134 protein-coding genes, 1 other RNA gene and 10 pseudogenes (2 of these 145 cut by a window edge) are annotated in these 115,343 nt (G+C 25.4%); 36 read left to right on the forward strand and 109 right to left on the reverse strand.

The window, feature by feature from the left end:
* Both SDAV_RS08110 and lepA read right to left on the reverse strand, forming a co-directional pair.
* Positions 1-552, reverse strand: partial view of a hypothetical protein gene (locus SDAV_RS08110; protein WP_114565221.1) — the 5' portion only. 162 nt of this gene lie to the left of the window's left edge; 552 of the gene's 714 nt are visible here — the first part of the coding sequence; its start codon is at positions 550-552; its stop codon lies off the left edge, out of view.
* A gap of 81 nt (positions 553-633) precedes the next feature.
* The gene (gene lepA / locus SDAV_RS08115; RefSeq protein WP_114565222.1) at positions 634-2,436 is read right to left on the reverse strand and encodes a translation elongation factor 4; all 1,803 of its coding nucleotides are present in this window, start codon (positions 2,434-2,436) and stop codon (positions 634-636) included.
* Positions 2,437-2,672: 236 nt separating this feature from the next.
* Here lepA and SDAV_RS08120 point away from each other — a divergent pair, with 236 nt between their 5' ends.
* Positions 2,673-3,134 (forward strand): hypothetical protein, encoded by a 462-nt coding sequence (locus tag SDAV_RS08120; RefSeq protein WP_114565223.1) that lies wholly within the window; start codon positions 2,673-2,675, stop codon positions 3,132-3,134.
* A gap of 16 nt (positions 3,135-3,150) precedes the next feature.
* Here the strand turns inward: SDAV_RS08120 and SDAV_RS08125 are convergent, their stop codons facing one another.
* From SDAV_RS08125 to tsaE, 8 genes are all read right to left on the reverse strand, one after another.
* Complete coding sequence (locus SDAV_RS08125; protein ID WP_245938339.1) at positions 3,151-3,714, reverse strand: ECF transporter S component family protein; 564 nt, start codon at positions 3,712-3,714, stop codon at positions 3,151-3,153.
* Entirely contained in the window at positions 3,695-4,654 is a 960-nt protein-coding gene (fmt, locus tag SDAV_RS08130) for a methionyl-tRNA formyltransferase (RefSeq protein ID WP_114565224.1), read from the reverse strand. The genes SDAV_RS08125 and fmt overlap by 20 nt, the downstream gene beginning before the upstream one ends.
* The gene (locus SDAV_RS08135; RefSeq protein WP_114565225.1) at positions 4,641-6,668 is read right to left on the reverse strand and encodes a DUF2779 domain-containing protein; all 2,028 of its coding nucleotides are present in this window, start codon (positions 6,666-6,668) and stop codon (positions 4,641-4,643) included. Before SDAV_RS08135 ends, fmt begins: the two co-directional genes overlap by 14 nt.
* 63 nt (positions 6,669-6,731) lie before the next feature.
* A complete protein-coding gene (locus SDAV_RS08140; RefSeq protein WP_114565226.1) occupies positions 6,732-7,346 on the reverse strand; it encodes a hypothetical protein in 615 nt (204 codons plus the stop codon).
* A 104-nt stretch (positions 7,347-7,450) separates the two neighbouring features.
* The gene (locus tag SDAV_RS08145; protein WP_114565227.1) at positions 7,451-8,167 is read right to left on the reverse strand and encodes a YebC/PmpR family DNA-binding transcriptional regulator; all 717 of its coding nucleotides are present in this window, start codon (positions 8,165-8,167) and stop codon (positions 7,451-7,453) included.
* Positions 8,168-8,227: 60 nt separating this feature from the next.
* A complete protein-coding gene (locus SDAV_RS08150) occupies positions 8,228-8,653 on the reverse strand; it encodes a GNAT family N-acetyltransferase (protein ID WP_114565228.1) in 426 nt (141 codons plus the stop codon).
* Positions 8,654-9,226 (reverse strand): tRNA (adenosine(37)-N6)-threonylcarbamoyltransferase complex dimerization subunit type 1 TsaB, encoded by a 573-nt coding sequence (gene tsaB / locus SDAV_RS08155; RefSeq protein WP_114565229.1) that lies wholly within the window; start codon positions 9,224-9,226, stop codon positions 8,654-8,656. It abuts the gene before it with no gap.
* Between the two features lies 1 nt (position 9,227).
* Complete coding sequence (gene tsaE / locus SDAV_RS08160) at positions 9,228-9,689, reverse strand: tRNA (adenosine(37)-N6)-threonylcarbamoyltransferase complex ATPase subunit type 1 TsaE (RefSeq protein WP_114565230.1); 462 nt, start codon at positions 9,687-9,689, stop codon at positions 9,228-9,230.
* Positions 9,690-9,803: 114 nt separating this feature from the next.
* On the opposite strand from tsaE, the gene SDAV_RS08165 reads away from it, so the two are divergent.
* Positions 9,804-10,790 carry an NAD(P)/FAD-dependent oxidoreductase gene (locus SDAV_RS08165; RefSeq protein WP_114565231.1) on the forward strand — a complete coding sequence of 329 codons (987 nt, stop codon included), beginning with the start codon at positions 9,804-9,806 and terminating at the stop codon, positions 10,788-10,790.
* 24 nt (positions 10,791-10,814) lie between these two features.
* Here the strand turns inward: SDAV_RS08165 and SDAV_RS08170 are convergent, their stop codons facing one another.
* The 6 genes and pseudogenes from SDAV_RS08170 to SDAV_RS08195 all read right to left on the reverse strand — a co-directional run bounded on the left by SDAV_RS08170 (position 10,815) and on the right by SDAV_RS08195 (position 17,442).
* Entirely contained in the window at positions 10,815-12,680 is a 1,866-nt protein-coding gene (locus tag SDAV_RS08170; RefSeq protein ID WP_114565232.1) for a transporter, read from the reverse strand.
* A 25-nt stretch (positions 12,681-12,705) separates the two neighbouring features.
* A complete protein-coding gene (locus tag SDAV_RS08175) occupies positions 12,706-13,644 on the reverse strand; it encodes a pseudouridine synthase (RefSeq protein WP_114565233.1) in 939 nt (312 codons plus the stop codon).
* 66 nt (positions 13,645-13,710) lie between these two features.
* The gene (locus SDAV_RS08180; protein WP_245938340.1) at positions 13,711-14,928 is read right to left on the reverse strand and encodes a hypothetical protein; all 1,218 of its coding nucleotides are present in this window, start codon (positions 14,926-14,928) and stop codon (positions 13,711-13,713) included.
* Between the two features lie 255 nt (positions 14,929-15,183).
* Positions 15,184-15,399: pseudogene (locus SDAV_RS08185) on the reverse strand (hypothetical protein); the annotation flags it as partial.
* On the reverse strand, positions 15,389-16,099 hold the full coding sequence (locus SDAV_RS08190) for a hypothetical protein (RefSeq protein ID WP_114565234.1): 711 nt from the start codon (positions 16,097-16,099) through the stop codon (positions 15,389-15,391). The gene SDAV_RS08190 and the pseudogene SDAV_RS08185, both read right to left, overlap by 11 nt.
* Before the next feature lie 248 nt (positions 16,100-16,347).
* Positions 16,348-17,442, reverse strand: coding sequence for a DDE-type integrase/transposase/recombinase (locus tag SDAV_RS08195; protein ID WP_114565235.1), 1,095 nt, complete (start codon positions 17,440-17,442; stop codon positions 16,348-16,350).
* 87 nt (positions 17,443-17,529) lie between these two features.
* Here SDAV_RS08195 and SDAV_RS12195 point away from each other — a divergent pair, with 87 nt between their 5' ends.
* Entirely contained in the window at positions 17,530-17,697 is a 168-nt protein-coding gene (locus SDAV_RS12195; protein WP_186823489.1) for a hypothetical protein, read from the forward strand.
* A gap of 848 nt (positions 17,698-18,545) precedes the next feature.
* Positions 18,546-18,863, forward strand: a pseudogene (locus SDAV_RS08205) (DUF3627 domain-containing protein); the annotation flags it as partial.
* A gap of 45 nt (positions 18,864-18,908) precedes the next feature.
* On the opposite strand, the gene SDAV_RS08210 reads toward SDAV_RS08205, so the two are convergent.
* The 3 genes from SDAV_RS08210 to SDAV_RS12200 all read right to left on the reverse strand — a co-directional run bounded on the left by SDAV_RS08210 (position 18,909) and on the right by SDAV_RS12200 (position 20,166).
* The gene (locus SDAV_RS08210; protein WP_114564470.1) at positions 18,909-19,160 is read right to left on the reverse strand and encodes a hypothetical protein; all 252 of its coding nucleotides are present in this window, start codon (positions 19,158-19,160) and stop codon (positions 18,909-18,911) included.
* A complete protein-coding gene (locus tag SDAV_RS14120) occupies positions 19,160-19,312 on the reverse strand; it encodes a hypothetical protein (protein ID WP_114565594.1) in 153 nt (50 codons plus the stop codon). Before SDAV_RS14120 ends, SDAV_RS08210 begins: the two co-directional genes overlap by 1 nt.
* Before the next feature lie 386 nt (positions 19,313-19,698).
* The gene (locus SDAV_RS12200; RefSeq protein WP_186823369.1) at positions 19,699-20,166 is read right to left on the reverse strand and encodes a lipoprotein; all 468 of its coding nucleotides are present in this window, start codon (positions 20,164-20,166) and stop codon (positions 19,699-19,701) included.
* A 119-nt stretch (positions 20,167-20,285) separates the two neighbouring features.
* On the opposite strand from SDAV_RS12200, the pseudogene SDAV_RS08225 reads away from it, so the two are divergent.
* Positions 20,286-21,258, forward strand: a pseudogene (locus SDAV_RS08225) (IS30 family transposase).
* Between the two features lie 185 nt (positions 21,259-21,443).
* Here the strand turns inward: SDAV_RS08225 and SDAV_RS14125 are convergent.
* The 5 genes from SDAV_RS14125 to SDAV_RS08245 form a co-directional block, all read right to left on the reverse strand.
* A complete protein-coding gene (locus tag SDAV_RS14125; protein ID WP_281268791.1) occupies positions 21,444-21,578 on the reverse strand; it encodes a hypothetical protein in 135 nt (44 codons plus the stop codon).
* 46 nt (positions 21,579-21,624) lie between these two features.
* Positions 21,625-21,804, reverse strand: coding sequence for a GmrSD restriction endonuclease domain-containing protein (locus SDAV_RS08230; RefSeq protein ID WP_114565237.1), 180 nt, complete (start codon positions 21,802-21,804; stop codon positions 21,625-21,627).
* A gap of 29 nt (positions 21,805-21,833) precedes the next feature.
* Positions 21,834-22,160 (reverse strand): GmrSD restriction endonuclease domain-containing protein, encoded by a 327-nt coding sequence (locus SDAV_RS08235; protein ID WP_114565238.1) that lies wholly within the window; start codon positions 22,158-22,160, stop codon positions 21,834-21,836.
* Between the two features lie 377 nt (positions 22,161-22,537).
* Positions 22,538-24,106 carry a PTS transporter subunit EIIC gene (locus tag SDAV_RS08240; protein WP_114565239.1) on the reverse strand — a complete coding sequence of 523 codons (1,569 nt, stop codon included), beginning with the start codon at positions 24,104-24,106 and terminating at the stop codon, positions 22,538-22,540.
* A 35-nt stretch (positions 24,107-24,141) separates the two neighbouring features.
* The gene (locus SDAV_RS08245) at positions 24,142-24,714 is read right to left on the reverse strand and encodes a hypothetical protein (RefSeq protein ID WP_114565240.1); all 573 of its coding nucleotides are present in this window, start codon (positions 24,712-24,714) and stop codon (positions 24,142-24,144) included.
* 112 nt (positions 24,715-24,826) lie between these two features.
* Here SDAV_RS08245 and SDAV_RS12205 point away from each other — a divergent pair, with 112 nt between their 5' ends.
* The 10 genes and pseudogenes from SDAV_RS12205 to SDAV_RS14670 all read left to right on the forward strand — a co-directional run bounded on the left by SDAV_RS12205 (position 24,827) and on the right by SDAV_RS14670 (position 31,245).
* Positions 24,827-24,994 (forward strand): hypothetical protein, encoded by a 168-nt coding sequence (locus SDAV_RS12205; RefSeq protein ID WP_186823490.1) that lies wholly within the window; start codon positions 24,827-24,829, stop codon positions 24,992-24,994.
* A 106-nt stretch (positions 24,995-25,100) separates the two neighbouring features.
* Positions 25,101-25,241, forward strand: a complete 141-nt coding sequence (locus tag SDAV_RS08250) for a hypothetical protein (protein WP_186823370.1) — start codon at positions 25,101-25,103, stop codon at positions 25,239-25,241.
* 6 nt (positions 25,242-25,247) lie between these two features.
* Entirely contained in the window at positions 25,248-25,505 is a 258-nt protein-coding gene (locus SDAV_RS08255) for a hypothetical protein (protein ID WP_114565241.1), read from the forward strand.
* A 725-nt stretch (positions 25,506-26,230) separates the two neighbouring features.
* A complete protein-coding gene (locus SDAV_RS08265; RefSeq protein WP_114565243.1) occupies positions 26,231-26,680 on the forward strand; it encodes a DUF3627 domain-containing protein in 450 nt (149 codons plus the stop codon).
* A 152-nt stretch (positions 26,681-26,832) separates the two neighbouring features.
* Positions 26,833-27,037: pseudogene (locus tag SDAV_RS14450) on the forward strand (DUF2649 family protein).
* 194 nt (positions 27,038-27,231) lie between these two features.
* Complete coding sequence (locus SDAV_RS08275) at positions 27,232-28,245, forward strand: hypothetical protein (RefSeq protein WP_114565244.1); 1,014 nt, start codon at positions 27,232-27,234, stop codon at positions 28,243-28,245.
* The gene (locus SDAV_RS08280; RefSeq protein WP_114565595.1) at positions 28,238-28,633 is read left to right on the forward strand and encodes a hypothetical protein; all 396 of its coding nucleotides are present in this window, start codon (positions 28,238-28,240) and stop codon (positions 28,631-28,633) included. The genes SDAV_RS08275 and SDAV_RS08280 overlap by 8 nt, the downstream gene beginning before the upstream one ends.
* The gene (locus SDAV_RS08285; RefSeq protein WP_114565245.1) at positions 28,633-28,869 is read left to right on the forward strand and encodes a hypothetical protein; all 237 of its coding nucleotides are present in this window, start codon (positions 28,633-28,635) and stop codon (positions 28,867-28,869) included. The genes SDAV_RS08280 and SDAV_RS08285 overlap by 1 nt, the downstream gene beginning before the upstream one ends.
* An 11-nt stretch (positions 28,870-28,880) precedes the next feature.
* Entirely contained in the window at positions 28,881-29,090 is a 210-nt protein-coding gene (locus SDAV_RS12210; RefSeq protein WP_186823491.1) for a hypothetical protein, read from the forward strand.
* Positions 29,090-31,245: pseudogene (locus SDAV_RS14670) on the forward strand (spiroplasma phage ORF1-like family protein). The gene SDAV_RS12210 and the pseudogene SDAV_RS14670 overlap by 1 nt, the downstream one beginning before the upstream one ends.
* 26 nt (positions 31,246-31,271) lie before the next feature.
* On the opposite strand, the gene SDAV_RS08295 reads toward SDAV_RS14670, so the two are convergent.
* From SDAV_RS08295 to SDAV_RS08345, 12 genes are all read right to left on the reverse strand, one after another.
* Positions 31,272-31,400, reverse strand: coding sequence for a DUF3688 family protein (locus tag SDAV_RS08295; protein WP_151202523.1), 129 nt, complete (start codon positions 31,398-31,400; stop codon positions 31,272-31,274).
* A 449-nt stretch (positions 31,401-31,849) separates the two neighbouring features.
* Complete coding sequence (locus SDAV_RS08300; RefSeq protein WP_114565247.1) at positions 31,850-33,256, reverse strand: spiroplasma phage ORF1-like family protein; 1,407 nt, start codon at positions 33,254-33,256, stop codon at positions 31,850-31,852.
* Positions 33,257-33,268: 12 nt separating this feature from the next.
* Positions 33,269-33,505 (reverse strand): hypothetical protein, encoded by a 237-nt coding sequence (locus tag SDAV_RS08305; RefSeq protein ID WP_071937724.1) that lies wholly within the window; start codon positions 33,503-33,505, stop codon positions 33,269-33,271.
* Positions 33,505-33,798 (reverse strand): hypothetical protein, encoded by a 294-nt coding sequence (locus tag SDAV_RS08310; protein ID WP_114565001.1) that lies wholly within the window; start codon positions 33,796-33,798, stop codon positions 33,505-33,507. The genes SDAV_RS08305 and SDAV_RS08310 overlap by 1 nt, the downstream gene beginning before the upstream one ends.
* Positions 33,791-34,801 carry a hypothetical protein gene (locus SDAV_RS08315; RefSeq protein WP_114565248.1) on the reverse strand — a complete coding sequence of 337 codons (1,011 nt, stop codon included), beginning with the start codon at positions 34,799-34,801 and terminating at the stop codon, positions 33,791-33,793. The genes SDAV_RS08310 and SDAV_RS08315 overlap by 8 nt, the downstream gene beginning before the upstream one ends.
* A gap of 4 nt (positions 34,802-34,805) precedes the next feature.
* Positions 34,806-35,015, reverse strand: a complete 210-nt coding sequence (locus SDAV_RS08320; protein ID WP_105298726.1) for a DUF2649 family protein — start codon at positions 35,013-35,015, stop codon at positions 34,806-34,808.
* Between the two features lie 220 nt (positions 35,016-35,235).
* Positions 35,236-35,439: a hypothetical protein gene (locus SDAV_RS08325; RefSeq protein ID WP_114564132.1), complete on the reverse strand. Its 204-nt coding sequence runs from the start codon at positions 35,437-35,439 to the stop codon at positions 35,236-35,238.
* A gap of 131 nt (positions 35,440-35,570) precedes the next feature.
* Positions 35,571-35,753: a hypothetical protein gene (locus SDAV_RS08330; protein ID WP_114564131.1), complete on the reverse strand. Its 183-nt coding sequence runs from the start codon at positions 35,751-35,753 to the stop codon at positions 35,571-35,573.
* Between the two features lie 19 nt (positions 35,754-35,772).
* On the reverse strand, positions 35,773-35,994 hold the full coding sequence (locus tag SDAV_RS08335; protein ID WP_114564130.1) for a hypothetical protein: 222 nt from the start codon (positions 35,992-35,994) through the stop codon (positions 35,773-35,775).
* 167 nt (positions 35,995-36,161) lie between these two features.
* Positions 36,162-36,320: a hypothetical protein gene (locus SDAV_RS12215; protein WP_186823371.1), complete on the reverse strand. Its 159-nt coding sequence runs from the start codon at positions 36,318-36,320 to the stop codon at positions 36,162-36,164.
* A 1-nt stretch (position 36,321) separates the two neighbouring features.
* Positions 36,322-36,669 carry a hypothetical protein gene (locus SDAV_RS08340; RefSeq protein WP_114565249.1) on the reverse strand — a complete coding sequence of 116 codons (348 nt, stop codon included), beginning with the start codon at positions 36,667-36,669 and terminating at the stop codon, positions 36,322-36,324.
* 474 nt (positions 36,670-37,143) lie between these two features.
* Positions 37,144-38,073 carry a rolling circle replication-associated protein gene (locus SDAV_RS08345; RefSeq protein ID WP_114565250.1) on the reverse strand — a complete coding sequence of 310 codons (930 nt, stop codon included), beginning with the start codon at positions 38,071-38,073 and terminating at the stop codon, positions 37,144-37,146.
* A 278-nt stretch (positions 38,074-38,351) separates the two neighbouring features.
* Here SDAV_RS08345 and SDAV_RS12675 point away from each other — a divergent pair, with 278 nt between their 5' ends.
* The 4 genes and pseudogenes from SDAV_RS12675 to SDAV_RS13445 all read left to right on the forward strand — a co-directional run bounded on the left by SDAV_RS12675 (position 38,352) and on the right by SDAV_RS13445 (position 39,440).
* A complete protein-coding gene (locus SDAV_RS12675) occupies positions 38,352-38,783 on the forward strand; it encodes a hypothetical protein (protein WP_222611541.1) in 432 nt (143 codons plus the stop codon).
* Positions 38,784-38,796: 13 nt separating this feature from the next.
* Positions 38,797-39,003, forward strand: a complete 207-nt coding sequence (locus SDAV_RS12680; RefSeq protein WP_222611542.1) for a hypothetical protein — start codon at positions 38,797-38,799, stop codon at positions 39,001-39,003.
* 2 nt (positions 39,004-39,005) lie between these two features.
* A pseudogene (locus SDAV_RS14675) lies at positions 39,006-39,182 on the forward strand (IS481 family transposase); the annotation flags it as partial.
* Positions 39,183-39,212: 30 nt separating this feature from the next.
* Positions 39,213-39,440: an integrase core domain-containing protein gene (locus tag SDAV_RS13445; RefSeq protein ID WP_245938341.1), complete on the forward strand. Its 228-nt coding sequence runs from the start codon at positions 39,213-39,215 to the stop codon at positions 39,438-39,440.
* Positions 39,441-39,781: 341 nt separating this feature from the next.
* Here SDAV_RS13445 and SDAV_RS08355 read toward each other — a convergent pair whose 3' ends face one another.
* From SDAV_RS08355 to SDAV_RS08365, 3 genes are all read right to left on the reverse strand, one after another.
* Positions 39,782-40,738, reverse strand: coding sequence for an L-lactate dehydrogenase (locus tag SDAV_RS08355; RefSeq protein ID WP_114565251.1), 957 nt, complete (start codon positions 40,736-40,738; stop codon positions 39,782-39,784).
* Positions 40,739-41,227: 489 nt separating this feature from the next.
* On the reverse strand, positions 41,228-41,473 hold the full coding sequence (locus tag SDAV_RS08360; protein ID WP_114565252.1) for a hypothetical protein: 246 nt from the start codon (positions 41,471-41,473) through the stop codon (positions 41,228-41,230).
* Positions 41,460-42,179, reverse strand: coding sequence for a hypothetical protein (locus SDAV_RS08365; RefSeq protein WP_114565253.1), 720 nt, complete (start codon positions 42,177-42,179; stop codon positions 41,460-41,462). Before SDAV_RS08365 ends, SDAV_RS08360 begins: the two co-directional genes overlap by 14 nt.
* A gap of 64 nt (positions 42,180-42,243) precedes the next feature.
* Between SDAV_RS08365 and SDAV_RS08370 the strand changes: the two genes are divergently transcribed.
* Positions 42,244-43,125 (forward strand): hypothetical protein, encoded by an 882-nt coding sequence (locus tag SDAV_RS08370; RefSeq protein WP_114565254.1) that lies wholly within the window; start codon positions 42,244-42,246, stop codon positions 43,123-43,125.
* 2 nt (positions 43,126-43,127) lie between these two features.
* Positions 43,128-43,727 carry a hypothetical protein gene (locus tag SDAV_RS08375; protein ID WP_114565255.1) on the forward strand — a complete coding sequence of 200 codons (600 nt, stop codon included), beginning with the start codon at positions 43,128-43,130 and terminating at the stop codon, positions 43,725-43,727.
* 25 nt (positions 43,728-43,752) lie between these two features.
* Here SDAV_RS08375 and SDAV_RS08380 read toward each other — a convergent pair whose 3' ends face one another.
* Together SDAV_RS08380 and SDAV_RS08385 are read right to left on the reverse strand one after the other, a co-directional pair.
* On the reverse strand, positions 43,753-43,938 hold the full coding sequence (locus SDAV_RS08380) for a hypothetical protein (RefSeq protein WP_114565256.1): 186 nt from the start codon (positions 43,936-43,938) through the stop codon (positions 43,753-43,755).
* A 187-nt stretch (positions 43,939-44,125) separates the two neighbouring features.
* Complete coding sequence (locus SDAV_RS08385; protein WP_114565257.1) at positions 44,126-44,809, reverse strand: DNA-methyltransferase; 684 nt, start codon at positions 44,807-44,809, stop codon at positions 44,126-44,128.
* A gap of 49 nt (positions 44,810-44,858) precedes the next feature.
* Between SDAV_RS08385 and SDAV_RS13450 the strand changes: the two genes are divergently transcribed.
* Positions 44,859-45,017, forward strand: a complete 159-nt coding sequence (locus SDAV_RS13450) for a hypothetical protein (protein ID WP_245938342.1) — start codon at positions 44,859-44,861, stop codon at positions 45,015-45,017.
* Positions 45,018-45,228: 211 nt separating this feature from the next.
* On the opposite strand, the gene SDAV_RS08395 is transcribed toward SDAV_RS13450, so the two are convergent.
* Positions 45,229-46,446, reverse strand: a complete 1,218-nt coding sequence (locus SDAV_RS08395; protein WP_114565258.1) for a hypothetical protein — start codon at positions 46,444-46,446, stop codon at positions 45,229-45,231.
* A 192-nt stretch (positions 46,447-46,638) separates the two neighbouring features.
* Between SDAV_RS08395 and SDAV_RS08400 the strand changes: the two genes are divergently transcribed.
* A complete protein-coding gene (locus SDAV_RS08400) occupies positions 46,639-47,469 on the forward strand; it encodes a GNAT family N-acetyltransferase (protein ID WP_114565259.1) in 831 nt (276 codons plus the stop codon).
* A gap of 69 nt (positions 47,470-47,538) precedes the next feature.
* Here SDAV_RS08400 and SDAV_RS08405 read toward each other — a convergent pair whose 3' ends face one another.
* The 7 genes from SDAV_RS08405 to SDAV_RS08435 form a co-directional block, all read right to left on the reverse strand.
* Positions 47,539-48,192 carry an MBL fold metallo-hydrolase gene (locus SDAV_RS08405; protein ID WP_114565260.1) on the reverse strand — a complete coding sequence of 218 codons (654 nt, stop codon included), beginning with the start codon at positions 48,190-48,192 and terminating at the stop codon, positions 47,539-47,541.
* A gap of 26 nt (positions 48,193-48,218) precedes the next feature.
* Positions 48,219-48,914, reverse strand: coding sequence for a hypothetical protein (locus SDAV_RS08410; protein ID WP_114565261.1), 696 nt, complete (start codon positions 48,912-48,914; stop codon positions 48,219-48,221).
* Positions 48,915-49,096: 182 nt separating this feature from the next.
* Positions 49,097-49,420 carry a hypothetical protein gene (locus tag SDAV_RS08415; RefSeq protein ID WP_114565262.1) on the reverse strand — a complete coding sequence of 108 codons (324 nt, stop codon included), beginning with the start codon at positions 49,418-49,420 and terminating at the stop codon, positions 49,097-49,099.
* Between the two features lie 146 nt (positions 49,421-49,566).
* Positions 49,567-50,925 carry an APC family permease gene (locus SDAV_RS08420; protein ID WP_245938343.1) on the reverse strand — a complete coding sequence of 453 codons (1,359 nt, stop codon included), beginning with the start codon at positions 50,923-50,925 and terminating at the stop codon, positions 49,567-49,569.
* A gap of 59 nt (positions 50,926-50,984) precedes the next feature.
* Positions 50,985-52,049, reverse strand: coding sequence for an alpha/beta hydrolase (locus SDAV_RS08425; protein ID WP_114565263.1), 1,065 nt, complete (start codon positions 52,047-52,049; stop codon positions 50,985-50,987).
* Positions 52,050-52,162: 113 nt separating this feature from the next.
* Entirely contained in the window at positions 52,163-53,002 is an 840-nt protein-coding gene (locus tag SDAV_RS08430; RefSeq protein WP_114565264.1) for a Cof-type HAD-IIB family hydrolase, read from the reverse strand.
* Between the two features lie 243 nt (positions 53,003-53,245).
* Positions 53,246-54,208: an IS30 family transposase gene (locus SDAV_RS08435; RefSeq protein ID WP_114565265.1), complete on the reverse strand. Its 963-nt coding sequence runs from the start codon at positions 54,206-54,208 to the stop codon at positions 53,246-53,248.
* Between the two features lie 117 nt (positions 54,209-54,325).
* Here SDAV_RS08435 and SDAV_RS08440 point away from each other — a divergent pair, with 117 nt between their 5' ends.
* Complete coding sequence (locus SDAV_RS08440) at positions 54,326-54,775, forward strand: lipoprotein (RefSeq protein WP_114565266.1); 450 nt, start codon at positions 54,326-54,328, stop codon at positions 54,773-54,775.
* A gap of 138 nt (positions 54,776-54,913) precedes the next feature.
* Entirely contained in the window at positions 54,914-55,132 is a 219-nt protein-coding gene (locus tag SDAV_RS08445) for a hypothetical protein (protein WP_114565267.1), read from the forward strand.
* A gap of 283 nt (positions 55,133-55,415) precedes the next feature.
* On the opposite strand, the gene SDAV_RS12690 is transcribed toward SDAV_RS08445, so the two are convergent.
* Both SDAV_RS12690 and SDAV_RS12695 read right to left on the reverse strand, forming a co-directional pair.
* Complete coding sequence (locus SDAV_RS12690) at positions 55,416-56,120, reverse strand: DDE-type integrase/transposase/recombinase (protein WP_222611543.1); 705 nt, start codon at positions 56,118-56,120, stop codon at positions 55,416-55,418.
* A 120-nt stretch (positions 56,121-56,240) separates the two neighbouring features.
* Positions 56,241-56,501 carry a hypothetical protein gene (locus tag SDAV_RS12695; protein WP_222611544.1) on the reverse strand — a complete coding sequence of 87 codons (261 nt, stop codon included), beginning with the start codon at positions 56,499-56,501 and terminating at the stop codon, positions 56,241-56,243.
* Between the two features lie 116 nt (positions 56,502-56,617).
* Between SDAV_RS12695 and SDAV_RS12700 the strand changes: the two genes are divergently transcribed.
* Positions 56,618-57,055, forward strand: coding sequence for a lipoprotein (locus SDAV_RS12700; protein WP_222611545.1), 438 nt, complete (start codon positions 56,618-56,620; stop codon positions 57,053-57,055).
* A gap of 10 nt (positions 57,056-57,065) precedes the next feature.
* On the opposite strand, the gene SDAV_RS08460 is transcribed toward SDAV_RS12700, so the two are convergent.
* From SDAV_RS08460 to SDAV_RS08550, 21 genes and pseudogenes are all read right to left on the reverse strand, one after another.
* Positions 57,066-59,210 carry a spiroplasma phage ORF1-like family protein gene (locus SDAV_RS08460; protein ID WP_114565268.1) on the reverse strand — a complete coding sequence of 715 codons (2,145 nt, stop codon included), beginning with the start codon at positions 59,208-59,210 and terminating at the stop codon, positions 57,066-57,068.
* An 11-nt stretch (positions 59,211-59,221) separates the two neighbouring features.
* Positions 59,222-59,458 (reverse strand): hypothetical protein, encoded by a 237-nt coding sequence (locus tag SDAV_RS08465; RefSeq protein ID WP_114564276.1) that lies wholly within the window; start codon positions 59,456-59,458, stop codon positions 59,222-59,224.
* Positions 59,458-59,835 carry a hypothetical protein gene (locus SDAV_RS08470; RefSeq protein WP_114565019.1) on the reverse strand — a complete coding sequence of 126 codons (378 nt, stop codon included), beginning with the start codon at positions 59,833-59,835 and terminating at the stop codon, positions 59,458-59,460. Before SDAV_RS08470 ends, SDAV_RS08465 begins: the two co-directional genes overlap by 1 nt.
* Entirely contained in the window at positions 59,828-60,841 is a 1,014-nt protein-coding gene (locus tag SDAV_RS08475) for a hypothetical protein (RefSeq protein ID WP_114565269.1), read from the reverse strand. The genes SDAV_RS08470 and SDAV_RS08475 overlap by 8 nt, the downstream gene beginning before the upstream one ends.
* A 194-nt stretch (positions 60,842-61,035) precedes the next feature.
* Entirely contained in the window at positions 61,036-61,239 is a 204-nt protein-coding gene (locus SDAV_RS08480) for a DUF2649 family protein (protein WP_114565270.1), read from the reverse strand.
* A 152-nt stretch (positions 61,240-61,391) separates the two neighbouring features.
* Positions 61,392-61,658 (reverse strand): annotated as a pseudogene (locus SDAV_RS08485) (DUF3627 domain-containing protein); the annotation flags it as partial.
* 88 nt (positions 61,659-61,746) lie between these two features.
* The gene (locus tag SDAV_RS08490; protein ID WP_114565271.1) at positions 61,747-62,031 is read right to left on the reverse strand and encodes a hypothetical protein; all 285 of its coding nucleotides are present in this window, start codon (positions 62,029-62,031) and stop codon (positions 61,747-61,749) included.
* Between the two features lie 14 nt (positions 62,032-62,045).
* Complete coding sequence (locus tag SDAV_RS14140) at positions 62,046-62,168, reverse strand: hypothetical protein (protein WP_281268792.1); 123 nt, start codon at positions 62,166-62,168, stop codon at positions 62,046-62,048.
* A gap of 54 nt (positions 62,169-62,222) precedes the next feature.
* Positions 62,223-62,453, reverse strand: a complete 231-nt coding sequence (locus SDAV_RS08495) for a septum formation initiator family protein (protein ID WP_114565272.1) — start codon at positions 62,451-62,453, stop codon at positions 62,223-62,225.
* Positions 62,453-62,716 carry a pentapeptide repeat-containing protein gene (locus tag SDAV_RS08500; RefSeq protein ID WP_151202524.1) on the reverse strand — a complete coding sequence of 88 codons (264 nt, stop codon included), beginning with the start codon at positions 62,714-62,716 and terminating at the stop codon, positions 62,453-62,455. Before SDAV_RS08500 ends, SDAV_RS08495 begins: the two co-directional genes overlap by 1 nt.
* A 940-nt stretch (positions 62,717-63,656) precedes the next feature.
* Positions 63,657-63,902 carry a PTS transporter subunit EIIB gene (locus SDAV_RS08505; protein ID WP_245938344.1) on the reverse strand — a complete coding sequence of 82 codons (246 nt, stop codon included), beginning with the start codon at positions 63,900-63,902 and terminating at the stop codon, positions 63,657-63,659.
* A gap of 44 nt (positions 63,903-63,946) precedes the next feature.
* Positions 63,947-64,210 (reverse strand): MurR/RpiR family transcriptional regulator, encoded by a 264-nt coding sequence (locus SDAV_RS08510; protein ID WP_245938345.1) that lies wholly within the window; start codon positions 64,208-64,210, stop codon positions 63,947-63,949.
* Between the two features lie 354 nt (positions 64,211-64,564).
* Positions 64,565-68,929 carry an ABC transporter permease gene (locus SDAV_RS08515; RefSeq protein WP_114565274.1) on the reverse strand — a complete coding sequence of 1,455 codons (4,365 nt, stop codon included), beginning with the start codon at positions 68,927-68,929 and terminating at the stop codon, positions 64,565-64,567.
* Between the two features lie 22 nt (positions 68,930-68,951).
* Entirely contained in the window at positions 68,952-71,144 is a 2,193-nt protein-coding gene (locus SDAV_RS08520; protein ID WP_114565275.1) for a hypothetical protein, read from the reverse strand.
* A gap of 75 nt (positions 71,145-71,219) precedes the next feature.
* Entirely contained in the window at positions 71,220-72,095 is an 876-nt protein-coding gene (locus SDAV_RS08525) for a hypothetical protein (protein ID WP_114565276.1), read from the reverse strand.
* Between the two features lie 119 nt (positions 72,096-72,214).
* The gene (locus SDAV_RS08530; protein ID WP_114565277.1) at positions 72,215-73,150 is read right to left on the reverse strand and encodes an alpha/beta fold hydrolase; all 936 of its coding nucleotides are present in this window, start codon (positions 73,148-73,150) and stop codon (positions 72,215-72,217) included.
* 201 nt (positions 73,151-73,351) lie between these two features.
* Positions 73,352-75,259, reverse strand: coding sequence for an ABC transporter ATP-binding protein (locus SDAV_RS08535; RefSeq protein ID WP_114565278.1), 1,908 nt, complete (start codon positions 75,257-75,259; stop codon positions 73,352-73,354).
* Between the two features lie 101 nt (positions 75,260-75,360).
* On the reverse strand, positions 75,361-76,098 hold the full coding sequence (locus SDAV_RS08540) for a hypothetical protein (RefSeq protein ID WP_245938346.1): 738 nt from the start codon (positions 76,096-76,098) through the stop codon (positions 75,361-75,363).
* Positions 76,059-76,286 carry a hypothetical protein gene (locus SDAV_RS13455; RefSeq protein ID WP_245938347.1) on the reverse strand — a complete coding sequence of 76 codons (228 nt, stop codon included), beginning with the start codon at positions 76,284-76,286 and terminating at the stop codon, positions 76,059-76,061. The genes SDAV_RS08540 and SDAV_RS13455 overlap by 40 nt, the downstream gene beginning before the upstream one ends.
* 146 nt (positions 76,287-76,432) lie before the next feature.
* Positions 76,433-76,799: RNase P RNA component class B (rnpB, locus tag SDAV_RS08545), an RNA gene on the reverse strand.
* Positions 76,800-76,845: 46 nt separating this feature from the next.
* Entirely contained in the window at positions 76,846-77,172 is a 327-nt protein-coding gene (locus SDAV_RS08550; RefSeq protein ID WP_114565279.1) for a DivIVA domain-containing protein, read from the reverse strand.
* Positions 77,173-77,241: 69 nt separating this feature from the next.
* Between SDAV_RS08550 and SDAV_RS08555 the strand changes: the two genes are divergently transcribed.
* Positions 77,242-77,664, forward strand: coding sequence for a Holliday junction resolvase RecU (locus SDAV_RS08555; protein ID WP_245938348.1), 423 nt, complete (start codon positions 77,242-77,244; stop codon positions 77,662-77,664).
* 23 nt (positions 77,665-77,687) lie between these two features.
* Here SDAV_RS08555 and SDAV_RS08560 read toward each other — a convergent pair whose 3' ends face one another.
* A complete protein-coding gene (locus tag SDAV_RS08560) occupies positions 77,688-78,248 on the reverse strand; it encodes a DnaD family protein (RefSeq protein ID WP_114565280.1) in 561 nt (186 codons plus the stop codon).
* Positions 78,249-78,271: 23 nt separating this feature from the next.
* Positions 78,272-78,556, reverse strand: a complete 285-nt coding sequence (locus tag SDAV_RS08565) for an HU family DNA-binding protein (protein WP_114565281.1) — start codon at positions 78,554-78,556, stop codon at positions 78,272-78,274.
* Positions 78,557-78,776: 220 nt separating this feature from the next.
* Here SDAV_RS08565 and SDAV_RS08570 point away from each other — a divergent pair, with 220 nt between their 5' ends.
* Entirely contained in the window at positions 78,777-79,607 is an 831-nt protein-coding gene (locus SDAV_RS08570; RefSeq protein ID WP_114565282.1) for a Pr6Pr family membrane protein, read from the forward strand.
* A gap of 234 nt (positions 79,608-79,841) precedes the next feature.
* Here SDAV_RS08570 and SDAV_RS13460 read toward each other — a convergent pair whose 3' ends face one another.
* The 14 genes and pseudogenes from SDAV_RS13460 to hpt form a co-directional block, all read right to left on the reverse strand.
* Positions 79,842-80,102: a hypothetical protein gene (locus tag SDAV_RS13460; RefSeq protein WP_245938349.1), complete on the reverse strand. Its 261-nt coding sequence runs from the start codon at positions 80,100-80,102 to the stop codon at positions 79,842-79,844.
* Positions 80,103-80,646: 544 nt separating this feature from the next.
* The gene (locus SDAV_RS08580) at positions 80,647-80,889 is read right to left on the reverse strand and encodes a hypothetical protein (RefSeq protein ID WP_151202525.1); all 243 of its coding nucleotides are present in this window, start codon (positions 80,887-80,889) and stop codon (positions 80,647-80,649) included.
* A 546-nt stretch (positions 80,890-81,435) separates the two neighbouring features.
* Positions 81,436-82,320, reverse strand: a complete 885-nt coding sequence (locus tag SDAV_RS08585; RefSeq protein ID WP_408641547.1) for an aldose epimerase family protein — start codon at positions 82,318-82,320, stop codon at positions 81,436-81,438.
* Positions 82,262-82,941 (reverse strand): annotated as a pseudogene (deoC, locus tag SDAV_RS08590) (deoxyribose-phosphate aldolase). Before deoC ends, SDAV_RS08585 begins: the two are co-directional and overlap by 59 nt.
* Before the next feature lie 336 nt (positions 82,942-83,277).
* Positions 83,278-83,820 carry a Gfo/Idh/MocA family protein gene (locus SDAV_RS13465; RefSeq protein ID WP_334199357.1) on the reverse strand — a complete coding sequence of 181 codons (543 nt, stop codon included), beginning with the start codon at positions 83,818-83,820 and terminating at the stop codon, positions 83,278-83,280.
* A gap of 156 nt (positions 83,821-83,976) precedes the next feature.
* Positions 83,977-84,378 (reverse strand): hypothetical protein, encoded by a 402-nt coding sequence (locus SDAV_RS13470; protein WP_245938351.1) that lies wholly within the window; start codon positions 84,376-84,378, stop codon positions 83,977-83,979.
* A 302-nt stretch (positions 84,379-84,680) separates the two neighbouring features.
* Complete coding sequence (locus SDAV_RS08605; RefSeq protein WP_114565284.1) at positions 84,681-85,250, reverse strand: hypothetical protein; 570 nt, start codon at positions 85,248-85,250, stop codon at positions 84,681-84,683.
* Between the two features lie 86 nt (positions 85,251-85,336).
* Positions 85,337-85,654 (reverse strand): RsmE family RNA methyltransferase, encoded by a 318-nt coding sequence (locus tag SDAV_RS13475; protein WP_245938352.1) that lies wholly within the window; start codon positions 85,652-85,654, stop codon positions 85,337-85,339.
* A 42-nt stretch (positions 85,655-85,696) separates the two neighbouring features.
* Positions 85,697-85,984, reverse strand: coding sequence for a 16S rRNA (uracil(1498)-N(3))-methyltransferase (locus tag SDAV_RS13480; RefSeq protein WP_245938353.1), 288 nt, complete (start codon positions 85,982-85,984; stop codon positions 85,697-85,699).
* Positions 85,984-86,559, reverse strand: a complete 576-nt coding sequence (gene coaE / locus SDAV_RS08615; RefSeq protein ID WP_114565285.1) for a dephospho-CoA kinase — start codon at positions 86,557-86,559, stop codon at positions 85,984-85,986. The genes SDAV_RS13480 and coaE overlap by 1 nt, the downstream gene beginning before the upstream one ends.
* A gap of 37 nt (positions 86,560-86,596) precedes the next feature.
* The gene (locus SDAV_RS08620) at positions 86,597-87,283 is read right to left on the reverse strand and encodes a GDSL-type esterase/lipase family protein (RefSeq protein ID WP_114565286.1); all 687 of its coding nucleotides are present in this window, start codon (positions 87,281-87,283) and stop codon (positions 86,597-86,599) included.
* 50 nt (positions 87,284-87,333) lie between these two features.
* Positions 87,334-87,687, reverse strand: coding sequence for a hypothetical protein (locus SDAV_RS08625; RefSeq protein WP_114565597.1), 354 nt, complete (start codon positions 87,685-87,687; stop codon positions 87,334-87,336).
* Between the two features lie 80 nt (positions 87,688-87,767).
* Positions 87,768-88,424 (reverse strand): ECF transporter S component, encoded by a 657-nt coding sequence (locus tag SDAV_RS08630; protein WP_114565287.1) that lies wholly within the window; start codon positions 88,422-88,424, stop codon positions 87,768-87,770.
* Between the two features lie 38 nt (positions 88,425-88,462).
* Positions 88,463-89,050, reverse strand: coding sequence for a hypoxanthine phosphoribosyltransferase (gene hpt / locus SDAV_RS08635; protein WP_114565288.1), 588 nt, complete (start codon positions 89,048-89,050; stop codon positions 88,463-88,465).
* Positions 89,051-89,367: 317 nt separating this feature from the next.
* Here hpt and SDAV_RS13485 point away from each other — a divergent pair.
* A pseudogene (locus SDAV_RS13485) lies at positions 89,368-89,529 on the forward strand (IS30 family transposase); the annotation flags it as partial.
* A 439-nt stretch (positions 89,530-89,968) separates the two neighbouring features.
* On the opposite strand, the gene eno reads toward SDAV_RS13485, so the two are convergent.
* Positions 89,969-91,345, reverse strand: a complete 1,377-nt coding sequence (gene eno / locus SDAV_RS08645) for a phosphopyruvate hydratase (RefSeq protein ID WP_114565289.1) — start codon at positions 91,343-91,345, stop codon at positions 89,969-89,971.
* Between the two features lie 182 nt (positions 91,346-91,527).
* Between eno and trpS the strand changes: the two genes are divergently transcribed.
* Entirely contained in the window at positions 91,528-92,556 is a 1,029-nt protein-coding gene (gene trpS, locus SDAV_RS08650) for a tryptophan--tRNA ligase (protein ID WP_114565290.1), read from the forward strand.
* Positions 92,557-92,608: 52 nt separating this feature from the next.
* On the opposite strand, the gene SDAV_RS08655 is transcribed toward trpS, so the two are convergent.
* From SDAV_RS08655 to SDAV_RS08675, 5 genes are all read right to left on the reverse strand, one after another.
* Positions 92,609-93,484: a lipoprotein gene (locus tag SDAV_RS08655; protein ID WP_114565291.1), complete on the reverse strand. Its 876-nt coding sequence runs from the start codon at positions 93,482-93,484 to the stop codon at positions 92,609-92,611.
* A gap of 66 nt (positions 93,485-93,550) precedes the next feature.
* The gene (locus SDAV_RS08660) at positions 93,551-94,372 is read right to left on the reverse strand and encodes an aldo/keto reductase (RefSeq protein WP_114565292.1); all 822 of its coding nucleotides are present in this window, start codon (positions 94,370-94,372) and stop codon (positions 93,551-93,553) included.
* Positions 94,373-94,545: 173 nt separating this feature from the next.
* Positions 94,546-95,697 (reverse strand): DNA recombination protein RmuC, encoded by a 1,152-nt coding sequence (locus SDAV_RS08665; RefSeq protein WP_114565293.1) that lies wholly within the window; start codon positions 95,695-95,697, stop codon positions 94,546-94,548.
* Between the two features lie 110 nt (positions 95,698-95,807).
* Positions 95,808-96,947, reverse strand: coding sequence for a hypothetical protein (locus SDAV_RS08670; RefSeq protein ID WP_114565294.1), 1,140 nt, complete (start codon positions 96,945-96,947; stop codon positions 95,808-95,810).
* Positions 96,948-97,024: 77 nt separating this feature from the next.
* Entirely contained in the window at positions 97,025-97,753 is a 729-nt protein-coding gene (locus tag SDAV_RS08675) for a hypothetical protein (RefSeq protein ID WP_151202526.1), read from the reverse strand.
* Between the two features lie 285 nt (positions 97,754-98,038).
* Between SDAV_RS08675 and SDAV_RS08680 the strand changes: the two genes are divergently transcribed.
* Complete coding sequence (locus tag SDAV_RS08680) at positions 98,039-99,169, forward strand: phosphatase PAP2 family protein (RefSeq protein WP_114565296.1); 1,131 nt, start codon at positions 98,039-98,041, stop codon at positions 99,167-99,169.
* 91 nt (positions 99,170-99,260) lie between these two features.
* On the opposite strand, the gene SDAV_RS08685 is transcribed toward SDAV_RS08680, so the two are convergent.
* The 8 genes and pseudogenes from SDAV_RS08685 to SDAV_RS08715 all read right to left on the reverse strand — a co-directional run bounded on the left by SDAV_RS08685 (position 99,261) and on the right by SDAV_RS08715 (position 108,580).
* On the reverse strand, positions 99,261-100,451 hold the full coding sequence (locus SDAV_RS08685) for an acetate kinase (RefSeq protein ID WP_114565297.1): 1,191 nt from the start codon (positions 100,449-100,451) through the stop codon (positions 99,261-99,263).
* 18 nt (positions 100,452-100,469) lie between these two features.
* On the reverse strand, positions 100,470-101,447 hold the full coding sequence (gene pta, locus SDAV_RS08690; protein WP_114565298.1) for a phosphate acetyltransferase: 978 nt from the start codon (positions 101,445-101,447) through the stop codon (positions 100,470-100,472).
* A gap of 103 nt (positions 101,448-101,550) precedes the next feature.
* Positions 101,551-102,204 (reverse strand): annotated as a pseudogene (locus SDAV_RS14145) (copper homeostasis protein CutC).
* The gene (gene dnaE / locus SDAV_RS08700; protein WP_245938354.1) at positions 102,205-104,535 is read right to left on the reverse strand and encodes a DNA polymerase III subunit alpha; all 2,331 of its coding nucleotides are present in this window, start codon (positions 104,533-104,535) and stop codon (positions 102,205-102,207) included.
* Positions 104,436-105,251 (reverse strand): PHP domain-containing protein, encoded by an 816-nt coding sequence (locus SDAV_RS13500; protein WP_245938355.1) that lies wholly within the window; start codon positions 105,249-105,251, stop codon positions 104,436-104,438. Before SDAV_RS13500 ends, dnaE begins: the two co-directional genes overlap by 100 nt.
* Before the next feature lie 64 nt (positions 105,252-105,315).
* The gene (locus tag SDAV_RS08705; protein WP_114565299.1) at positions 105,316-105,666 is read right to left on the reverse strand and encodes a hypothetical protein; all 351 of its coding nucleotides are present in this window, start codon (positions 105,664-105,666) and stop codon (positions 105,316-105,318) included.
* Positions 105,650-106,849 (reverse strand): tRNA uracil 4-sulfurtransferase ThiI, encoded by a 1,200-nt coding sequence (thiI, locus tag SDAV_RS08710; RefSeq protein ID WP_114565598.1) that lies wholly within the window; start codon positions 106,847-106,849, stop codon positions 105,650-105,652. The genes SDAV_RS08705 and thiI overlap by 17 nt, the downstream gene beginning before the upstream one ends.
* Before the next feature lie 15 nt (positions 106,850-106,864).
* Complete coding sequence (locus SDAV_RS08715) at positions 106,865-108,580, reverse strand: septation ring formation regulator EzrA (RefSeq protein WP_245938356.1); 1,716 nt, start codon at positions 108,578-108,580, stop codon at positions 106,865-106,867.
* Positions 108,581-108,872: 292 nt separating this feature from the next.
* On the opposite strand from SDAV_RS08715, the gene rpsD reads away from it, so the two are divergent.
* Positions 108,873-109,487 carry a 30S ribosomal protein S4 gene (rpsD, locus tag SDAV_RS08720; protein WP_114565301.1) on the forward strand — a complete coding sequence of 205 codons (615 nt, stop codon included), beginning with the start codon at positions 108,873-108,875 and terminating at the stop codon, positions 109,485-109,487.
* A gap of 47 nt (positions 109,488-109,534) precedes the next feature.
* Here the strand turns inward: rpsD and SDAV_RS08725 are convergent, their stop codons facing one another.
* From SDAV_RS08725 to SDAV_RS08735, 3 genes are all read right to left on the reverse strand, one after another.
* On the reverse strand, positions 109,535-110,131 hold the full coding sequence (locus tag SDAV_RS08725; protein WP_114565302.1) for a hypothetical protein: 597 nt from the start codon (positions 110,129-110,131) through the stop codon (positions 109,535-109,537).
* Between the two features lie 225 nt (positions 110,132-110,356).
* Positions 110,357-110,752: a 6-phosphogluconolactonase gene (locus tag SDAV_RS08730; protein WP_334199358.1), complete on the reverse strand. Its 396-nt coding sequence runs from the start codon at positions 110,750-110,752 to the stop codon at positions 110,357-110,359.
* Positions 110,753-110,777: 25 nt separating this feature from the next.
* A complete protein-coding gene (locus SDAV_RS08735) occupies positions 110,778-111,041 on the reverse strand; it encodes a hypothetical protein (RefSeq protein WP_114565303.1) in 264 nt (87 codons plus the stop codon).
* Between the two features lie 231 nt (positions 111,042-111,272).
* Here SDAV_RS08735 and SDAV_RS08740 point away from each other — a divergent pair, with 231 nt between their 5' ends.
* From SDAV_RS08740 to SDAV_RS08755, 4 genes are all read left to right on the forward strand, one after another.
* Positions 111,273-111,845 (forward strand): hypothetical protein, encoded by a 573-nt coding sequence (locus tag SDAV_RS08740; RefSeq protein WP_114565304.1) that lies wholly within the window; start codon positions 111,273-111,275, stop codon positions 111,843-111,845.
* A 33-nt stretch (positions 111,846-111,878) separates the two neighbouring features.
* Positions 111,879-112,802 (forward strand): hypothetical protein, encoded by a 924-nt coding sequence (locus SDAV_RS08745; protein WP_114565305.1) that lies wholly within the window; start codon positions 111,879-111,881, stop codon positions 112,800-112,802.
* Between the two features lie 26 nt (positions 112,803-112,828).
* On the forward strand, positions 112,829-113,008 hold the full coding sequence (locus SDAV_RS08750; RefSeq protein WP_114565306.1) for a hypothetical protein: 180 nt from the start codon (positions 112,829-112,831) through the stop codon (positions 113,006-113,008).
* 351 nt (positions 113,009-113,359) lie between these two features.
* On the forward strand, positions 113,360-113,881 hold the full coding sequence (locus SDAV_RS08755) for a lipoprotein (RefSeq protein ID WP_114565307.1): 522 nt from the start codon (positions 113,360-113,362) through the stop codon (positions 113,879-113,881).
* A 28-nt stretch (positions 113,882-113,909) separates the two neighbouring features.
* On the opposite strand, the gene SDAV_RS08760 is transcribed toward SDAV_RS08755, so the two are convergent.
* The 4 genes from SDAV_RS08760 to nagA form a co-directional block, all read right to left on the reverse strand.
* The gene (locus SDAV_RS08760) at positions 113,910-114,458 is read right to left on the reverse strand and encodes a hypothetical protein (protein WP_114565308.1); all 549 of its coding nucleotides are present in this window, start codon (positions 114,456-114,458) and stop codon (positions 113,910-113,912) included.
* On the reverse strand, positions 114,400-114,744 hold the full coding sequence (locus SDAV_RS08765) for a DUF3688 family protein (RefSeq protein ID WP_114565309.1): 345 nt from the start codon (positions 114,742-114,744) through the stop codon (positions 114,400-114,402). The genes SDAV_RS08760 and SDAV_RS08765 overlap by 59 nt, the downstream gene beginning before the upstream one ends.
* 127 nt (positions 114,745-114,871) lie before the next feature.
* Entirely contained in the window at positions 114,872-115,174 is a 303-nt protein-coding gene (locus SDAV_RS13505; protein ID WP_245938357.1) for an amidohydrolase family protein, read from the reverse strand.
* Between the two features lie 15 nt (positions 115,175-115,189).
* On the reverse strand, positions 115,190-115,343 hold the 3' end of the coding sequence (gene nagA, locus SDAV_RS08770; RefSeq protein ID WP_245938358.1) for an N-acetylglucosamine-6-phosphate deacetylase. 692 nt of this gene lie beyond the right edge of the window; only the last 154 of its 846 coding nucleotides appear in the window; the start codon falls outside the window, past its right edge; the stop codon is at positions 115,190-115,192.

The following is a 115,343-nucleotide window of genomic DNA, read 5'->3' on the forward strand; positions in this document are numbered from 1 at the left end:
TGTAAAGTTATTTATAAATAATTCATTATAAATTTCCGTGTTAGTTCAAATAACAAAAAAAGTAATTTTTTTAAGATAAAATCCATAAATAATAACTAGTGCAATTGTTAATAATAATGATAAACTAATAATAAGATAAAAAATATAAAATAAATTTAATAAAATTAAATACGTAATTCGTGCCAAATGTTGATTTTGAACTAAATTAATATAACGTTGAAAATTATAAGCTAATGTTATTGTTAATAAAATTAAATTTAATAATCATGTTAAAAGAACAAATCAATTTGTTTTAATCAATAATTTATAATGGTCAAATGATCATTGATATAAGCGGAAATTAATTAAAATTTGCATTAAAATCCCTACGACAAAAACAGAAACAAAGGAAATTAATAATACATAGGCTAAATTAAAAAGAACATTATCGAAAACAAAATTATTTACTGGATAAATAATTCCAATTCCTCAAAAGAAAAAAATATAAAATAATAATGCTAATAAAAAGAAGCTAAGAAACTTATGATAAAAATTATTATGTTTTAGATTCATTGTTATCACCTTTTATTATAATTAATACCTTTAAATAATTATATCACTTTTTATTAATAAAAAATTTGGTAACAATAGCAATTAATCATCTAACTTTAAAACAGCCATAAAAGCTTCTTGGGGGACTTCAACTGAGCCAATTGCTTTCATTCGTTTTTTTCCTTCTTTTTGTTTTTCCAATAATTTCTTTTTCCTAGTAATATCACCACCATAACATTTTGCTAAGACATTTTTACGCATTGCTTTAATATCTTCTCGTGCAATAATTTTATGATTAATGGCTGCCTGAATTGGAACTTCAAAATTTTGCCGAGGGATAATTTCTTTTAATTTTGCACATAAGGCTTTACCACGACCATAAGCAAAATCACGATGAACAATAATTGATAAAGCATCAATAATTTCATTGTTTAATAAAATATCCATTTTAACTAATTTATTAGGACGATAACCAATAAAATCATAATCTAACGAAGCATAACCTTTACTAATTGATTTTAACCGATCAAAAAAATCAAACACAATTTCATTTAATGGCATTTCATAAGTTAAAATTCGCCGCGTATTATCAATATACTCTAAATTAGCATATTTTCCACGTTTATTTTGACATAATTCCATTAATGAACCAATATATTGCTCAGGAGTCATAATCGTTGCTTTGATAAATGGTTCTTCAATGCGATCAATTTTTTGCACAGCTGGTAATTCTCTTGGATTATTAATACTAATCATTTCCTTATTTGTTAAATAAACATGATAAATTACCGATGGAGCAGTTGCAATTAATTCTAAATTATATTCTCGTTCTAACCGTTCTTGAATAACATCCATATGTAATAATCCTAAAAAGCCACAACGAAAACCAAAACCTAATGCTTGTGATGTTTCTGGTTCATAAACAAGGGAAGCATCGGATAACTGAATTTTTTCTAAAGCTTCTTTTAAATCTTTATATTTAGCGGAATCAATTGGATATAATCCACAAAATACCATTGGGTTCATTTTTTTATATCCTGGTAATGGCTGTTGAGCTGGATTAGCAACGGTTGTAATCGTATCACCAACCCGAACATCACGGACCATTTTAATACTTGCTGCTAATCAACCTACTTCACCAGCAACTAATTGGTTTTTTTTAACTTCTTTTGGTGTTTTAACTCCTAATTCAGTAACTTCATAAACAGCACCAGTATTCATTAATTTTATTTTTTCACCAACGCGAACAATTCCTTGTTTAACTCTAATTGAGACCATTACACCACGGTATTTATCATAATATGAGTCAAAAATTAATGCTTGCAATGGATTATTATCATCGCCTTCTAACGGCGCAGGGATATCTTTAACAATTGCTTCTAAGACCTGTTCAATATTTAACCCTGTCTTAGCACTAATTAATGGTGCATTTGTTGTTGGAATTCCAATTAAATTTTCAATTTCTTCTTTGACACGGTCTGGATCAGCAGATGGTAAATCAATTTTATTAATAACAGGAATAATTGCTAAATTATTATCAATTGCTAAATAAACATTTGCTAATGTTTGGGCTTCAATTCCTTGTGCTGCATCAACAACTAAAATTGCTCCTTCACAAGCTGCTAAACTACGTGAAACTTCATAGGTAAAATCAACATGCCCTGGTGTATCAATTAAATGAAAAATATACTCTTGTTGATCTTGAACACGATATTTTAACTGAACAGAATTTAATTTAATTGTTATTCCTCGTTCACGTTCTAAATCCATTGAATCCAATAATTGTTCTTGCATTTCTCGTTTTTCAACTGTCCCTGTTAATTCTAAAATCCGGTCTGCTAAGGTTGACTTACCATGGTCAATATGAGCAATAATTGAAAAATTACGAATTAATTTTTTATCCATTTAAAATTAAAACCCTTTCTATAAACAGTTACATCTCTGATATTATTATACATAATTTTAGCAAAATAACCTGAAATAGCAGGTTTTAATAATAAATAATTATAGTCACATTGAATTTTTAAAATAAATACAATATAATATATTATACAATTTAAAAAATGAAACTCTGAAACAATTATTTTTAAAAAAAGATAAAATTATTAGTGTTTGTTAATATAACGGAATGGGGAATACTTGTGAGTACTAACTTTACAGAATATTACAATCAGTTAATGGCTGAAGTAACTTTAATTACGAATGTTGAAAAAATTTCTGATACAAAAAAAGATTGGTTGTATACATTATTAAAAAATTTAAAAACTTTTAATACAAAACAAATTAAGCTGCAACAACATGAAGGGTTAATTTACCAAATTATGCGTGTTATTAATCATAGTAAGGAATTTATTCATAACCGTATTAGTAATGCCCTTAATGAATATAGGAAATTATATCGACAACATTTTAAAGTTAATTTAAACATGCGACAAAAAAATTTACGAACTTTTGAATATTGTGAAAAACAACTACAAAGTAATTATGGCAACAAACTTAAAATTTTACGAGAATCAATCATTAATTATTATTACTTAAATTATTTAAAAGATAAAATTGAAGAAACATTAAAAATTATTAGTTTGTCCGCACGAACATTATAAAAAGAGTAATTATGTACTAATTACTCTTTTTATAATGTCAAAATTGTTCATCATCTCAAATTTTATTTGTACTATGCTCATTAATCTGAACAAAAACAATTGCTAACGTAATTCCCATTATTGTTGCAACAGCAATTTGAATTGCATCAGCAATTAATTCAACAATTGCAACATCAGGCCCAAATAAGAAATAACTATACAAAACATATAATAATAACATTAAAGAACTAACAAAAATAGCACCATAGCGACTTAAAATGCGAGCACCAAAATAAGTAATTAAAAACATTAAAATTCTAATTAAAATTGAAATAGGAATAAAAATAAAACCGCCGGTAACAAGATCAATAATTGTTACATACAAAATACCACTAATTAATAACATTGGTCCTTTGATTAACTTTATTAAACCTAAAAATAACCCATCTGCTAACTGAATAATCCCTTTACCAACACCAAAATTGAACTGAATAAATTGTGAAATATAAGCAATAACTACTAACAAAGCAGTAATTAATCCTGTTGTTGCTAAATATTTTAGTGATTTTAAACGATACATTTTAAATAAAAATATTTCCAACCATAATTTCTGACGAGGCATTATGATAGTAATTTTTAGCATCAGTTACTTTTTTTCCCTCGCGTTGTAAACGCGTAATTAGCAAATAACCATCTTCAACTTTAACTTTAATCCCTAATTTTGAAATATCAATAATTGTCCCATTTACAAAATCAGCGTCTTTTTCCGCTAATGGCTCTAAAGTAATCATTGCTTGGTGCAATTTATAATAAATATTATTAACAGTTGTATAAGCAATTGGTCATGCATATAATCCACGAATTTGGTCAACAATTTTTTGTTTTGGTAAAAACCAATTTACTTTTTCTTCATCACGTGTAATATTATAAGCAAATGTTGCTTGACTATCATCCTGTGGTGTTCCTTTAATTTTACCAGTAATAATATCTAATAAATATTTTTCAATCATTGTGCCTGCTAAAACCATTAACCGGTCATGCAAAGATGAGGCTGTTTCGGTGGCACTAATTGGAATTGCTGTTTGAACATACATTTCTCCTGCATCCATTTTTTTAATCATTTTTATTAGTGTAATCCCCGTTTCTCGCTCACCATAAATAATAGCCTTATGAATAGGTGCCCCACCACGTAATTTTGGTAATAATGAAGCATGAACATTAATACAATTAATACGTGCTAATTTTAAAATTCGCTCTGGAATAAATTGCCCATAAGCACACGTTACAATAACATCTGGTTGGAAAGTTCCTAACTCTGTATAAAGATCATTAATTTTTTCTGGTTGAAAAACAGGAATCTGATTTGTTAAGGCAAATTCTTTGACTGGAGAAAATTGAACAAGTTGCTGACGTCCAATTTTACGATCAGGTTTGGTAACAATTCCAATTATTTCAATTGTTGGCGCTAACTTTTGTAAAGCTTTTAAAACAGCTGTTGCAAAGATTGGCGTTCCCATAAAAATTACTCTATATTTCTGCATCTTTTTTTCCTCCCTTAATTGGTGTTAAAGATCCCATTAAACGAACAATATGTTGATAAATAACAACCATTGCTAATGTATCCCGATTACAATATTTTAACATTTCTCCTCGAAATGATTTTTGTCAAATGGTGATTGGAATATTATTCTCCACCCGACGACGAAAGATTTCACTGGCCATATCACCTTTTTGTACCTTTAATGCTTGATAAGTAAATTGATTATCAAATGCTGGTTGTGTTTTTTTAATTGAAACTGAACCATAAAATTCTTTTTTATAAATCATAAAGTCCTGAAAAAAATCCATTAAATCAATTGTTTTATTTCGAATAATCCTTAATTTTTTTTGTCAATCTTGATAAGTTGTCATAAGTTCCTCATTAAGACTTTGATTAATTAAGATTGTTAAATAACTAATTAATTCGGCTAAAACCTTACATTCAAAACTCTTATAATAAGCAACATAAACCCCTCCGCCATGTCTAAATAAATCAGTAACTAAATGTTTAATTAGTGCTAAACGTGGATCACCTTCACCATCTGCTAAAAAGGCATAATGTTCCATTGTCGTTTCATCTTGATAATCAAAGTGATTATCTTTAATAAGATGGACTGAATATTGAAACGGAATTTGCTGATAAGAATATGAATAATCAAAGCGAGGAACTGCCGCTTTCATTGTTTCAAAATCATACATATATATTGGATACTGATACTGTTCTAAAATTTGATTAATAATAGCAACCTTCTTTGGATTAACAACTGGGGCATTATCTTGAACAGCAAGAATTTGGCGTTGTTGTTTTTCTGAAAATAAAATTGGCTTTTTTTGTCGCGTTGATTGTTTAAAGGTAAATGGTAACACAATATCTTTTAACAAATCAATGTGTTCTTGATATTTTAATAACGTCTTTTTTTCCATCCCACGGGTTAACTCAAAGACACTATGATGCGGTGGTAAATAACTAGTAACATGTTGGCAATAACCATAACGATCGCCTTTTCCATTGAAACATTGTTCCTTGCTAAATAAAGGAAAAATTGTTTCAACTGGTTGCATAAAATAATGTTTAATTAAAGCTAAATCATCAGTAATGATGCGATTCTTTTCAACACGTTTGGCAAATTGTCCAGTAATCATTTGCTGACAAAATTCTAATAAACTAATAGCCGGTAAGGTTTTGGTTGGCAATTTATAATAATCTTGAAACATAAACAACTGGTCATCATCAATATCACCAATCCGTTGATACTCCGAATTTAACAACATTAACGAAACCCGACTAATTGTTAAGCCTGCCCCAGTTAAAACATAATACTGATAGACAACATCATAACCATATTCATCCTTAACATCCTTGTCAACATACATTTGTGCTTCTTTATCATATTTCCGACCAGTTGAAGCTTTAACCTCAATTAAATGATAAGTACCATCTGGAAGTTTCTTTAAAATATCACACTTTGTAATACAATTATTATAAACAAAAGATGGTTCAAAATAAACATCATAGTTTGGATTTGCTAACGCTTCAGTTGTCTTTGCAAAAGCAATTTTCTTGCTGTAATGTTCTAAATTAAAATAGGTATAATCACGCATAAAATATTCACGCGCGCGTTGGCCAACTTCATTCCCATCAGCAATTGTTTCACCGGGATAAAAATCAATTTGAACATCTGCCATCGTTGTTTGAATCTCGTCTGGTAAAGTTCGAAAATCATTACTATCCGTGTCCTCAGCTGCTGGTCAATAAGTTTCTAACGCTAAATCATACAAATGTGTTTGAAATAAACCTTTTCCCTTCTCATTTTCATAATCATCAATAAAAATAGCTTCATCAATTTTGGCACTGTTAATATTATCTTGCAAGTTAAAAAAGACCGAAATTTTTTGAGCTGTCACTCATTCTTGCACTGTTTTTAAATTACTTCGTGAAGCTAATGTTCAAGCAATTTTAAAACATTTTTTAAATCGTTTAAAATCTTCTTTTTTTAAAGTGATTTCTAAATCCATTATTGCACTTCACTTTCGTTATTTCGGATTTGCTTTTTAAAGACAAAGAAAATAAGATAGAACTTATTTTCTAGGGACAAATTTCTCTGGTTTTGGTTTTGGGCGTTCATCAACAGAAAGTTGTCCAGCTTTTCGCAATTTCCGTTCTTCTTCACGCTTTTTAAGCATTTCAGCACGATGTGCTTCATATTCTTTTCTTGCCGTAATTTTTGCTGCTTTTTTTTCTTCTTTTGTTAACTTAACTTTTTTTTCACTAATTTCAATTCGATGTTTTGTTTCTTCTAAATCAATTTCTTGGTTAACAATTCAAGTTGTTTCATATTGTTTTTTACTGTTTTTTTTTGAAATACCTTCAATTTCAAAAGCTTTTTGTTCTAAAAAAGCATTTGTTTTTGCTTCATAAATATCAACAATAACATCAAAAATATCGCGATATTTAAATTCTTTTCCTTTACGAGCAATAACTTTTTCATATTCTAATCTTAAGTTTTTACGATTATCAGTATCTTTAATATATTGTTTAATTTTATCTTTAACTTGTTTTTTTCGTTTTTCTCGTTCAATGCGTTGTGCTTTTCGTCCCATAATTGAAGAAACAATTGCAAAAATAATAACTGCGACTACAATTACGACTAAAATCACATTCATTGTCATACTACCACCCAAAAAATTTGACATTATTATCTAAACCCCTTTTTGCTTTACTATTATTATGCACTATTAGCGATAATTTTTCAATTGTTTCTAATTTCCCAAGTTGTTTTCCTGCTTTTCACGCTGAACTAAGCAAGGAAAACATTATGATAAACATCTTGCACATCATCAATGTCATCTAACATATTTAACATTTTTTCAAATTGTTCAGCGTCATCACCATGTAAAGTAATCCGGTCATGGGGAAGCATTGTAATTTCTGCCATTTGAAATGTTGTAATCCCGGCTTGATCTAATGCCCTTTTAACACTATTAAATGCTGTTCCTGGCGCATAAACAACAATTTGTCCATCTTCAGCAACAACATCATTAATATAACAATCTGCTAGTAATAATAATTCTAATACTTCTTCAACCGTTTTACCTGTAAAAGCAAACACTGCTAAATTATCAAATAAATGCACGACAGCCCCATTAACTCCTAGTTTACCACCTGTTTTAGTAAAACAATTGCGTACTTCTGCCACAGCGCGGTTAACATTATTTGTCAATGTATCAACAATAATTGCACTGCCTCCTGGTCCATACCCTTCATAACGAATTGCTTGGTAATTTTCATTATCGTTTCCACTTGCTTTTTTAATCGCACGTTCAATAACATCACGTGGAACCTGTTTTACTTTTGCTTTATCAATTGCATTCCGTAATGCTAAATTAGCATTGGGATCAACACTTCCTTCGCGTGCTGATAAATAAATTTCTCGAGCAACACGATTATATAATACTGCTTTTTTTGCAGCTGTTGCTGCCATTGACTGCTTGCGAACTTCAAATGCTCTTCCCATTTTTTCTCTCCTTTACCACCTAATTTTTTCTTATATATTATACCGTAAAATTAAATAAAGTTAGTGATGATAAACCATTAAGTATCCATTTTCTGCACCATAATATTGAGCAATTGTTCGAATAATCTTAAACCCATGCTTTAAATATAATTGTTTAGCAACCAAATTATGTTCATTTACTTCTAAAAAAATTTGTTGATATGAAAAATGTGTTAGAATATATTTTAATATTTGTTGACCATAACCTTGATGGTGATGACGCTTTTTAACTGTTAAACGTATTAATTCAAAATCATCCCCACTATGCATTAAAATAAAATAACCATAGATATTATTTTTGACAATTAATTTATAAACAAGATAATTTTTGTTATTAATCATTTGAATTAAATTACGATATTTATAATAATTATGTGGATAATTTTCTTGTTCTAATAAAAATAATAATAAAGCATCACTATTATTAACTGTTTTTAAAATAACCATTTAACTTCAATCCTTTTTTAAATACTGTGGCTCTAAATCAAAAATATCTTCAACTAATATAAAATGCTTTTTTAGAACAAGATAATTTTGAACAAAATCAATTTCTTGTAAATCATAACGAAACTCATAACCTGGAAATTGCTTTGTAATTTCAATACAAGTTTCATAATCAAGAACTTGCCTTGGAATCACCTCTACACCATTACTAATTACCGCAAAATACCGTTTTCCACTCCGCGCATCAAGCATTGAAACAACATTATCTAGCCCCGCCTGATAAAGTAATGTATTAATTGTATAAACATTAATCGCCGGATTAATTACTTTAACTGTTTTCACAATTGTCATTGGAATCCGAACACCAGTATAACTACCTGGACCAGCTGTTAAATAAAAATTATTAATGTCTTTTAATTTTAATTGATGCTGACCTAATAACTGGGTAATTGTTGGTAATGTTTCTTCAGTATGACGACGAGCATGGTTTTGGTGAACTTGAGCAATGATTTTTTGTTCTTTTTCTAAAATTAAAATTAAAAAATCAGTACTAGTATCAATAAATAGATTTAACATCTTATCCCTCTTTTCCTAGTGCGCTTTGTAAATGTTTATTGTTGGTTTTAATCGTAAAAATTCGTTCATCCTCATTAATTATCTTAATGGTAATTTTAATTACCTCGTACTTTGAACTTAACTGGTTACTAATTCCCGCTGGTCACTCAATAATATTAATACTATCAGAAAAATGTTCAAAATACATTTCTCACTCTTCTTCTTGTTCTAAACCTAACAATCGATAGCAATCAATATGATTAATAATAACTTGCTGATTTGTCGTATACTGTTGCATAATTAAAAACGTTGGTGAAGTAACGGGCGTAATTACCCCTAACGCTTTTAATAAATATTTTGTAAAAGTTGTTTTCCCAGCGGCTAACGGTCCATCTAATAATAAGCATAAATTAGGATTTAAAAACGGAGCAATTTTTTCAGCTAAAAGTTTTGTTGCTATCTCATTTTTAACAATTATTTTCATCAATATCCCACTCTCTTTTACTAATTATATCTAGGAATTAATTATTGTGCTATACTTTTAGAAAAATATGTAATAATTAAAGTGCAGAAAAATTAGAAAGGTTATTATAAATAAATGAAAGATATTTTAATTATTGGGGCTGGGCCGGTTGGGTTATATGCTTGGAGTTGTGCTGGCATGTTAGGATTAAGTGGCTATATAATTGAAGGAAATGATAGTCCTGGTGGACAACCATGAGAATTATATCCAGAAAAACCATTATATGATATGCCCGGATTTGGCGAAATCAAAACTAAAACATTTATTGAGAATTTAATTAACCAAGCAAAAAAAAATACGGGGCAAATAACATACATTGGTAAAACTAACATTAGTAATATCCTTACAACAACTGATGGTTTTACTATTACTTTAACAACTAATCAAACATTTACAGTTAAAACAATTTTAATTACAAGTGGAAATGGTGTTTTTACCCCCATTCGCCTAGAACATCTTGACCCTCACCAAGAATATGAAAACTTATGATACGCTGTTAAAAACCCAACTCTTTTAACAAACAAGAAAATTGTTATTCTTGGTGGTGGTGATAGTGCTGTTGATTGGGCAAATCATTTGATTGAAAATAACATTAGTAAAGATGTTACAATTATTCATCGTCGAACATTATACCGAGCTAAAGAAAACAATGTCCAAAAATTACAACAAAATAAGGTGACAGAATTAAAACCTTATCATGTTAAAACAGTTGAGCCAATTGATAATAAAATTACCGCTTTAACATTAGAACATGAAACAACACATAAACTATTAACTATTACAGCTGATTATTTTATTGTTCAATATGGAGCAAAAGTTGCACCAACAATGTTGCAACAATTAACTTTAACAACAACTCCAATGCGAAAAATTATTATTGCACCAACTGGGCAAACAAATCATCCTCATATCTTTGCGTCTGGAAATAGTGCTTATTATGAAGGAAAATATTATAATATGGTAACTGGATTTGGTGAAGCTATTAATGCGCTTTATAATATTACAAAAATTATTTATGGTCAAAAATACCATCCTGGTTATTTAAGTGATATTAAAAAATAAGTTAGTAAGTAATAACTTATTTTTTTAGCCTGTTAACTTATAAATTTCTTTATTAGGTTCATCCTTCTCTATTTTTTTCGTATTTTTACGTAAAGTTTCTTCTCGTTCTCACATTTTTTGATATGGCATTTCTGATTCCGTTAAGGTAATAAAATCATCTTCATATTTTTTACGACGTAGAATTCGCATTTTATCTTGGCGTTTAGTTCAAATTTTATAAACAAGTGGTAACCGTAAGAAGATACCACGAACAGAACCGGGTGCTCAAAAGATTGAATTAGCAAAAATAACAAACAAGGAAGCAAATATTAAACCAAAGAAGAAATTCAATAATTTTTGTCATCCCCAAACTGGCTGTAAATCAATATTATAAATTTGATTAGGATTATGTGTTTTTGATAAAAATAAATAATTAACTAAAATAGCAATAATCATTGGAACTAACAAAATCATTCAATTTCGAAAAACACCTTTAAAGTTACTATTATAAGTTAAAAATATTCAATTATAACATCACAAGTATAAAAACCGCAAAAAACTAACTAAGCAAGTAATAATTAAAATACTATATAATGCAGCTGCTAAATTATTAAAGCCAAAACGTCATAGTAAAGCACTAAAAAAACAAAAGACAATGTTAAGACAGCCAATAATAAAAGTCGGAATTGCGGTTTGTTTATAATTTGCTTTAGCATATACCAAAACATTTGCAGGTTCAGCTAAGACAATAAAAACAGAGCTTAAAGCAACTAATAAGGAAAAGGTTGGCTGATAAAAGATGCTTTTAAAAATTTCACGTTCCTGTGATGTTCATGGATTTAATGTTGAATCACTAGTTCGAATTTGTTCAATAATTTGTGGCGCATACAATGTTGTCACAAAATATGGTGATAAAATAAATTGGTTAACAAACAAGAACCCAGCTATCATAAAAGCGTATGTTTCAAATTTCATATAACTCTGTCAATCAACCCGACCATTTTTTGCTGTTCATGCGGCAAAAAACTCACGGAAGGAATTAATTAAAATCATCATAATGCTACGAACTCCAACCGTAATTGTCATATATAACGATAAGGTTGATGATATTCGTAACCCTAATAACAGCGCCGTAATAATAACATCACCATTAATTAACAATGTTTCGCCAATATTTTTAAACACAACAATATTACTTGATTTAACTAGTTGCATGTTATCACGTTGGCGAGCAATATGAACTCAAGGATAATGTAACTTAATAAATAAATAAACTAAACTTCCTTTCATAACAGAATAAAGTAAGAAAATTAAAAAGACAAAAACAGGATCCACTGCAATTGAAATTAAGTAGAAAACAATTGAATATGAGATTAAATCACAAATCATTAAAATTAAACGGCGTAAATGATTATTTTGATCAGCTTGCATTAAGTTTTCATATGCTGCCGTTCAAAATAATGCAATTAAGTTTTTTGACCCAATAATAAATACAATTAAAATCATTTTTCATAATGGATAAATAATTGTTTCATCATTTTGTAAAATACTAAAATTCTTTTCAAATAAATAAATATAAGCACTATACCCAACAGCAATGGCAATTAATAAAATAATACCAATGTACCCTGATATTTTATATTGATGCTTTGCTGTATTAACCATTTCATTTGCTTTAATTCAATCTTTTTGTAACAATGGTTTTACTAAAAAAATAACAGTAATGGCTCCTAATCCACCTTCCACTGTTCCTAAAAAAGCAACAATTGCAACGCTATTCTTTACAAACCCATTAAACTGCGAACCATAACTACGAATTAATAAATACATTAGCGTAAATTGAAAACATGTTCCAATTAACGAAGTAAAAGCCCCGATTAAAATACTAAAAATTCCTCTTCTTGTTGACAATTACTTCACCTCGTTCCTAATATTTTTATTTTATAATATTTTCTGGAATTTTAATAATCTTTTCATTTAAATAACTTAAATGGTCTGGCAATTGATGAAAGATTAAGGTTGTTGAATATAAAGCAATCATATACTTCTTTGTTTCTTGTTTTGCTCCATATTTAACATCATTAATAATGGGGTGATGTAAATAACTTAATGAAGCCCGAATTTGATGCTTACGGCCAGTTATTAATGTTGCTTCCAATCACGTTGCATTTGATATCTGAGCTTGAATTTTAAAATGTGTTTTAACTACTTTAGCATGTGGTTTCTCTGTTTTAGTAAAAACCATTTTTTGTTTATCTTCATCTTTATATAAATAACCACTAAGGGTAAAATCAGTTTCTTGAATAATTCCTTCACACTTTGCTAAATATTTTTTTTCAATAAATTCTTTTTGGTTAATTTTAGCTAATAACAAATCTAATGTAATTTTATTTTTCGCATATAGCACTAATCCTCGTGTTAATTTATCTAATCGATGAACATGGGAAATGACAAATGACTGTTCATCCTGCGGATGATATTCATCTTTTTGGATTAAATAATGTTGCACCATAGCATCTAATGAAGTATGAAACTTTGAGTGCATTTCTAATCAATGTGGTTTATCAACAACAAGAATGTTATCATCTTCATAAACAACTTGTAATGATAATGGTGCAACATTATTATAAGTTGCTGTCTGGTTTCGTTCTGTTACAACTAAATTTTTATCAAAAATAATAATTTGGTCTCCTAATTGAAGTTTATAATTTCGTTCTTTTATTACTTTGTTATTTACTTTAATTTTTTTATTACGAAATAACTTATAAATAACTGATAACGGAGTTGTTTGAAACATTTTTTTAATAAAATTAAAAATTGTTTGATTAACATCATTTGCTTTAACTGTTAAATTAACAACTGTTTTTGGTTCCATACTTCCCCCGTTTTCCTAGTATTAATTATATAATGAAAGTTAACCATTATCCGAAGAAAAAACATTCTAAGCTATTATTTTAGAATGTTTATCATTTTTTGTTTTCTGTTTTTCTTCAATTTTTAAGATATTTGCTTTAATTTCTGCAATTTCAGCCACATCTGTAATTTGATTAAATAAATGATATAACATATAATTTTTTTCTTTTTCTTTCAAAAGATGTTTATCGAAGAAAGCGACTGTCTCATCAATTGTTTTCATTAACTCATAAGCTTGTTCACGAGTAATGCTATTATTTGATAATGGTTTTTTCACCAATTTTGGTAATTGTGTTACAAAAGCATAGTCTTCCAATGCTTTTTCTTTTTCAGTATAATAGAAAATTCGAAAAGCACTCACTTTTGCTCCAATTGTTTTAATAGCATTACGAACACCAGTAACTTTTGTTGACAACATATTTTTGATAAAGACTGCAATAATAACAGTAATTGTCCCAATTGGAATAATAATTGAAACAATCAAGTTTAAATCAACACCAAATTTTGTTGCAAACATTGCTTTAATTAAAGTATAACCATTTTGAATTAGTAAAACAGTAATAAAGAAACTAAAGTTAGTTGCTTTTCATCATTTATGTGGAACTAAAACTTCTGTTTGACGGTTCAACAGGTATCAGAAGAAATATGACACTAAGACTAATAAAATGCCATATATTAAAGTAATTAAGGTTGTTAAAAAGTTAAAAAAACTAAAAATTATTGTTAAATTTGTTAAAAAGTTTAAATACATTCACGGATTAAAAATAACATAATCATTTGGAAAAGTTGTTGATAATCTATAACGAACTTCAAAGCGATGACGTTGTGCTATTTTAATAAAAATGACAATATAATAGCATAACGCAATCAAGGCAATCATCCCCGTAATAAATAAATATGAATAAGCCATATTAATATTTGTTGCACGTTGATTTCATGCTGCACTTCAATCGGTTACATTATTGTTTTCTCCAAAAAAATTAAAGGATAACAATGAAAAATCAATTAATGGATATGTAATACTCATTAAATTCTTATATGTTTCTTGCACTTGTTCAGCTGATTTTTTCCCAGCTGCAATTTCTGCTAAAGTTTTTGAAACATAGTTTTCACTATTAATCCGATCACGTTCATTAATAAATAAAATTAAAAATGTAATAATTACGGCAGTATAAATAATCCAAAAAAGCATTGAAACTAAATACTGCCAACCAACTAATGCTGTTAGTTTATTGGTTTTTATCATTAGCATCACCTATTTTCTATTTTTTTTAAATAAAATGAAGTATGTAAAATGAAGTGCAACAAATCTTTATTAATTAAATAATATGAATCCTGTAAATGCAAGCAGTAATTTTTGCCTCTTTTTTTTTAATAATAACATCATTTTTCGAAAATGCAACTCTTTTTAAAAAAAAATAAAATATTTTATAAATATAACTTAATTTAACCATATTTAATCACACTAAAAAAGCATTTATTAAATTTTACACAAATAAATTTATATAAAATTCTCTAAAAATAAATCTTTTGCTGTTCTTCAATTCAAAATATGCCTTAATTTTTCATTTATAACATTAACTACTCAATTTATTTTTTGTTGACTAACATTATTAAAATCAGTTCCTTTAGGAAATCAGTGTATAGCAGATTTATGGTCTTTTCCAACAACAGTATCCATTTCGAATCAACCAATATCAGATTTTTTATTTTCAATTTTTTAATGTTTGCACTACACCAGCGGGCATAATATATTTTGTATAATGTTTATATTTATATGGTACTGGTGGTAATACATATTGTGGGTAATTAAATGTTGGTATTTCATAGTCATGTGGTAATAAGAAACTAGTTTTATAATTAGTTGTCATATCACGTAAATAATTATTTAAAACACTTTTTGTTTTACCTCTAAAACTTCATACTGATAAACGTAAATAATCTTCTTCATTATTTGTATATGGATTATCAGCATAAAATATAATTTCAAAATTACCTTTATATAATGCTTGTATTGAAAACATATCAATTATATAACTACAATTTGTACCATCAGGTGTTTGTAAGAATTCGCAATCATTATCTAACTCACTTTGACTAACTGGTGTTTGTGCATCTACTGCTTTTGTTTGTTCATTAATTAAATAAACTCTGTTAGTTTTAGGATTTAATTGTTTTAAATTATATGTTGAATAAGTTATTTTTTTAGTTGGTTTACCATCTTTAGTTAAAACAGTACCTTTGCATTTATTAGTTAATAAAGTTGTAAAACTAAAACTAGTAGCATTAGCACCAATTAAAGCACCAATTTTATCATTACCTTGTTCTCTAAATATTTCAAATGGTAAATAACCTTTACCAGCAGACTTATCACCTCAAAAGGCATCATTATAAAAACTATGCAGTATACCACACACATTTTAAAGATTACAAGAAAATAACAAAAATAATAAAAATATTTATTTATAATTATAAAAATATCATAAAATAAATAAATAAAAAATATAAAATTAAACACACTAAAAAATAATTTATTAAATTTTAATTAATAAATACATATTTTATTATTTTAATGACATATTTTATGAGTTAATTTACATATTATTAATTAATTAAAATATAATAAACTTATTTAGTTTAAACACAAAAACTTAATAATTTAAAATTATTTAATTAAACTTAAACTATTCAAAAAATTAAATGGTGTCTGAAAATTTAAAGACTTATGTACTCTTTCAAAATTATAAAAATAATAATAATCATTTAATTTATTCTGTAAACTAACTGCATTTAATATTTTTTCTTCAAATACAAATAATTTAGTATAATTTTGATGAAATCTTTCAATCTTACCGTTTGACTGTGGAGAACGAACCGGTGTTGTCTGATGAAAAATATTTTTATCTGTTAAAAATTGAGTAAAATTAGTTTCTTTAACAGTATTTTTTTGATTATTCCGATAATTATTAATAAATTCAGAACCGTTATCAGTTCTAATTCGTGTTATTTTAACACCAAATATATTTTTAAAATCACTAATTGCTTTTTTAACAGCAGCAATAGCATTATCAATACTTAATTTATCATAAACATATCCTAATGCTAATCTTGTTTTTTCATCAATAAAATCATAAACATAATACTTTTTATCAACTGGAAATTTACTTGGTACAAAATATTTAGCGTCCATCTGTAACAAACCTATTTCTTTAACTTCATATCTTGGATGTTGTTTTTTAATTTCTTTAATTTTATTTTTTATTTTTAATCATCTTTCATCTTTTTTAAGTCAACGAAAAAATGTTTTTAAATTTTTTGATGCTTTATTTTTTAATTCTTCTCCATGAATTCCTTTTTTTAAATTATAAAACAAAGATAAAACACCACCAGCATGTTTATTACAATATTCAAAATATAAATCACAAATATTTTTGCGAATATGATTACTGTATTGATAATTAATATTATGTGGTAACTTTGATTTTAATAATAATTCAGCAAAATCATTATTTTTATATGCAATTAAAATTTTATTCGCTCAATAATAAAAAGTTGAAAATTTATTTTTAAAATATTTTTTAATTAAATCTTTCAATAAAAATTTACCACTATTAACATAATAATCATTACACAAATTAATATATGAAAATATTTTTTGTTTTATTCTTTTATAATATTTATTTTTATAATTTTTACTCAAAAAACTCTTTAATTTTGCTTGTAAATCAAACAAATTAAAATTATTAATAATATATTTCATTATTTTACACCTACCATCAAAAATATATAAAATTAATATTTAATACGAATAATTGATATATAATTGATATAAGATAAAATCAATTATATGCATTTTGTAATCGAAGTGCAACAAATCAGCTTTGAAAGGAGTTGATTTTTTATTGAAAAGAAACATTATTTTATTTTGCGGTCCTTAGTAATTAAGTATAGAAAAGATATTGTTATTAATACTGTAAATAAGATAGTAATTAATAATGTAAAAGAAAATGAATAAATTATCCGCGTAATTTATTAGCGGTAATTTATTCAATATAGTTTATTTTGAGCGTAGCGAACACGCAGAGCGTGACGCGATATTTAAAAATTTTGAAATGAGATATATTATGCCAACTTGATTAACGACAATATTTATAGTGTAAAAATATCAATTTAATTATATTTAAGGTATTATTATGGTTTTCTCTCTGTATAAAAATATTTATAAATTTGTTAATTTATTAAAAATTCGAATAATAAATTTAAAAGTTACTATTAAAATTATTATTAGTGAAATAATTGTTTTAATTGTTAATACCATTCATGATAATCAAAAAATAGATGGCATCACATTTGTAAAAAATGAATTTATTAAACTATTTAAAATAATTTATATATAGAGAGAGAGAGAGCCATAATAATATCAACTTAATTATAAACTTATGATTTTATATTTTAATAACTATTGTTAAAAATTAAATAGTATTTTTCAGTGTACCAATTTTTATTATTTTTATATTTAACAATGTTTATTAACATTGTTTATTAAACATTAAATAAACAATATATTAGCATTATTTATAACATTGTTAATAATCAGTGTTTATTACAATTAAAAAACATTATATAGACATTATTTATAACATTGTTTATTAAATAAATATTTAGTTAGGAGATTATATTATGGATATGAAATTTAAAACAACTAAGGAATATAAAAAAAATAAAGAAAAATTTTATGTGCTTTTATAGTTATTATTTTTGTGATTATTATGTATATAAAATATATTTTTGAAATTAAGGTAGAATTTGATGTTGAAAAAGAAAAATTAAATCAATATTGACAAATTGAAGGAGTTGATAAAATTGAGTGATTTTGTTAAGAAAAATCAGAATATAGAAAATTATTTTATTAGTAAGGAATTTATCCCTTTTACAACAGAAAAAGCAAGTTTTATTAATTTACCCATTCATAATCGCCATATTGGTTTTTGATTGAGTAATAAGTTTATTTATCCGAGTGAAAAACATTTGGAACAAGTAGGAATCGGTTTGATTTATGATAATTCTTATCCTATTGTAAAGTATGATGAAAATTTAAAACGCCATATTTGAAAGTATTTAACTGGAACAAAATTAATCAATTTATATAATCAATATAAACAAAATTATTTTACTAAAATTTCCTAGTGTGCCTTAACTAAGATATATAATCGATTATAATAAATATTAAAATCCTTTAACCATAACACGGAAAAAGTTTAAGATTTTAATAATACAAAATATAGCAAATGGAATTAATATAATTCACGCTTCACCTAAGAAAACCATTATCTCAGGTAAAATATTTGTTATACCTTCTTTAACTTTTCATAATGCACTAGATAAACCAGTTCAAATACCAGTCATACCCTCAGTCATAGTTTTAGGTGTAGGTGCTGTTAAAAAATTAAACGCTGTTGTTAAATACATACCTAACATTATTTATTACTCTCCTTTCTTTCAATTTCTTTTTTTTCTTTTTTCTTTCCTCGAATTTGTTTAATTTTTTGATAAATTGATAAACCAATTCAAGCAAAAATCTTTAATATAATAACAACACTAAATATTGTCGTTAATCAAGTTGGGCATAATACATCTCCTTTCTAAAAACTAAAAAATTGAAATTTGCAAACTCGCTCCGCTCGTTGTCGCTTCGCTCCATTAAAAACACTACTGAATAAATTATCCGCTAATAAATTACGCGGAATAATTTATTCTTTTACTTTTTAATTTCAATATCTTTTGCAATCTTATTAACAGTATTAATAACATTATCTTTACCATACTTTTTCACTAGGGACCGCAAAATAAAATATTGCTTTGTTTGCATAATTTCAACTCCTCAATTAAAAATATTAAAAAAAATTTACTTTCCAAAACTGTAAAAACCAAAAATACAAAATGTATGTGGTTTCTACATCTTTTTATTAATTATTTTTATGAAATTTGTGCGATTAATATAAAAAAGGAACTGTTATTAAGTTCCTTTTTGTTCTTTTCAATCAGTAATTTTACCGGTATTTTTGTCAATGGTAGGTATTTGTGGTTCACCATTACCATCTCAACGATAAAGACCTTTAATTAATCCTTTTTGTAAATAAGAATTCTTTATAAGATATTTACTAAAAATAAAACCATTTGATTCAATAATTCCATAAGCATTATTACTATTATTAATAAATTTTATTTCTTTTAATTTACTTTCTTTTTCATTTTTTAAAATAAAAAAATACCAATTATCATCAATATTATTATCAAAATAATTGTAATCAGTAATTATTTTTCAATTACTACCTTCTGGTGGTTGTTGTGGATTATATTGTGGTTCTGGTTTATTATCTCCTCCACCGTTTTCATTATTATTTTCTTTTTTACAACTGATTAATGTTGTTGTGCTTGTTGGGGTTAATCCGATTGCTCCTATTATGCTAAGTCATTTTTTCATATAGATTGCTCCTTTTTATTTTTTTATATATAATTGGTCTTATAACATATTAATTATATATCAATTATTAGTATTAAATATTAAAAATTTTATAAGTTAATGAAAGGTATATAAATGTTATGTATAGTCATTTAAGTTTTATGGATAAAGTTAAATTAGAACAATCATTATTATCAAAAATTTTTTTAAAAAAGAATGGTGAACAGAATATTTCTGCAATTGCTAAATGTTTGAATAGACATCGTAGTACTATTTTACGAGAAATTAAGCGTTTTAAAACTACTGATGAATATAGTTGCTTATAAGTCAAATAAAATGTATTATGAGAAAAGAAAAAAGAATAATAAAAGATGTAAATTTACGGAAGAGCAGATTAATTTTATGAAAATTAGACTTAATAAATATCGTGATTCTCCGAGAGAATTTATTTATCGTTATTTTTTAAAATTTGGTGTTAAATTTCCGGTTTGTGTTAAAACATTTTATAAATGAATTCGTTTAGGTTTTTATGGTTTTTTAAAACAGAATTTGCGACATCGTGGTAAAAAATATAAAAGAAAAGGAAAATCTGATAATCGTGGTAAATTAACTGATTTTAAGTCAATTTGAGATATTGAAAATAAAGTTTTTAATGTTGGAGGATTTGAAATGGATATAGTAGTTGGTAAAAGCCATCAGTCTGCTGTTTTAGTTTTAGTAGAACAATCAAGTAAAAAATATTTTGCAATAAAATTAGAAAATCATACTGCTAGGTAAGTTGAGAAAAAGTTTAAAGATATTATTATAAATAATAATTTAATTGGAAAAATAAAAGGAATAATAACAGATAGAGGTAAAGAATTTAGTGAATGACGAGAAATGGAAATATTTGCTGAAACACAAGTATATTTTTGTGATGCTGGTAAACCTCGTCAAAAACCTTTAATTGAAAATATAAATGGTGAGTTTAGAAAATGATTTCCTCCTGGAAATGATTTTAATAATGTTAGTCAAAAACGAATTGATTGAGTAGTTAATAATGTAATAAATGATAAAATCCGACCGTGTTTAAATTGAATAAGTGCTAAAGAAATTTTTTTGCATAATATATAAACAATAAATATTTAAAAATGTACATTAACTCATAAAATATGTCATTAAAATAATAAAATATGTATTTATTAATTAAAATTAATAAATTATTTTTTAGTGTGTTTAAATATGGATAAAATAAAAGAAAAATTAAAATATTTTTAATTTTTTTAAATTTATGGTTGATTTTTGTAATTTTTATTATATTATTTAATTAATAAAGATTTGTTGCACTTAATTTTACATAATTCAAGATATTTTTCACGTAAAAAATTATTTTGAGAATTTCAATAATGTCGTATATAAGTTGTTGGATCAATTTTTCCTAGTTTACTAAGCATTATCTTTCATTCTTCCTTAATATCATCTATTTTTGAATTAGAAATTCTAAATTAAATGATTTTTTAATAAGTCAGCTGTTTCTAAATCTTTCCCACGAGCATTTAAAGTTTCAAAAATAATAAAATCTCCATTAATATCATCAGTTTTTACAGCTAATATGTTAAATTGTTCAATAAAAAGTTTGTATATTTTATTAAGATAATTAGATTTAGAAGTTTCTGACATAGTATCATTTAATTTTTCATTTAACTTTTTTATAAAAAAAAATCACGAGAAAATATAATTCTTTTTTGTGAATTTGACAATTTTTCCTTTGGAATTATTGGATTTTTGAATTGTATTACATCTTTAAAAAAAATTCTATCACTTTCACCTAAATATAATGTTTGTTCTTCGCGTGTTTCAGTAATTCTACCTATATATTTACTTGTAATATAATTGGCAGTCTCTTTTAAATCTTCTAAATTAATACTTTCAAAAAATTTCCTAAAAACTGATAGTAAAATAATAGTTGTTGTCATACGTTGCTGTCCATCAATAATAAAACTCTTTTTTTCATTAATACTATTATTAACAACTATTTGCCCAAAAAATGGGACTCCATTTCTCCATTAATCATTTATTCTAAATCTATTCAAAAATCAGTAAGTTCTTCTTTATCTCATAAATATTCTCTTTAATATTTAGGTATTCACTAAGTATCATCAAAAATAAAAGAACTTATTTTCTTAATTTCAGAACTCTTGATTGACATATTTTTCACCTATTTTTAAATTTCCCGTTTAATATAATATGAATTAAAATAAATAGCATTTCATATTTTCCACATGGCATAGTTTTTGTATAATAATTATAACATTCTAAAATATAATGTTAATAGATATTTAAAAAGTTCATGGAAGGGTGTTATTTTATAACACCCTTCCATGAACCTAAATAATAATATATTTGTTATCCATTAATGATTCCACATTTCATGATAATTCTTGTGAGTAATTCGTGGTAAAATCGTTTCTCTTCGACCAATAAAAAGATAATCAAAATAAAGAATTGCTTTCCAAAATATTGGCATAATAATAACAAATCAAATAAGAGTAAAGACTGGGACTCAGAAGAAATTAGTTCCTTTGGCCACTGGAATAATTCCTCTGTAAATAAAATCAATTAAACCATTAACAAACGATACTCAAATGTGCACATCAAACATCGACATAAATAAACCATTAAGACCAGCAAGTGGCGTATAAACACAAAAATATAACATTGGTGAAACAAAGAAAGTAAATAAATTAATAATAACATTATTCCCTGTTAAAATGGTAACCACCACAATTGCTGTCATTAAAATTGCTGTTGGCATACGGTTTTCTTTTTTACTAGTTAAAATAATGGCCGTACTAATTGCTAACGAACCACCAAAAACAAACGCATAATTTGGTGGTAATTTTAGTTGTAATAAATGACCAAAATTACTAGATAAAAACCAATTATAAGTTTGCGTAGAATAACCATTTGCTTGTGGTAACCGGTCAATTGGTAGTAAGTTAAGTCAATCTAAAATTGTTAAATGACGTTCTTCAAATGTTGGTTGGTTAATAAAATCCCACACTTTTTGAATTGTAGCATTATTCCAAGTATCATCAAAAATATTGTGTATTAAACCATAATGCACGGCAATATTTTTGAATAAATTTTCAAACTCTGTTTGACTTAATAATTCAACATTTGGGTTAATAAATAAATTAGTAACAAGATCTTTAAAACCAAATGGAATTAATAATGTATTTAATAGTTCATAAACAAAAGCAGCTCCTAAAAAATGGTTTGCATTTTGTTGTCACATTCATTGATAAATATGGTTTAAAACAATTGCAATTACAATTCATAGTAATAAGAAAAATAACGCTAAGAACATATTTGCTAAAACAACAAGTAAGGTAACAAATGAAAAACCATTTAATAAACCAAATGGTTTTGCCAAGCGTAAATCAATACACTTAATGTAAATGTATGATGAAATAATTCCTACTGTTATTCCCCCTAAAATTGACGTATTTAAAGTAACAAGGCCAAAACTTGAGCCTAAAAACATTGCTAAATTTTCACCTTGGTAAAAGAAGAGAATGCTTGTTACATAAATTTTTCCTTCTGGGGTTATTTTATATTGAATTAATGAATATTGCATCACAATGAAAAATAAAAAGCCAGTAACAGCAATTGCTACAGCTTTTACATTGTTGGTAATACTAATCACTGTTACTAAACAAAAGATAATTGATAAATTGTTAAAGACTGCTTTTCCAATCTTAATACAAACATCACCAATCGTTAGGGCAACAAGATTACTAGTATATTCTTGTAAAATCATGCCAATTCCATAAATTAAAACAATTAATAATAATGGAATAATTATTAAAGTAATAATTTTAATAAAATATTCATAAATATTTCTAATTTTAATTTTATTACTATTATTACAATAGCCTTTTCCGTTTTTTCTAATTTGATACAACTTATCAATTTTCAAAATTATTGTCCTTTCTTTACAAACAAATTAATTTTTTATTCATGGTAAAACTGGATTTTGCCAGTTTCTGAACTAAAAAATGGATAAGGCTTAATATATTGTTGTGAAATATTGATATTATATACAACACCAAAATTAATAATCTTCTTGTCTTCTTTTACTTGGCCAAGAACTGATAAACGAATAAAATCAGTAATATATTTTGATTCAATTGTCTTAATTATAAATTGACCATTTTGTTCTTGTAATTTAAAATCAGCAGTGTTAAAAGTATATTTTGACAAATCTTCTATTTTTTGGTCTCCTTTTAAATTAGTTTTCATACTTAATTTAGTAAATTTAAATTTTGGATATTTTTGAACAAATTCTGCTCAAGTCTTAGCATAGTTTCCATATTCAAAAACTAAAGCTTTTTGTTTATTGACAAAACCAGAGGCAAGTTTTTGCGCAGGAAAAGTATCTGTTCCTGTCATACTTGCAATACTATATTCTACTGCCTCTTGTGCAAATTCATGCGTTTGAACTGTTGAAGTTCCTTTATTAATATTTGGCATGCCTGCAACTGAAGTCGTTGTCGCTGCAATCATTCCTAAAGTAAATCTTTTCATATTTAAAAACTCCTTTTTGTATATATATTAAATTGATATTGTTGATAATTGATACATGGTTGATATAAAAATAGGAAATCCTATGAGATAATGATACCACATTTTTTAAAAAATGCATTTTGTAATCGAAGTGCAACAAATCAACTTTGAAAGGAGTTGATTTTTTATTGAAAAGAAACATTATTTTATTTTGCGGTCCCTAGTAACTAAATATGAAAAAGATATTGTTATTAATACTGTAAATAAAATAGTAATTAATAATGTAAAAGAAAATGAATAAATTATCCGCGTAATTTATTAGCGGTAATTTATTCAATATAGTTTATTTTGAGCGTAGCGAACACGCGAAGCGTGCCGCAATATTTTTAGAGAGGAGATGATGTAATATGCCAACTTGATTAACGAGAATATTTAGTGTTGTTATTATATTAGAGATTTTTGTTTGAATTGGTTTATCAATTTATCAAAAAATTAAACAAATTCGAGGAAAGAAAAAAGAAAAAAAAAATTGAAAGAAAGGAGAGTAATAAATAATGTTAGGTATGTATTTAACAACAGCGGTTAATTTTTTAACAGCAACTACACCTACACCTAAAACTATGACTGAGTGTATGACTGGGATTTGAACTGGTTTATATAGTGCATTATGAAAAGTTAAAGAAGGTATAACAAATATTTTACCTGAGATAATGGTTTTCTTAGGTGAAGCGTGAATTATATTAATTCCATTTGCTATATTTTGTATTATTAAAATCTTAAACTTTTTCCGTGTCATGGTTAAAGGATTTTAATATTTATTATAATCGATTATATATCTTAGCTAAGGCACACTAGTTTTTATATGTGATTTGATTAAATAATTTTGTTGTTTATTTTTGCACTATACACTGTCTACAAATTTATTTTTAAATAAATTTAATTATTTTGGTTATTTTTAGTAGGATTTAATAGAAATAAGAATATTTCTATTAAAGGTAATAATAATAATAATAATAATAGTTTTGAACTAAAAATTTTTATAATATTTTTTATAAATATACCTACTTTCTTTTAAAAACTTGTAGGCAGTATATAGTGTAAAAATATCAACTTAATTATATTTAAGGTATTATTATGGTTTTCTCTCTGTATAAAAATATTTATAAATTTGTTAATTTATTAATAATTCAAATAATAAATTTAAAAGTTATTATTAAAATTATTATTAGTGAAATAATTGTTTTAATTGGTGATACCATTCATGATAATCAAAAAATAGATGGTATCACATTTGTAAAAAATGAATTTATTATTTCTTCGATATTTTATTTCTTCTTTATATTTAAAATAATTTATACAGAGATAAAACCATAATAATATCAACTTAATTATAAACTTATGATTTTATATTTTAATAACTATTGTTAAAAATTAAATAGTATTTTTCAGTGTGCCAATTTTTATTATTTTTATATTTAACAATGTTTATTAACAGTGTTTATTAACATTGTTTATTAAACAAATATTTAGTTAGGAGATGATAAAATTGAGTAATTTTGTTAAGAAAAATCAGAATGTAGAAAATTATTTTATTAGTAAGGGATTTATACCTTTTACAACAGATAAAGCAAGTTTTATTAATTTACCTAATCATAATCGTCATATTGGTTTTTGATTGAATAATAAGTTTATTTATCCGAGTGAAAAACATTCGGAACAAGTAGCAATCGGTTTAATTTATGATAATTCTTATCCTATTGTAAAATATGATGAAAATTTAAAGCGAAATATTTGAAAATATTTAACTGGAACAGAATTAATCAATTTATATAATCAATATAAACAAAATTACTTTACTAAAATGAAAGAAGCGTTATTTTCAAGTGAACCTAAAAAAGTAAAAGCAAATAATAACAATAATAATTTAACAAATTGAAGTGTTGAAAAAGTAAAACAATTAATTAATGACTTAGAAAGTTTAAATTAAATGAGTTTATATGATTATTGAGTTCAATTTGTTAGTTATATTATTGGTGCAAATGCCCCTGAGTTTTTATATGTTATATCGTTTGTGTTATTTATTGTTTTGTTTTTTGGAATGTTTTTTAAACTTATTCAAAAAATGTGGAGTTTTTAAATATGCAAAATGATTGAATTAAATTAAAAGAGTTTTTTATTCATATATTTTTGTTTATAGATAAAACGAATGTTGAAAGTATTACAATGTGGAATTTAACGCAAAAATGAATATTTAACTTTGATGGTTGGTATTTGAATTGTTATTTTGTTTTTAACTTGGTTTTTCTTGTGAATGGTTTTTAAAATAGTTAGTTATTTTAAATAATTAAATTTTGTTATTATTATGGTTTTCTATCCCCACAAAATTTTAAAATTTTTTTTGAATATAATATATATTTTCATTACGAATGCAGTAATTATTAATATAAATAATGTTGTAAAAAAATATTTCTTTTTGATTTGTGTGGAGAGAAAACCATAATAATACTAGTTTAATTATAAATAACTATTGGAGGTAAAATGAAAAAATTTATATTTTTCTTTAAAAACTATTGTTATATTAGTGGTTCAATGCTTTTGTTTAGTTTAATTGATTTATTACTTTGGATAATTTCTTTGTATTGTGTTGGTTTAGTATTTTGAATATTATTTGCTTTGCAGTGTGTTTATTTTGTGTGATGATTGTGAAAAAATATTTTTTATCAGTTAAATGCTTTTCGGTTAGTGAATTTTGTTTGAGATAATCCGTTATCGGTAATTATTGGTAAGTTAGGAACTGGTAAAACATTACTTTTAACTTATTTATCGCAAACTATGAAATTATTGACAGATGAAATTTATAGTAATTATCCGTTAGAAGGTGATAAAGTTAAAGTTTTAACATTTAAAAATTTAGATTTTACCGATCAAACAAAACCAGCCCCACCCGATGATAGTGTTATTTTATTTGATGAAAGTTATTTGTATATTGATGGAACTAGTCCACATGATGAGAAAAAAGTTCATAGTGATAAAATACCGTGAATTGTTTTAGCGAGACATTTTGGTAATCGTGCGTTGTTTACTGCTCAGCGTGAAGGTATGATTTGAAACAATATTCGCCAGTTAGCAAGTGGGATTATTATTCCAATTTCATTGAAAAAACCCATTGCTAAAAAAGGATTTAATTTTTTTAATCGTTTCTTTATTATGCGAATTGGGATTTTCCAAAATATAACGGATTATGAAATTTGAAAAACAAAATCAGTAGAACGAACAGCAGAAGGTAAAAGAGCAAAACATAAGTCAGATGTTGGGTTAGGAATTCGGTTTTTTAAAATAATTATTCCCCTTGAATTCGCTAATAAGTATGATAGTCAATGGTTAAAGTTTGTGCGTGATTTAAAAAATGATGAAATTGTTGATAAAAAATTTTATTATTGGTCGGAAATTACAAAATTAAGTGTTAAAGAACGATTAGAATTGTTTGATATTGATATTTTGAAAAAGAATTTAAAACCTAAAAAAGAGAAAGGAAATGGTAAAGATAATTAATTTATTAGTTGAAAATAATAATAGTAATTGAGACAAGATTTTTAGTTTTGTTTTTGATATATTTTTGTTTATTTTTGATGTAATTTGAAATACAAAATTACCGATGACAAATACATCGATTGCTTATTTTTTAGTCTTTTTTATGGTTATTAAGTTATCTATTTATGCAATTTATGGCACATCAACACAATATAATAATTTAGGTTCAACAGTTAATAATGGTGTTTCGCAAGTATATTCGTCAACTGTACGAAAAGGTATTAATGTTGGTAAAAATGTTTATCAGAATAGTAATAAGCAACAAGTTAAAAAAGAACTTAAACGACAAAGTATTAGATATCAAGCAAAAAATATTAGAAGTACTAAATTTAAAGGAGATAAAAAGTAATGATTAAATTAGTTTTATTGGTGGCGGCGATTGCGATATTTGGAACTGGTTTTATTACTGTTATTATTAATCAATTTACATCGGCAAAAAATATTATTATGGATTTATATAATTCTGATACTTGGTTGATTTGATTATTTGGTAGAATGGCAATTTTATTTAGTCATACGTTAATGTTAACAATATCAAGTTTATATATTATTGGGTTTATTGTTTCAAAAACATTGTATAGTTAGGAGTTGAGTTTATGAAAATTAAAATTTTAAAGTTTTTAAAAGAAAAATGATGAGAAATATTAGTATATATTTTAGTTGTTGGTTTTGGTTTTTCTTTATTTATTGGATCAATTTACGATAAATGAGATAGATTAATTAATGAGTTTGGTATTTTATTCTGATATATGTTAGTTGCAAATTTTATAATTAATTTTAAAAAGAAGAAAGGTGTTAAAGAATAATGCGTAAGTCATTATCTTTATTTGTAATATTTATTTTAACTTTTTTGGGTTTGGTTATTCCATTTATTACTTTAACGGCGTTTAGACCCTTAAATGAGGAGCATTATACGCTTAAACAAGAGAGAATAGTACTGATAAAGGTATTAATGAAACTGATTTTATTAATACAATTTTTTTACGTAGCAGTTTTTTTGAAAATTGGTCGGAAACAAATTACTTTATTAATCCAACTTTAAAAACATCAAAAAAATTATCGTTTAATGATAAATGGTATTTGGATTTTTTACAAGATAGTTATTCTACGGGAGTTGTTTATGATAAACCTTGTGAAACATTTTTAAATTATTATCAACAATGACATAGTTTAAAAAAACAGTATATGGTTGATAAATTTTATGATGTTAAAAAGGAGAATTTTTTGGATGATTTAACTGATTTTATTTATGCTTTTGCCGTTAAATATAAGTTGTTTGATGTATCGAAAAAAATGTGGAGAATGTTGACCGTTATAAAGAAAATCGTTATCCAAGAGTTAAGTTGAAACAAGATAATTGAAAATTAAATACTAGTTCTACTTTGCAAGATAATAAATGATATATTGCAATTGTTAATGAGTTAGAATTTGATGATTTTTCTATTATAAAATTTAATTTTAAAGATAAATTAGTTTGAAGTGTTGGAGTACCTTATCATATAATTAATGGAGTATGATATATTGTTAATTCATATTATCGTTGAGATGGAGTTGGTGAACCACAAATACCAACTATTGACAAAAATAGTTGTGAAATAAATTACTGATTGAAATAGTTATCAACAAAATCGTGTAAAAAAAATTTATTAGTTTATCTTTATATTCTTTTTTGCGGGAAAATATTAGAGTTCAACAAGGTGGTAGTGCGGATTATGAAAATCCGAATAAGGTTGGTACAAAGCGGATAATTTTTGATTTTGAGACGGTTGACGAGTTGGGTGTTAAAAATATTAAAAAATCAATTTATCGGATGATTTTGACTGTTGATGAGGTAAATTTAATTATTTCTGGTAGTCTGGAATTAAATAATATTAATAATGACGATTTAAGTTTTAATTTTAGTTTTATGCGAACGGGAACGGGTGAAGTTTTTAATTTTAATGGTTCAATTTATTCATCATTAAATAGTAAAGATTTAAAGTATTATCAACAGTTTAGCGGTCAGTTTGATTTATCTAAGTTTTTACAGTTGTTTTTTGCAAGTGATTTGGTGCCAGTGTTTCAAAATCGTAGTTCGTTTATTGAAAATGGATATATTGATAATTTACAATATGATACTGTTTTAGTTAACTTTTTTGCGTTGAAATTACAAAATTTTAATAATATTTTGTTGAGTGAGAATATTAACGATAAATTACAATTTGATAAATTATTAAGTAGTATGTTTAAAATTTCGCAGAAATTTTATACTAATTATTTACGCACGATTTTTGATTTAGAAAATAATACTTATGTTCAAGGTTATAATAAAAAATATGGTTTGTTAGTAAATAATGGTTTTAAAATTTATCCACGATATTTTTATTTTTCGGATAAATATAAGCAATTAGATATTAAATTATATTCAGCATTTAAAAATCGGTTTTATACGATTAATAATTATGGTAGTGTTTTTAATTATGATTTTTCGGTTGCTAATAATTATGATATTAAGTTAAATTCGGGTTATGTTTTTGGCGGTAATTTACAAAATAAATATGGTTTGCAATATAAAAAAATGAAGAACAAAAAATCGGTTATAATGTTTTTGAATTGCAATCACAAAAAGAGAATGATATGTACCGATATTATGATTTTAATTTTGGGATTTATAATTGACAAGAAATTAATAATGGTGGGTTGTTCCCCGATAAACAATGATGACAAGTGCAATATGTAACGCCAGAGGGTTGATGAGATTTTGGTGCTCATATTAAAAATGCGGTGATTTGAATTGTTAATACTATTCCGGGAGTTAAACAAGTTAATGAATTAGCGAGTGGTGTTGGAAAGGTTTTTGAAACAGTATATGGTTTTTTTATTCAAATATTTGAGGTATGAAAATTTAATCCAGCATTGTATAATACAATAACAAATATCTTTTTATTAATTATTTTTATGAAATTTGTGCGATTAATATAAAAAAGGAACTGTTATTTAGTTCCTTTTTATTCTTTTCAGTCAGTAATTTCACCACTATTTTTGTCAATAGTTGGTATTTGTGGTTCACCATTACCATCTCAACGATAATATGAATTAACAATATATCATAATAGGGGCAATTGGATTAACAGCAACAAGTACAACAATACTAATCAGTTTTTAAAAAACCAAATAATAGTGAAAACGGGAAAGGTAATAAACCCGAACATACACCAAAAACACAAGAAATAAAACAAGAACAACAACCACCAGAAAATAGTAATTGAAAATTAAATACTCGTTATACTTTGCCAGATAATAAATGATATATTGCAATTGTTAATGAGTTAGAATTTGATGATTTTTCTATTATAAAATTTAATTTTAAAGATAAATTAGTTTGAAGTGTTGGAGTACCTTATCATATAATTAATGGAGTATGCTAAGTCATTTTTTCATATATATTGCTCCTTTTTATTGTTTTATCAAGGAAAGGGGCTTCGCCCCTAAGTCGCTCCGCGACTTTTACCCCTTTAAGTAAGGTGGTGCGTGGATAAACCACCACACCACCTTACTTTTTTTACCAACAACATTATTTTTACTATTAAAAATAGCGTAAAAGTCCGTTAACCATTGCTAAAACTAAAATAGAACTTAACATAATTTTAAATGTAATATCAAAAGCAAACAAATTACCAATATTATTAAACAATTCAGAAACATTACTAAACACATGTACTATCCCATTAACAAATTTATAAATTTCTTTCATACCAGGCAAATTATTTACAATCCAAATTGCCGCATTTTCAATATGAATATCTAAACGGTATCAAGCACCTTTTTTATAAGGTAATTGTCAAATTTTTCCATCATTAAGTTCACCATTTCAATCAGTAGCATTATAAAGACTAAAATTAAAACCATTAATTGAAATAGATCTATTTTCTATTAATGTAGTTGTACTAAATCTAATTAAATTAAAACCTTGATATTTTGACCTATCTGTCATATCTAATAATTTTATTGATTGAGTTCATTTATCATTATTAGAAGGTAAAATATTAGTCTTATAATCTCAATTTGAATAATAAGAAAAATAATCATTAGTACTATTTATCGTATAGGCATTATATAATTGCACTCGTGGTTTTAAATAATAAATATCTGTATCAGGAAATCTTAAAATATTAAAAACCATTGATTTTGGATATAATAAAAAACCATTTTTTACAAAAAACACAAAACCTAAATTACCATTATTAGATGTAAAATAAATAAATTCTCTAAAATTAGAAATATCAAATATAACTCTTAAAACATTAGAATAAAAATAATCTAAAACTTGAAATAAATTATCCAACGAATAAAAATTTTGTTTAACATCATTAACAAAATAATTACTGTTAGATTTTTTAAGAATATCCATATTAAGCAATTCTTTATAATTAAAATTTAAAACTAAATAATTCATATCAAAATGTTTATAACTCTGATTGGCAATAATTGGCATAAATAAATATTGTATAATTTCTCAATTAAAAGTAAATTCATATTTTATATTGTTTTTATAAATAAAAATATCTAACAATTTATTTGGCGTTTTATAATCTATTATTAATCTACCCAAAGAACCCACCTCAGAAATATCTTTTGGGTTTCAACTTAATAAATAACTTCAAGCAGTATTTTTAATTTTATTAAATCAAAAATTACTATCATTTTTATCAGCACTTACATTTGGAATAAAAGGAGTTTCAACACCAAAACTAAATGCATAATTACTAGGGTCTAAACCTTGCATAAAATAATCTTGTCGCAACATTAAAGTAGACTGAAAATCATATTCATTTGCTTTTGCATAAGTTAAATCACTAAAATTATCATTATTTCTTGTTTCTACTTTACAAACATTACTAATATAATTTATAGTTGTAGCACTACAAAAAAGAAATATTCAACCAAATATTAAATAAAAAATAATAAATATATCTAATAATCGTTTTCTCATTGTTTTGACCCCCTAAACAATAAAAATAATTCTAATACCCATAATAATAATTCCAAACGCCATATATAACTGGAAAATAGGATGTGTCGCAATAATAAATAACTGTGCTACTAATTTATAAAAATCATTAGCAGACTCCAAATAATTTTTAACAGTAGAAAAACCTAAATCTGTTGCCACAACAATATTAGCAATAAAACCAAATCCAACAGTTAAACCAATAACAAAGAAAAATATTAACTTTAACATTATTTATCACTATCCTTATTATTACTTTTAGAATTATTACTTATATTTTTAACTCCATTAGATATTTGCTTACTTGCTTGTAAAGAAGAACGAGAAACTGAACTTAAACCACGAGAACTATTAACCAATAACATAATGACATTTATAACACCACCAATTACTCAAATTACAAATAAAGGAATATTTGTACCTGGCAATTTTAAAGTTCACATTCAATCCATTATTTTCATAAAAATATCAACCACAACATTAATAGCACCATTTCATACATCATTAGCAAGTAAATTAATCATTTTCTAACTCTCCCAAATTCTTTAATAAATGTTCCATCCCCATCTCTCGTAATTCATTAATCGTAATATCTTTTTTAACAATACTAGGTCAATTTTGTTTAATATAACTTGGTACTTTATCATTTTTTAAATCACGCACAAATTTTAAATATTTACTATCATATTGCATTGCAATAGATAAAGGAATTGTTATCTTAACAAAATTAATACCAATATCTTTATTAGATTTTTTACGAACTCTTTTTCCATTTGCTGTTCGTTTAACCGTTTCAGTTTTTCATGTTAAATAATCATCTAAATCATCAAAAAAACCTATTTTCATTTTAAAATAAGGAAAAAATATACTAGGTGGAATACATTGCATAGGAACAATAATCATATTAGCAATCTCTCTATATTCGACTCAATTTTGATTAATTCGTTGTCCAGCAAAAACAATATTATTATCAAACTGACGACATAATAAAAAATATGCTTTTAAACCACTAAATTTTTTATCATTTTCCTTAGGGTTTGTACCATTTATATATAAAAATATTTCATCAAATAAAATTAAACTATCATTTGGCGGTATTTTATATTTTTTATTTTTAAAATCTAAATGGTTTAAACCTAAAACTCCAATTTTTTCATCATTAATAAAATAATTAGAATAAACATTATCAAATTTAGCAATTTGCGATAAATAAGTCATTAATAAAGTTTTACCAGTACCCAAAGCACCGTTAATAATTGATATTGGACTACTTTTAACAATTTTAATTAATTTCCGTGTTTGAAAAAGATTACTAAAAAAAGACCAAAAGAAGATAATATCAAAAATTACTAAAAAAATAAAAAAGATAATATCTATAACTGATGTAGAACTAAAATATATAAACTGTAAATTAAAACAAACAATAAAAAAATAGAACAAAATATTTGCCATAAATCAATTTACATATCAATAAGAAACCTTAATATTTTTTTGTCTTCTAAATAAATTAAAATAATTTTTAAACATATATCTACACCACCAATCTAATTGTTTTATATAAAATAAATATTGATAACCAAATTAGAAAAAAAACAACTAATCAAATACCTATCATAATCACTGAATAAGTAATATTATCAATAGAACTACCAACAAAGTTATCAATTTCAGTTTTCGGAATAAAATAAAAAATTTGTAAAAGACCTTGATATACTCGTTGCAAAAAAGTATTTCAATCCATTATTTTATCCACCTAAAAATACAACTTAAAATTAAAAATAACATCCCAAAAACAAGTATTAAAAATACAACAAATATAACAATATCTAAAATAACGGGATGATTAACTCCGAAAATAATTGTCATAAATTCATAATATAAATCTCATACACTTTGCATTTTTCTTATTCCTTTCCTAAATGTTAACTACTAAAATCAAGGTTAGAGTTTATTATTAAATATTAAACTCCGTGAATTAACTTTCTGATTGTTTCAATTCCCAAAACCACAAACATTAAAACTAACGGAATAATTAATAACATATGTGACCCTAAAAAAGTAATAAATCAGTTAGTAAAAGCAATCGCTCAATCAGCAAGAATTGCAGCAAAATCGCCTATTTGTTTAATAACATCAGCGTCGCCCGCTAATAAATTTAAATTCATTAATAACACCTCATTTAAAATACTTTCTATTAATAATAAAACCTTCGCATACTCTAACCTTGATTTTAGTAATTAACACTAAAAACTAAAATCAATTTTTATACTTGCGAAGGTATTTGATTGATATTAACTTATTCAACAGACTTATCTGCTTTTTTAATTTTTCGTTTTCCCCATTCTTTAAATTCTACTTTTTTAGAACAATGCGGACAAATTAAATACTTATTTTTAAACCTAAATATTGTATTAACTGTTAAAAAAATCAATAACATTAACATTGCAATTACTAAAATAATTGTTGCAAAAACGGTCATTAATTATCACCACCTTTTTTTAATTTTTGCTTTCTATATTTAACATATAATTTTTGACTTGCTCCACTAATAATTTAAAATGTTGTTCTTCCATAACACCAATATTAATAACTTTATGACTAAGATACAATTTAATTGCTTTTCTTAACATAAATAATGGTATTTTAGTAGGTAAACATTGATGTATAACATTAACTAAATACTCTAATCGCTGTTTATATAACTTAGTTTGCTTTTTCATTAAAAAAATCCAACATAAACAAAAAACAATATAAACCAAATAACTAACAATAAACAAGAAACTATAAAAATAATTCAGTCTCAATTAATATTTAATTTATCTTTATTTTTTGTCATTATTTAACCTTAACAATTTTTTTATGTTTAGGACAAATAATATCTTGTCTATTACATAAATAACAATCTGATTTTTTCTTTGCCATTATCTAACCTAGAATAATATTGATTAATTAAAACAACATTTTTATTAACACAATTTCAACAATAACGAGACCCATTTTCTCAAACAATATCATTAATACAAACCATACATAACTGTTGTTGCATATTAACTATTGCTTTCTGTTATTGATGAATTATTAGAATATTTATTAATAAAATCTTGCTCGTTATAATTTTCTGTATATGGTTCAACAATATTAATTTTTCCATCCCATTTAAGCGAAACATAAAATAAATTACCATCAATTAAATAAGGTTTTAATTTTAAATAATTTTCATCAGTTATTTTAAATCATTTTGATTTTGACAAATCTTTCGTACCTTTAAAAGTACCATTTTCTAATTTAATAACTGGTGTAAATGTATAACTATCTCATTTACTTTCATTACCTTTGTCATCTTTAATAATTTTACCCGTTGCAATATCTATCAACTGTACTAGAAATCCATTCATAAGATTTCTCCTTTCTTTTAAAAAACTATATAGTTTCTTAAAAGATTTCTTAAAAAATTGAAACTTAAAATAACTATTATAATTAAATCAAAAACAACCACGTTAATTTTTTAATTATTAAAAAGGAGTTTTATTATGCTTAAAATTGCTATTTGAATACTAGAGTTTTTATAGTGTTTTTTATTTGAATAAGTTTATAAATAAGCATAAAAAAACATTTAATTATATTTAAGTTCCGCTCAAGGAAACCTTTTAAGATTTGAAACTCAAACATAATAAAATGTTTAAGTTAAATTAATAATACAATAAAAATTAAAATTGTCAAATTTTCAGCACAAAAAATAAATATATTTTAAAATATACATCACCATCTTGTTTTTTTTTTTTTTTTTTGTTTTAATTAATTTGTGGTAATTGTTGCTCAAGGCGATTACCACATTTTTTAATGAGTTTTTAACTCATTTTTTTTTATTTTTAACACCTTAAATTTGTATTTTTATTAACAGTAAAATTATTATTTTTAACTAAATTTCTAAATATTTTTCTATCAGCAGAAACATATTTTTTATATTCTCTAAACTTATCTAAACCATAATAACTATCACAACTAAAACCAATTTTATAACCATTTTTATCACCAAAAGCAAAATAATTCAAGTTATCTTTAACTGAATAAATTAAATCTTGTTCAGATAATTCAACAACACCGACTTTAACCTTTGGATTTTTACAATTTTTACTAAATTGATACGCTTTGATGTTTAAATCATAATGATTTTGTGGCTTATCATTATTAGCAGTTTTTACAATATATTTAGCAAGATATTTAACTACATCTTCATTAGAACCAGCACGAACTTTAATATTTTTATTAATACCATATTTTCAATACTGTAAAACAATACTATTAGGTATTTTTTGATTTAATATAATATGAAAATGGACTGCTCCACGTTTTTGATACTCATAAGTATACATATATTTTAAAATTCCTTTATGATGTTTAGAACGAATAGGATTGTTTCATCAACGATTTATATTATTAAAAAATAACTTTAAATCATTTTTACATTTTTTAACATCTTTCTCATTAACGGCATAAGTTAAAGTTAGAAAACTTAAATTTTTACAATTTCAAAAATTTTCATATGCTTTGCGAATACAATTTCCTTGCGAGCGAATACGACTATTCCATAATTTTTTATCATTTTTTCCAGTATTTTTAACTCCCATTTTATTACGAGGATTATTATTAACTAATTCTAATGGTAAAACAATATTTTTAACATAATTACCATAGAATACTTTTTTTAAATAATATTCTTTTTTAACATAATTTAAAGCATTCATAATTACATTATGACCTTTATTTTTTAAATTATCGTAAATAAAAACATTATTCATTTTTATAAACTCCTTCCAAATAAAAAAACACTAAATTACATTAATAAAAGTTCCGCTCAAAGAAACTATAAATAGTTTGAAACTTTCAATATAATTCAGTGTTTATATTTGAAAGTTATTTTTATTGTAATATATTATTTTTAATTTTGCAATATTTATTTTAATGATGTGCAGTTGTGTTAGTTAATATATAATTGATTTTATCATATATCAATTATATATCAATTATTTTGTATTAAATATTAATTTTATATATTTTTGATGGTAGGTGTAAAGTAATGAAATATATTATTAATAATTTTAATTTGTTTGATTTACAAGCAAAATTAAAGAGTTTTTTAAGTAAAAATTATAAAAATAAATATTATAAAAGAATAAAGCAAAAAATATTTTCATATATTAATTTGTGTAATAATTATTATAATGGTAATTTTTTGTTGAAAGATTTAATTAAAAAATATTTTAAAAATAAGTTTTCAACTTTTTATTATTGAGCGAATAAAATTTTAATTGCATATAAAAATAATGATTTTGCTGAATTATTATTAAAGTCAACAATTCCTAATAATATTAATTATCAATATAGTGATGATATTCGCAAAATTATTTGTGATTTATATTTTGAATATTGTAATAAACATGCTGTTGGTGTTTTATCTTTGTTTTATAATTTAAAAAAAAAGAATTCATGGAGAAGAATTAAAAAATAAAGCACCAAAAAATTTGAAAACATTTTTTCGTTGACTTAAAAAAGATGAAAGATGATTAAAAATAAAAAATAAAATTAAAGAAATTAAAAAACAACATCCAAGATATGAAGTTAAAGAAATAGGTTTATTACAGATGGACGCTAAATATTTTGCACCAAGTGAATTTTCAGTTGATAAAAGTATTATGTTTATGATTTTATTGATGAAAAAACAAGATTAGCATTAGGATATGTTTATGATAAATTAAGTATTGATAATGCTATTGCTGCTGTTAAAAAAGCAATTAGTGATTTTAAAAATATATTTGGTGTTAAAATAACACGAATTAGAACTGATAACGGTTCTGAATTTATTAATAATTATCGTAATAATCAAAAAATTAGTGTTAAAAAGACTAATTTTACTCAATTTTTAACAGATAAAAATATTTTGCATCAAACAACACCAGTTCGCTCTCCACAGTCAAACGGTAAGATTGAAAGATTTCATCAAAATTATACTAAATTATTTATATTTGAAGAAAAAATATTAAATGCAGTTAGTTTACAGAATAAATTAAATGATTATTATTATTTTTATAATTTTGAAAGAGTGCATAAGTCTTTAAATTTTCAGACACCATTTAATTTCTTGAATAGTTTAAGTTTAATTAAATAATTTTAAATTATTAAGTTTTTGTGTTTAAACTAAATAAGTTTATTATATTTTAATTAATTAATAATATGTAAATTAAATCATAAAATATGTTATTAAAATAATAAAATATGTATTTATTAATTAAAATTAATAAATTATTTTTTAGTGTGTTTTAATGTGGATAAAATAAAAGAAAAATTAAAATATTTTTAATTTTTTTAAATTTATGGTTGATTTTTGTAATTTTTATTATATTATTTAATTAATAAAGATTTGTTGCACTTCATTTTACATAATTCAAAAGAAAAAAATATTATAAATTTAAAATAAAAAAAGACTTAAAAAGTCCTCCTAAATATTAATTATTTTAATGATGCAAGAGCAACATTTAAAGCTTCATGTAATTGTGTCGCTGATTTTTCAAATTTAACTTGCTCTTCTTTTGTTAATTTTCACTCAATAATTTCTTCAATCCCATTAACACCAATAACTGCTGGTACACCAATGTAAGTTCCGGTAACATTATATTCACCTTCACATTTTGCACCAATTAAAAAGGTTGATCTTTCATCATTTAAAATTGCTTTTGCAATTGATGATAAACATACACCAATTCCATAAAAAGTTGCTTTTTTTAAATCAATGATTGTATAAGCCATTTTCATCATTTGTTGGTGCATATCTTCTAAATCTTTTTCTGTTAATTTTCCTTCTGCCACAAAATCAGCAATTGATTTTTGCATAATTGAAGCTTTTGATCAAACAGAAACTGATGAATCACCATGTTCACCCAAAACATAAGCATTAACACTAGCTGGGGCAATGTTTAATTTATTACCAACTAATCTTCTTAAACGTGCTGAATCTAAAGTTGTTCCTGAAGAAATAACTTTATTTTTTGCATAACCAGTTACTTTTTGATAAACTGATGCCATAACATCCACCGGATTTGAAGCAATTAGCGTAACACCCTTAAAACCTGAGGCTTTAATTTTTAAAGCAATATCTTGCATAATTCTTGCATTATCAGCAACCATATCTAATCGTGTTTCACCATCTCGTTGTGGTCTTCCTGCTGTAATAACAATTAAATCAGCATTTTTACAATCACTATAATCACCAGCTTTAATTGTACTAAAACGATTTTCTAAAACAGAAGTTGCATCTGATAAATCAATAGCATTCCCTTCTGCTGCTTGTCGAAACGCATCAATTAGCACATAATGTTGTGCAATCCCTCTGTTCATTGATGAATATAAAAAGCTGTTTCCAACCATTCCACATCCAACTAAAACTACTTTTCTCGTTGAATTTTCCATATTTCTTCTCCTTTTAAAAATATCCTACTTTATTATAGCAAAAAAATAAAAAATTTTTTTAAAAAGATTCAAAATAGATGAGTTTTTATAATTAAAATTGTAAAAAAGATATTTTTTATTATAAATTCTGTTTTTTTCTTTTTCTACTTTACATGACAATAAATTAATAAATATCAATGGTAATTAGGTGTTTTACTTTGAAATAGTTTATCATTTTTGCAAACCATATACCAAAATCAAATTTGTTTTCTTTCACACTTTATAACACATTCATTTATTATTAAGGGAATGTTACTAATATTTATTAAAAATAATATTTTTAATAGTGCTTTCATAAATTCTCCTTTTTATTTTGAATTTTAATTCTATTACTATAAAATGACAGCGGACTAAAACGATTATTAAATATTCAAACAATTAATATACGTTATATTCTACAATAAAATGACAGCGGACTAAAAGTCAAATTTACTATACCAAAAAAAGATGTTAATTAAATAATCAATTACATTTATCAAAAAAAGTTTTTGCTACATTATCAACAATAATATTAATATCTAAATTTTTTAAAAACAAATATACAAAAATAAAATTAGCCTTAGTTACTTCTAAGCATAATTCTGGTTCTTCTAAAGCAAATGTATTATGATCTGAAATTTTTAATGATATTTTATCTCAATAAATAATATGTAAAATTAATAAAATATTATTTTTGATATAATTATTTTTTTTCATAAAGAACATCATCTTCTGTTAAAACATAACTTAAATCCTTTACAAAAATTTCATAATCAATACTATCCGATTCTGAAAAAGCATAAATTGCAATTGTTTTAATAATAATTGAATTAATATTTTCAAAAGAAAATATCTTATTATTTTTTAAAAAATACACTTGCTCAATTTTTTCAAAGAAAAAATTAAACAAAACAGGACAATTGCTAACAATTATAATTACACTTTTCTCTCTTAATAAATTTTTAACTTCATTAACTAAATTTCATAATGATTTAATTGTACCAAACAATTCTGGTTGATCTAAAATAAACACCAAAGGACCTAATTTATCTTTTAAATCACTATATTTTATTAAAATATTCAATAATAATATTCGTAACTGATATGAACTATACTTTGCTGAATCAATTATTGCATTTTCTAAATCATAAAGATCAAATTTTAATAATTTATCAACAATTCCTTCCACTGATAAATTTGAAAAATTAGATTTTAAAACCAATTCACTACTAATAATTTTAGTGTTGCTTGAAATTAAATCTGTTTCTAATGAAATTAAATCAAATAAAGAATTTAATTTTTGTAATAACTCAACAGTTTCATTATATTTATCATTATTTAAAATAATTTCATTAATTGCCTTTATTAATTTATTTTGAAAATTAGATGTTTTTTTTAACTTAATTTCTTCAAGCAAATCCATTTTATCTTTTAAATAAATAATTTGATAGTCCCCAACTGATACTAATCATAAAGATCGACCAATTATGTTAAGTGAAGCAGATGCTAAATATGTATGAAAAAATAGTATGTTTACATCTAATACTTTATCAATTATTCCATGATCTAGTACTGAAAAAAGTGGAATATGACAAATTGAAATATCAAGAGAATTATTAGCAAATTATATTGATAATTATATAAAAAATATTTCCATTAAAGTTGATAATAAAAGTATTATATATAATTCTAATAATGAATTATCAGTTCCTTTTGATAATGATACGATTTATTATGAAAATAATGTATGAAAAGCAAAACAAGGCGGTGTTATACCATCTGATGTTATTAAAGATAGTGATTTAAATAAAGATTATATTGATAAAGAAGATGGAAAATATATTGTTAAAAAAGCACAAAGTGGTAGTTCAATAACAGTTAATGCCCCATTACATCAAAAAGATGATAGTAGTTTAGAATTATTATTATCAAATGACTTTGATATTGAAAATAATAAATTATCTTTAGATAAAGGTTTAACAGATACTATTGAACAAGTAATAAAATGAATATTTGATATAGGTAAAAAAATAAAATGAGAAAAAGTAAGTATATCTTATACACCTGATAGTGCTAAGTATATTGATATTCCTGAATTTTCAGAAGAATATCGTTATCAAGTTTGATTATCACCAACTAATCGTAAAGGTGCTGAAGGTATGTTATGACTTGAACCACCTTATTTTACAGAAACAAAAGAAAATAAAACTTTATCTAAACATCAAGCAACTTGTTTTATTGATGATTTCGATAAAACCCCTTATAGTATTGCTTTATATAGTGCTAGTGGTCGGGTTTATTTAACTAATGGTTCAGAGGGTTCTAATATACCAATTAATAGTGTTCGTATTTTTCGACAAGAGGTGTAAATATGATAGATAAAGAAAATATTATTATTAAAAATGAAAATGGTACTTATTGACAAAGATTAGGTTTTGAACAAAGAAATCCAAGTCAAAGTTTTAAAGCATGAAAAAATCGTAAGTTTTTAAAATATGATAAATATCCATTTCATATTAAAAAAGCATATATTATGCGATATAATGCTTTATCAATTTTATATCATACCCCATTTTTAAGTTTATATGGTTTATTTTTTACTAGTTTACATTTTAATTGAATACCAACATTAGAACCAGTTAAAGAGTTTATGTTTGGTCAACATGATATAACTGATGGTGGTTTTTTTGGATATGCTGGGATTGTTATATCATATCCAATATTACATGGTACTGCTTGATTGACAACAAAAATACCTAAAATACCAGCAATTAAATTACCAATTGGTAAATGTTTAGAGCAAGTTTATAAAATACCAAGTTATATCTTATATTTAATATTATTTGGTTGATTAATATTTCGTAAATATCTTAAAAAACATAATGTTAATATTTGTCATAATTGTAAACAAACAATAGAACAAGTTGAAAGTTGAAATCAATATTGTCTTAAAAAAAGATGAAATAAATAACATTTAAAAAAATAACCAATTAAGGTTATTTTTTATTTGTTTTTAAGATAATTAAATTCTTTTCACCATATTTATTGATTAAATATTCTCAGTCTCAGGTTGAATTTATATTTACATCTTCAACATCAATACCAGTTATATATTCACCAAGGAGATTTTTACAAGGGCGATTACCTTTTTCAGAACGATAACATAAAATATATTTATTCATTATCGTTTTTTCCTTTATTGTTATTGTGTTTTATATAAAAATTAATAAGATGTTCTATTCGTTGTGAATTGGTATATAATTCAGGTAATTAATTTCAAACTTTTTCTTGTTTTTCATTTAAGTAAACATTTATATTACGAATTAATTTTCTTTTCATAAATAATCTCCTTTAAAAAAATAATGTAGTTTAAATGTTATTTAATCTTTGTTTTGCTAATTTATAATATTTTTCATTAATTTCTATCCCAATTCAACGCCGACTTAATTGTTCACAAGCAATAGCAGTTGTTCCACTCCCTAAAAAACAATCTAATACAGTATCGCCAACTTTACTATGTTTATTAATTTGTAATTTAATTAAATTAATATCTTTAACAGTAGGGTGTTTTATATTTCCTATAAATTGATTATTACTATTAGTAATTTGATAAATAGTCTGCATATCTTGATTTCAAACATTACTATAACTAATTGGGTTTTTGTAAATATATAAACATAATTCTTTATCTTTACGATAGATATTATTACTAGGTGCATCATTTGTTTTTTTATAAATTATTAATTCAAACTTTAAATTATAATTTTCTATTTCAAATAAATAATCTTTTAATTGTTGTTTTGATAAATAAATTATAAAATTTGGTTTTTTAATAATTCGCATTCATTCTTTAAAATATGATGGTATATCAAAACTACTAATAAATTCACCTTGTAAAAATTCAAGTTCCCTTTTACGAATTTGATATTGAATATTAGAACAATTAGGATCTTGTATTTGTTTTAAATTATATTTAATATGCTTTTCTTTATTTTCTAATTTTTTAGCAATATCTGGATACACCGAAACTTCTTTTGAAACATTAAGTAACACCTGAAAAATAGCTATTCAAAGTATTATTATTATTATTATTTTATAATTAATGCTAGGAATTATTTATTGAAACTTAGTTACTAATCGATGAGCAACAATTTATGAAATTAATATAAGTCAAAAAGAATATGCTGCTTCAGTTAGTTTAATTTCATTTATTGCTTTTTCCCCGATGCTTGATTTTGACAAATTGATTCTCTCTTATTAAAAAATTATGGAACCGAAGCCGGCTATCTTTCTAATAAACTAGCTAACCAAATTAGTTTAGCAATTATTACTGCAATTGGTTTATTCGCAGCAATTAGTGGTTTTGTTTTATTACTAATTTTGCAAAAAGAAAAAAAGCAATAAATTATAATGTTGCTTAATTATTAAATTAAAAATGGTGTTGTTATTCACAACACCATTTTTAATTTAACTTATTTCTTAACTTTCTTTTGTGACTTAGTTGCTTTTTTTAGTCGACGAAGGTTATGAACTTCAACTAGTGTAATCTCTGTTACTTTTTCACGACCATTAAATAAAATTAAGCCGACAGTCAAACAAAAGACCGGACCAATAATTCAAATTCAAGTAAAGAACATTAAAGTAATCATTAATAAAGCACCAACTAGTCGTGCTCCAATTTTACCTTTTAAAGCAAAAATAAAGCAAAAAATAAAACCAATTAAAGCAAAAATTGCAATACAAATAAAGGCAATTAAAACCCGACTATCAATGTTATAATGTTCAATAAAATCATATCTTATCATGGATTCAATATTAGAACTTTGCTGAGGAAAAAAATTATCATAAATAAGTGCCCTATCAAGAACAATAATATCAATGATAATATTAAAGACTAAAACAATAATTCCTATAATAAAACCAGTGATGGTAACCTTATTAGTTTTCATCACATATTGAATTGGAACAATTTTAACATTTTTGTTCCGATAATAACGGAAGTACAATAAATTATTAATGAAGATATAAAAATATTGCAATGAAACTGCAACAACACAAATTACCACTAATGCTGTGGCAACCATAAAATCACCACCAGGTTCAAAATAATTTAAGAAAAAATATGGAAAAAGAGTTCTAGGGTCTTTGCCATCTAAATGTCGATAAGTTCCTCGCATTAAAATGATTGTTAAATATGCTACCATATATAACATAATTAATCATAAATACTTTTTGTGATGTTCTTCATAATGATAATAATGATCACCAGCTGTTAAAACATAACTTGTAATCATTATAACTGGCATCACTAAATGTAAAATAACTGTTGCCACTCAGTGATAAGGACGATATTGTGCTGCTTGATCTTTTTGACCAACAATACCAACTCAAAAAACTAACATTGTAATTGTAATGTACGTTGTAACTGCTAATTGAATCACATAGTGTGGTTTTGTATTTTTAAATTTTGATTCAAACAAATATAAGAAAAAATATAGAGCAACAATATAATTTGTTTGCGTTGTAAAAAAAGAATAATAATTTGAAATTCTTTCACCATAACCTAAGTATGCAAATTTTGGTTGTGGATAATAAATTGCCATGATTAAATCAAGCAATAAAAATAAACTTAAAATAATTAAAGCTTCCAAACGTAAATAAAAATGGACGCGAGGATTTCACTTGAACATTGTATAACTCCTTTAACATCAAATCATATAATATACATTTTAGTCATTTTTTAGGTAAAGTACAAGTAGGCATTATTATTTTATTTTTCATAATTTCCTTACTATTTTACTAAATTTAAATCTATTTTTTAATTTTTTTTCTTCTAACACCAAAAAGTGATAAAATTATAACTAATAAAAGGAGGATTTGAAATGTTTAATTTTAATAGTGAAAAAATAAACCAGTTGGTTGTAAATTATATTAATTATACTGTTGATCCAAAGCATGATAATGAACAACAACAAAATAAACTTGATAGTAACAATTTCTTTTATCAAATTGATACTCGTCAATTAAAAAAAAGTATTAATGGTGTTATTAGTTCGCATCTAGCAACATCAGAACAATTTGCAAAAGCTGGTGAAATTATTGATGAATATTATTCAGAAAAAACACCATTTATTTGGTGTACAATTACAGTTGATAATAACCAAGCAGAAAGTTCATTTTTTGAAAAAAATGGTTTAACATATTTGCAAACTGGAATTGGAATGATGATTGATTTAAAAACTTTTACCGCAAAAAGTGAATTATTGAAAAACGAAAAATTTAATCCGATAACTGATCTAACAATGTTTTGCGAAGAAAAAAAACCCAAATTAATAACTACAACAAACCTTAAAATTATTAGTGATGCTGATTTACCATTAAAAGATTTACCAACTTCACAACCTAATCCTACATTAGATCAAGTTAACAATCTTTGCTATGCTGTAACCTTAACTAAAGATGAAACACCAATGACAACTGGGATTCTCTTTTTTGAAGCAACAATCGCTGTAATTAGAATTACTGACAATGATGATAATTCTGAAAATAAAAAGAAAATGTTAATGCATTTATTACACCAAGCAAAAAAAGCAAATTACCAAACTGTTGGTATTGTGGTACCAGATAACCAAGTTGCTTGGTATCAAAAACTAGGTTTTGAACCACAAGATTTATATTTTAACACTTATGTAATGCATTACTCACAAGAATAATGTTTTCTTAAATAAAGGGGAAAAGAAAAAGTAGAATCATTCTACTTTTTCTTTTCCCCTTTTAGAAATTTATTCATTTTCTTCTACTGTAATTACTTTTTCAGCAAGAGCATGGGCCATTCGAAATGGTTTATTATGACCAGGTAACACATGTCATTTTGCATCTAAATTAGTAATGCGACGTAATTCAGTAATAAAGTAATTATCATTACACATAACTCCGGTATAACCAGGACTTGTTTTATCAGGCATTAAACTAGCACCAGTTGTCACTAAATTTAGCGCTTTAATTCTTAACATTTGAGTTCCTGCGGTATGACCAGGAATATGAAAAACTTCAATGTGATAACCAATTTCTTCAACAACAGTATCACCAATTAAAGCAACAATATTTGTTAATGGATAATTAATTCCTGGACCTAAAATTGCACCTGTCTCATCGTCAACCTTATGTTGCGACAATAATCGTAAATCAATTTTTTGAATATAAATTTTTAAATCTGGATATTCTTTTAAAACATTATCAAGGCCATCATAATGATCAATATGCCCATGTGTAATAAATAATGCTTTTAAGGTTATTTTTTTTTGTTTAATATATTCAATTGCTCTTCTTGTTGCATTTGATGCATCAATCATAATTGCCTCATTTTGATTATTAATAATTAAATAAACATTTTGGTTATCATATGTTGCATCTACAAAGTTTTTCATTTTTGCCATAAGTTTTTCTCCTTTATGAAAAAATTCTATTGATCTGCTGCGGTAAACTCTTCAATAAAATAAGAGTTTTTTTCAATATAATTTAATAAATCTTCAATTAAAAATAAAATGTCATTAATATTATCATGGTCAAATCCCTTAATTTTATTAATATTCATCATATATAATTTTTGAATTAATTCATATAAGTCATCTCGATGAAGAATTCGATAACCAAATCAACGGGCAATTCCTAATGCTGCCCCTCCTAAAATATGACTTAAAAAAGGATTAATATTAGGATTCTCAAGATGTTCATCATGAAAAGTTGTTCGAATAAAATTGGTTTTAGTTATTTCCGAAATAATGGTTAATAATAAATTAGCATAATCAGTAATAGCAATTATATTTTTCCCATAAGCTTGGATTTCATCATCAATTTTAACAAAAACATTCATAATCCCTTTATATAAAGCTTTGAAAGAAACAACATCTTTTAAAGCAATATTAGGAATTAAATCTTGATAACGTTCAAAAGCAATTTTTGTTCCTCATACAGCAGTTGAATAAATACTTTCAAAAACTTCTTGCGATGGGCAATATCATTTAAAACGTAAAATAATTTTAGGATCAACAGTCTCAGTTTCTTCTGCTAAAACCTTTTGGGTCAAAGCCATTGCTGTTTTATAATTTAAAGTTGCATCCTTTTTTGCTAATATTTTAATTAAATATTTTTTCTCCATAAATTTTATATGATCCTTTTGCTTTCAATTAATATTATTATAACATTTTTCCCTAAAAAAGTCTTATTAACAAAATAAAACACAATTTAAATTCCTTTAATACTAGACTTTTATTAATAACTCCAAAGAAAAAACTCTTTGAAAAGAGTTTTTATTGTTTTACTTTAAAATCAAAGAATGAATTAATTAGTAAAAGCAAAATCACGAACACTATAACGAGTTTTACCAGTAAAATCATTAAAATTCTTTTTATAAGTAATAGTAATTGCTGTAAAGCTTTCAAGATTAAATTCAGCATTTAATTTTTGTGCTAAATCATTTCATACTACACATTGCACTTCTTCACCATTATCTAAAACTCAAAATTCACATAAATCTCTTATTTGTCCATCTTTACTAGTAACTGTTTTTAATTGCGGTTGTTTTGATGCTAATAAAAACTTTTCATCGTTAATAAATTGTTCATTTTTTTTATTAAATCTGTGTTGTGGTTTATTATTATACATTCTTGCTGCCCTCCTTTCTTATTCAAATGAATATCTAAAATCATACTTTAAATTTTAAAAAGAAAAAAAGGAAGATTTATTATATTGTCATATGAACAACAATATTATATCATTAATTTTTTTTAAAGAGATTATTTTGTAAAAGATTATCCATTTTCTTTGCTATTAATATTGTCTTTTTGCTTTTTAGGCTTTAATTTCTGAGCACATCATTTTTTAACATAGTAAAGTGGATAACCACTTAACATGCCACCTAATACAAGTAAACAATTTCATAACTCTCACATATTATGGGTATTTTGTGCATAATAATACATTGCTAAGATTGAACCAATAAAAGTAATCAAACAAGAACTTAATGCTAAAATAACTAAGATAATAAAAAGTGGTTTTTGATATAATGGTTCATACTTTGAATCATTAATCCGTAAATAAATTAAACTAAGCATTGTAATAAATTTTAAAACACTAACTGCTAAAATAAAATAATTTGTAACATTAAATAATGATGTTCATAAAATATAAATAACTGCTAATATAACTAAAAATAGCATTGCTAAGTATGGCATATTAGTTAGTTTTGTTGTTTTTTGAAAAAAAGCAAAAAAATCTTTTTCTTCACTCATTTTAAAAATCAACCGCGAATGATAGACTAAAAATGAATTTAATGAACCAACAAAAATAAAAATTGCTAAAATAGAAAACAAATAATTCAAAACTGGTGGAATTTTTGGATTATTCATAATAGCATAATATCAAACATTATTAAATCCATTCGGCCCGATTCATGCCTGCGGTTTATTAATTGTTAGTAAACCAATTGCTAAAATAATATAAAGAATTACAATCATAATTGTCGCAATAATCATTGCCCGGGGAATATTTTTACGAGGATTAATAACTTCTCCACTAACATAGGTAATTGCTTCCATACCAGAATAAGCAAACATCGTCATAGCTGTTGCTGGTAGCAATAAAAAGGAAGATAAATAAATTTGACTTAAATTTTTGTTAATTGTATCATCCGTAAAACTACTTGTATTACCATATACCATTGCAATAATTAATACTAATACAATCGGTAAACCCTTTAGTAAGGCAAAAATAATTTGTGAATACCCACTACTCTTTTTAATCAATAGTTGCATTAAAACTAAACCAAATAAAATCAAAATCCCAAACATTTTACCATATCATTGATTTTCTAATTTTAATAATGTCACAACAATATTCCCAAAAGCTAAACAAGCAGTTGCAACTGCTGTCGCACTAACAAATAACACCATAATTCATCCAAATCAAAATGAACAAGCATTCCATTTTGCTCGTTTAATTCAATAATAACTTGTCCCATTTTCAGGATACGATGTTGCACCCTCGGATAATAATAACATTTCTGGTAAAACTAATAAGCCCCCTAAAATTCATGCAATAATAATTAAAATTGGATTAAATTGTGCTTGAAAAGCAACTTGCCCAAACGAAACTAAAATTGAAGAACCCAATGTGGCTGAAATGGCTAAGGCTAAAATTTGTTAAAAGCCGTATTTTTTTTGTAATTTCATTATTTTTTCCTTTCTTGTTGTATTAAAAATGTTTTAATTGCTGCTAAATAACTTTTATGACCTTTTGAAATTGCTTCAACATGTCCTAAATTTAATAATGATAGCAAATGACTTTGTCCTAATGGTTCTGATTTAATTTTCTGAGTATAAAATTCTTTACTCATAAAATAAGGGACAAAATCATCATTAGTACCATGAAAAATTAACATTGGTAAATTTTTTAATCGTTCTGTATGCTTTAATAAATCATAATGGCAAAGATTAAAACCAAGTTCTTGTTTAAATTTCTTTCTTAAACCAAAACTAATTAATCATCAACAACGCTGATAACGATATTGCATCACATACCGAAATTGTACTAATAAGTTACTAAACCCACAATCACTAATTGCTCATTTAATTAAAGCATTTTGGTATCCATGATCTAGTAAATATTTTGTTAAACAAGCCGCTCCCATACTATTTCCAATTAAGCCAATTTCATTGACAGTAAAATTATTTGTTATCAATGCAATAACATCATTTAAGTTTTCTGCATTTAAATAACCAATCCCACTATATTTTCCAGCGCTTAAACCGTGTGCAACACTATCAAATGTAAAAACATTATAACCTTTTTGATAAAAATAATAAACTTGTCGTAACGCTAAGTATTTGTTTTCTGTTCACCCATGTAAACCAATTACTCACTTTTGAGAATGTGGATGTTGTAAATAAAGAGCACTAATGGATTCTTGTTGTTGGTTTAAAATTGTTACGGTTTTCATTTGTGTTTCTTCTATTGTGTTAAAACAAAAATTTAATTGCTTTAATTCTTTTGCAATAAGATCTTGATGATATGCTTCAAAACTATTAAAATCAAAACTTTTTGAATTCATTGTTAACATCCCAGTTCGTTGATAATTTTGGGTAAAATTAAAAAAATCTCGCACATATTTTTTTGATCAAAAAATAATAATTGGAAATAATAAAACAGTTAATAATATTCGTCATCAATTAAAACAAAATTGTCGATACCCATTAAGAATAATTTTTTTACTTGGTTTTTTTGTAACTACTTTCATTTTTTCCCTTTCATCAATACAACAAGAATAATTCATTTAAGATGTTATTTTTTTACAAAAAACTTAATTAAAGTTTATTGGTAATTTGTATTAATAACCTTCATTCTAACTCACTACGATAAAAACATTTGTTCAATTACATTAGCAATACCGTCATGGTCATTATCATCAGTCACTAAATCAGCAATTGTTTTAACATCATCAGGAGCATTCCCCATTGCAACACCAATTCCAGCTCATTGTAACATTGCAACATCATTATGTTCATTCCCAAAAGCTAACACATTTTTTGGTGTTAATTGATACTTCGCACAAATTTTAGCAATTCCAGTTGCTTTATTAACATTACAACTAGTAATTTCTAACGATGAACGATCTCCACGAATTTCTTGGGAAATTTCAATCTTTCCTTGTCATTTTGTGACAAACCGATTAATATCAGGGGTATAACTACTAATATAAATTTTATTAACATTAATATTAAAATCAGCGGAATATAAACATGCTGTTACTTCATCTTTAACGGCAGCAAAACTTGCTAAATAACTTTTGGTTATTTTATCTTCAAATCCTTTACAATGTAAAATCATTTTATTAAATGAAGACTGATCAGCATCAAACATAATTAATGTTTTTAAATCAAGTTTAATAACATCTAAATAAATATCTCGCAATAACTGTTGATTCAAAAAATCACAAAACAAAATTTCTTTTGTGGCATTATTTGTTACAACAGACCCATTTAAACTAACAGTAAAATCATTGCTATCAGTTAAACCTAACTTTGCGGCAATATCCTTGCATTGATATAAAGGGCGACCTGTTGCAATGACTAATTTAATATCTTTGCTAACTAATCCTTTTAAAACTTGCAAAGTACGTGGGGACATTTCCCCGTTAGAATTTAAAGCTGTTCCATCTAAGTCAACAGCAATTAATTTAATATCTGGCATAATCATTTTTCTCCTATATAACATAATTCTAATATATTTTATAAAAGTTCAAACATTTATTTTTAAAATTTAATTATGTAAAATGAAGTGCAAAAAATCTTTATTAATTAAATAATATAATAAAAATTACAAAAATCAACCATAAATTTAAAAAAATTATAAATATTATAAATACATATTTTATTATTTTAATGACATATTTTATAATTTAATATACATTTTTAAATATTTATTGTTTATATATTATGCAAAAAAAATTTTTTTAGCACTTATTCAATTTAAACACGGTCGAATTTTATCATTTATAACATTAACTACTCAATTTATTTTTTGTTGACTAACATTATTAAAAACTGTTCCAGGAGGAAATCATTTTCTAAACTCACCATTCATATTTTCAATTAAAGGTTTTTGACTAGGTTTACAAGCATCACAAAAATATACTTGTGTTTCAGCAAATATTTCCATTCCTCTTCACTTAGTAAATTCTTTACCTCTATCTGTTATTATTCCTTTTATTTTTCCAATTAAATTATTATTTATAACAATATCTTTAATCTTTTTCTCAACTTCCATAGCAGTATGATTTTCTAATTTTATTGCAAAATATTTTTTACTTGATTGTTCTAATAAAACTAAAACAGCAGATTGATGGTCTTTACCAACTACTGTATCCATTTCAAATCCTCCAACATTAGAAACTTTATTTTCAATATCTCAAATTGACCTAAAATCAGTTAATTTACCACGATTATCAGATTTTCCTTTTGTTTTATATTTTTTACCACGATGTCGCAAATTCTGTTTTAAAAAACCATAAAAACCTAAACGAATTCATTTATACAATGTTTTAACACAAACAGGAAATTTAACACCAAATTTTAAAAAATAACAATAAATAAATTCTCTCGGAGAATCACGATATTTATTAAGTCTAATTTTCATAAAATTAATCTGTTCTTCCGTAAATTTACATCTTTTATTATTCTTTTTTCTTTTATTATAATACATTTTATCTGACTTATAAGCACTATATTCATCAATATTTTTAAACTTCTTAATTTCCCGTAAAATAGTACTACAATGTCTATTCAAAAATTTAGAAATTACATAAATATTCTGTTTACCATTCTTTTTTAAAAACATTTTTGATAATAATAATTGTTCTAATTTAACTTTATCCATAAAACTCAAATGACTATACATAAAACTTACATACCTTTCATTAACTTATAAAATTAATACTTAATACAAAATAATTGATATATAATTGATATATGATAAAATCAATTATATATAAAACAATAAAAAGGAACAATCTATATGAAAAAATGACTTAGCATAATAGGAGCAATCGGATTAACCGCAACAAGCACAACAACATTAATCAGTTGTAAAAAAGAAAATAATAATAAAAACGAGGAAGATAATAAACCAAAACCATCATATAACGCACAACAACCACCAAAAGATAGTAATTGAAAATTAATTGATAAAGATAATTTTGTAAAAGAAAATAATGAAAAAAATAATAAATGATATATTTTGATTGCTAAGCAAATGCAAAGTGATAATTTTTCTATTATAAAATTTAATTTTTCAAGTGAATTAATTTGAGTAATTGGACAATATGGAGGACATAGAATTAATAATTTTTGATATGTTTATATTAATTCACTATATCGTTGAGATGGTGATAATGAACCACAAATACCAACTATCGACAAAAACACCGGTGAAATTACTGACTGAAAAGAACAAAAAGGAACTTAATTAATAACAATTTCAAAATAATATAAGGGTCATTTAGGTTGTGCTGGATTTGCTTTTCAATTAATAATTTTATAATTTGATCCATTTTTTCAAATTCCAATATAAATTTTATTATGATTTTTTTCTTCATCTTTATTATTGACTAATTTTCAATTACTATCTTTTGGTGCTTGTTGTGTTTTTGGTGTTAGTGTTGTCGGTTTATTTTCTTCATTATTATTTGGTTTTTCAGATTTTTCACAACTGATTAATGTTGTTGTGCTTGTTGCGGTTAATCCGGTTGCTCCTACTATTAATGATTTTATTGATTATAATGAGTATATTAAATTAATAGTGCCTTTTGATAATGATATGTAGTATACCACACACATTTTAAAGATTACAAGAAAATAACAAAAATAATAAAAATATTTATTTATAATAAAAAAATATCATAAAATAAATAAATAAAAAATATAAAATTAAACACACTAAAAAATAATTTATTAAATTTTAATTAATAAATACATATTTTATTATTTTAATAACATATTTTATTATTTTAATAACATATTTTATGAGTTAATTTACATATTATTAATTAATTAAAATATAATAAACTTATTTAGTTTAAACACAAAAACTTAATAATTTAAAATTATTAAATTAAACTTAAACTATTCAAAAAATTAAATGGTGTCTGAAAATTTAAAGACTTATGTACTCTTTCAACATTATAAAAATAATAATAATCATTTAATTTATTCTGTAAACTAACTGCATTTAATATTTTTTCTTCAAATACAAATAATTTAGTATAATTTTGATGAAATCTTTCAATCTTACCGTTTGACTGTGGAGAGCGAACTGGTGTTGTTTGATGCAAAATATTTTTATCTGTTAAAAATTGAGTAAAATTAGTCTTTTTAACACTAATTTTTTGATTATTACGATAATTATTAATAAATTCAGAACCGTTATCAGTTCTAATCCGTGTTATTATAATACCAAATATATTTTTAAAATCACTAATTGCTTTTTTAACAGCATCAATAGCATTATCAGTACTTAATTTATCATAAACATATCCTAATGCTAATCTTGTTTTTTCATCAATAAAATCATAAACATAATACTTTTTATCAACTGAAAATTTACTTGGTACAAAATATTTAGCGCCCATCTGTAACAAACCTATTTCTTTAACTTCATATCTTAGATGTTGTTTTTTAATTTCTTTAATTTTATTTTTTATTTTTAATCATCTTTCATCTTTTTTAAGTCAACGAAAAAATGTTTTTAAATTTTTTGGTGCTTTATTTTTTAATTCTTCTCCATGAATTCCTTTTTTTAAATTATAAAACAAAGATAAAACACCACCAGCATGTTTATTACAATATTCAAAATATAAATCACAAATAATTTTGCGAATATCATCACTATATTGATAATTAATATTATTAGGAATTGTTGACTTTAATAATAATTAAGCAAAATCATTATTTTTATATGCAATTAAAATTTTATTCGCTCAATAATAAAAAGTTGAAAACTTATTTTTAAAATATTTTTTAATTAAATCTTTCAACAAAAAATTACCATTATAATAATCATTACACAAATTAATATATGAAAATATTTTTTGTTTTATTCTTTTATAATATTTATTTTTATAATTTTTACTTAAAAAATTCTTTAATTTTGCTTGTAAATCAAACAAATTAAAATTATTAATAATATATTTCATTAATTTACACCTACCATCAAAAATATATAAAATTAATATTTAATACGAATAATTGATATATAATTGATATATGATAAAATCAATTATATATAAAAAAATAAAAAGGAGCAATATATATGAAAAAATGACTTAGCATAATAGGAGCAATCGGATTAACCGCAACAAGCACAACAACACTAATAAGTTGTAAAAAAGAAAATAATAATAAAAACGAAGAAGATAATAAACCAAAACCATCATATAATCCACAACAACCTAATCCACAACAACCACCAAAAGATAGTAATTGAAAATTAATGAATAAAATTATTGATTTTTGAAATTTAACACCAAATAATAAATGATATATTTTACTTTTAAATAATTATGTATCAAATAATTGAAATATTATGAAAATACATTTAACAATAAATCCTCGTGATATTATATTTGAACCAAATAATCTTTTAAAAAGTGTTTATTTATGAGATGGGGATGGTAAACCCGAAACACCAACTATAGATAAAAACACTGGTGAAATTACTGACTGAAAAGAACAAAAAGGAACTAAATAACAGTTCCTTTTTATATTAATCGCACAAATTTCATAAAAATAATTAATAAAAAGATATTTGTTATTGTACTATACAATGCTGGATTAAATTTTCATACCTCAAATATTTGACTAAAAAAACTATATACTGTTTCAAAAACCTTACCAACACCACTCGCTAATTCATTAACTTGTTTAACACCAGGAATAGTGTTGACAATTCAAATCACCGCATTTTTAATATGAGCACCAAAATCTCATCAACCTTTAGGAGTTATATATTGTACTTGTCATCATTGTTTATCGGGGAACAACCCACCATTATTAATTTCTTGTCAATTATAAATCCCAAAATTAAAATCATAATATCGGTACATATCATTCTCTTTTTGTGCTTGCAATTCAAAAACATTATAACCGATTTTTTGTTCTTCAATTTTTTTATATTGCAAACCATATTTATTTTGTAAATTACCGCCAAAAACATAACCCGAATTTAACTTAATATCATAATTATTAGCAACCGAAAAATCATAATTAAAAACACTACCATAATTATTAATCGTATAAAACCGATTTTTAAATGCTGAATATAATTTAATATCTAATTGCTTATATTTATCCGAAAAATAAAAATATCGTGGATAAATTTTAAAACCATTATTTACTAACAAACCATATTTTTTATTATAACCTTGAACATAAGTATTATTTTCTAAATCAAAAATCGTACGTAAATAATTAGTATAAAATTTCTGTGAAATCTTAAACATACTATTTAATAATTTATCAAATTGTAATTTATCGTTAATATTTTCACTCAACAAAATATTATTAAAATTTTGTAATTTCAACGCAAAAAAGTTAACTAAAACAGTATCATATTGTAAATTATCAATATATCCATTTTCAATAAAAGAACTACGATTTTGAAACACTGGCACCAATGCACTTGCAAAAAACGACTGTAAAAAATTAGATAAATCAAACTGACCGCTAAACTGTTGATAATAATTTAAATCTTTACTATTTAATGATGAATAAATTGAACCATTAAAATTAAAAACTTCACCCATTCCCGTTCGCATAAAACTAAAATTAAAACTTAAATCATCATTATTAATATTGTTTAACTCTAAACTACCAGAAATAATTAAATTTGCTTCATCAACAGTCAAAATCATCCGATAAATTGCTTTTTTAATATTTTTAACATGCAATTCATCAACCGTCTCAAAATCAAAAATTATCCGCTTTGTTCCAACCTTATTCGGATTTTCATAATCCGCACTACCACCTTGCTGAACTCTAATATTTTCTTGCAAAACAGAATATAAAGATAAACTAATAAATCCTTTTACGCGAGTTTGTTGATAACTATTTCAATCAGTAATTTCACCGGTGTTTTTATCTATAGTTGGTGTTTCGGGTTTACCATCCCCATCTCATAAATAAACACTTTTTAAAAGATTATTTGGTTCAAATATAATATCACGAGGATTTATTGTTAAATGTATTTTCATAATATTTCAATTATTTGATACATAATTATTTAAAAGTAAAATATATCATTTATTATTTGGTGTTAAATTTCAAAAATCAATAATTTTATTCATTAATTTTCAATTATCTTGTTTCAACTTAACTCTTGAATAACGATTTTCTTTATAACGATCAACATTCTCCACAATTTGTTTAGATACATCAAACATCTTATATTTTACGGCAAAAGCATAAATAAAATCAGTTAAATCATCCAAAAAATTCTCCTTTTTAACATCATAAAATTTTTCAACCATATACTTATTTTTTAAACTATGTCATTGTCGATAATAATTTAAAAATATTTCATCTGGTTTATCATAAACAACTCCGGTTGAATAACTATCTTGTAAAAAATCTAAATACCATTTATCATTAAACAATAAATTTTTTGATGTTTTTAAAGTTGGATTAATAAAATAATTTGTTTCCGACCAATTTTCAAAAAAACTACTGCGTAAAAACATTGTATTAATAAAATCAGTTTCATTAATACCTTTACCAGTACTACTTTCTTGTTTAAGCGTATATTGCTCCTCATTTAAGGGTCTAAACGCCGTTAAAGTAATAAATGGAATAACCAAACCCAAAAAAGTTAAAATAAATATGGCAAATAAAGATAACGATTTTTTCATAAACTTAACTCCTAACTATACAATGTTTTTGAAACAATAAACCCAACAATATATAAACTCGATATTGTTAACATTAACGGATGACTAAACAAAACTGCCATTCTACCAAATAATCAAAACAACCAAGTATCAGAATTATATAAATCCATAATAATATTTTTTGCTGATGTAAATTGATTAATAATAACAGTAATAAAACCAGTTCCAAATATCGCAATTGCCGCCACCAATAAAACTAATTTAATCATTACTTAACACCTCTTTTAAATTTTGCTTGTTGTCTAACATTTTGACGCTTAATTTCTCGTTTAACTTGCTGCTTATTACTATTTTGATAAACATTTTTACCAACATTAATACCTTTTCGTACAGTTGACGAATATACTTGCGAAACACCATTATTAACTGTCGAACCTAAATTATTATATTGTGCTGATGTCCCGTGAATTGCATAAATAGATAACTTAATAACCATAAAAAAGATTAAAAAATAAGCAATTGACGTATTTGTCATCGGTAATTTTGTATTTCAAATTACATCAAAAATAAACAAAAATATATCAAAAACAAAACTAAAAATCTTGTCTCAATTACTATTATTATTTTCAACTAATAAATTAATCATCTTTACTATTTCCTTTCTCTTTTTTAGGTTTTAAATTCTTTTTCAAAATATCAATATCAAATAACTCCAATCGTTCTTTAACACTTAATTTTGTAGTTTCCGATCAATAATAAAATTTTTCATTAACAATTTCATCATTCTTTAAATCACGCACAAACTTTAACCATTCACTATCATACTTATTAGCGAATTCAAGGGGAATCATTATTTTAAAAAACCGAATTCCTAACCCAACATCCGACTTATGTTTTGCTCTTTTACCTTCTACTGTTCGCTCTACTGATTTTGTTTTTCAAATTTCATAATCCGTTATATCTTGAAAAATCCCAATTCGCATAATAAAGAAACGATTAAAAAAATTAAATCCTTTTTTAACAACGGGTTTTCTCAATGAAATTGGAATAATAATCCCACTTGCTAACTGGCGAATATTATTTCAAATCATACCCTCACGCTGAGCAGTAAACAACGCACGATGTCCAAAATGTCTCGCTAAAACAATTCACGGTATTTTACCACTATGAACTTTTTTCTCATCGTGAGGACTAGTTCCATCAATATACAAATAACTTTCATCAAATAAAATAACACTATCATCGGGTGGGACTGGTTTTGTTCGATCGGTAAAATCTAAATTTTTAAATGTTAAAACTTTAACTTTATCATCTTCTAACGGATAATTACTATAAATTTCATCTGTCAATAATTTCATAGTTTGCGACAAATAAGTTAAAAGTAATGTTTTACCAGTTCCTAACTTACCAATAATTACCGATAACGGATTATCTCAAACAAAATTCACTAACCGAAAAGCATTTAACTGATAAAAAATATTTTTTCACAATCATCACACAAAATAAACACACTGCAAAGCAAATAATATTCAAAATACTAAACCAACACAATACAAAGAAATTATCCAAAGTAATAAATCAATTAAACTAAACAAAAGCATTGAACCACTAATATAACAATAGTTTTTAAAGAAAAATATAAATTTTTTCATTTTACCTCCAATAGTTATTTATAATTAAACTAGTATTATTATGGTTTTCTCTCCACACAAATCAAAAAGAAATATTTTTTTACAACATTATTTATATTAATAATTACTGCATTCGTAATGAAAATATATATTATATTCAAAAAAAATTTTAAAATTTTGTGGGGATAGAAAACCATAATAATAACAAAATTTAATTATTTAAAATAACTAACTATTTTAAAAACCATTCACAAGAAAAACCAAGTTAAAAACAAAATCACAATTCAAACACCAACCATCAAAGTTAAATATTCATTTTGCGTTAAATTCCACATTGTAATACTTTCAACATTCGTTTTATCGATAAACAAAAATATATGAATAAAAAAATCTTTTAATTTAATTCAATCATTTTGCATTTTTAAAAACTCCATATTTTTTGAATAAGTTTAAAAAACATTCCAAAAAATAAAACAACAAATAACACAAAGGATATAACATATAAAAACTCAGGGGCATTTGAACCAATAATATAACTAACAAATTGAACTCAATAACCATATAAACTCATTTAATTTAAGTCTTTCAAATCATTAATTAATTCTTGTTCTTTTTCAACACTTCAATTTGTTAAATTATTATTGTTATTATTTGCTTTTACTTTTTTAGGTTCACTTAAAAATAAAGCTTTTTTCATTTTAGTAAAATAATTTTGTTTATATTGATTATATAAATTGATTAATTCTGTTCCAGTTAAATATTTTCAAATATTTCGCTTTAAATTTTCATCATATTTTACAATAGGGTAAGAATTATCATAAATCAAACCGATTGCTAAATATTATTAATTATTTTCTTTTACAAAACATTATAAATAATAATACCAGTTTGTCCAATTCCAGCAGGGTCAATTGAAATAATATATTTTAATTTATTCCTTTGATTTTTTGGTCAATTTGTAATATTTTTCATCCATCTGATGTTAAATCTAAAATATCGTTAATTTTATAATGTTTCATATATGAAACAATAACATCTCATTTATTTTTAAATAAATTTAAATACATTTTGGCTCATTCTAAAAATTGCAAATCATAATGTTTTTTATGATGTGAAATACGGCAATTAATAGGTTGACAATTAACTCAATCAAATGATGTTGTTATTTCATCTCAAGTTTTATTAATATACAAACTTTTATATTCTGTCATTTTATCTATACTCCTTAATTCTTTTTGCGTAAACCTAATGTTCAGTGTTCATCAATAATTTTGTCTTTTGAAACTGGATAACTTCTAAGCATTAATTCATTTATTTTGTTAATAGTTTTTTTATTTAACTTTTTCATATTTCACATCCTTACTAAGTAATTTGTTATATTTTGAATTATCTTTTAAATCAATTATTCTTTTTCAACCACAATTTCTGCACCGATCAAAAGATAATTCATCTCCACAATTAATACAATAATAAAATTCTTTAAAATCTTCTTTATATATAATTGTTGTTGTTTTAAATCAGCAAGTTCTTTTTTAAGTGCTTCATTTTCTTCTTTAAGTGTTCGTATTTTGCTATTAAGTGCTTCATTTTCTTTTTCTAACTTTTCATATTTAATTCATTCTGTTATATTCATTATTCATCATCCTCAATAACAATTAATTGGTCTAATTGTTTTTTAGTGATTTCAATATTTTTTAAATCAGCACCTCATAAATCAGTCCAATTTAAATTAGCACCAGATAAAGCAGCTTCTATTAAATTAGCACCTCATAAATCAGCACCAGATAAATTAACATCTTTTAAATCTAATCTTTCATCTTTTAAATATTCATTTATTTTATTTTGTTCAACAGTAACTCCTGTTAAATCTTTAATCATATCTTGTAATGTTTTCATTTTTTTTTTTTTTTTTCTGTAAAAAAACATACTGTAAAAAACATAATATTTCTTTATTGGTTAATATTTTGATATTTAGTAGATAATTTACTTTAGTATTTAATTACTTCGCCACCCGCTTCACTTCGAGGGTGAGCGGGGGCGGATAAGATATTTTGATAGAGTTTACCCCCCACGGAAATAAACAAAAAAACAGTTTACCCAGTTATTAATTACGCTTCATCCATCCCTACACAACTTTATATAAAGAAAATAACCTTTTGGAACTTCTCCCTCTTGTTTTTTAGTGTCCGATATTGTTTTTTTGGTTTAATAACACTCTTTTTATAAAAACAAGCCAAAAAACACATGCACTGACATTTCGCGGGCGACTAACCCCGCCGAGAATTAAATAAATAAATAAATATGGGTAAGTCCAATCGCTTTCACACTTTATTTAAAGCTTCGTGCCATAGATGAGTTATTCATCTTTAAGCATCAAAATATTAATTTTTAGTATTGCATTATTCATCAGATAGTACCTTTATTAAAAAATGATATTATTAGCTGTTAAACCGAAAAAATATAATAAATAACAGAAAGGAAATTATAAAAATTAACTAATTGATGGAGAAAATAGATTAATTTTTAATTGAAATAACTAATAAAAAAACTAAACAATTAACTAGAGATAATACAAATTTATCTATTAGAGTTTTTGAATTAGAAAAAATAATTCAACAATTTTAAAGGTACTATCTGATGAATAATGCAATTAAAAAAATCGCTCTAATAAGCGATTACTTTAATTTGTATTTAATTACTTTATTTATAATTTTTATAAAAAATAAGCTTTTTTATTACTACCTCATTTCGCCTTTTACAGCCTTCGCTGCTTGTGCAGCACTAACAAATTCATCCGTACCATCATTTTCGTTATAAGCAGTTTTATTAGCATTAACTAATTTCCCAAAAGCTTGTGTAACATTTGCACAAAACCTGGCACCAAGACAATCTGTAACTCTGTTGGTGATGGTTTCAAAACACCCATTACATTTGGTGTTGCTTTTAATTTATCTAGATCAATCTCTGCTGTTGGTTTCAAATTAAGACGCACTCTCGTTAAACAATTGGTATATGAGACAACATTATCCGCTTTGACAATATCAACAATATCTTTTGCTGTCTGTTTCGGATCTTTTGCCATTTCATTTTCCTCACTTTCAATAAAGATATATCTATTTTTGCTACCTATGTAATGCTTTCTTCACCAGCCAGATTATGGTTAAAATATTTAATAATATGAATTAATTCTTTATATCCATCTAAATTTAAATATTTGGTAAAGCGATTAATAGTAGCAATTGATGTATAAGTACATTCAGCCATTTCCTTAATCGTAATTTCAGGAACAATCATTAAATTTTGTAAAATATATTTTGCGATAAAAGAAGGCCGGTGATCAGTATCTATACTAATATCTTTAATTTTACGAATAATTTCATTTTCAGTCATATTACATTAACTCCTTACTTTTTCTTATTATGCCGTTCCATAACGAATCACATAATCATTATCGCAAAAAAACAAGACCAGCAATTGATAATAAAACAATCGATGGAATTAACAGTTTTAAAAAATAACATAATAATCCAATTAAAGCTAATAAAGTCATTCCTAATAAACTACCATTAATTAATCACTTTTGTTTTGTTATAAAGTTAAAAATTTAAAACCCTCATTAAAAATAAATTATCTTATCTAAAATAAATCATTAATATTAACTATACGATATTTTTACTGTTTTTAAAACCTATTAATGAATTAAAATAAAACTATGGTTTAGAACCATAGTTTTATTAAATCCTGTTAACTTTTCATCATAACAATTTCTTGAATATTTAATTGATTAATTTTTTTCATTGAAATAAAGTACGAGATAATATATAAAATAATAATTCCTCCTAAGATAATTGGTAATGTAATTAGTCCTGTTCCAATTGGAACATAGAAATTAAAGAACATTAAAATCCGATAGGTAATTGTTCATGCTAAACCTCAAGTGATAAAATATCCCAGTAATCAACCAACAACAGCAAAGGGAATAAAAATTCCTAATGTTAAATTATTAATTTCTCAACGACTATAACCTTGTACTTTCATTGTTGTAATAATTTTAATAAACTTTTTAATAAAGAGATCAATTGCAAAATATATTGTAATAACAGAAACCATAATGATAATGACAATAAAAATTAAAGCAACTGATAAGGCAACAATAATAGCCCGACTCATAATTTTGGCTTTAATACCAACATAATCAGCTGTCAAAACAGATGAGTTATAAGAAGTCGTAAAATTATTTAATGATAAATCACCATTTGTTGATGATAACGCATAACGATTAATTTGATCAGATGGTTGTAATTCGGTTGTATATTTTCCATTGTATCATTGCATTATATTTAAATTATTATCAATTTTATTTATTGGAAATAAATTAATTTGATTAGCATCATTGATACTAATAAACAAGCGTGGTGTATCATAAGTTGAAATGCTTTTAACAATTTTAACTTTAACTGGCTTTTGTGTTAAAGATGGCGATGCTTTAATAAAATTATTATCAACAGCAGCTTGGTATCATGTTGTTGGAATTCCATCAATAAAATCGCCACTATATGTTCCACCAAAACTAAAATTATATGGTTTAATAACTCAGTACTCTTTATTATCAACTCGTTCTTTTCAAATAATTTTATTTCCGTCAACTGTTAATTCTTTTAATAAAATCCGTTGAATACCATTACTCAATGTAATTATTTTTTTACTTCAAATTGCTTCCATCGCCGAATTCGTTGGAATCCATAATTCAACATTATTTAAATTATGATATTCACTCTTCCGATCAGCAGTAACATAATATTTTGTTTGTGAACTTGTATTATAAGTAAAATAACTTTTATCTAATGAATACAAACTTTGATAATTATTTACATTTCATCCAACAGCATTACCACTTAAATTATATTTTCAGTTTTGATATTTTAAATCTGTATTATTGTTAGTAAATTCTGCTCATTCATGCTGACCAGTATTATATTGCAATGTTGTTACTTCGGGAGTTAATTCAATTTCCTCTCCAACATTAAGATTTAAACGATGTAATGCAGTAACATTCGCAATTGCATTAATTACGGTACCATTATTATTTGCTAAAATAGCACGCTCAGCGGATGATAATTTTAACATTTTTGTATTTGGATTAATTCCATAAATAGGAAATTGCTTATAATTATATGTTCCATCAAAACTAGTAAAAACATCATCAGTTGCTGGATTATAACTCATTGTTCCAATTCCTAATGCAAAATGATTTGCTCGATCCGGATTTTTATTTCAATCTTCTTTAACTGCAGCCGGGATAATCCCATTTGTTGCTTTACTAAAACATGTTCTTCATAACGCAGGATAATGTTCCTTGTCAGTAAATGGTGGGTATGGAATTGCCCCAATGCCTAATGCTTTTGGTAATACGGTACATAAAATTTCTGATACTAAAGCTCGAACACTATCACTAGCTGAAGAATTTTTTACTAAATTATTTAAATAATTAAAAATTCCTAATGATAAATTAGTTCCTGATAAAGTAACAAAATTATAAGATAACATATCTTTTAAAATCCCAGATACAGTTGGCTCTTGTTTCACCGCTTTTAATGGTTTAATTATCTCTCCTCCATCAATACTATAGTAATTTGCTAGTGGTGTTATCCCAACAATGGGATATAAATCTTGTTCAATTGGATCAGTTGACTTAGGAACATTATCAATTCCATTTCATGCATAAGTTTTATAATAAGAAAAAGGATTATTACTTATGACATTACTGTATTTAACTTCACTACCATATTTAATGTTTTTATAATAATTTGTATTAAAATTTTTTGCATAGACTGGTGCTAATAATGAGACAGTCAAAGTAAATGTCACTAAGGCAAAAATTCCTAAATAAGTAAATGCTTGTTTTAGTGAAGTTGATAAAACAACCATACGGAAACGACCCACAAAAGTTTTAAAATGGAAACTACGTACAGTACGGGCCAAACTATTATTAACTTTTAACTCACGCATTGGATGAATTAAACTTAAAACTTCTGTTTTATTAATTAAAAAATAACAAGTAATAAAAGTAATTAATGATAAGAAAATAACAAAGAACCCAATTAGGAAAAGTAAAATCATTCAGTTTCAAGTAAAACTCCAATTAATTATAAAAAACATATTAAATAATTTTACAACGAATAATTGGACAGTAATTCCAACTAATCAACCGGTTGGTACTGCAATTAAAATACTAACCATTAAAATGCTTCAATAGGAAAGTGCAATTTCACGCAAATAATAACCAGCAGCTTTTAACATTCCAATTTGTGGTGACTCACGTTTAATCATTTCTTTAATAATAATATATGAAACAGCAAATAATGTTATGGCAAAAATAATAATGAAGAATAAGCCAATATAAATGTAAACATTAATTGTTTTTGCTAATAAATCATAGCGTCGTGTTAATGAACTTGTTACTTCTTTTGGTTCAAAATCACCAATTGAAGGATCATTGCCCAGTGGTATTGAATTCTTGGTTAGCATTTGAGCATAAAAATCTAATTGATTAGGATTATTTGCATAATATTTTTTAAAAATTTCTAAATTCTCGGTTGGTCTATTTGTTAAACTTTTTAAGAATACTCGCGAATTATCTTTTAAACTAATTAAACCTTTATTATTATCTTCTGCTAATAAAGACATTCCATAAGACGATAGATAAATGACAACATCCGTTTTAAAATCAGGAATAAAATCAGTTTCATAAATAGTTGGATAAATATTTAAAGTATCACCACCACTTGCCCCAATTGTAAATGTTTGTTCGCCAATTTGGATATTATCACACAAATTTTTATGATGTGCTTTTAGATAATTAGGACTAACAACAGCATAATAATTGCTAATTGTCGATTCATTTAATGATGGTCCTGACCACTCATTAACTTTATCAAAAAGCTTTAATTGTTCTTCTTTTAATAAATCATGTCAACCAATTACTTTATATTTTAAATTATTAGCAATATCCCAAGTTGTAACTTCTTGTCGAATTGCAATATCAAAATTGCTAACAACACCCAGCATTGTGTAATAAGTCTGTACAAAATTAAGAAAAGAACTTCGTTCACTATAATTACCAAAAAAAGTAACTTTATTAAATAAATCACCAATAACCATTCGGGCTTCATTAATTCCTGTTTGATTTAATTTATCAATATATTGCCACGGTGATTGTGCTAAATACTGAATTCGTGTTTCTTTGTTTCCACTTGTATCAATTACATTAAAACGAGTAGCAACGCCGAAACTACCACGAAGTCCTTTTTCAAATAAAGTATTTTCTGAAATATTAGTTACCACTGTTTTATTATATTGTTTTCCCAATGTTAAAGTAATATCAGGAATATCAAATTTAGTAAAATCATTATCAACTGTTTTTAAATTATAATCTCATCGTTCAATTGCTCCTTGTTCGGAAGTTGCTTTTCCATTAATAAAATTAGCAATACTTAATTTAATTTCTTCATTCGTTGCATTACTTTGCTTTTTTAAAAAACTAGTATTAATATAGTCCGTAATAATTCCTAAAAAGTTCTTATATATTTGCGTTGTATAAAATAGTTTAAAATATTGGTCAGCTAAAGCATTATAACCCATTGCTCGTAATTTTGCTATTAATGAGTTTTGATAATTTGGCGCGGTTGTTCGTAATGTTAAATTTAATGTTAAATTCCTAATTTTATCATTTGTTAATTTAAAATTAATATCAGATGGTTTTAATGCAGTAAAAACATCTGTCGCTGCTGAACCAATTGTAATTTTTGGATATGTTAATTTATTATCATTGTTTTCTACTAAAAAATATTCTGTATCAAAAGCAAAACTTGGAGTAATTGTTTGCATATTTGAATTTTCAAAATCCATTGCTGAATAATGAAATGAATAATTATAATCAAAACTACCATAACCCATTTGTCGATTTGCTGATTGTAAACTAGTGACCGTTGTAAATAGACAAGAAGTAATAATTGAACAAATAAAAATCAAAAGAAGCAATGAAATGAATTGCCCTTTTGCTTTAATTATTCCTAAAATCCCTTGCTTCATTAACAATATTTTTTTCATGTTTAGCCCTTATATTCGACTTTTAATCATTTTCAATTGCATCATAATAACGTTTTCATTGCCCTCTACTATCTTTTGCAAATCATTGAATATTAGAAATTACTCAATATTGATGACTATCATCACCAGGATTAATATTCATTCAAGTTACTTTATATTTATAATGCACTTTTTGGTAATTATTTCCTAGCCCATCATATTTCATAAATCAATCCAAATCATGATTACCTAATGCATTTAAATAAGCTGCATTTAAATCTTTATAAGTATTAATGTCTGCTTTTGAAACATATCATTTTTGATGTAAATCTAAATTAGCAGCAACATCAGCATCACCTGTTCCTTGATATTCAATATCATACGATAATTTATTTTCTTCTAATTTACCATTGCTAATATTTCAATTTGCTCCTAATAATAAAGTATTTGAATAGTCATATAAAGCATTATTAATTGCTAATAAATCTTTTCGTGTTTCTGAATTTGGATCAAAATATATTTTATTTAATAATGCCCTTACTGGTTGCGCACTATCATTAAACCATGTAAATGCTAAATCCATAAATGAACCCTTTGCTGGTGTCGATGGGTCATCACTGCCTGTTAATAATTGTGCAATTTTTGTTTGATTTTGTTCTTGGTCACTTGCTTCTGATCATGGCAACTTGCTAACTTCTGTTAACGCATTAGCACTTTGTAAGATTCCTTTTGATAAAGCAACAACAAAACGATTAATATCATTAACACTTAAGGTTCCTAAACCACCTTCTGATTTTGATAACATCATTTTTGACATTGACTGTAATACTACTTTAAATCCAGGAGTAACTTTATTAGAAGCAAGTGCTAAAAAACTACTAATTGAATTATTTGCTTCTTCTTGGCGTTCTAAATCTGCTTTAGTATATAAATCATCAAGATATTCTCCAAAATCAGTAAATAATTCAGCCAAAGATTTTGTTGAATCATCTTTTTTAAACAATAAATCAGCTAATTTTAAGTTTGGTGTTTTACCATTTCACATTGCATCACGATTTTTATATTGATCTTCTGGATTAGCTAAGTTTAGTTCCGGTTTCATTGGTTTTACTGCTAATAAATCACTAAAAACTTGTGATTGTTTAGTGAAAAAATCATCAGTTTTTTGTTGAAATGCTTGTCTTTCAGTATTATCTTTACATAAAAGTTGCAACGCTTTTGTTACCCCAAATTTTGCAAAAATATAATTTTCATTTTCTTTTGTTGGGTCATTAGGTAATTTAGGAGAAGCAAAAATCTGATAATAAATAGCTCCTAAAATACTTCCCATAAATGTTCCATCACTATCTTTTGATAAAGCTAAAAATTTGTTCAATTGATTAATATATGCTTTTGATTGTGAACGGTCTGTAAACATATCCGCCATTGAAATTAACTGTAAAATTATTGCTAATTTATCTTGCTCTTCTGATTTTTGAGCTGTTTTAAATGGGCCTCCTGTCGCAAATTTTTGATTATTAATAAGGAGGTTTTGATTTGTACTCGTATCAAATTTAATGTCTTTTGTTGCCAATGGATTAAAATCCATATTTAAATTATAAAAATAAGTTGAGCGTGGCATCTCAAACATTGCTTTATTACATGCATCAATAATGTTTTGATTAATTCTGTTATCATCACATTTAGTTGGTAAAATTTCCTTTGCAGTTGAATAACTTGACATTGGTCCGCCATCAAATCAATAATTTAACATATTACTATTTTCTGCTAAATTAGGAATTGTTGGTAACGGGTCTTTATTAGAATAATCAGGGATTTTTTTCTTAGTTTGTTTTTCTGTATTATATAATTCATTATCTAATAAATTCATATAATCATAATTTGATGATAAAGTTGTTAACGGCATTCCATCATTTTTATTTAAATATTTACCCCGATAGTAATCAATATCAACAATATTACAATCCTTATCTTTATATGAATCAGGTACTCGCATTAACATTTGTAACATTGAAGGTGTATATGTATTTAAATTTTCATGTCGATTCGCAATTGTTAGTTTTGTAAATAATGTTGTTTGTAAAATTTTTGATTTTAATGGTCCATTAGGTAAATTTTCAACTGATGAATCTTTATATTTGTCTTCTACTGCTTTTGTCTTAGTTTTACAACTAGCAGTAAGAGCTGGCGTTGCTACTAACGTTGCTGCTACTAAAATATTAAGTAACTTTCGCATTATTATTCCCTCTTTTCTTTTTATAATTAATAAATAACTAAATCATTGAATTAGTAAAATAAATTAATTCTTATTTTATTCTTGAAGGATCCCTCTTCAACCATTAATTTCATTTCTTAAGAATTTATTTGGTAAATTTTCTAAACCATTTTTTTCACTAATATTAAAAAAACGAATATTATTTAACAATAATAAAAGTGCAACAAGTTGAATTGAATTATCATCATTAATTTGTCATAAATTTTTCATTTTTTTCTTGGCAGTTTTTATTAAGAAAAATAAATCTAATAAACATAAAACTTTAATTATTTTTAAAATAATTTTAAAAAACAATGAACGATCTAAAATTTTTAATTCTGCTGAGCCATTTTCAAAATTACTAATTAAAATTAAGAAAGTTAAAATTCGTGAAGCAAAATCATGTAAAAATGTTTTTTTTAAATCAAATAAATAAAAAAATGTAATTAATCATATGCTTAAAATATGATTATTATTAATATGATAAAAACAATTTCACAATTTCTTTGTTATTAAAAATGAAAACAACAATGATAACAAAACTAACATAACTAATTTTAAAGTATAGTTTAAAAATTTTTTATTTATTAAGATAATAATTGCAATAAAAAATTGTATAACTAAAATAGTGCTAAGATAAATACTAGTATCTGTTTTACTTGCATAAATTTGTAAAAGAATGATTTGTAAAATTAAAAGCACAATAAATTCACTAATAGCAAAAGTTACATTAAAGAAATATTTTGCTGTTAAAGATTTTGCTTCATTTTTTCTAGCGCGAATAGTAAAAAAATATTTTACAATCTTTAAAACCAGATAGAATAAAAGAAAATTAGTAAGAAAAATTATTGCAATACGCTCCAATAACGGATTAAAGAAAAATGAAATTGAATTTAGGATATTAAAACTTGATCATTCATGTAATAAATTCATTTTTCTCTCCTCACAAATTTCAATATAATCCGATATTCCTTACTAAATATATTAAAGCAAAAAAAATAGAAAAAACAAGATACTAACTCTTTTTTTTAAAAAAAATAAGGTGCTTTTATTTAAACAAAAAGACTCTTATTATAAAAATTTAAAATATCTTGATAAATCTCCTTTTTAATTGGCTCATTCAAAATCTCATGACGAGCATTTGGATATAATTTAACTTTAACTTTTTTTCCTGCCTTTTTATATAAATCAACAGTCTTCATAACCATCTTTCCATATTTCCCAACTGGATCATCAGCACCTGCAATAAATAGTAATGGCAAGTTATCTGGTGTATTTTTAATATTTTTCTTATTTGTAATAAACAACAATCCTGTAAACATATCTTTAAAAGCACTTGTTGAAAAAACTTGTCCTGTTAGTGGGTCGTTTGCAAAAGCTTCTTGAACTGTTTTATCTGTTGATAATCATTCAGTTCCTAAATTGCCTTCTTTTTTATAACGAGCATTTAATGGCGCATAAGAAAATTTATAAATAAAATTATCCTTTGATTTTGGTCCTTTCATTTTTTGCCCAATTTTAGCTATTTTAACTGAAAATTTTAACAATCGTTTTGAGTAATGTGCTGTCCCACAAATAACTAATGCCGCAATATTTGTGCCATATTTTATTGCATAATGACGTACCATAAAAGAACCCATTGAATGACCAAACATTACAATTGGTTGGTTTGAATAACTTTTTTTAATATAAGTTGTTACTTCATATAAGTCATCAATAATTTTTTCTCACCCTTCTTCTTCGGCAAAGAAACCAAGATCTTCGGAAGACAGAGCTGTTTTTCCATGCCCACGATGATCTTCAGCAATAACAACATAATCATTTGCTACTAAAAATTTAGCAAAATCATCATAACGAAAAGCATGCTCTGCACTACCATGAACTAGTTGAACAATCCCCTTAATGTTTTTATCATTATCAGGTTTCCATTCATACATATGTAATTCAACACCATCCCGTAAGGTATGTTTCCATTCTCTAAATTTCATTTTCATCATCCTTTCAATTTAACATAAAAATAGTTTTTTACTCTTACAATATTATCCTTCCTAATTAATGTATAAGTAAATTATACAATAAATTTCTATAAACATTTGAATAACTCAATTCTCACTCTAAAAATATTAGCTAATCTATTATAAATAAATTTATGATTTGCAAATAAAAAAGTCTTTATTTTAAACACTTTTTTATTTGCCTTGATTACCAGCACGATGAAGGTCGCGGAATGGACCATCAACTGCAATTAACTCATCATACTTACCATTTTGAATAATTCCTTGCCCTTTTCCTAAGACAAAAATTTGATCAACATTTTTAATTGTACTTAATCGGTGCGCAATTGAAATTGTTGTTTTACCAACCATAATTTTTTCTAACTCAGCTTGAATTTCTTTTTCCACAATATTATCTAAAGCACTTGTTGCTTCATCTAAGATTAAAATTTGTGGGTTCTTTAAAATCATTCGGGCAATAACTAGGCGTTGCTTTTGTCCACCTGATAACATAAACCCTCGTTCTCCTAAAATAGTATTATAACCATCTTTTCAACCCATTACTAAATCATGCAGGTTGGCTTTTTTACAAGCTTCAACTACTTCTTCATCTGTTGCATTAAACATTCCGTATTTAACATTATAAATTACATCCCCAAATAAAATTTTTGGTTCTTGTTCAACATAACCAACATGTGTTAAATAACTTGCTAAATTTAATTTTTTTAGATTAGTGTTATTAACAATAACTTTCCCACTCGTTGGATCATAGAAACGTAATAATAATTTTGAAATTGTTGATTTACCACTTCCAGTTTCTCCAACGAAAGCATAACTTTTTCCTTTTTCAAATGTAACTGTTGTTTTAGGTAAAATAATAACACCTGGTTTTTCAGGGTATTCAAAAAAAATATCTTTTAAAATAATATCACCTTTAACTTCTTGTATCTCAGGCGCATTACGGTTTGGATCAATGGTTGTATCAACACGAATTAATTGAATAATTCGTTTTGTTGAAGCTGTTGCACGTGCTAATCCTGGAACTAATCCAGTTAAAGTTCAAATTGGAAATGCCAAAGTATTAACCCCTGTAATAAAGGCTGGCAAAATTTTCATAATACGATTAGTATGTTCTGCTCCTTTATTACCATATAAAATAATACTTGCTAAAACAACAATCACTGTTAAACTTAATGCACATAAAATAATAATTGTTGTCATTCGTGCTTGAATACGATTTAAATGACGATTAACACGGTAATATTCTTTATGAATTTGTTCAAAACGAACACGTTCATATTCTTCTGTCCCTGTTGCTTTAATTAGCGCAATTGACGCAATTCGATCGGTCACATCTCCATTAACATCTGTAATTTTAGCACGAACATTTTCTGTTTCTGATGCTTGTGAACGGAAAGTTACTGCGACAGCAACCATAAATAATGCTGTTGATCCTAAACAAATCAATGCTAATTTTCAATCAATATTTAATAATGAAATTGCACTACCAATAAATATAATTGGAATACTAATTAAGTTAGCTGGGGTTAATTGTGATTCATCCCCAATAACTTGTGTATCATTAATTAATTTAGTCATCGTTTCTCCAATTTTTTTATCAGAATAATAACCAATGTTTAAATTAACTAAATTATTTAATACCGCATTACGAACATCAATTTCAATATTCCGCCCTAGCATTCCTCCTACTCGTTCACGAATATTTGTTGTAATTACGGCAATTAATAAATCAACACCAATGATAATTAATCATATATATCATAGTAAACCTGTTGTGACTGAACTTGGATCATCTCCAAATTCAAATAAAATTTCACTCATTAATTGGTTAATTAAAAAAGTCATTATAACAATTGAAGTTGAACTTAGTACTAATGCAAATAAAATTGTAAATGAACGTAATAAATAACGACGGTAATAAATTGCAACTAACTTAAAAAAACCAATTCGAGGTGCCTTGATTCGTTTCATCATTTCTAATGGCGTTTCTTGTTTACGAGCTTTATTTTTTTCATGTAATTCATTGTAATCTAAATTCTTTTCAATTTTATTAATATCAATTAATTCTTTAATTTTCCCCATAACATCACCTAATTTCTTAAAAAATGCGAGCTTAATACTTGCTCTCTTATCAATGTATTATATCAAAAAAATAAAACTTTTTTAAAATTTTAAAAAAGTTTTTATACATATATTCCATATCGATCAACTAATTGTCTTGTTCGTTGTTCTAATAATAAAAATAAAGTAGCGTTTATAATATATTTAGCGGTAAAAATTCCAAAGAAAATTCCGATAAAAATTAAAGTATGTTGTCGTGACTCAAAAATAGATGCCATCCCACTATTATCGTGGTCATGATCATGGCCAGCATGCGCAACAGTAACTTGATTAGACCAATCAATCGGATTACTTATTATATTCCCTGTCGGATCTAATATCTTCAAGCTATCGTGTAGAACATGAGCATGGTCAGCATCTGGATGCGTATGACCCATATTTACTAAAATCTTTGCAACAATTAAAAATGAAATTGCTTCAATTAAAGCACATATTGGGACTATAATAGTAAATGCCAAGATTTTTTTCCCTCATTTAATATTAACAATTTTATGATGATGGTCATGCGCTTTTTTAACATAATGATATTCATGAATAGTATGGTCAGCAACATTTTCTGGAACAGTAATTTTATGACAAGCATTAAATAAAATATAGTAAACAAATCAAGTTGCGAACACAACTAAGATATTAGAAATCATAAAGAATGCCATTTCAAGTCAAGTATGATGCCCATCAATTAAATTATGAATTCAAGGTAATGCAATTCCTTCTAATAAAGCAAATCCTAATCCAATAATTGCAATTGAATAAATAATTACTAAAGTATCAAAAAATCGTAAACCAAATGTTGCCCCCAAGGAGTTGGAACACTAAAAACCTCTAGTAAACTTAATCCAACGGCCATCGCTAAAAAAATCGCAGAAGCAGCAATTTTAAACGTAATTGACCTCTGATTATATAATTCCTTATGAAAAACTGACTTTTTAATCCGCGTTCAAATGTTATCATTTTGCACTGTTAAAACATCGTTAGTATTTTTTTTCATTTCTTTTTTTCCTTTCTTATTTATAAAAATTATAATTTATTTTTATAAAAAGTAAAGTTAAATTATTAGTTTTATAAAAATAAATTATAACTACCTAAACAAAAATAAAAATAGATTAATATCTATTTTTATTAGTAAAGTTACAACATCATAACCCACGTTCTGTTTTTTATTTTCTTAAATAAAATACTAGTTATTTATCTATCAATTATTAAATTGATCCCCTTGTTTTTTCTGCTTCAAAACAAGAAGTTCCCTTACCAAAATTTAGGTTTCTCGCTTGTGGGGTTTACCCGTTCCATTTTTTAAATTTCTTTAAAAACTCGTTTCTGTGGCACTTTTATAGAAAAAACTCCATATTATTTAAATAACGTAGGATTTTTTTCAGCCGTCATAAGTAACCTTATGCCTAATTTTATGAATTAAATTAGCACAAACACTACAATCATCACAGATTGTGCGAGCGTGGAGTTTCCTCTATTAACATCCTGTTAATAGCAACTAGTTCTGTTATAACTCATGTATATTATACTATATCTTAGAAATTAATTAAATAAATCTAATCGTTATTTATTTTTCCTTCTAAGTTATGAATACGCTTTATTAAATCCGCTTTTGAAAAACCTTCTTCTTCTAAGCGGGCTTTTTGAGCTTTTGTTTCATCAAGCTGAGCTCTTAAAACATCATTTTTATCTTGCAAATCATTTAATTGTTTATTCAAGTACTTGATTTCCTTATTAAAGTCATTTGTAATTCCTTCAAAAACTCGATAATCTGTCGCAACCATATCTAAGAATGTATCAACTTCATTTGGATCATAGCCTTGATAATCAACTTGGAATTCCTTATTAATAATATCCGTTGCTCGTAATTTAATTGTTTTCATTTTTTACACCTCATTTGCAAGGAACAAACTTCCTTTTTTGATAATTAATTATTGAAGGAGGAAACAAAAATGTATCTACCCAATAATCGTGGTATGTTTTTAGATTATACTATTCAAAAATATTTTGATAATAATACTGGTCTTTTTTTTAAACGACCAGTAAATATTACCCCGATTGAAAAACAACAGCATTTAATCACAAAAAGTTATTTTAAAACAAAAAATGGATGTGATTATTATGGACTTTATCAAGGTTATTATATTGAATTTGAAGCAAAAGAAAGTACTCAACAAAAATTTAATTTAAACAATCTTAAGACCCATCAATTACAACAATTAGCATCAGTTCATAATCATCATGGCATTAGTGATCGTTATTTTATTTTATCATATCAAAAATTAATAGAGTGAATAAAAATTAATGCCAACAAAACAAATACCACTTTCATATTTTATTGAAAATGGCCATGAACTTTTTTTGTTTTTGGTTAATTTTCTTGATTTCGAACCAATTCTTAGTCAATTAATCAGTTATATTTAGTTAATGATTTTGGTTTATTTTTAAGATAATTATCAATAAACTTTAGTAATTCTTTAAAAGTTAGTTTTGTATTTTGATGATTATTAATAATTAGGGTTAATTGAAAATCAGAAATTTTATTTTCTAAATAAGTATTTAAAGTTGCTTTTTCGTGTTCATTTAAAGGATGCTGTAAAATTTGATTTACTTGTTCAAATAAAATCTTTTTTTCAACATTTAATTCTAGGTTTTCAATTGCAATAATGATCTTATTAAAAATTGGGGATAAATCCATTTCTAAAACACCTTTTTTCATTTTAATATCAATAAAACCAGCTTGTTTCAAATGATCTAACATCTTTTTTGCTTGAGCCTCACTAAAATTAGAATGATTTGCAATTTCTAATGGCGTAATAAACCTTTTATCAGAAGAAGAACAGTTCATAATCAACATAATTAATACTAACTGTTCTTCTGACAAATTTATTAATTTATAATGACTTAACAAAAAACTTCACTTATTAATACTTCCTTTGTTAAATAAACTATTTAACATAACAATTAAATCTTTCCTAATTGTTAATTATTGTTTAAATCAGTTTTTAATTGTTTACCTGCTTTAAATTTAGCTGATTTAGAAGCTGGGATTTTAATTGTTTCTCCTGTTGATGGATTTCTTCCATCTCTTGCTGCTCTTTCAGTTACAGCAAATTTCCCAAATCCCGCAATTGAAACTTCTTTTCCAGCAACTAAAGCATTTTTAATATGATCAAAAACAAAATTTGTAATTTCTTCTGCGTGTGTTTTTGATAACACATCAGTAAATTTTTCGGCAATTTGCGCTGCTAGTTCTTTTTTTGACATAATTACACCTCTTCTAATAAACCTTGTATAAATTTAGGTTTATATTATCTTACCCAATTTTTATAAAAATGTATACCTTTTTAAACAAAAACATTATTTTAATAAAGTTTTCTGCTTTGATAAAGCATTTTTTAAAATAATCAATGCTACAATATTATAGTAGTAATGCAGGATATTAAATTACTACAAAAAACTAAAAAACAAGGAGAAATAGTTATCAATGATTTTAAAAATAAAATTAGCTTGAAAGCAAATTTATAAACTATTTTTTGCAATAGTTGGCCTTGCTATTTTAGGATGAACGTTCATTAATGGAATTTTAAATCAAAATGATATTATTAACCACTATAATGGCGATTACACCTTATATACATTAGATTTTTTTACAACTTTTACATGCTTATCAAACCTAGGAATCTTATTCTGATTCTTAATTAGTGGAATTCGTCATCATCAAGAAAATAAAAATAAAATTCAATCATACCCAGTTGCACTAGCAGCAGCTTGTTATATTACAATTACTTTTATTATTTACAATTGTTTATTACTGCCAACACAACCTTTACCAGGCAGCGCGATAGGATGAATTACAACAGTTATTGACCATATGACAAATCCAATTGCATTTGTTATTTACATCTTATTTTTTATGGAAAATAAACAAGAAATTAACTTAAAACAATTTTTTAGAAAAAACTTTTGAAAATATTTACTTGTCCTATTAGCATATTGCGCTTATACAATGATTAGAGGAGAATTACGTAGTTTGTCTGGTAACCATTTTACTTGACCAGGCAATGAACCAGGGGTTATTGAAAACCGATGATACCCCTATTTCTTTTTAAATATCCATACTCCTTTTTTAGGAATTCCAGGATATGTATGATTTTTCATTGTTTTTTTTGCAATTTTAGGAATCCTAATTGGTAGTATGTATTTATATAATTATTGTAATAATAAAATTATTAAAACAAAATTTTACCAAACATTGCAAGAAATAAGTATTAACAAAAACCATCATAATAGAAATTATTATGATGATAAACTATAAACAATGTTTATAGTTTTTTCTTTGCCCTTCATATTATAGTTTACATATTGATTATATTTTTCTTTTAATAAAAAATCTTTAGAAAGGTATTTAATAATTATAAGCATTTTAGTATTGATTAACGTGTTATATTAAGTCAGTTATTAATATCAAAACTATTTTACATAAAATTAATCGTTTTTATAGTGCAAAGTATGTTTGTCTGTAAGTATTATGCAAAATTACATATAAAAATTATATATTATATAATTTAATTCCTTTTCCAATTCCTTGTCATGCTCCGCCATAAACATAAGAGCCTGTAACACTTATTCAATGATATGATAAAATTTGAATATAAAAATTATTATTTTCATAATATCAAGTTAAAGCAAATTCTTTGACTGCTTTTAAATATGGAAAACCTGGTGATTGGAAGCTTTGCACTATAAAACGATTTTCATTGTTAATATAATGAGGAACATCATAATTTGGATCAATAATTTTTGCATTCATTATTTTTTTGCTTACTTCACTGCCATTGAAATAAGATAGTTTTGTTCCATAATATGCTTCTTCCCCTCAGCTAATTTTTGAAAAAAATCACTTTTTTCACCTAAAAAAATAATTTTTTTATAATTAATCGGATTATTTGTTCCAAGATTAAATGTATGAGATAAGTGTCAACCATCGCTATATATCAATCATTAAAAATAATTTTATTTTTTTTATTATTTTCATTATAGTAAAGTTTTATTTCTGTTTTGAATGTTGCTATCAATTGCTAATACAGTTAATAAATTTAAAATTTTTTTCATTTTAAATTCACCCATCTTTCTGTCTTACTTTAAATTAAGACAACATTATTTTATATTGGAAAATTAAAAAATTATTTTTTTCATATAAAATATGTTATTATTTTATTAATAGATTTGTTGCACTTGTATTTACAATTTACACATTAAAATATATAATTCAAGTTAATATTACATTATTTTTTAACATACAATATAAATTTTTTGAATATGGGTTACATCTAAAAAATGTTACTTGTTTTAATTTATTTAAAAATAATTTTTTTATGATATTCAAAATATTTTTTATTATATTCATTATAATATTTACATTTTTTCATAATAATTTTATTAATAAAAGATTCCGTATAACTAGTAGCATTTTTATTAAAATCCTTCTTTATTATTCCATCATTGTCAACATAAATAAATCCTTTTTCAAATAAAGAATCACAACCAAATAAACACATAAGTACTACAATTATTTTTATCCCTTTTCTCATCCTCATCAGATTCAACACGTTTTTTATAAAATTAGTGTAATAATATTAACAACAAAATAAAACATAAATAAAAAAATCATTTGTCAATTTTTTGCGGGATAATACTAATGGTGTTGACAACATTATTATTTAAACTACTTATGAAATAACTTTTTATGAAAAACAAAAATCTGATGTGTTTTTGTTTACCAAATGTTACCAGAATATAAACATTAAATTATTCAAAACTATAAAATATTTGTTAAATAATATAATGTGGCACCTATTCATTTTTATTATGCTAAAAAATGAATAAAAAATGGTTAGTACTTTAGTTATCAAAATTAATACTGCTGAAATTATAAACTAATACATAAGAATGAAAAACCTCTTACAATAAGAATCTAAGATTATATGGAACAGCTTAATATCCTCTTCAGACACCAAACAAATCCCCCTGCTAACTTATTGTAATTTTTTACATAATATATTCATTTTTGATGAAAACCTCTTACTTGTTAAGAGGTTTTATTTTTTAAATTCTACTTCTAAAAAATATATTTTTGTTTGTTGTTATGTTAACTTATTAATTCATAATTTTTGGTCAAACGGAATTATTTGATAATTAATGTCATCTTGATGGCCATCTCATGGTTCAACACAAATATATTTTACATCATTTTGACATTTTCAAATTAATACATTTGGATAGCCTTTTATTGTTAAACTAATTTCTCGAGTTGAATCAACAATTAAAACTTTGTTTGTTGTTTGTTTTAGTAACACATAACATTGGCCAGTTGTAAAATCATATTGATTTATTAAAAACTGAGAATTTGTTTCTTTCTTCATTTCTAAACCTAAAAAAGTCCCACCAGGAATATGGGTAATTATTTGTGGATTATCAAAAATAATTTTACCAGTATGCTCATCACAAATAAATGCTGGATGTCAACCAAAATTATATGGCAATGGTTTTAAGTCAAGATTAGTAATCTTAACTTTATTAATTAATTTATTTGCTTCTAATTGATATGTTACTTCCAATTTAAACAAAAATGGATACTGATGATAAAATTCTTTTGTTTCTCTATATTCAACCACTAATGTATCTGCTGTATAAATAAGAACTTTTCAAGCAGTAATTGCACAAAAAAACCCGTGCCCCATCATTGTATAAATTTTATCTGCTAATTGATATTCATTATTAATTAACTTTCCTGTGATTGGAAAACAAATTGGTCACGATTTTTTTCATGTACTATCTTGTTGATAAATATATTCCTTGCCAACTTTTTTTAATGAAATTAATTCAAACGGATCAGAACTAAGAGTTGCTTCTAAATTTTTGTTTTTTAAAAATACATTATTTTTTATTTTTTTTGCTGCTTTATGTCAACTAATAACCTGTTCGATGTGGTTTATTTTCCATAATATTAACAACCCCGCTTGTTCCAATTCGCGTTGCTCCCGCTGTAATCATTGCTAAAGCATCATCTTTAGTACGCACTCCACCAGCTTCCTTAACTTGCATACGTTATCCAACTGTTTTTTCATTAGTTTAACATTGGCAATCGTTGCACCTGCTTTACTAAAACCTGTTGAAGTTTTAACAAAATCAAGACCTTCTTCTTCTTCTTCTTCTGCTGCTGCTGCTAACTGACACGCTTTAATAATTTCTGTATCAGATAATAAGCATGTTTCTAATATTACTTTTACAATATGTTGCCCAGCTGATTTTTTACATGCTACCATATCGGCACGAACTAAATCATAATTATTTGATTTAAACTGACTAATATTCATTACCATATCAATTTCTGTTGTTCCATCGGCTAATGCCGTTGAAATTTCTGTCACTTTTGTTATGGTAGCATTCGCCCCCAATGGAAAACCCACCACAACACAAACATTAACTGTAGTATCTTGTAATAAATTATGCGCTAATTGAACATAAGTTGGATTAATACAAACGGATACAAAATCATATTCTTTTGCTTCAGCACATAATTTTTTAATCTCTACTATAGTTGCATCTGGTTTCAATAAAGTATGATCAATATATTTATTTAATTTCATTTAATAATTCTCCCTGTTGTTCTTCATTGATTTGAACTTCTTCTAAAACACGAATCGCCGCAATTGAGTAATCTAAAATAACCGCTTCATTTCCTAATAGTTCTCACTATTTATTATATTAATAAAATACTGTAATTCATAGTACATTTTATTATTATGTTCTGATCCTAATGGTAAAACTGTTGTTTGATTTGTAAGGCGATTATATTTTGTAATTGCTTCTAATTTTGTTAGATTAGTAACATTAATTGTAGTATCATAACTTAAAATTTCACTAGGACTAATGCCTGTCGATGCTTTTGAACAAACAATACTAGTTAAAATATTATTACTATGTTATAAAAGAACAGCATTATTAATATCAACACCATTCTTTAACTTATGACTCATTGCTTTAACATCTTTGACTGGTCCAAATAAAGCAACTGCTAATTCAACAGGATAAATTAACATATCATATAAAGAACCTTTTCCTAAAGTCTCATCAAAAACAGAATTATATTGGTCTAATAAAACTTCTTTCATTCTAATTGAATACTGGTTGCAATGAAAACAAGCTAAAAAAGGTTTAATTTTATTAACATTTGTTTGTAAAATTTGATAAACTGGCAAATGTAAGGGTTTAAAAGCTTCCATCAAAAAAACATTATTAATTTCTGCTATTTGTTTTAATTCAATTAATTCATGTGCAAAAAAAGTTGCCGGTTTTTCAACTAAAACATGCTTTTGTTTTTGCAAAAAATACTTTGCTTGTTGATAATGCAAACCATCTGGTGAATCAATATAAATAATATCAATATAATCTAACATATCTTCAAAATTATCTACAATATGGACTAATAAATTATTTTTTGAAGCAAAAAATTTAGCTTTTTCTAAACTACGTTAATAAAGGGAAGTAATTTTAACTCCTTGTACATCACGACAAGCATCAATAAATTCACTCACAATATTGCCTGTACCAATGGTTCCAATCTTTAACATAAAAGCACCTCACTATGTACCTTTCATTTTTGTTAAGTGTTGGTAAATTAGTTATTTCATATCAACATTAAAAATAATTTCACTTGTTTGGAAAAAGTTACTTTGACCGATTTTAACTGAAACTATATAACGTTTTTGGTCTTCATGATATGTTCCTTGTAAGCCAAGACCATCCAAATTACTTTGGTTAAAGGCTGGGCCACCTAATGTTTTAGTAACAACAGCATCTAATTCACTTGGATCTTTAACTTCTAATGTTGGTGATGCTAATGATAATCAATTTTTTAAATCTGGACGAAGATCAACATAAGATTTTGTTTCTAAATTTCCTCACATTACTGAACCTTTTACTGATTTTGCATCTGGTTTTGCTTCCATTTTGACATAAACTTGATTAAAAGTAAATTTATCATTTAAAAAGTTAACCGTAATATTAACTTCATCTCAAGGCAAATATACTGGAGATAAATTTTGAATTCCTTTTGTAATTGCTGAAGTTAAATTAATTTCATCATTAAAAATTGCATTATCTTTTTTTAAACTAAATTTTTTGGCAATAATTTTATCATAAGAAAATTAATTCAAGTCTAATTTGTCCCCAACAATATTATTATTGTTGCCACCATTTCTTGGAGGCATACATGCAACAACAATTTATCCAATAGTAGTCCCAATCATTATTGCTCCTAATAAACTTAATATTTTTTTCATTTTTTTCATTTTCCGTTATTAATTTCTCTTTTTTTAATTGTAAACTAATTATTATTTTTATCATCATCAAAGAAAGGATTTTCGCTCTTTTTTGCTTGCTGCTCATTTGTTAAAAAAGTATTATTTTTTTCCTGTTCTTTTGCTCATTGTTCTGAATCTTGTCAATTTTTTTTAACAATAAAAATTTGTTCTTCAACACGAACAATTGATTCCAAGATTGAACAAGCAATTGTACCAACAAAGACTGTTGGAAATCATACATATCAAAAAATACAAATTTGGGCTGGATTTAAAACTTTTGTATTAGCTAAAATTAAAAAAAATAAACTAATCACAAAAATCAAATATTGACCAATATAAAAAATTTGCATAAAAATAATATGTTTACGTAATAATTGAAATGGTGTCTTTTTTAACTCATGAATACGAACTAAATGATAAATAATAAAAATAATAATAGCAAAACCAATTAAAACATAGCCAATTTTGTAGCCAGTTACTGCTGCAATATCTCATTTTTGTAATCCTAAAATTAGAAAAATTAGTACTAAAGCTGTATATAATATTATATTTGCAACACTAACTAGTGCTTTAATCGATACTACTTTTGTCATCTTTGCCTTCTCCTATAATTCTTTTTCATACATAATCATTGCTAAAAGTGCAACTGGTACTGTTTCAGCTCGTAAAATTTGTTGTCCTAATGAAACACGGGGTAATATTGATATGAATATAAAGCCGCAATTTCATGTGGAGTAAATCCACCTTCAGGGCCAATTACAACTGTAATTGTTTTAAAATCTTGTTGTAAAAACTGTTTTATTGATAATTTTTCTGCAACGTTTTCATAGCAAACAAGATTAACATCACTTTGATATTGTTGTAACACTTTTAAATCACTTTCAACATCATGTACAAACGGTACTTGATTACGGTAAGATTGTTCTGATGCTTCCTTACAAATCTTTGTTCAACGTTCAATTTTTTTAAAGTTATTTTCACCTTTTAATTGTACCACACAACGACTAAACTGAAAAGGAATGATTTCATTAACTCCTAATTATGTTGCTTTTTGTAATAAATAATCTCATTTTGCATTCCGAATTAGACCTGCAATTAATCGTACTTTAATTGGACTTTCATGATTTTGCTGTAATTTTTTAATTAATTTAAATAAGTACTTTTGTGGTGCTTGTACTTCTAATATCGTTAAATAATGTTTACCATTATAAATGTAAATAATTTGTGTTTGGTCTCTTAAACTCAAAACTTGTTTAATTTGTTTAACATCATCTTCAGCTAAAATAAAGTAATTATTTTCTAATTGATTGGCAACAAAACGGTGCATTATTGTTCATCTCCTAATATGTCTTCCATTATCTTATCTAATTCTTGGTACAGTTCTAGCAGTGATTTGTTAGTGGTTACTTTATAATCGGGTTTTATCTGTTTAAAAAAAGTTGCTTGAATTTTTAATAACTGTTCTATTTGTTCTGATGATTGTTGATCACGAGCATTAATTCGCGTAATAATGTTCTTTTTACTAGCAGTAATAAATATTTTTGCTGTAAAAGAAAGCGCTAATGTGCTTAAACCAATTGCTTCAATTAAAAATTTTTGGTTTGGATTATTATTAATAATTGTAATAATTTGTTGATTAACTTTTGGTCATAAATAATTATTCAACTTATTGTTAGCAAGAAAATTAGTAAAAATAATTGTTCGTAAACGCTCACGATTAAGAACACCATTAATAACTATTCCCGGAAAAGTTTGCTCTAAAAAAAGCAAAACGGTTGGCTCTTGCATAATTTCTTTTGCAATTTTATCCGCATTTAAATAAGTGAAATGATATTTATTTTGTAAGTATTCACAGGCACTTGTTTTTCCTGCTCCAATATAACCATAAACACCAATAATCATTTATGTTTAATTCCTTTCTAATTGCTTGTTACTAAAATTAATTTAAATTTAATAAATTTTCTGCAACAATAACATCAAAAATGGTTTGGGCAACAATCATTGTTTCCATTGGTGTATAATGAATACCATCATATTCATTTTGATCTTCGGGATGTGGATTTGCTGATAATTGTAAATTAACAACAGGAATATTTAATTTTGCACAATATTTTTGATAAGCTTCTGGTAAGGATTTCAACAATTCACCATCATGCAATGTTAATACTTTTGGTGGGCAAACTACTAAAACATGATAATTCACTTTTTCTTTATTATCTTTATGCAATACTTTCATTTTATTAATCAATTCCCCTAATGAATCAACAATTTTTGTTTCAATTGGATAATATGGGATTTCTTTTAATTTTGCATAAGTATCATAGCCAAAATAATCATTTGTTCCTAAAAAAATCATGAATAAATCAATTGGATGTGTTTTTTGATATAAAACTGATAAATTGTCCATTCCATTATCTTGGGGAAAACCAAAATCAATTAATGGCTTAATAATTGTTCGTCCTGGTTGGGCATCAGTTTGAATTTCAATTTCTCCTGTTTGATAATATTTTGTTAATAAATTTTCTAATTTTAATGGTCAATTATCAGCATCTGCCATTTTGCCAGTTCCCATCGGTAAATAACCAAAAGTTAGTGAATCTCCTAAAATTGCAATTTTCTTTTTCATCCAAACCTTCCTCTCTATATATACCATTATTTTATCTTACTTCATTATAATTAAGATTTAATTTTTAAAACTTTCTGAAAAAATAAAATAATCCATGCTAAACCAAATAAACCACGTAATGCATTAGGCAATGTTTGATAAATTCGTAAGTATTGCGCTAAAGAATAAAATAAAAATAAAAATGCAATAATAAACGAACAAAAAATTCATAACAAAATAATTACAATAATATTTAGTCATTCATTATTATTATTTTGTAATTGCGCTGTAAACTCACTTGATGAACGAAAGCGAGTAAAAAAATAAGCTAATGGTCATGATAATAGATATCAAAAATATAAAATTGGAGATAATAACAAAAATAAAATAACTTTTATAAAAATAAGGCCTGTTGATTGTTTCACTGTTTTTTCGCTTCTTTCTTTTTTAATTTTATAATTTTCTATTAAATAATGCAATTCAAACTGAAAGTGCACTCAATATATTAATTATTATTATAAAGTTTTTTTAATGCATATGCAACTGGTGGAAAAATAGCAACCGCTAACAACATTTCTGGTAAATAATTCGTTGCTAAAATAATTCAAGTAAAATTGTGAAAAAAGCGTTGTTGATCTGAGTCAGTATAAATTAAAGGACCAATAAAATACATAAAAACTAAAACAAAAATAGTATTTAACGTAGCTGCAGTAAAAGCAATAATAATATTATAAATTTTTAAATAATGTCGTTGGTATCAAGTCAATTCTGTAATTTGATTAGTATAAATTTTTGTTTCAATTTTAACCGAAGTTTTTGTTAAAAAATAAGCTAAAATACCAACACAAAGTCCCATTAAAACCCGTGGCACAACAGAAAACAATGGATTAAGAAAAATAAAACTAGTTGGACCTGGTGAAATTAATGTTTGAATTAATGATGAAAAACCAAAAATAAGACCATAAATTAAACCTGCTCAAATTAAATTTAAATTCATTGTAATATATAAAGCATAAATTCCTATTAAAAATAAAATATGCATTAAGGTTAAACTAACTGGACCAATCGTAATATATCCTAATGATGGAACTAAAGCAAACAATAAAAAAATTGCAATAATAATACTATTAATTGTAATCATTCTTGTCGTTACTTTTTTCATTTATTCCTCCAATGATAACTAAATCATTTAATTGTCTATTAGTCCTTTATGTCTCATTTTCATGTTGCTAATTTTTTCTGATCAGCAATCGCAATATATGGCAAATTACGTAAACATTCTTGATAATCTAAACCAAAGCCAATTAAAAAAGCAGGTGGAACATCAAATCCATATCAATCAGCATCTAAATCTACTTTCCGACCAGCTTTTTTATCTAATAAAGTAACAATTTTCACACTACGTGCTCCTTTTAGATATAAATAGTCTTTAATAATTTTAATTGTTTTACAACTATCAATAATATCTTCGGTTAATAAAATGTCGCGATTTGTTATTGGCATTGGTAAATCAAGTAAAATTTGGGGGGTATATTTACTCTTAATACCACCAAAATAAGATGAAACAACCATATATTCCGTTTCACATTCAATACCAACTAAATGAGAAATTAATTTTGTCATAAAAGAAATACATCCTTTTAATAATCCTAAGCATAAAATCGTATTATCTTTTGCTGGATATTCATTAAGATAATAATGACTAATTTGTTGCCCTAATTCAAAACATTTTTCATCAATTTCTTCAGTAGTAATTAAAATTTCTTTTACAAGGGGATGTATCTTCATTTTTCTGCCTCACTAAATATTAATAATTTATTTTAATAATATAATTATAGTATATTATAATACAATTAATTCTTAATTACAAGATACTTAATCTTAAAAAAATGTGGAAACCATATACATTTAAGACCAGTTCTATCGTTAGATTAAGTATACCGATTTTTTATTAATTTTCAAATAAATTAAATCTAAAAAACAACAAAGTACATTCAAATGCATTAATAGCATCCAATTTATTTCATCCAGGACTTTCGTCTCTAATATTCGTTTTTTCGTGATTAAGACATTTATATAATTCATCATATAGGTAACCATATTTTTTTGTAACTAGTGAATTAAGACACTGATTTCCTAAGGGAACTGATTTTAATAATGTTAGTCAACAAAAAATAGATTGAGTAGTTAATGTTATAAATGAAAAATTAAGGCCTATTTTGAATTGAAGAACAGCAAAAGATTTATTTTTAGAGAATTTTATATAAATTTATTTGTGTAACAATTTAATAAATGCTTTTTAGTGTGATTAAATATGGTTAAATTAAGCTATATTTATAAAATATTTTATTTTTTTTAAAAAAGATTTGCATTTTCGAAAAATGATGTTATTATTAAAAATAACAAGAAAAAAAAATTACTGCTTGCATTTACAGGATTCATTGTTTTATTTTTTTTCGTAGTTTCTTCATATTTTTTTTCCTAGTTTTTTATTTTATATTAAATAAATATTTTTTAAAATATTGCTCGCCAATTTCATTCTTATTACCCCTATTCAATACAATATAATACTATCATATTACTACATATAGTATCAAAACGATGTTTCAACTATTTTTTAAAATTTCAAATATTTGGTATTGTTACTTTCTTTTATCACCATAAATATTTATATAATCATAATAAAAAAAATAACCTTATAAAAGGTTATTTTTTTAAATCAGCAACATGTTTTTTTAAATTATAAAATGTTTTAATTCCATCATATTCAGCTACTGTTCCTAAATCATCTTCAATTGCTAATAAACGATTATATTTTGCAATTCTATCACTTCGTGACATACTTCCTGTTTTAATTTGACCAGTATTTAAAGCGACTGCTAAATCAGCAATTGTTGAATCTTCTGTTTCTCCTGAACGATGTGAAACAACTGCTGTTCAACCTGCTTTTTGTGCTAATTGAATTGTATCAATTGTTTCAGTAACTGTTCCAATTTGGTTTAATTTAATTAAAACAGAATTTGCAGCGTTACGAGCAATCCCTTCTGCTGTAATTTTTGGATTTGTAACAAATAAGTCATCACCAACAATTTGAATTTTATGTCCCATTGTTTTTACTTGTAATTCAAAACCAGCTCAATCACCTTCTGCTAAACCATCTTCAATTGAAATAATTGGGTATTTATCAACTAATTTGTCTAAATATTTAATTAATTCTTCTGTTGTCATGGCATATTCTTTACCAGTAACTTTTTCAATTTTCTTAAAGTGATATTTTTTATCATCAAAATATAATTCTGATGAAGCACAATCCATTGCAATCATAACACCTTCTTTACCTGGTTTATATCCTGCTTTTTCAATTGATTCAACAATTAAATCTAAGGCAACCTCAGCTGGTGTTTTTGTTTGAAATGAAGCTAAAGTTTGATCTTTATATGCTCAATTAAAATGCGGAGCAAAACCACCTTCATCACCAACAGCAGTAATGTCACGTTTATCATGTAAGATTTTTTTTAAAGTATGGAAAATTTCTGATGATCATCTTAAAGCTTCTTTAAAAGTTTCAGCTCCAACTGGCATAATCATAAATTCTTGGAAATCAATTGCACTATCAGCATGTTCTCCTCCATTAATAATATTCAACATTGGAACAGGTAGTTTTTTCCCATTTACACCACCTAAATATTTGTATAATGGCATTTTTAATTCCGAAGCAGCTGCTTTTGCAACAGCCATTGATACTCCCAGCATTGCATTAGCACCTAAATTCTTTTTAAAATCAGTTCCATCTAAAGTAATCATGGCATGATCAATTTCAACTTGGTTTGTTACTTCCATTCCAACCAGTTGTTCGGCAATTTTTGTATTAACATTCCCAACTGCTTTTAAAACACCTTTCCCTTGGTAACGCCCTTTATCACCATCTCTTAATTCTAATGCTTCACAACTTCCAGTTGAAGCTCCTGATGGTACCATTGCTGAACCATATCCGCTAAATTCTGTTCAAACTTCAACTTGAACAGTTGGATTTCCTCGTGAATCAATTACTTCACGAGCATTAATTTTCTCAATTCTCGACATAATTTTTTACTCTCCTTCTAAGTGTATAATGTTATTATATTATTTGTTCAAAAAATAGTAAACAAAATCGGTTGAAATTCCAAGAAAAATACTACTTTTATTGTTTTTCTTTTGGAAAAAATAAAATATTTGCTATTATATTACTAAATATGTTATTAAATTTGGACAAGAAGGGAGAACATATGGAACAAAAAAAACCAACAATTGTTTCAGGCATTACTGCGACAGGGCAATTAACTTTAGGAAATTATATTGGGGCGATAAAAAATTTTATTGAATTACAAAAAGATAATAATTTAATTATTTTTGTGGCAAACTTACATGCAATTACAATTCCAATTAGCAAAGAAGAATTACGAAATAACATTAAAAATATGATTGCATTATATTATGCATGTGGTTTGGACCCACAAAAAGCAATTATTTTTGTTCAATCAGATGTCTTAGAAGTTACCTTATTAGCACATATTTTATTGTGCAATACAACTATTGGGGAATTATCACGAATGACACAATTTAAAGACAAATCAATAAAAATGAAAGCAGAAAATGGAACTGAATTTATTCCAACCGGATTATTAACTTACCCAACTTTAATGGCTGCGGATATTTTATTATATGATGCTGATTTAGTTCCAGTTGGAAAAGACCAAAAACAACACATTGAATTAACACGAAATATTTCCGAACGAATGAATAATCTTTATCAACAAGATTTATTTAAAATTCCGACCGACTTTATTGCACCAATTGGTGGTAAAATTATGGATTTACAAAATCCAACTAAAAAAATGAGTAAGTCTTCCAATGATCCTAAGTCTTTTATCGGGTTATTAGATGCACCTGAAGTAATTCGAAAAAAAATCCGTAGCGCCGTAACTGATTCAGAAGGAAAAATTGCTTATAATCCTGAGCAAAAACCAGGCGTAAGTAATCTTTTAACAATTTATGCTGTTTTAAAAAAAGTCACAATTGAAGCAGCTGTTAAGGAATTTGTTCAACACGATTATGGCCAATTAAAAGAACAAGTTGCCAATACGATTATTGAAGTTTTAGAACCAATTCAAAAAAAATACCACAAATTAATGCAAGATCAAACAATTGATGAATTAATTGATTTAGGAGCAACAAAAGCACGAGCAATTGCTAATAAAAAAATAACAAAAGTTAAAAATGTTGTTGGATTAAATTATAAAAAAAGTAGCCTTTAAATAAAAAATAGACACATAAAGTATAAAATTTATGTGTCTATTTTTGTTATATTTAGTTTTGAATTTGGTATTTTAATTCATTTATTTCTCACATATAATTACTATTTTGATCAGTTACTTTAAAATTAAATTTTCCATTTTGATTAACTTTACTAGTATCTAACTGATCAAAATGAAAAGTAATTTTATTTTTTAAATAACAATATAATTCATCAATATTTTCAATTGTCTTAATATTACTAATTTTAAAATTATTTGAATCACTATAAACATTTGTTAGCCATAATTTAACAATTTCTGCTGTTGTCATATTTTGTTTAAAAATAAACCTTGGATGATTCTGAATATAATTAATTAAATATTCTTGTAAATCTTTATTAAGTTCATAACTTCAAAAAACATTTGAATTTAAATTAATTGTTAAATAATAAATCGTTGTTGGAAAATGGCTACCATCTAAAGTATATTCTTCCATTGTTGTTTGTCCCGTCGTATAAGTATACTCCGTTGTATTAGGAATTAACGGAAACAAAATAAAATCACGATATAATTGGTTAGCTGTTGGCAAATGGGTTGGCATACTTGCAATATATGTTTTAAATAAAACATTAGTTGTTGGTAACTCAAATGCTGGAACATTTGAAGGATTATTAAAATTATAATTAATAATTGGTCATAAAGTATGAGCTTCTCTTTCTTTTGAAAACATTGTGAAAATTGTATTATCATCTTGATGTTTTACTCAATATTCATCTTCATCATTAATGGGTTGTAACATAAAATGTGTTAAAAACTTGCCAACCACTGGCTGCAATGTTGCATCTTGGGTTGGAATATAATAATGTTCTGGATAAATACAACTAATCGTTAAAATACTTGGAGTTGTAAACATTATAATCGTTCCAAAAAAACTAAGCAATTTTTTCATCGAATCATTCCTTTTGATAAAATATCTTTTAAATTATAACAAAAAATTTATAACAAAAAATAGTGATTAAAAATTAAAATTATTTGGATCAGCTCCTAATCTTACCTGTGGTAAAGCAAATAATTCTGTCATATCTTCATCATCTAACATAAAATCATCTAGTTCACTATTATCAATAATACGTTCCTTATGGGTTGATTTTGGAATAACAACAATATTTTGTTGTATTGCTCATTTTAAACAAATTTGGGCAGGACTTTTCTGGTGTTTTTCTGCAATTTTAAGAACAGTTGAATTTGTCATACATTGTCCTTGCATTAAAGTTGCTCATGATTCAATAATAATGTTGTTTGCTTGACAAAATTTAACAACATCAGTATTATTTAAACCAGGATGAAGTTCAACTTGATTAACCATTGGTTTGATTTCACTAATTGCGATTAACTCTTGTAAATGGCTAACTTCAAAATTGCTGACTCCAATTGCACGAATTTTTTTTGCTTTATACGCTGTCTCTAACGCACGAAAACATTCATTTCGATCGGCAGTGGGCCAATGAACTAAACATAAATCTAAATAATCCTTATCTAACCGTGTTAGTATGTTATCTACTTCCTGTAATGCCACATCGTACTTATGATTAGCATTTCAAATCTTACTTGTTAAAAAGATTTCTTTTCGTGGAACACCACTATCTTTGATTGCTTTGCCAATTAATTCTTCATTTCCATAGATTTGAGCAGTGTCAATATGACGATAACCATTTTGTAATGCGGCAATAACAACTTGATAAACTTCATGCTTATCAGTCATTTTATATGTACCTAACCCAATTAATGGGATTTCAACACCATTAAAAAGTTTTAATTTCATTGTTAGTGTTTTCATTTTTATTCTTACTTTCCGTGTGTTGGCCTTTACATAATTATAACTTTAATTAAAATCAATAACAAGGAAAACAAAATTGAAGTTCTGTTAACAATTAATTTCAAAAATTATTAAAAAAATATCTTACTTCTAAGATATTTTTCTTTTATCGTCATTCATTTTAAATCTGTTGGTTATTCTAACTGTTGCTCATTTAAAATTTTTTGATATTGACTATGAATTTTATTATGTGTGGTATTTAATTGTTTAATATTAGTATTAAATTTTCCAAAATTTTTCGTAAACTCTTGTCAACGCTCAACTCAACGATCAAATTCGCCTTTTATTTTTAATAAATTAGTTTTAATAACTTCAATATTTTGATTAAAAGCAACTTCACGCATATGTTTTTCTAAAACAAATAAAATTGCTGATAATGTTGTTGGTGAAGTAACTCACACCCGTTTTTTAAATGCAAAAGTAATAATATCATCTGGAAATTGGCCATAAATAAATGCGAATAAATCTTCGGAAGGAACAAACATAATTGCACTTGAAATTTCATTTTCAAGATTAATATACTTAGCAACTTCATTAATTCGATCTTTTAAATCTTGTTTAAAAAGATTTAAATATTTATTTTTAATTGCGGTATCACTTGTTTCTAAGTATTTATTATAATTTGTTAATGGAAATTTCGCATCAATAGCAATGTTTTCTTTTGCTCCACCAGTTTTAACTAATGCATCAACAACAGTTCCTGTCGGCAATTTATATTGGCGGTCTCATCCTTGATTACCTTCACCATACATATCACTTAAAACTTTTTCTAATAAATATTCACCTAAATTACCTCGTTTTTTATTATTTAAAAAAATATCATTTAAAGTTTTAACTTTTTCTTCAACTTCTTTTAATGTTGTAGTTGATTCTTTTAAAACTTTTAAATTTGATAAAACATCAGTAAATGATTTGGAAATAATTTGACCTTGATGGTTTAAATTATTTTTTAAGTCAGTATCTTGCTTTGACAAGTTATTTTGAAAATTACTTAATCCTTCATTTAAAATTGTTAAGTTTTGATTAAATTTAGTATCATTTTTAACTGAATTTGTTTTAAATTCACTAATTAAAGTTAATAATTCTCTTTTTTGTTCAGAAAGTTGATTTTGTAATCCTAATCATTGTTTCTCTAATAATTCCTTTGATGCTTGAATATCTTTCTGTAATAATGCTGAATCATTATTTACAAGCGGTTTTTTATGTGTTTTTACTAAATAAATTATTAGAAAAGTAACTAAAATAACTAAAATAATTCCTAATAAAACATATGAAATTGTTGTCATTGTATTCCCCCTAAATATTTTAATGTTTTATTGTATCACGCAATAATTTTAATTATAGCCTGTTCAAATAAAAAAATAAACTCATAAGATTAATGAGTTTATTTTTCTTTTTATTCAAATGTAACATTTAATTTATAAGCTGGAATTTTTGTCATTAAAGAAGCTAAAGTATCAGAAGCTGCTAAAATTTTTGATCCTGGTTTAGCCTCAATAGTTGCGCCTTTACCATCCTCATTAAAAGTTAATCAAATTTCATTATATCAAATCTCCTGATATTGATCAGCAAATTGTTTTCCTAATAGCTTTGTAACAAGATCATAACGAAGTTCGTTTTCAGTTTCTTTTGTATAAATCTTATCTAATTTAACAGGGATTAATTTTTCTGTTTGTTTAACATTATCTTGCGTTAAAAACTTACGTGGTGTTGTATTGACTGTAAAATTAGCAGTTAGTGTTGAGTGATTAATAACATGCTCAACTTCCGTTGTAATTTTTAAAGTCCCTTCCCCATTATCTTGATTAATTGATATTTCAACTCCACCATCTAAAGCTCCCATCATCGCTTTTAACATTGCATCTTTATATAAACTTGCGAAACGATTTCGGTCCCCAACAAACTCCATAATTGCTGCTGCCATATTCATTGTTCTACCCTCAGGGTCTTTTTTATAATCTGCTCAGACTTCATCAGCGATATAAATATTACCAATATTTTTTAATGGAAATGCTTGCGAAAATGTAATTGGTTCATTAACAATTTCAACTGCTGAACCAGTAAAATTACCACCTGGTTTTGGCGTAATTACTCATTGACTAATTTCTTGATCAAGATTTATTTCAATATCAGAAAAAGTAAAATTTGTTCCATTTAAACTATTAACAACAGTTAACACTTCATCGACGGTTAATTTTTTACCAGAACCATTATCATATGGCAATGATGTAACAGTAATAATTTTACTAATATCATTTGTTGTTCATTTTAAATCAACTTTTTTTGTTAAAAATGGGCGATTTGGAACATCTGGCATAAAACGAATAATTGCTGTTTTCATTCCTGGCGCTAAATCAACATCTAAGTTATCAACATCTAAACCTGCTTTTTTTAAATTTGCTTTAATAGTACCAACAGTTGGTATTCCTGTTGTATTAATTTCACCCCCAGTTTTAGGACTATGACATGAAATTGCTGTCCCAACAATTGGACTTGATAGTGATACTGATGCTAAAATCATCATTAATTTTTTCATTATTTTATTCTCCTTTGTTTTTCAATAATTTTTATTACATAGTTAATATTAAAATTAGTTTATTAATTTTAAAAATATTATTTTGTTAAAATTTTGGTAATAATACTGCCCTGTTGTGGTGGGGTTGTTTCCTTTTTAAAAAGAATTAATCGATATGTTTTAATAATATTTGCAATAATAAATGAAATAATAATTAGTTTTTTTAATAAAAAAATAACTAATATATTAATTTGATACCGCATAAAAAGATACGGTTCCAAAATATTTAAAAATAATGTTAGATTAAAAAACGGATTAAAATAAATTAAATCATTAATTTTATACCAATAAATTAAATAAATCCGTAATATGACTAAAGCAATAAAAAAGGTAATAATAAATAAAGCATAAAAGAAATAAAACGAAATTAAAATTGATTGATAAAGTTGAAAATAAAACTGAGTAAAACGACTAAGTAATCCTGTTATCGTAATATTTCAATAAATAGTGTATGATAATCAAAAAATATTTGCTAATCATAATAAAATTACAATAACATTAACTTTTAAAATATTATCTCATTGTAAGATGATCCGTTTATAATGTTTAAAATAACTTAAAATTTGGATTAAAACAGCTAAAAAAAAGAAAAAAGCACCCGTTATTAAAACAATATAAGTTAAATTTAATGAAATACTAACAAATTCTCAATTTGTATAATGTGGAACAAAACAAGGTAAAAATAACGAAATTCCAAAATATAAACTAAAAAAAATAAAATATATATTAAAAAATACTTGAAAATACTTTTTGTAATATGTTCTCATTTTAATCACCCACACATATTTCCTTTTATTTTAAATTATATCTTTCGTTATATTTAATTAAAAACCCTATTGTGAAACAATAATTAAAGTAATTATAATTATAATTATAATTATAATTATCATTTTAATTATTAATAAAATGTTATAATCAATTATACCATGAAAATTTTTAAAATTAAAATTAAAATTTTATTTTTTAACATATAATTAAAAAGAAAAAAGCCTATATTTTTTACTAAATTCCTATTTAATTAACAACAACGAAAGAAAAAACGAGGAAACTATATGCAACAAAAAAATAACATCTTTTTTATTAAAAAAAAATGAAATATTTATTTTTTTGCAATTCCATTATTCATAATTTCTCTTATTAGTTTAGGAGTTCTTATTGCAACGGGATGATATCAAATTGACTACCAAATTGCTGTTGAACTTGCAAAACCTTTATCAAATGAATTTGTTAAATATTGAGTCCGTTTTTATGATCAATTAGGAAATACTGAAATCGTTATTGTAATTATCATTTATCTAACAATATTATTAGAAACATGGTTTTTGCTTAAAATAAAACAAAAAAAGCAAAAATTTATAAAAAATTATTGGATTACTGTAATCTATTATTTCCTAGCCATAGGAGCATGACTTATTGGTAATATTGTTAATTTAGCCTTAATTCCAAGTCTTGACGAAGGATTTGGACCTGGAATTGACTATCTTCTATTTGATAATTATAAGTATAAATTAACAAGTGCTATTTTAGTTTTTCTTTACCAATCATTCTTATTAGGAATTGGTCTTTATTATGTTCGCTATCGGTTAGTTAAAACTAACCGTTTGTTAACAGAACAGACATGAATAAAAGCAACTAAAGGATTAAGTTTTTTAATTAGTACATATATTATTATTGTGATTTTAAAAGGTGCAACACATAGAATCTATTATTATAATGCTATTTTTGGTGATTTAATTGATGCCCATCCTGAATTCTTAGCTGCTTATCTTAAATCGGGTTTTCATTTTGGATATAACTTAGGTAACGGTTATTTTAATAATATTCCCTCAGAATGACAATATCCTTGGTGGAAGTCACCAATTGGTTTATTTAGTAATGTTAATATGCCAACATTTAAAACCCCATGAGAATATGCTTTCCCAAGTGGTCATATTAATGCTACATATTGTACTGGCTCAATTATTCTTTTATTTTTAAAAAATAAGCAGAACAATAAAATTAACTGAAAAATAAAATTATGTTTTATTATTTGATTAATTCATGTTTTAGCAATGAATTTTGCTGTTGTAATGGAAAGATTCCACTGGATTTCTGACACTGCATTTACCTTTATTTTTTCAACTGCCATGATTTTAGTTGTTCATTTTAGTATTAATAAAATTTTTGCAAAACACTTAATTTAAAAAACGGACTAAAATGAAAAGGTTTAGATGCTATTAGCATCTAAACCTTTTCATCGTGAAGAATTATATTTTAAATAATAACAAAATTATCTTATGAATTAATTAAATGATAAGTATCTTCACAAATCATTACTTCTTCATTTGTTCGCATTGCATAAACAAGAACATCTGCTTTTGGAGTTGAAATTAGATTTTCCGTTTCATATGACCTTTGATTTGCTGACGAAGATAATTCTAAGTTTAATAAAGTAACTTCATTAACAACTAATTGGCGCATTTCATCAGAATTTTCGCCAATTCCAGCGGTAAAAACAATTGCATCTGGTTTTGTTTTTAAATCATTAGCATAACTAACAATATATTTTGCAATTCTTTTTGCACTCATTAACAATGCTAATTTACTACGTTGATTATCCGTGCTACTTTTAAAAACATCACGTAAATCAGATGATACTCCCGAAATTCCTAATAAACCAGATTCTTTATTTAAAGTATTAGTTATTTCATCTAATGTTGCACCAATTTTATTTGCAATAAATTGGTGGATTGAAGGGTCAATATCGCCACTTCGTGTCCCCATAATTAATCCTTCTAATGGGGTTAAACCCATTGAAGTATTAAAACTTTTACCATTTTTAACTGCACAAATTGAAGCACCATTGCCTAAATGACAAATAATTGCATTAACTTCAGTAAATGGTTTTTGTAAAATTTCAGCTAATCGTTTTGTAATATAACGATAAGAAATGCCATGAAAACCATAACGACGGACTTGATAATTACTATATCATTCATAAGGAACTGAATATAAATAATTTTCTTCAGGAATTGTTGTATGAAATGAAGTATCAAATACTGCAAGATTTGGAACATCAACAATCTTACGAAAAGCTTCAATAGCAGCAATTGCTGGTGGATTATGCAGCGGAGCTAATGTTACCATTCGTTTAATTTCTGCAAATACTTCATCGTTAATAATTATTGATTGTGTAAACTTTTCACCACCATGCACAATTCGATGTCCAATTCCTTGAATATCAGTAAAATCTTGAATAATATAATGTTCTTTTAATTTAGCTATTAAAACTTTCGCTGCTGCTTTATGGTCTGGAAAATATTCTTTTGTTTGAAACTCCTGACCATTAAATTTAAGGGTAAAAATTCCATCAATGTTAATTCGTTCAGCTAATCCTTTGCAAATTACTTCATAATTTTTTGCTGAATCAACTTTATATAATTGAAATTTCATCGAACTACTACCCGCATTGATTACTAAAATCATTTTTTTTTTTTTTCCTTTCTAATCATTTGATTTATATATACATAAATATGCTGTCAATAAAACAGTATTGTAAATATCATTAATAGTAGCACCACGTGATAAATCATTAACTGGGCGGTCTAATCCAATAACAATTGGACCAATTGCTTCAAACCCCCCTAATCGTTGGGCAATTTTATATCCAATGTTTCCCGCATCCAAATTTGGAAAAACAAAAATATCAACAGGTGCTTTTAAGACTGATGACGGCGCTTTTTTATTACGAATAGCATCATCTCACGCGGTATCAAATTGAAACTCACCATCAACAGAACAATTTTTTAAATTCTTTGCTTGGACAAGTTCATAAGCAGTACGGACTTTATCAACAGAAGTCCCACGCCCTGAACCTTTTGTTGAAAAAGATAATAATGCCATGTTTGACTTTTGAAAACCAAAAAATTGACTAGCTTCATATCCTAAATAAGCAATATCTGCTAATTCCTCAGCCGTTGGATCAATATTCAAAGCACAATCAGTAAAAATATAACGTTCATTATTCCGAACCATTAAAAAAAACGATGAAACTAATTTTACACTTGGTTTTGCTTTAATAATTCGCAATGCTGGACCAATAATATCTTTTGTATCATAAGTAATTCCACCAACCATTCCATCAGCAAGACCTTTTTTAACTCATAAAATTGCTAAATAATTACATTCACGAACTAATTCTTTAGCTTCTGATAATGAAATTTTTCCTTTTCGTAATTCAACAAAATATTCTGCTAATTCTGTTTCATTTTGCTCTTCGACAACAATAACTTCCCTTTGTAATTCATCAATTGTTGTAGGAACTTCTGCTCGTGTTGCAAAAACAAGAATTGGCGTAATATTTGTACCAATTAATTGTTTCGCTACTGTTTGAATTCGTTCAGAATTTCCTTCTGGAAAAATAATTTTTATTTTGTGAGAAAAGGTATTAATTTTTTTAAATATGTTTTTTAAAATGTTCATTTTTTATTCCTTTCTGCTATTAATCATTACCAAATAATTATATTACTTTTTTTAAAGTTTTTAGAAAAAGTAGCAAATTAATTATAATTAATTAAAAATTTTCCTATTTTAATTGTTGAAGTTTTACTATATCAAGGGCAGTATTTCAAGTCCCGTCATAATGCACAGCACTGCCAAGATGAATCACATCACAATAATGACTAATTTTGCGATAATTAGTCAAATTAATACCACTACCTCCTTGAATTTGAACACCATAATTCCGAAGACTTTGTAAAGTTACTAAATTTTTCATAATTGAAGTTATCCCACCTTGGGTTAAAACTGTGCTAATTCCTAATTGAACTAATTGTTGAATAGCAGTAATTTTATCTTCAATTAAATCAAAAAGCCCTGTGAAAAGTAATTGCTAATGGATGTACTAAGGCAATTAATTTTTCCATCCGTAATAAATCAATTTAATGCGTAGGTGTTAAAATACCGACCACAATACCTTCTGCCTTTGTTGTTTTAATATAAGCAATATTTTTTTAAGTTGAAAATATTCATCAGCCGGACAATAAAAATCAGCATCACGGTGACGAACCATTGCCCGAATAGGAACTTTAATTCGTTCAGTACATTCTTGAATAACTGCATAAGATGGTGTTAACCCTCCGCGCGATAAATCAGCACATAATTCAATTCGGTCAATATTTCCAGCTTGTTCAATAATTTGGCATTCTTCGTAGTTTCTTGCAATAACTTCAATAAAAATTTATTCTTGCTCCCCACTAATAAATTTAATGCGATTAATAATCCCATTAATTTTATTATTATATGTTCCTAACTTAATATTTAATAATAAGACATTATTAGTTTTTAACAAATTATCATAATCTTTATAAATATCAGAAAAAGCAGTAATACTAATTTCGCCACTTTCATCATAACAATCTAAGAATGCCATTTTATTGTTGTTTTTATCAGTAATTACTTTTACTCGCTTCACGAGAACTAAAATATTTGTTGATCCTAAACTTAAACGCAAATTACTAATTAATGTTGTTTTATCTTGGTACCCTGCTTTTTCACGAATATATTTTAATGGATGATTCGATAAATAAAATCCTAAAAATTCATATTCTTTTTCTAGACATATAACTTCATCGTTTGGTTCAATTACTAGTTCTGGTTTTTCAGCTAATGAAAAATCAACAATTAAATTTTCATTCTCTTCTTGCGTTTTAATCAACTCAATATAAGTAAGAATCCGGTGGTAATTATTAAATAAGGTAATCCGGTTCAGCTTAAAAACATCTAATGCTCCAGAAAAACATAATGCCTCATAAGTTTTTCGATTTAAGCCTTTCTTATATAAACGAATAAACAAATCATATAAATCCATAAACATCCCATTAGTTTGATACTCTTGGGCAATTTTATTAAAAAAAGCAAAACCAATTTGTTTAATAATTAATAATGGAACACAAATTTGATTATCAATTGTATGATACTGTCGATATGGAACATTAATATTTGGTGGCACAATTGTTAAATGATTCTTTTTTGCTAAAGCAATATAATCATTTGTTTTATGTTCATCCCCAATAACATGTGTCAATAAACTAGCTAAAAACTGGGAAGGATAATTTGCTTTTAAATAGGCCATTTGATAACCTAACAATGAATATGCAACTGCATGGCTCCGATTAAACCCATAGGCAGCAAATTTATAAATTAATTCTCAAATTTCTTGTGCTATTTTTTCAACATAATGATTTTTAACAGCCTCTTCAATAAATTCAGTTTTCATTTGGCTCATAATTGATGCATCTTTTTTCCCCATTGCACGACGAAGCACATCAGCTTTAGCTATTGAAAAATTAGCAACTTTTTGAGCAATTAGCATAACTTGCTCTTGATAAACAATAATACCATAAGTTGGTGCTAAAATTTCAGCTAGACGTTCATCAATATAGGTAACTTTTGCCAAATTTTTTTTTCGTTTAATAAACAAAGGAATATTATCTTGTGGACCAGGACGATATAACGAAGACGTTGCAACAATATCTTCTAATTGGTCTGGAACCATATCAACTAAAACCTTCGTCATCCCTGGTGATTCTAATTGAAAAATCCCTTTTGTATCCCCTTGCGCTAATAATTGATAAGTTTTTTGGTCATTTAATGGTAAGGTGTCAACATCTAATTTTACTTTTGTTTCTTGGTAAATATTATCAATCACATCATGTAAAATTGTTAAATTTCGTAATCCTAATAAATCCATTTTTAGAATTCCCAATTCTTCTAAATAATTCATTGAATATTGTGTTTGATAAATTCCATTATAGCCTTCTTTAATTGGAATAATTGTTTGTAAGCGTTGTTGTGTTAAAACAACACCTGCTGCATGGGTTCCTGTTTGACGTGGTAAACCAATAATTTTTTTTAAATGCAAAAACACTTGGGGATATTTCTTCTGATAAATTTCAAAAAGAAGATTAGCATTAATTGCTTCTTCATAATGATAATTATATTCTAATTGAACTGCTTTGCTCATTTTATCTGCTTCTTCAATTGCGATATCAAAAATTCGACAAATATCTCGAATTGCCATTTTCATCCCAATTGTCTGGAAAGTAATAATATGGGCAACATGTTCACTACCATATTTTTCAAATAAATATTCAACAACCATTTCTCGTTTATCATCTTCAAAATCAATATCAATATCTGGTAAACTTTTTCGCTCTGGATTTAAAAATCGTTCAAAAAGTAAATTATAAGCAATTGGATCAATTGTTGTAATATTTAATAAATAACTGACAAGACTACCAGCAGCACTACCGCGGCCAGGACCAACAAAAATATTTTGTTGTTTTGCATAACGAACATAATCTCATACAATTAAAAAATAATCATTAAAACCCATTTTATTAATCACCGTTAATTCATAAGTTAATCGTTGCAGATATGTTGTTTTAGAACCATTAATTTTTTTTTGTTTTAAAGCTGTTTGACAAATTTCTTGTAAAAACTGTTGTGCGGTCTGACCTTCTGGGGTTGGATAACGTAATAAATTATCAAAAATAGTCCCTTTATACAAAGGAAAAACATCAATTGTCGTAATAAATGTTTTAATATTGTCAAAATATTGTTGATAAAGGGGGGGGGTGAAACTCAACCATATAAATCTTTCATCTTACTTTCTTTAAATAAAGTTTGTGTTTTAATTGTATCAACAACTTTATAAGCAGTAAAATCTTCACTTGTAAAATATTGTACTTTATTATTTCAAATAATTTGTTCATTTGCAACTAATGCTTGCAACGATTCTAACAACGATAAATTCCCATTATTAATACCTAAATATAAATCCGTTCCAACTTTTAAAATTTTTATTAGCGTTTGATATAACTCAGGTTGATAATTATCTGTTGTATAATTAATAATAATCTTAACATCTGTTGTTAAAAACTTACTAATTTCCTCTAATGTTACATTTTGCTTATGTTCAGCATTAATCATTATTAAAGATGAAATTTCAACTAAATTAAAATAACCATTTTGATTACGGGCAAATAAATTCATATTATAAGGAATATCATTCAAGAAAATAATAACATTTAAGCCAATAATTGGTTTAATTTTATTTTTTTGACAAAGCTGGTGAAATTCATAAACCCCAAACATATTATTATCACAAATTGCCAATGATGATAAATTAGTTGTCATAGCATAATTAAAATATTTATCAAAAGTAATTAAAGATGATAATAAACTATAACTTGTTCGAACATTTAAATGGGGAATTGTCATCATTGCTACCTCACTCTCCTATCATTGTAGCGAAAAAGAAAATAAAAACCACAATTGTGGCCTAATTTTATAATTTAATTGCGATAATAATGATCATAATTAAAATTAAAATCGCTAAGATCCCAAAAACTAAATAACGTCATAAACGGGCTTTTTTCTTTGGAACCATTTCTTTTAATAATTCTTTTTCTAAATCAATTGCATTTTCATTATAAAAAGAATTTTGTTCTTTCTTCATATTTATTATTTTAATATCTTTATCTTTAACATCACGAATAATTGAAAATTCTTCATCAATTAATATTGTTTCTTCTAATAAGTTTGTTCGTGATTGTTCTGCTTTTTGTAATTCAGATTCATTAACTAATTGTTTTGCTACTTCTTTCTTTTTTTGAAAAAAACTAGTTTTCTTCTTCATAAATCACATCCTTACCAACCACATATGTTGTTATATTTTTTTTAATTATAACATCAATAATTTCTGTTCACATTAAATTCTTTTCTTGAAATTCTGCTTGTTTTAAACGTGGTTTTGTAACAGGATTCTTTGGAACAAATAAACTACAACAATCTTCAAACGGTAAAATTGATGTTTGATAAGTATCAATTTGTTTTGCAATATCAATAATTTCATTTTTATCAAAACACAATAATGGCCGCAAAATCGGCAATGTAGAAACATCATTGATTGTATTAATACTTTCAATTGTTTGAGAAGCAACTTGTCCTAATGATTCTCCAGTAATAATTGCCTGACATTTTAAATCTTTAGCTAATAAATTAGCAATACGATAAAACATTCTTCGCATAATAATAATTCGATAACTAGCATCAGGAATATGCATTAATTCATGTTGTAACATTGAAAAATTAACCACATGCAATCGTTGCTGATTTTGAACAGCGTAATAATTTAATTTTTGAACTAAAGTTTTAACCTTTTGTAATGCTTCTTCTGTCGTATGTGGCGGTGTTGCAAAATGTAAATATTCAATATTCATTCCCCGTTTCATTGTTAAAAAAGCTGCAACTGGTGAATCAATTCCTCCTGATAACATTACTAATCCTCGTCCAGATATTCCAAATGGTAAACCACCAATTGTTTTAATTTTATTAACAAAAACATATGTAAATGTTCGGCGTACTTCAACATCAATTTGCAAAACTGGTTGATGAACATCAACTTTAACCTTTGTTTGTTGTAATATTTTTGGTGCTAATTGTTGCTTAATTTCCGTTGATGTCAGTGGAAAAGCCTTATCATTTCGGCGCACTTCTAATTTAAAAGTTGCTGGTTGATAATAATTTACAATATTAATTGCACAATTAGCAATCTCTGATAAATCACAAGCAACTTTTTTGGCTAATGATAACGATGAAGAACCAAAAACATTTTTAACAATGTTAACAATTTCCATACTAACCGTTGCATCTAATAGTTCAATAAATAAACGATCAAATTCTTTTTTAATTTGATATTGATTTTCATATCATGTTAATTTTGTTTTAATATTATTAACTAAAACTCTTGTAAAATTATTACGGTTTTTTCCTTTGGTTGTTAATTCTCCATAACGAATTAATATTACATCAAAATTCATTTTATAATCCATTTTCTATATTTTTCCTTGTTCTTCATTAATAATTTTTAACGCTAAAAATAATGAGCCATCATAATCACCATCGCGATAAGCAATCTGAGCATTACGTAACTGGTCATCAACATCATCATTTGGTAAAATAAATTTTTGTGCATAAACTAATGTTTCTTGTGATAATAAATCTAATAAAATATTATTTTTAATTTTTTCAAACAATTTTAAAACTTCTGTTTTCAAACAATTTAGTTTACCTGTTACTTCATCAACTTCACTAGGATTATTAACATCAAATGATATTCGTTTAATTTTTTCCAAGGATTGTCGATAATCGCTAATTGCTTTTTCATATTTTGTTAATAATTTTTTATATTGTAATTGATTTAAGCGAACTTCAGCTTGTAACAAAACCACTTCTAACAAATGAATTGTTTTTCGAATTTCAGTTTCTGCAAAATTACTTTTTTCAATAATCTTTACAACATTTTCTAATGCTTCTTGGGTTACAACAGCATTTTCTAATAAATGTACTAATTCTTGATTAAAATTAACATAATCGCGACCATTACGATTAATTTCTAAGACTAAGCGGTTGGTATCATGCATTAAATCCTTTGTTTTTCCCATTGCTTCACGATAAATGCCTTCTTCATGTGCCGTTAATGTTGATGAACTACGTAATGACTCAATTTGTCGAGAAATTGCATTAAAACTCCGTTCAATTTTATTAATATAATCCATTACAACTTGATAATATTTTTTAAAACATGAAATAATTGCTTTTTGATGTTCAATACTTTGATCAAAATCACTAATTTGATTAATAATTTCAATTGTTTTCTTGGTTGCTTTTTTATATTGCAAGTTATCAATATATTTAGAAATTAAAATTTTATTTTCATCAATCTTTTGGGTTAATTCATCAAAACTATACTTTAATAAATCACGACTACTTTCATCTTTATTGAAAAGAACATATTTATCTTTTAATAAAGAAAGTTTATTTGGAACCACTTTTGTTAACAAGGTTTTAATTTGTGGAATATTGTCTAAAATTTCAACAAAAATAGTTAAGGAAGTAGTAATATTGGATAAAATTTGTTCTGTTTTAACAAAATCACCCGCTGTTAAATAATCTTCAAATTCATCAAACATACTTTCAATATTTCGTTCAAAATCACTAATTTTTTTAGAATCTAAAGATACATTCATTTGCAATTTAACTGCATCTTCTAACAATGAATTAAACATTTTCTTATGTGCCAAAATATAATCTCGTTGTAATAATTCAATTCGCAATTGGCTGTTAATTTCATCTAATAACCGACGAGCTTCTTTTTCCAATAAAGTTAATTCTTTTAACAACGGAATAATTTTTTGTACTGCTACTTTCGGCATTTTCTTGGATGTTGTTTTATTAATTTGATATAATTTACGAAATACTTCTAAACAACTTATTAATTTTTTCTCATAAATAATTTCATACTTTGTTTGTCAGATAATCAAGTCTTTTGCATAGCGATTATTATAACGAGCAATTTCAGAAATCCGAAAAATTTTATGTTTTAACGGTAATCGTTTTAAAATATCAAATTTTTGTAAAACTTTAATTTCAATTGTTTTTAAATAACGCTTTTGTCCTCACAATACTAATGTTATTATTAATAGTAACAAGCAGGCAAAAAATAAAATTAATAATGTTAATTTAATTGGATTATTAATAATATTTTCCATTTTGCCTAGACCCCCAATCATTACTATATATCAATTGAATTATAGCACTTGCAAAAGATATTACATTAAAAATTAGAAAAAAATATTGAATTATCCTTGATTTTATTATACAATATTCCATAGACAACACAGAGAAGCAGCAGAATTGCATAGTAATGTTCTTAGTTTTTTATTAATTAAGATTTAATGTTAAAGTAACCCTAGCTGTTAGGGCGAAGCAAAAAACTTCCTTTATTAGAGCAATTCAATGAATCTTTTTGTATGTCATAATGATATATAGGAGGTTTTTTTAATGGCACGTTATCGTGGAAGTATATTTAAAAAAGCAAGAAGATATGGTTTTAGTATCTTAGAAAACGACAAAGAGTTTTCAAAAGGGGGGAAAAGAACAACACCACCTGGTCAACATGGACAACGTCGTTCAAAATTATCAAACTATGGATTACAATTACATGAAAAACAAAAAGTTTGTTATATGTATGGTTTAACAGAACGTCAATTCCGTAACACTTACAGTAAATCAAAAAAAATGAAAGGGATTGCCGGAACAAACTTCTTAATTATGTTAGAATCACGTTTAGATAACATTGTACATCGTATGGGACTATCACAAACAAGAGCAGGAGCTCGTCAATTAGTAAATCACGCTCATATTCTTGTTAATGGGAAGAAAGTTGATATTCCATCGTATAATTGTAAACCTGGTGATGTGATTAGTGTAAAAGAAAGTTCACAAAAAAATGTTAAGATTTTAGAAAGTTTAGATAGTCAAGTTAGTACATTAGAATTTGTTAAATTTGATAAAACTAAAATGACAGGAACATATGTTCGTTTCCCTATTCGTGAAGAACTAAATAGTAATATTAATGAAGCACTAATTGTTGAATGATACAACCGTTTAGTTTAAAAAACATCTCTTTTGAGATGTTTTTTAATTTATTAAAGTTTTACATATTAGCTTGTTACTCCTAGTTTTTTCAATCTTTTATAGATTTGTTTATTTTTATCATTACTTCACAAACCATATTTAGTATTAAAAGATTTTAGTAAAGCATAATCAAAATTAAGATTTACTAGTTGTTTGATGCATTTAAAATAATCATTTTTAAGTGGCAAAATAATTTCTGTCACTTTTTGTTTTCAAGCTTGTTTATAAACAATTCCACTATAAATATCATTTAATTCAGGAACAATATAATTATAGATTCCGACTACCCCACAGGTTTCACCCGGATTTTGAACTGGATTTGGATATTCAACAATTTTAATATGTAAAACTAAATGTTCTAATAAATTGCAATAGACTAAATGATCAGCTTTTTGATAATCAAATGGATTTTTCTTTGCATATGTCGGAGTTGATAACATAATTGCTTTATCTTCATCAATATGATGAATATATAAGCCTTCATTTCCCCGCGGGATTCCACTTGTCTTTTTAGTACAACCAAAATCAGAAAAGTAATCTTTTGCAACTGGCCCATATTTTTTTAATAAATAATTAACTCATTCAGCATATGACTGTGATAATAATTGTTCAATTTCAGTCATAGAGCATACCCCCAATCTTAAAATTAAGAACGTGTTTTAATTATTATCTAGTTAGTAAATAGTACTTAAATTGTATCACTCAAAAAAAGTTTTAATAAAAAACTCTTTTTAATAATTACTAGGTCCAATTTTTCTCACTGATATTGTTATACTTTTTCTAAAAAAGTATTTCTTTGAACAAAAAAGGTTTTTGTTAAAATTATTAAATTTTCTTTCAATTTATTTTTAACTAAGATTAATTCCTCGTGTTTGTAACAATCCAGCCGCTGCTTTATCAACTACAACAGTAACATCTTGATGCATTTGCGAACCTGTACAAGGTCATAAGTTACTAATTTCACCTTCAACTAGTTGCTTAACCGCGTGTGCTTTATTTGTACCATTAGCAATTAAAATAATTTTTTTTGCATTTAAAATTGATTTAATGCCCATTGACACTGCTTGCTGGGGAAAATCACCTGGTGAAGTAAAAAAACGAGCATTAGCTTCAATTGTTGAAGGAACTAAATCAACAACACCTGTTAAAGAATTAAAATCTGCTGGTGGTTCATTAAAACCAACATGCCCATTAGCACCAAGACCTAATAATTGTAAGTCAATTCCCCCTGCTTTTGCAATTAAATTATCATATTCTTGGTAGTATTCATTATATTATTTTTCTTGTTTTAGTTGATTTTTCTTCATCAATACCAATATGCATAGTTGAAAAAAATATTTTCTTTTCAACTCTTTTTTTATTTTCTCACATAGGAACAAAAGCACAGTCAATTTGAATATATAAAAAATTATTTATAATTTTAATTTTATTGTTATTTTTGTTGCTAATATAGTCAACTTTTTCTAAATCAGCTTTTTTAAAAATATTAGATATTGTTCTTTCATTAATGTTAGCATTTTCTGTTGTATGCAAAACATCTTTATATCTTTTTCCATCGCCTATAAAAGAAATATATTTATCTTTTAAATTTTTGTCTCGATTGTTTTATTTTCTTTATAATTTACTAACAAATTTTGTTTTAACTCCATCTTATTATTTCCCTATCTTTAAAAAATATTTTTAATATGATATTAATAATACTTAATTTGATATTTGATAATAATTATTATTTTATAATAATTTGAAAGCGAGGATATCTAAAAAATGCAAGATTTTACTAAAATTAATAACAAAAAACGAATTACTAGTTATGAACATTTAAATAAAAAATATGATTTAAATTTTAGTGACTATAATTTTGGTTTTGACTGAGAAATATTTAAAGACTTTGTTGGGGATAGTTATGCCCGTTATTTTACTTCACCAAGTTTTTTTAAGTTTGTTTCTGCTGGTCGTGGTACTAATAAAACATTAAATCATATAGCAGAAAAATTATTTTATGCTTGTAATTTTACTGATGCTTCATCTAATATTTTACGAAGATATGCTAATACACATGAGGACACTACTTTTGGAGATAAAATTAACGTATGTAATTATTTATATGATAAATATGGTATTGATTTAGGACCTGACAATGAAAATGAGATTATTTGACCTAAAAATGTTAAAGAAGGTGGAGAAATTGTTTTTCCTAGTGTTGTTCGTATTGCTTTTGCTGGTTATGCCAATGGTAGTAAAATTATGGGTAAAGTTGGTAAAGGTAGCGGGATTATAACAGCGTGAACTGATGAAATGATACATGCCGAAGAAAAAGAAATCTTAACTGATAAATAATTAGATAAAAGATATAATAATTTAAGAGTTTCAATGTTTCGTTCTAAAAGTTTAAAAGTATCTTATGAAAAATACACCGATGAAAATAATAATGAACAATATAATTTAGACAATCCTATTCCTATAAAAGAATTATCTTGGACATTTAAAGAATGAGATAGTATAACAAAACAATACACAACAATAACAACATATTTTCATAAAACATATTCTAATCAATTTACTTTTAATCCTTTTGATAAATACCACGTATTTTATAAAAAATTTGTAACCCCATATTTACCTTTAAATGAAAGAATTAAAAATATTTTAAAAGAACATAACCAAATATACTCAGAAAATAAAAAAGCATTTAACGGTTTAGGTGTTTTTAATTTACGATTAACAATGGGAACTGTTTGAAATAAAATACCTAATATCACTAAAAAACTTGTTTTAACCAACAAAGAAGAACGACCCGATTTATTTGAACTTGAATACTACGGATTTGAATATAACGATAATGATCCCAGTATTTATGTTTTACGAAATTATCGTAAATATATTAAAGAATATAATTTAGAAGATTTTTATAATGCAAATACAAAACAGTATCAATTTGATAGTTATTCAATTGGTGTTGATTATGCTAATGGAAGCGAAGGCCATACCGCATTTTTATTTAGTGGATATAAAATTAATGAAAATAACGAGTATGATAAATATTTAATTGAAGAAAATGTTATTACACCAAAAAATGCAATGAATTTAAATGAATTAGTAGAGCATTACGGACAATGAATAATTAATACATTTGATAAATTTGATGGTTTTGAATATGCCACATTTCATTATGATATTAATGCCCACGACTTTATGCAAAAATTACAAGAAGATATTTACCCTTATTTAGGTTATAAGATTAAAATGTTTAAAGCCAAAAAAATCAAACATCACTTAATAAAGAAGCGGGAATAATTAATCGTGTAACATGAATACGAAAAATGTTTGTTCAAGGCAAGATATATGGCATATTAGATAATTTCCCATTTTTAGATAAATGTATTAGTGAATTAAGATTTAGCGATACCAAAACAAATATACCCGATAGTAAAATGTATCATGACCCATACGATGCTTTGTTTTATGGTTCTTATCCATATCGCTTTAAAATGGGATTATAGGTAATAAATTTTTGACCGAGCGGTTGATTTTATTAAATTGTTGTGATAGAATGACTTACAATTTAAAAAATTTTTGAGGTTCTTTCAAAAAAATTCGGGAACCTTTATAAAATTCTTCGCTTAACGCTTAGAATTTTTCCCAAGTACTTTGAAAAGCGCGGCAAAAGTTTTTTTAAAATTTAAGTTATTTTTAACAAAATTATAGAAAATATCCGCTAGGCCAGATTGACCCTCTGCATATAATAAATTAAATAATTTCCTTTCAAAAAATTAAATAAAAATTGAATATATATAAATTTATATATATAATTGTGGTTGTAAAAAGATTTAGCGAAAGGAAATAAAATAATAATGAAAAAGATATTAAGTCTTTTAGGAACAATCACTCTAATTGGAACAAGTACAACAAGCGTAGTGGCTTGTAATAATTCACAAGAATGTACATCAGAAGAATTAGCAAAACTAAAAGCAGAAAACAAAATAAATACAGATAATAAACAAATCAAAGATAATTTAGAATGAATAGCACCACAAGATGAACCGTTTGATACCTCTGATAATAAGTATTATTTTGTAGTATGGCGTAGTAAATTAAATTCTGATTGAAGAATAATTAAATTTAAAAATGACAAAGAAAAAAGCAAAGAAGAAACAGTAGATGTTGATGATAATTACTTTCTTATTTTGCATTGATGAGATGCTCCAAAAGTTCATTATTGAGCTTTAACAGTTAGCGGATTAAGACATCATGCAGAACATATTTGAGGAGAAAATTCAGGAATAAATTATTTTAAAGCAGTTTATCGTTGAAATTTAGATACACAAGAACCTAATTTATATATTGATACTGATGGTAATATAAAAGTTAAATAATAAAAAGTCATTTTAATAAATGACTTTTTTATATTTCTAATGTAATTAATGATAGTTTTTCATTGTTTCTATTAAATAATTCTAAATTATTAATATTAATTTGTTCTTTTTCTGTAAAAATTGTAATATCATAATTTCCATTACCCCATATCCCTGATATTTCAATTTGATTTAAATTAAATAACTTTTTATAGTCATCAAAAATTATTTTAATATTATCTACAACTAACTTTTTAGTCATACTCATTCAAACTGCATTAGAATAAAGTAATCTATATCATTGAGAAAAATGGTTTAAATAGTCTTCTATTTTGTCACTAGAAATAATTAAATTAGTTAAATATTTACCGTATTTTCCATCTGATAGTTTGATTTCAGCAGGAATAAGTGAAGGAATATTATTTGTTTCTAATTCATTTGTTATTGATAATCAATTAAAATAGTTTGTTTCTAATTGATAAACATGGTTTTCTGAAATATCTTTGTTTTTAACAATTACATTATTGTTTTTGTTGTTTTTAACAATACTTTGTTGTTTTAAATTTCCAATCGGTAATTTGCCCTGTTTGGGGGTCAATAATTGGTGTATTTGGTTCACCAACAACATTTCAACGATAAACTGCTTTAAAATAATTTATTCCTGAATTTTCTCCTCAAATATGTTCTGCATGATGTCTTAATCCGCTAACTGTTAAAGCTCAATAATGAACTTTTGGAGCATCTCATCAATGCAAAATAAGAAAGTAATTATCATCAACATCTACTGTTTCTTCTTTGCTTTTTTCTTTGTCATTTTTAAATTTAATTATTCTTCAATCAGAATTTAATTTACTACGCCATACTACAAAATAATACTTATGCATTTTGTAAACGAAGTGCAATTTATAAAAATTTGTCCAACAACTTTCCCAATTGCATTTTTATCTTCAACAATAATTAATTTAATTTTTTATTCCTCCCTATTGTTTTATAATTTATTAAAATAAATTTCTATTTTTGTGTTAAATGATGTTGTGAATAAGCAATTTCACCTTCACATAAGGTCATTAAAACTTTTAAGTCAGCATCTAACACAACTAAATCTGCTAATTTACCAACAGCGATTGAACCAGTCGTTGAATAAATTCCTAATTGTTTAGCAATATTAGTGCTAGTAACTAATGCTAAATCTTGGAATGAACAATTAGTAAACTGCTGAAAATTACGAACACAATAATCATAGGTTGCAACTGACCCCGCAATTGTAGTTGTGCCTTTAATGACAACTTGTTGTCCAGTTTTAAAAACTGGCAATGGCCCAAATTGATATTAACCATCAGGTAATCCTTTTGCAAGCATTGCATCAGTTACTAAGCAAATTCCTTTTGCTCCTTTAATTTTATAAGTTAAATTAATGATATTTGGATTAATATGAATTCCATCACTAATTAATTCACATAAAATTTCATCAAAATTTAATGCA

It is taken from the genome of Spiroplasma phoeniceum P40 (genome assembly GCF_003339775.1).
Lineage (GTDB): Bacteria > Bacillota_I > Bacilli_A > Mycoplasmatales > Mycoplasmataceae > Spiroplasma > Spiroplasma phoeniceum.